This is a genomic window from Pelotomaculum schinkii, from assembly GCF_004369205.1.
Lineage (GTDB): Bacteria > Bacillota > Desulfotomaculia > Desulfotomaculales > Pelotomaculaceae > Pelotomaculum_C > Pelotomaculum_C schinkii.
Window position 1 is genome coordinate 576,715 of sequence record NZ_QFGA01000001.1, and the last position, 115,343, is coordinate 692,057.

General features: G+C 51.2%; 93 protein-coding genes, 2 tRNA genes, 3 pseudogenes and 2 riboswitches (2 of these 100 only partly in view). Of the genes and pseudogenes, 25 read left to right on the forward strand and 73 right to left on the reverse strand.

Features of this window, described 5'->3' with window-relative positions; genetic code table 11:
• The 15 genes from Psch_RS02870 to Psch_RS02940 all read right to left on the reverse strand — a co-directional run.
• Positions 1 to 692, reverse strand: partial view of an energy-coupling factor ABC transporter ATP-binding protein gene (locus Psch_RS02870; protein WP_190239059.1) — the 5' portion only. It extends 64 nt beyond the left edge of the window; 692 of the gene's 756 nt are visible here — the first part of the coding sequence; it begins with the start codon at positions 690 to 692; its stop codon lies off the left edge, out of view.
• Between the two features lie 66 nt (positions 693 to 758).
• Positions 759 to 1,478 (reverse strand): energy-coupling factor transporter transmembrane component T family protein, encoded by a 720-nt coding sequence (locus tag Psch_RS02875; protein ID WP_190239060.1) that lies wholly within the window; start codon positions 1,476 to 1,478, stop codon positions 759 to 761.
• Positions 1,468 to 2,160 (reverse strand): energy-coupling factor ABC transporter ATP-binding protein, encoded by a 693-nt coding sequence (locus Psch_RS02880; RefSeq protein WP_190239061.1) that lies wholly within the window; start codon positions 2,158 to 2,160, stop codon positions 1,468 to 1,470. The genes Psch_RS02875 and Psch_RS02880 overlap by 11 nt, the downstream gene beginning before the upstream one ends.
• Positions 2,161 to 2,314: 154 nt before the next feature.
• Positions 2,315 to 2,887 (reverse strand): ECF transporter S component, encoded by a 573-nt coding sequence (locus tag Psch_RS02885; RefSeq protein WP_243124021.1) that lies wholly within the window; start codon positions 2,885 to 2,887, stop codon positions 2,315 to 2,317.
• A gap of 410 nt (positions 2,888 to 3,297) precedes the next feature.
• Positions 3,298 to 4,437, reverse strand: a complete 1,140-nt coding sequence (locus Psch_RS02890; protein ID WP_190239063.1) for an aminotransferase class V-fold PLP-dependent enzyme — start codon at positions 4,435 to 4,437, stop codon at positions 3,298 to 3,300.
• An 18-nt stretch (positions 4,438 to 4,455) separates the two neighbouring features.
• On the reverse strand, positions 4,456 to 4,719 hold the full coding sequence (locus Psch_RS02895; RefSeq protein WP_134217346.1) for a putative Se/S carrier-like protein: 264 nt from the start codon (positions 4,717 to 4,719) through the stop codon (positions 4,456 to 4,458).
• Entirely contained in the window at positions 4,716 to 5,582 is an 867-nt protein-coding gene (gene tsaA / locus Psch_RS02900) for a tRNA (N6-threonylcarbamoyladenosine(37)-N6)-methyltransferase TrmO (protein ID WP_206663713.1), read from the reverse strand. The genes Psch_RS02895 and tsaA overlap by 4 nt, the downstream gene beginning before the upstream one ends.
• Positions 5,583 to 5,660: 78 nt before the next feature.
• The gene (locus Psch_RS02905; protein WP_190240305.1) at positions 5,661 to 6,401 is read right to left on the reverse strand and encodes a hypothetical protein; all 741 of its coding nucleotides are present in this window, start codon (positions 6,399 to 6,401) and stop codon (positions 5,661 to 5,663) included.
• Positions 6,402 to 6,820: 419 nt separating this feature from the next.
• Positions 6,821 to 7,039, reverse strand: coding sequence for a cyclic nucleotide-binding domain-containing protein (locus Psch_RS02910; RefSeq protein ID WP_190239064.1), 219 nt, complete (start codon positions 7,037 to 7,039; stop codon positions 6,821 to 6,823).
• A 227-nt stretch (positions 7,040 to 7,266) separates the two neighbouring features.
• Positions 7,267 to 8,922: an S-layer homology domain-containing protein gene (locus tag Psch_RS02915; RefSeq protein WP_190239065.1), complete on the reverse strand. Its 1,656-nt coding sequence runs from the start codon at positions 8,920 to 8,922 to the stop codon at positions 7,267 to 7,269.
• A gap of 284 nt (positions 8,923 to 9,206) precedes the next feature.
• Positions 9,207 to 14,705, reverse strand: coding sequence for a fibronectin type III domain-containing protein (locus Psch_RS02920; RefSeq protein WP_190239066.1), 5,499 nt, complete (start codon positions 14,703 to 14,705; stop codon positions 9,207 to 9,209).
• A 534-nt stretch (positions 14,706 to 15,239) separates the two neighbouring features.
• On the reverse strand, positions 15,240 to 19,556 hold the full coding sequence (locus tag Psch_RS02925) for a beta strand repeat-containing protein (RefSeq protein ID WP_190239067.1): 4,317 nt from the start codon (positions 19,554 to 19,556) through the stop codon (positions 15,240 to 15,242).
• 172 nt (positions 19,557 to 19,728) lie between these two features.
• Positions 19,729 to 19,890, reverse strand: a complete 162-nt coding sequence (locus Psch_RS02930) for a hypothetical protein (RefSeq protein ID WP_190239068.1) — start codon at positions 19,888 to 19,890, stop codon at positions 19,729 to 19,731.
• 323 nt (positions 19,891 to 20,213) lie between these two features.
• On the reverse strand, positions 20,214 to 27,005 hold the full coding sequence (locus Psch_RS02935) for a hemoblobin-interacting domain-containing protein (RefSeq protein ID WP_134217352.1): 6,792 nt from the start codon (positions 27,003 to 27,005) through the stop codon (positions 20,214 to 20,216).
• A 402-nt stretch (positions 27,006 to 27,407) separates the two neighbouring features.
• Positions 27,408 to 29,948 carry a hemoblobin-interacting domain-containing protein gene (locus tag Psch_RS02940; RefSeq protein WP_190239069.1) on the reverse strand — a complete coding sequence of 847 codons (2,541 nt, stop codon included), beginning with the start codon at positions 29,946 to 29,948 and terminating at the stop codon, positions 27,408 to 27,410.
• On the opposite strand from Psch_RS02940, the gene Psch_RS02945 reads away from it, so the two are divergent.
• Positions 29,943 to 30,215 carry a hypothetical protein gene (locus Psch_RS02945; RefSeq protein ID WP_190239070.1) on the forward strand — a complete coding sequence of 91 codons (273 nt, stop codon included), beginning with the start codon at positions 29,943 to 29,945 and terminating at the stop codon, positions 30,213 to 30,215. The two genes, Psch_RS02940 and Psch_RS02945, sit on opposite strands and share 6 nt — an antisense overlap.
• A gap of 84 nt (positions 30,216 to 30,299) precedes the next feature.
• Here the strand turns inward: Psch_RS02945 and Psch_RS21575 are convergent.
• From Psch_RS21575 to Psch_RS02995, 11 genes and pseudogenes are all read right to left on the reverse strand, one after another.
• Positions 30,300 to 30,677 (reverse strand): annotated as a pseudogene (locus tag Psch_RS21575) (InlB B-repeat-containing protein); the annotation flags it as partial.
• A gap of 198 nt (positions 30,678 to 30,875) precedes the next feature.
• Entirely contained in the window at positions 30,876 to 33,983 is a 3,108-nt protein-coding gene (locus Psch_RS02950) for an InlB B-repeat-containing protein (RefSeq protein WP_134217354.1), read from the reverse strand.
• A 400-nt stretch (positions 33,984 to 34,383) separates the two neighbouring features.
• Entirely contained in the window at positions 34,384 to 37,719 is a 3,336-nt protein-coding gene (locus tag Psch_RS02955; protein WP_134217355.1) for a hemoblobin-interacting domain-containing protein, read from the reverse strand.
• 404 nt (positions 37,720 to 38,123) lie between these two features.
• Positions 38,124 to 39,602: an alkaline phosphatase family protein gene (locus Psch_RS02960; protein WP_134217356.1), complete on the reverse strand. Its 1,479-nt coding sequence runs from the start codon at positions 39,600 to 39,602 to the stop codon at positions 38,124 to 38,126.
• Positions 39,603 to 39,655: 53 nt separating this feature from the next.
• Positions 39,656 to 40,774 (reverse strand): molybdopterin-dependent oxidoreductase, encoded by a 1,119-nt coding sequence (locus Psch_RS02965; protein WP_190239071.1) that lies wholly within the window; start codon positions 40,772 to 40,774, stop codon positions 39,656 to 39,658.
• 19 nt (positions 40,775 to 40,793) lie between these two features.
• Positions 40,794 to 41,327 carry a molybdopterin-dependent oxidoreductase gene (locus Psch_RS02970; protein WP_190239072.1) on the reverse strand — a complete coding sequence of 178 codons (534 nt, stop codon included), beginning with the start codon at positions 41,325 to 41,327 and terminating at the stop codon, positions 40,794 to 40,796.
• Between the two features lie 132 nt (positions 41,328 to 41,459).
• The gene (locus tag Psch_RS02975) at positions 41,460 to 43,460 is read right to left on the reverse strand and encodes an S-layer homology domain-containing protein (protein ID WP_190239073.1); all 2,001 of its coding nucleotides are present in this window, start codon (positions 43,458 to 43,460) and stop codon (positions 41,460 to 41,462) included.
• Positions 43,461 to 43,741: 281 nt separating this feature from the next.
• Positions 43,742 to 44,044 (reverse strand): DUF2149 domain-containing protein, encoded by a 303-nt coding sequence (locus Psch_RS02980; protein WP_243120480.1) that lies wholly within the window; start codon positions 44,042 to 44,044, stop codon positions 43,742 to 43,744.
• The gene (locus Psch_RS02985) at positions 44,016 to 44,687 is read right to left on the reverse strand and encodes a MotA/TolQ/ExbB proton channel family protein (RefSeq protein ID WP_243120481.1); all 672 of its coding nucleotides are present in this window, start codon (positions 44,685 to 44,687) and stop codon (positions 44,016 to 44,018) included. The genes Psch_RS02980 and Psch_RS02985 overlap by 29 nt, the downstream gene beginning before the upstream one ends.
• Before the next feature lie 6 nt (positions 44,688 to 44,693).
• A complete protein-coding gene (locus tag Psch_RS20955) occupies positions 44,694 to 45,932 on the reverse strand; it encodes an Ig-like domain-containing protein (RefSeq protein ID WP_243123931.1) in 1,239 nt (412 codons plus the stop codon).
• 585 nt (positions 45,933 to 46,517) lie between these two features.
• Entirely contained in the window at positions 46,518 to 46,997 is a 480-nt protein-coding gene (locus Psch_RS02995; RefSeq protein ID WP_134217361.1) for a DUF456 domain-containing protein, read from the reverse strand.
• A 180-nt stretch (positions 46,998 to 47,177) separates the two neighbouring features.
• On the opposite strand from Psch_RS02995, the gene Psch_RS03000 reads away from it, so the two are divergent.
• Positions 47,178 to 47,369, forward strand: a complete 192-nt coding sequence (locus Psch_RS03000; RefSeq protein ID WP_134217362.1) for a hypothetical protein — start codon at positions 47,178 to 47,180, stop codon at positions 47,367 to 47,369.
• 72 nt (positions 47,370 to 47,441) lie between these two features.
• Here Psch_RS03000 and Psch_RS03005 read toward each other — a convergent pair whose 3' ends face one another.
• Entirely contained in the window at positions 47,442 to 47,639 is a 198-nt protein-coding gene (locus tag Psch_RS03005) for a hypothetical protein (protein WP_134217363.1), read from the reverse strand.
• 82 nt (positions 47,640 to 47,721) lie between these two features.
• Positions 47,722 to 48,663, reverse strand: coding sequence for a methyltransferase (locus Psch_RS03010; protein ID WP_134217364.1), 942 nt, complete (start codon positions 48,661 to 48,663; stop codon positions 47,722 to 47,724).
• A 239-nt stretch (positions 48,664 to 48,902) separates the two neighbouring features.
• Between Psch_RS03010 and Psch_RS03015 the strand changes: the two genes are divergently transcribed.
• A complete protein-coding gene (locus Psch_RS03015; RefSeq protein WP_134217365.1) occupies positions 48,903 to 49,364 on the forward strand; it encodes a pyruvoyl-dependent arginine decarboxylase in 462 nt (153 codons plus the stop codon).
• Here the strand turns inward: Psch_RS03015 and cwlD are convergent.
• Positions 49,361 to 50,122: an N-acetylmuramoyl-L-alanine amidase CwlD gene (gene cwlD / locus Psch_RS03020; RefSeq protein WP_243120483.1), complete on the reverse strand. Its 762-nt coding sequence runs from the start codon at positions 50,120 to 50,122 to the stop codon at positions 49,361 to 49,363. The two genes, Psch_RS03015 and cwlD, sit on opposite strands and share 4 nt — an antisense overlap.
• Before the next feature lie 114 nt (positions 50,123 to 50,236).
• On the opposite strand from cwlD, the gene Psch_RS03025 reads away from it, so the two are divergent.
• The 3 genes from Psch_RS03025 (at position 50,237) to Psch_RS03035 (ending at position 53,649) form a co-directional block, all read left to right on the forward strand.
• Positions 50,237 to 51,253: a polyprenyl synthetase family protein gene (locus Psch_RS03025; RefSeq protein ID WP_134217366.1), complete on the forward strand. Its 1,017-nt coding sequence runs from the start codon at positions 50,237 to 50,239 to the stop codon at positions 51,251 to 51,253.
• Between the two features lie 8 nt (positions 51,254 to 51,261).
• The gene (locus tag Psch_RS03030; protein ID WP_134217367.1) at positions 51,262 to 52,218 is read left to right on the forward strand and encodes a prenyltransferase; all 957 of its coding nucleotides are present in this window, start codon (positions 51,262 to 51,264) and stop codon (positions 52,216 to 52,218) included.
• Positions 52,219 to 52,395: 177 nt separating this feature from the next.
• A complete protein-coding gene (locus Psch_RS03035) occupies positions 52,396 to 53,649 on the forward strand; it encodes a diaminopimelate decarboxylase family protein (protein WP_190239074.1) in 1,254 nt (417 codons plus the stop codon).
• 240 nt (positions 53,650 to 53,889) lie between these two features.
• Here Psch_RS03035 and Psch_RS03040 read toward each other — a convergent pair whose 3' ends face one another.
• From Psch_RS03040 to selA, 3 genes are all read right to left on the reverse strand, one after another.
• Entirely contained in the window at positions 53,890 to 55,032 is a 1,143-nt protein-coding gene (locus Psch_RS03040; RefSeq protein WP_190239075.1) for a geranylgeranyl reductase family protein, read from the reverse strand.
• Positions 55,033 to 55,317: 285 nt separating this feature from the next.
• Complete coding sequence (gene selB, locus Psch_RS03045) at positions 55,318 to 57,240, reverse strand: selenocysteine-specific translation elongation factor (RefSeq protein ID WP_134217375.1); 1,923 nt, start codon at positions 57,238 to 57,240, stop codon at positions 55,318 to 55,320.
• A 123-nt stretch (positions 57,241 to 57,363) separates the two neighbouring features.
• Positions 57,364 to 58,773, reverse strand: coding sequence for an L-seryl-tRNA(Sec) selenium transferase (gene selA, locus Psch_RS03050; RefSeq protein ID WP_134217376.1), 1,410 nt, complete (start codon positions 58,771 to 58,773; stop codon positions 57,364 to 57,366).
• Positions 58,774 to 59,109: 336 nt separating this feature from the next.
• Between selA and purL the strand changes: the two genes are divergently transcribed.
• From purL to Psch_RS21350, 4 genes are all read left to right on the forward strand, one after another.
• On the forward strand, positions 59,110 to 61,944 hold the full coding sequence (gene purL / locus Psch_RS03055) for a phosphoribosylformylglycinamidine synthase subunit PurL (protein ID WP_190239076.1): 2,835 nt from the start codon (positions 59,110 to 59,112) through the stop codon (positions 61,942 to 61,944).
• Positions 61,944 to 62,726 carry a phosphoribosylformylglycinamidine synthase I gene (gene purQ / locus Psch_RS03060; RefSeq protein ID WP_190239077.1) on the forward strand — a complete coding sequence of 261 codons (783 nt, stop codon included), beginning with the start codon at positions 61,944 to 61,946 and terminating at the stop codon, positions 62,724 to 62,726. Before purL ends, purQ begins: the two co-directional genes overlap by 1 nt.
• 415 nt (positions 62,727 to 63,141) lie before the next feature.
• Entirely contained in the window at positions 63,142 to 64,080 is a 939-nt protein-coding gene (locus Psch_RS03065; RefSeq protein WP_134217379.1) for a L,D-transpeptidase family protein, read from the forward strand.
• A 149-nt stretch (positions 64,081 to 64,229) separates the two neighbouring features.
• Positions 64,230 to 64,358 carry a hypothetical protein gene (locus Psch_RS21350; protein ID WP_282432417.1) on the forward strand — a complete coding sequence of 43 codons (129 nt, stop codon included), beginning with the start codon at positions 64,230 to 64,232 and terminating at the stop codon, positions 64,356 to 64,358.
• Between the two features lie 12 nt (positions 64,359 to 64,370).
• Here the strand turns inward: Psch_RS21350 and Psch_RS03070 are convergent, their stop codons facing one another.
• The 6 genes from Psch_RS03070 to Psch_RS03095 form a co-directional block, all read right to left on the reverse strand.
• Positions 64,371 to 65,219: a menaquinone biosynthetic enzyme MqnA/MqnD family protein gene (locus Psch_RS03070; RefSeq protein ID WP_134217380.1), complete on the reverse strand. Its 849-nt coding sequence runs from the start codon at positions 65,217 to 65,219 to the stop codon at positions 64,371 to 64,373.
• Positions 65,220 to 65,291: 72 nt separating this feature from the next.
• Positions 65,292 to 66,011, reverse strand: a complete 720-nt coding sequence (locus Psch_RS03075; protein ID WP_134217381.1) for a demethylmenaquinone methyltransferase — start codon at positions 66,009 to 66,011, stop codon at positions 65,292 to 65,294.
• A 24-nt stretch (positions 66,012 to 66,035) separates the two neighbouring features.
• Positions 66,036 to 66,812 (reverse strand): polyprenyl synthetase family protein, encoded by a 777-nt coding sequence (locus Psch_RS03080; RefSeq protein WP_134217382.1) that lies wholly within the window; start codon positions 66,810 to 66,812, stop codon positions 66,036 to 66,038.
• Between the two features lie 182 nt (positions 66,813 to 66,994).
• The gene (speD, locus tag Psch_RS03085; RefSeq protein WP_134217383.1) at positions 66,995 to 67,375 is read right to left on the reverse strand and encodes an adenosylmethionine decarboxylase; all 381 of its coding nucleotides are present in this window, start codon (positions 67,373 to 67,375) and stop codon (positions 66,995 to 66,997) included.
• Between the two features lie 488 nt (positions 67,376 to 67,863).
• Positions 67,864 to 68,052 (reverse strand): ferredoxin, encoded by a 189-nt coding sequence (locus tag Psch_RS03090; protein ID WP_134217384.1) that lies wholly within the window; start codon positions 68,050 to 68,052, stop codon positions 67,864 to 67,866.
• 141 nt (positions 68,053 to 68,193) lie between these two features.
• Positions 68,194 to 68,271: transfer RNA gene (locus Psch_RS03095), tRNA-Pro, on the reverse strand.
• A 244-nt stretch (positions 68,272 to 68,515) separates the two neighbouring features.
• On the opposite strand from Psch_RS03095, the gene Psch_RS03100 reads away from it, so the two are divergent.
• The 3 genes from Psch_RS03100 (at position 68,516) to Psch_RS03110 (ending at position 71,635) form a co-directional block, all read left to right on the forward strand.
• Positions 68,516 to 69,946: an NAD-dependent malic enzyme gene (locus Psch_RS03100; protein WP_134217385.1), complete on the forward strand. Its 1,431-nt coding sequence runs from the start codon at positions 68,516 to 68,518 to the stop codon at positions 69,944 to 69,946.
• Positions 69,947 to 69,982: 36 nt separating this feature from the next.
• On the forward strand, positions 69,983 to 70,495 hold the full coding sequence (locus Psch_RS03105; RefSeq protein ID WP_134217386.1) for an NUDIX hydrolase: 513 nt from the start codon (positions 69,983 to 69,985) through the stop codon (positions 70,493 to 70,495).
• A gap of 426 nt (positions 70,496 to 70,921) precedes the next feature.
• Positions 70,922 to 71,635, forward strand: coding sequence for a PHP domain-containing protein (locus Psch_RS03110; RefSeq protein WP_190239078.1), 714 nt, complete (start codon positions 70,922 to 70,924; stop codon positions 71,633 to 71,635).
• An 832-nt stretch (positions 71,636 to 72,467) separates the two neighbouring features.
• Here Psch_RS03110 and Psch_RS03115 read toward each other — a convergent pair.
• The 17 genes from Psch_RS03115 to Psch_RS03195 form a co-directional block, all read right to left on the reverse strand.
• The gene (locus Psch_RS03115) at positions 72,468 to 73,652 is read right to left on the reverse strand and encodes a nucleotidyltransferase domain-containing protein (RefSeq protein WP_190239079.1); all 1,185 of its coding nucleotides are present in this window, start codon (positions 73,650 to 73,652) and stop codon (positions 72,468 to 72,470) included.
• The gene (locus Psch_RS03120) at positions 73,633 to 75,333 is read right to left on the reverse strand and encodes an ABC transporter ATP-binding protein (RefSeq protein ID WP_243123933.1); all 1,701 of its coding nucleotides are present in this window, start codon (positions 75,331 to 75,333) and stop codon (positions 73,633 to 73,635) included. The genes Psch_RS03115 and Psch_RS03120 overlap by 20 nt, the downstream gene beginning before the upstream one ends.
• On the reverse strand, positions 75,320 to 75,814 hold the full coding sequence (locus tag Psch_RS03125) for a S24/S26 family peptidase (RefSeq protein WP_243123934.1): 495 nt from the start codon (positions 75,812 to 75,814) through the stop codon (positions 75,320 to 75,322). Before Psch_RS03125 ends, Psch_RS03120 begins: the two co-directional genes overlap by 14 nt.
• On the reverse strand, positions 75,807 to 76,070 hold the full coding sequence (locus Psch_RS03130; RefSeq protein WP_190239080.1) for a PqqD family protein: 264 nt from the start codon (positions 76,068 to 76,070) through the stop codon (positions 75,807 to 75,809). The genes Psch_RS03125 and Psch_RS03130 overlap by 8 nt, the downstream gene beginning before the upstream one ends.
• Positions 76,067 to 76,891, reverse strand: coding sequence for a hypothetical protein (locus Psch_RS03135; RefSeq protein WP_243123935.1), 825 nt, complete (start codon positions 76,889 to 76,891; stop codon positions 76,067 to 76,069). Before Psch_RS03135 ends, Psch_RS03130 begins: the two co-directional genes overlap by 4 nt.
• On the reverse strand, positions 76,827 to 77,897 hold the full coding sequence (locus tag Psch_RS03140; RefSeq protein ID WP_190239081.1) for an S-layer homology domain-containing protein: 1,071 nt from the start codon (positions 77,895 to 77,897) through the stop codon (positions 76,827 to 76,829). Before Psch_RS03140 ends, Psch_RS03135 begins: the two co-directional genes overlap by 65 nt.
• Before the next feature lie 202 nt (positions 77,898 to 78,099).
• On the reverse strand, positions 78,100 to 81,426 hold the full coding sequence (locus Psch_RS03145) for an InlB B-repeat-containing protein (RefSeq protein ID WP_190239082.1): 3,327 nt from the start codon (positions 81,424 to 81,426) through the stop codon (positions 78,100 to 78,102).
• A 131-nt stretch (positions 81,427 to 81,557) separates the two neighbouring features.
• On the reverse strand, positions 81,558 to 82,001 hold the full coding sequence (locus Psch_RS03150) for a helix-turn-helix domain-containing protein (RefSeq protein WP_190239083.1): 444 nt from the start codon (positions 81,999 to 82,001) through the stop codon (positions 81,558 to 81,560).
• Positions 81,998 to 82,450, reverse strand: a complete 453-nt coding sequence (locus tag Psch_RS03155) for a cupin domain-containing protein (protein ID WP_190239084.1) — start codon at positions 82,448 to 82,450, stop codon at positions 81,998 to 82,000. The genes Psch_RS03150 and Psch_RS03155 overlap by 4 nt, the downstream gene beginning before the upstream one ends.
• 194 nt (positions 82,451 to 82,644) lie before the next feature.
• A complete protein-coding gene (locus Psch_RS03160; protein ID WP_190239085.1) occupies positions 82,645 to 83,562 on the reverse strand; it encodes an AraC family transcriptional regulator in 918 nt (305 codons plus the stop codon).
• A 465-nt stretch (positions 83,563 to 84,027) separates the two neighbouring features.
• Positions 84,028 to 84,103, reverse strand: a tRNA-Ala gene (locus Psch_RS03165).
• A gap of 294 nt (positions 84,104 to 84,397) precedes the next feature.
• Complete coding sequence (locus Psch_RS03170; protein WP_190239086.1) at positions 84,398 to 85,495, reverse strand: RNA-guided endonuclease InsQ/TnpB family protein; 1,098 nt, start codon at positions 85,493 to 85,495, stop codon at positions 84,398 to 84,400.
• 4 nt (positions 85,496 to 85,499) lie between these two features.
• Positions 85,500 to 85,898 carry an IS200/IS605 family transposase gene (gene tnpA / locus Psch_RS03175; protein ID WP_190239087.1) on the reverse strand — a complete coding sequence of 133 codons (399 nt, stop codon included), beginning with the start codon at positions 85,896 to 85,898 and terminating at the stop codon, positions 85,500 to 85,502.
• Between the two features lie 111 nt (positions 85,899 to 86,009).
• Positions 86,010 to 86,738 (reverse strand): class I SAM-dependent methyltransferase, encoded by a 729-nt coding sequence (locus Psch_RS03180; protein ID WP_190239088.1) that lies wholly within the window; start codon positions 86,736 to 86,738, stop codon positions 86,010 to 86,012.
• Positions 86,739 to 87,036: 298 nt separating this feature from the next.
• Positions 87,037 to 88,125, reverse strand: coding sequence for a mannosyltransferase family protein (locus Psch_RS03185; protein WP_190239089.1), 1,089 nt, complete (start codon positions 88,123 to 88,125; stop codon positions 87,037 to 87,039).
• A gap of 18 nt (positions 88,126 to 88,143) precedes the next feature.
• Positions 88,144 to 88,599 (reverse strand): GtrA family protein, encoded by a 456-nt coding sequence (locus Psch_RS03190; RefSeq protein WP_134220130.1) that lies wholly within the window; start codon positions 88,597 to 88,599, stop codon positions 88,144 to 88,146.
• Positions 88,600 to 88,619: 20 nt separating this feature from the next.
• Positions 88,620 to 89,324, reverse strand: a complete 705-nt coding sequence (locus Psch_RS03195; protein WP_190239090.1) for a glycosyltransferase family 2 protein — start codon at positions 89,322 to 89,324, stop codon at positions 88,620 to 88,622.
• 246 nt (positions 89,325 to 89,570) lie between these two features.
• Here Psch_RS03195 and Psch_RS03200 point away from each other — a divergent pair, with 246 nt between their 5' ends.
• The 3 genes from Psch_RS03200 to Psch_RS03210 all read left to right on the forward strand — a co-directional run bounded on the left by Psch_RS03200 (position 89,571) and on the right by Psch_RS03210 (position 90,468).
• Positions 89,571 to 89,798, forward strand: a complete 228-nt coding sequence (locus Psch_RS03200) for a DUF378 domain-containing protein (RefSeq protein ID WP_134220131.1) — start codon at positions 89,571 to 89,573, stop codon at positions 89,796 to 89,798.
• A 143-nt stretch (positions 89,799 to 89,941) separates the two neighbouring features.
• Entirely contained in the window at positions 89,942 to 90,088 is a 147-nt protein-coding gene (locus tag Psch_RS03205) for a hypothetical protein (RefSeq protein ID WP_190239091.1), read from the forward strand.
• A gap of 116 nt (positions 90,089 to 90,204) precedes the next feature.
• Positions 90,205 to 90,468 carry a hypothetical protein gene (locus Psch_RS03210; protein ID WP_190239092.1) on the forward strand — a complete coding sequence of 88 codons (264 nt, stop codon included), beginning with the start codon at positions 90,205 to 90,207 and terminating at the stop codon, positions 90,466 to 90,468.
• On the opposite strand, the gene Psch_RS03215 is transcribed toward Psch_RS03210, so the two are convergent.
• Entirely contained in the window at positions 90,463 to 91,140 is a 678-nt protein-coding gene (locus tag Psch_RS03215) for a LexA family protein (protein WP_190239093.1), read from the reverse strand. The two genes, Psch_RS03210 and Psch_RS03215, sit on opposite strands and share 6 nt — an antisense overlap.
• 27 nt (positions 91,141 to 91,167) lie before the next feature.
• Positions 91,168 to 91,854: a gamma-glutamylcyclotransferase family protein gene (locus Psch_RS03220; RefSeq protein WP_190239094.1), complete on the reverse strand. Its 687-nt coding sequence runs from the start codon at positions 91,852 to 91,854 to the stop codon at positions 91,168 to 91,170.
• Between the two features lie 150 nt (positions 91,855 to 92,004).
• Positions 92,005 to 92,115: riboswitch (SAM riboswitch) on the forward strand.
• A gap of 101 nt (positions 92,116 to 92,216) precedes the next feature.
• Here Psch_RS03220 and Psch_RS03225 point away from each other — a divergent pair.
• The 3 genes from Psch_RS03225 (at position 92,217) to Psch_RS03235 (ending at position 94,817) form a co-directional block, all read left to right on the forward strand.
• Positions 92,217 to 93,422 (forward strand): homocysteine biosynthesis protein, encoded by a 1,206-nt coding sequence (locus tag Psch_RS03225; protein WP_190239095.1) that lies wholly within the window; start codon positions 92,217 to 92,219, stop codon positions 93,420 to 93,422.
• Between the two features lie 235 nt (positions 93,423 to 93,657).
• Complete coding sequence (locus Psch_RS03230; protein ID WP_190239096.1) at positions 93,658 to 94,059, forward strand: NIL domain-containing protein; 402 nt, start codon at positions 93,658 to 93,660, stop codon at positions 94,057 to 94,059.
• A gap of 2 nt (positions 94,060 to 94,061) precedes the next feature.
• Positions 94,062 to 94,817, forward strand: a complete 756-nt coding sequence (locus tag Psch_RS03235; RefSeq protein WP_190239097.1) for a UPF0280 family protein — start codon at positions 94,062 to 94,064, stop codon at positions 94,815 to 94,817.
• A 498-nt stretch (positions 94,818 to 95,315) separates the two neighbouring features.
• On the opposite strand, the pseudogene Psch_RS03240 reads toward Psch_RS03235, so the two are convergent.
• From Psch_RS03240 to Psch_RS03275, 8 genes and pseudogenes are all read right to left on the reverse strand, one after another.
• Positions 95,316 to 95,465 (reverse strand): annotated as a pseudogene (locus tag Psch_RS03240) (IS200/IS605 family transposase); the annotation flags it as partial.
• Positions 95,440 to 95,712 (reverse strand): hypothetical protein, encoded by a 273-nt coding sequence (locus Psch_RS03245; protein ID WP_190239098.1) that lies wholly within the window; start codon positions 95,710 to 95,712, stop codon positions 95,440 to 95,442. The gene Psch_RS03245 and the pseudogene Psch_RS03240, both read right to left, overlap by 26 nt.
• A gap of 551 nt (positions 95,713 to 96,263) precedes the next feature.
• Positions 96,264 to 98,855 carry an ABC transporter permease gene (locus Psch_RS03250; RefSeq protein WP_190239099.1) on the reverse strand — a complete coding sequence of 864 codons (2,592 nt, stop codon included), beginning with the start codon at positions 98,853 to 98,855 and terminating at the stop codon, positions 96,264 to 96,266.
• The gene (locus tag Psch_RS03255) at positions 98,852 to 99,535 is read right to left on the reverse strand and encodes an ABC transporter ATP-binding protein (protein ID WP_190239100.1); all 684 of its coding nucleotides are present in this window, start codon (positions 99,533 to 99,535) and stop codon (positions 98,852 to 98,854) included. The genes Psch_RS03250 and Psch_RS03255 overlap by 4 nt, the downstream gene beginning before the upstream one ends.
• Positions 99,536 to 99,617: 82 nt before the next feature.
• A complete protein-coding gene (locus Psch_RS03260) occupies positions 99,618 to 100,607 on the reverse strand; it encodes a sensor histidine kinase (protein WP_190239101.1) in 990 nt (329 codons plus the stop codon).
• The gene (locus Psch_RS03265; protein ID WP_190239102.1) at positions 100,594 to 101,280 is read right to left on the reverse strand and encodes a response regulator transcription factor; all 687 of its coding nucleotides are present in this window, start codon (positions 101,278 to 101,280) and stop codon (positions 100,594 to 100,596) included. Before Psch_RS03265 ends, Psch_RS03260 begins: the two co-directional genes overlap by 14 nt.
• Positions 101,280 to 101,571, reverse strand: a pseudogene (locus Psch_RS21580) (BlaI/MecI/CopY family transcriptional regulator). The gene Psch_RS03265 and the pseudogene Psch_RS21580 overlap by 1 nt, the downstream one beginning before the upstream one ends.
• A 456-nt stretch (positions 101,572 to 102,027) precedes the next feature.
• Positions 102,028 to 102,342: a hypothetical protein gene (locus Psch_RS03275; protein WP_190239103.1), complete on the reverse strand. Its 315-nt coding sequence runs from the start codon at positions 102,340 to 102,342 to the stop codon at positions 102,028 to 102,030.
• A 93-nt stretch (positions 102,343 to 102,435) separates the two neighbouring features.
• Between Psch_RS03275 and Psch_RS21355 the strand changes: the two genes are divergently transcribed.
• A complete protein-coding gene (locus Psch_RS21355) occupies positions 102,436 to 102,561 on the forward strand; it encodes a hypothetical protein (RefSeq protein ID WP_282432418.1) in 126 nt (41 codons plus the stop codon).
• A gap of 177 nt (positions 102,562 to 102,738) precedes the next feature.
• Here the strand turns inward: Psch_RS21355 and dinB are convergent, their stop codons facing one another.
• From dinB to Psch_RS03290, 3 genes are all read right to left on the reverse strand, one after another.
• Entirely contained in the window at positions 102,739 to 103,971 is a 1,233-nt protein-coding gene (gene dinB, locus Psch_RS03280; protein WP_190239104.1) for a DNA polymerase IV, read from the reverse strand.
• 353 nt (positions 103,972 to 104,324) lie between these two features.
• Positions 104,325 to 105,002 carry an SdpI family protein gene (locus Psch_RS03285; RefSeq protein WP_243123937.1) on the reverse strand — a complete coding sequence of 226 codons (678 nt, stop codon included), beginning with the start codon at positions 105,000 to 105,002 and terminating at the stop codon, positions 104,325 to 104,327.
• A complete protein-coding gene (locus tag Psch_RS03290) occupies positions 104,995 to 105,276 on the reverse strand; it encodes an autorepressor SdpR family transcription factor (RefSeq protein ID WP_134218385.1) in 282 nt (93 codons plus the stop codon). Before Psch_RS03290 ends, Psch_RS03285 begins: the two co-directional genes overlap by 8 nt.
• Before the next feature lie 265 nt (positions 105,277 to 105,541).
• Here Psch_RS03290 and Psch_RS03295 point away from each other — a divergent pair, with 265 nt between their 5' ends.
• Positions 105,542 to 107,119 carry a ClC family H(+)/Cl(-) exchange transporter gene (locus tag Psch_RS03295; protein WP_190239105.1) on the forward strand — a complete coding sequence of 526 codons (1,578 nt, stop codon included), beginning with the start codon at positions 105,542 to 105,544 and terminating at the stop codon, positions 107,117 to 107,119.
• A 32-nt stretch (positions 107,120 to 107,151) separates the two neighbouring features.
• On the opposite strand, the gene eam is transcribed toward Psch_RS03295, so the two are convergent.
• Complete coding sequence (gene eam, locus Psch_RS03300) at positions 107,152 to 108,420, reverse strand: glutamate 2,3-aminomutase (RefSeq protein ID WP_190239106.1); 1,269 nt, start codon at positions 108,418 to 108,420, stop codon at positions 107,152 to 107,154.
• Between the two features lie 121 nt (positions 108,421 to 108,541).
• Positions 108,542 to 108,700: riboswitch (cyclic di-AMP (ydaO/yuaA leader) on the reverse strand.
• Between the two features lie 735 nt (positions 108,701 to 109,435).
• On the opposite strand from eam, the gene Psch_RS03305 reads away from it, so the two are divergent.
• The 3 genes from Psch_RS03305 to Psch_RS03315 all read left to right on the forward strand — a co-directional run bounded on the left by Psch_RS03305 (position 109,436) and on the right by Psch_RS03315 (position 111,816).
• Positions 109,436 to 110,224 carry an ABC transporter substrate-binding protein gene (locus Psch_RS03305; protein WP_190239107.1) on the forward strand — a complete coding sequence of 263 codons (789 nt, stop codon included), beginning with the start codon at positions 109,436 to 109,438 and terminating at the stop codon, positions 110,222 to 110,224.
• Between the two features lie 108 nt (positions 110,225 to 110,332).
• Positions 110,333 to 110,986, forward strand: coding sequence for an amino acid ABC transporter permease (locus tag Psch_RS03310; RefSeq protein WP_190239108.1), 654 nt, complete (start codon positions 110,333 to 110,335; stop codon positions 110,984 to 110,986).
• Positions 110,987 to 111,000: 14 nt separating this feature from the next.
• Positions 111,001 to 111,816, forward strand: coding sequence for an amino acid ABC transporter ATP-binding protein (locus tag Psch_RS03315; RefSeq protein WP_190239109.1), 816 nt, complete (start codon positions 111,001 to 111,003; stop codon positions 111,814 to 111,816).
• 190 nt (positions 111,817 to 112,006) lie between these two features.
• On the opposite strand, the gene yedF is transcribed toward Psch_RS03315, so the two are convergent.
• Together yedF and hslO are read right to left on the reverse strand one after the other, a co-directional pair.
• A complete protein-coding gene (gene yedF / locus Psch_RS03320; RefSeq protein WP_190239110.1) occupies positions 112,007 to 112,615 on the reverse strand; it encodes a sulfurtransferase-like selenium metabolism protein YedF in 609 nt (202 codons plus the stop codon).
• Between the two features lie 120 nt (positions 112,616 to 112,735).
• On the reverse strand, positions 112,736 to 113,620 hold the full coding sequence (gene hslO, locus Psch_RS03325; protein WP_190239111.1) for an Hsp33 family molecular chaperone HslO: 885 nt from the start codon (positions 113,618 to 113,620) through the stop codon (positions 112,736 to 112,738).
• Positions 113,621 to 113,762: 142 nt separating this feature from the next.
• Between hslO and Psch_RS03330 the strand changes: the two genes are divergently transcribed.
• The gene (locus tag Psch_RS03330; RefSeq protein ID WP_243123938.1) at positions 113,763 to 114,497 is read left to right on the forward strand and encodes a nitrite/sulfite reductase domain-containing protein; all 735 of its coding nucleotides are present in this window, start codon (positions 113,763 to 113,765) and stop codon (positions 114,495 to 114,497) included.
• Positions 114,498 to 114,552: 55 nt separating this feature from the next.
• On the opposite strand, the gene Psch_RS03335 is transcribed toward Psch_RS03330, so the two are convergent.
• Together Psch_RS03335 and idi are read right to left on the reverse strand one after the other, a co-directional pair.
• A complete protein-coding gene (locus Psch_RS03335) occupies positions 114,553 to 114,999 on the reverse strand; it encodes a universal stress protein (protein ID WP_190239112.1) in 447 nt (148 codons plus the stop codon).
• Positions 115,000 to 115,144: 145 nt separating this feature from the next.
• Positions 115,145 to 115,343, reverse strand: partial view of an isopentenyl-diphosphate Delta-isomerase gene (gene idi, locus Psch_RS03340; RefSeq protein ID WP_206663715.1) — the end only. The gene runs 416 nt beyond the window's last position; only the last 199 of its 615 coding nucleotides appear in the window; the start codon falls outside the window, past its right edge — the gene reads right to left on this strand; it ends in the stop codon at positions 115,145 to 115,147.

Genomic DNA, 115,343 nt, shown 5'->3' on the forward strand with positions numbered 1-115,343 from the left:
GCAAGTATCGTTTCCATGCGGTCAAAGCGGATTAACGACCCTTTTTCCATTACCATCAACCGGTCGGCAAAAGCAACCGATTCCAGGTTGTGCTCAACGGCAATAACAGTTTTCCCTATACCGCGCAATCTCTGCAAAACTGCTGCTACTTTCTTTTTGCCTGCGGAATCAAGCTGGGACAAAACCTCGTCCAGGATTAGCAACGGCGGGTCAAGGGCCAAAACCGCCGCCAGCGCCACCAGGTGTTTTTCACCGCCTGAAAGCTGGTAAGGGCTTGCTTCTCTTAAAGCAGCAATTCCCAGAAGCGCAATTACGGACTCCACCCTCTCCCGGATGCGGTCAGGCGGCAGACAAAGATTTTCAGGCGCAAAGGCAATTTCGTCTTCCACAGTCTGCGAAAAAAGCTGCGTATCAGGATTCTGGAATACCATGCCCACTTCAAGCGCCCGACCGGCTGGCCGCATTTCCTGGATATTCTTGCCGTTTACCGCTATTTTCCCGGTCATTACCCCGTCCCGGTTGTGGTGAATAGCCCCGCTGAGGCAAAAACATAATGTGCTTTTGCCGCAACCACTTAAGCCTGTCACCACCACGAACTCACCCCGCGGCACCTGGAAATCGACGCCTTTTAATACGAAAGGACCTCCCGGCCGGTATTGATAAGTCAGGTCCTGAACCGTCACAGCTTCCATAACTAAACTTACACCTCTTGCAGCAACTTATAAGCCCCAATCGAAACTATCGCACCCATTTCACCATCACATCAGCCCAATTAGCGTCAGCGTGACAGACAGGAAAAGCAACATCGACACATAATCGGCGCGACGCAAATCCAGCCGCCTGAGGTAAGTGCGCCGGGGATAAGCCCTGAAACCGCGGGCTTCCATGGCCACCGCCAGCTGCTGTGCTTTGAGCATGGCTCCAAAGACAATGGGGAAAAACAAGCGCCGGTACATTGCCGTCTTTTTTCCCCAGGGCACCTTCTTCAGTTCAACCCCCCGCAATTGAACCGCCGTCACCACATGAATCATTTCATCACGGAAAACCGGCAAAAAACGTATGGCGATGGCGACCATAAAGGCCAGTTCGTATGGGACTTTCCACTGAACCAGGCCCAAGATAAAGTCACGGGAACTAAATGTGGTAAACAGCATGGCGGCGGCAGTGACCACCATAATGCGCAAAACGACACTGGCCCCCGCCGACAGGCCCTGACTGGTTACCAGGGGTACCGGACCTGCTGCCAGCAACACCGCGCCGCCCGGTGAAAAGATGCTCTGGATCACAAAAAGAAAAAACATCAGGGACAAAAAAGGTTTGAGGTAGCCCCACACAGCGCCTGGATTAAAGCGGAAAAACAGCAGCAGCGCCATGGTCGCCGCCAGGAGCAGCAACAGCCTGCCGGGAGTATCGTATATCAAGGCCAGGCTGGAAAGACAAATCGCCATTACCATTTTAGTCCGGGGGTCAAGCTTCATAGGCAGCGTTTACCTTCCTCCCGCTATCCGATTGAATCCGGCCGTTTGCCAGGGTGACAACCCGTTCCGCCATTTTATCGACAAAGCGCTCATCGTGGCTGACCAGGATCATGCCTCTACCCAACCGGGCAACTTTCTTTAAATAATCTTCCAAGTTTTTTTTACGGCAGGCATCCAGGCCAATGGTGGGCTCGTCCAAAATTAGAAACTCGGGTTCATTGGCCAGTACGGCGGCTATCGCCAGCCTCTGTTTTTCGCCCTGGCTTAAATACAGGGGGAAAACGTCACGGTAGGCTGTCAGCTCAAAATAATCGAGGTAGAAAGCCACTTTCTCTTGCACGTCCGCAGGTTCACAACCCCGATTGGCCAGGCCGAAACCAACTTCTTCAGCCACGGTGCTGCAAAACAGCTGCAGGTCGGGGTTTTGAAAAACGTAGCCGATACGGCGCCCGATTTCCGCCAGAGAATATCCCGCTACGGGACGGCCCTCCAGGCGGACTTCCCCCTCAGTCGGCTGCAGAACCCCGATCAACAGCTTGGTCAGTGTGGTCTTGCCGCTGCCGTTCGGCCCGACTATCGCCGTTACCCCGTCTTTGTCCAGGCTCAGGTCAATGCCCGCTAATGCCGGTTTCATTTTCCGGGGATATGAAAAGACTACCCGGCTTAATTCCAAAAATGCCATTGACGCGCTCCTTGAAGCTTTAACGCTCATATCTTAGCCGTACGGCGGCCATAAAAGGCCAGACCGGGACATTCCAAAAAACGAAAGTCCCACCGGGATGGTATTCGGGATGGTATGAATAAGTCAGGCCTTGAAGGTACGTTCATATGGAAAACTAAGCGATATCATCTTTGCTTGTCTTCCAGTCCCGCCTTTGGAATTTCCATAGCTGCTGCAAAATTTTAAAAGCAACGAGTCCGCCCAGCCCGCCGGACAAGGCTGCGGCGCTCAGGCTTAAGACCAGAGGCGCCACAGGCAGGCGGAAATATACAAAGTTCACCATAATGGTGCCGGCGATATTGCACAACAGCCCCGCCAGAAAGGCACAGGGAAAACAGCAGACCCGGTGGCCAATCAGCAATAAACCCAGGTCGGCCAGAATACCGGGCATGGTGTAGGTCACCAGGCTCAGTACGCCGTGCGAGCCGACTATGCCGGTGGCCATCACCAGGATGGCCTGGACCAGGCCAATCAAGGTCATGGTACCCCGCTTACCGGTAATACCAAATCCCAAAACCAGCCATAGCATATAGAACCCGCCTGCCACGGCTCCCGAGGGGATAAAGAGCGGTCCGGTGATAATCTGGGCAAGGGGCACTATTATTGGTTTGGTGGCAATCCCCAGGGCAGACATCATGGCTATCACGATTAAATCATAGAGAGAAAATTTATCCAGAAACCTTTGCATTAGACTCACGTTCTACTTACACCCCCCCTCAAGCTACCCCGAAAATAGCTGTACAGCTGTTCAGCTCACAGAACGAATCCCAAAAATGCAGGTGCGAATTCATTGGCGCAGAAGTTACAGGAAGCAAGGGGACGGTTCTTTTGCTTCCCTGAAAATTGCTGACAGCTACTCAGCCCCCAGGGCGAATCCAAAAAGTTCATTCGCACAAATGTTACATTAGCTGCCCAAGTCCGGCGCTAACGCGGCCGTGTGCGATTGAAATCGCACCTGCATCGGCTGGTGTTTTCTCCATGCTACGCGGTGCTTGCCGGCTGCCCTGGACAACTGCCCTGGCAAATCGCATGACCCGCACTCCAATGTTATGCGGATTTACTTCCGCAATTGCATATCCGCTGCATAAAAAGCCAGCTTTACGATCCGGCAATTTCTTTTACTGCTTTTACTGCTTTATGAATATCCTCGACGGTATTGAAAAACCCCGTGCTGAACCTGATCGTGCCTTTGTTCTGCGTGCCTATGGTTTCATGCGCCAGGTAAGCGCACTGCAAACCGCTCCTGGCAGCGATATCGTATTTCTCATCCAATGCGCCGCACACTTCATGGCAGTCTTTTCCATCGATGGTGATGGAAATAACGCCGGTCCTGTGTTCGGTATCCTCAATTCCATACACCTTAACTTTATTAATTTCGCCAAGCCCCTCAAGCATATATCCGGTAAGCTGTCTTTCATGGTTTTGGATCTTATCGACGCCGGTTTTCAGTATGAATTTGACTCCTTCGTTTAATCCTGCAATACCTGGTGTGTTTAATGTCCCGCTCTCATACCGGTCAGGCAAAAAATCCGGCTGATCGGGACTTTCGGATAAACTCCCCGTACCGCCTTCCTTTAATGTATCCAGTGTTATTCCTGCCCGTACATATAAGCCCCCCGTACCCTGCGGGCCCAACAGCCCTTTATGGCCGGGAAAAGCAAGCAGGTCGATATTCATTCTTTCTACATTTATAGGGATGTTGCCGGCTGTCTGTGCGGCATCCACCATAAAAGCAATTTTATGTTCTTTCGCCAACCGGCCGAGAGACGCCAGATCATTCACCGTACCCGTGACATTGGACGCATGGGTGGCGATCAACAGCTTTGTATTGCGCCTGATATGTTCGGCAATATCTGCGCTGTCAATTTTCCCACCCGGACCCGTTTTCACAACAGAAACTTGCACACCTGCGGTTTCCAGCTTTTTAAGAGGGCGTATCACCGCATTATGCTCCATACTCGACAGGACCACGTGGTCGCCCGGTACCAGCAATCCTTTAACGGCCAGGTTGATGGCTTCGGTCGCATTGCTTGTAAAAGCAATCCGCAACGGGTCTGTGATACCGAACAGTTTGGCGAGATTCTCCCTGCATTCAAATATTTTCTCGCTGGCCCGTATGGCCATCCGATATCCGCTTCGCCCGGGATTGGCTCCGTATTCTTTGATACATCTGATCATCTCCCGGTAAACAGCAGCGGGTTTAGGCCATGAAGTAGCAGCGTTATCAAGGTATATCATGCCGAAGCACCTCATTGCTCACTCGATTTTGGTATATACCTTGTCTCCGTCGTCCTGTTTTTCCTCTCTGTAAATACCTTGTATGGCAACCCCTAATTCTTGTGCCGCATGCTTTACTATTGAGAGTTTGTCCTCATCAAAGCGGAGCGCAAAATTGCACCCCCCGGCAGCTATGCAGTGCGGAGCCCGGACCATGCCATAATATTCACTGTTTTTATTGAGCCGGTTTTTCATTTGGTTAACCTGACTTACTGAGGGAAAAACTGCCAGCGCATATATCATTGCCGATCCTCACAGTTATTTTTTTCCCTTACCTGCACGGCTGCAAACAATACGTACTCGTCGACCTCCAGCACCTCACTCGCTCCTGCGTAAATATGATCGTTGAGACGAATTTCTACTTCCCTGCTATTATCCGCAAGAAGGAGCTTCCACTGTCCCGGTGATGTATGAAGCTCTTCAAAAAACAAATTACCCCGTAAAACACTGCACCCGGTAGCGCCCTCAATGCCCTGCGCAAAAAAATGGCCGCCGGCTATTTCCGCCCTAACCGCTTCCCCACGGCCGATACCTAAAATTTGCATCGCTTTGGCGCCTGTCCTGAGCCCAAGAGTCAGCCCGGTGTTGACGGTATCCCAGTGAAAATGCCGCGAAGTGGTGATTAGCTCATGCCCCATACACCAATTTAACGGTGTTTCCGCCAAAGGGAAGGCATCATAATGGGGGATATAAATTTTTATATCCAGGACGGGAGTTCCATCGAGGGCGTCCAAACCCTTGACATAAAGACGGTTCCCTTCCCGCTTGAGAAGCTCAACTACACAAGAACCCATCGCTGAAGGGCGGGACGGCGACCGGGTGGAGTATACTCCCTGGCAAGCCGGTTCGCTGGCAAAGGGTAATGTTATTGGCGGTTCGTCTTGTTCCCATTCAATCAATCTTAGCCAATCTTCCCTGCGATGCTGATAATAAACCACATGAATATGAGAAAAGTATTCAATTCCAATCAGCGCATCGGTGAGATCTTCTCTCATGTAAACCATGCTTTCTTTATTGTAGTCAAAAGTACGGCTGCATTCTTTAAAATCGGAAACCACAACACCGACCGGCCTGATGGAAATCGGTTCTTTCGGCATAATGACCATATTACTCTTAGCCCCTCCTGTAGTTCATTCATACTGCTTCACGTGATCGGCATCGCGCTGGCGGCAAATAGCAACCTGCTAAAAACAACCCAAGCCGCAGCGCGTTATCCTGTAACCGGACTCATCGCATACACTGCCGACCAGAGATAAATCGACCCCCAGTGTCTCAGCCACTTGACGCGCCTGTCCGCACTCTATCTGTTGCTCCGTCTTTTGCTCCTCTAACACTTCCTTTATTTTTATCCTATTTTTTAAATAGGATAAAAATAAATCCCTCAAGTAATCTTTCAACCCGCCTGACAAGTATTGTCCGGCTTCTTCTATAAAAATGGGAACATCCGGACGGAGCCTTTTAGCTTCGGTCGTAAATCCCCTGCTCTCTTCACTTTCGGAACCGTATAAAACAATAACATCCGCCTTTCGTATCCATTCCAGTTTCTGCTCCCAGCCTGGCGCAGGCAAATACACATTAACAATTTGCACGGCCCAGGGGAAGTAGGTTATACCATCGCAACCAGTCAGTAAAAATTTCTCATACTTCCTTTCCCGGCCGGGAAAAAACATGGAGCGTACCGCTTTTTGCAGTCTATCGCCGCTCCCTTGAAGCTCCAATAAGGGTTCCGACATATCTGAAGATTTCAGTACACTCCTCAGCAGCTCCTCCTCCGGCTCCGGCTGACAAATCTGCAGCTGTTTTTCCGCTGAAACAGCACAAAGACTGAGCTTGACAGTTTGGAAACCGGAAAACGCTTTTAAAAACCCTGACTTAAAACTATTGTCAGGCGCAGCCCCTATGTTATTTAATGCCACCACCAACATGAGTAACCAGTCCACCTTTTAGATATATTGCCTCTCCTGCCGAATCTGCCGCCTCCGGTGATAACCACCAATGGTGGTATTGTCATATCCCCCCCCTTCTATTTCCAACAAAGCGGCAGCTGCGATAGCTTTTAAACACAAAAAAACATAAACCAAGATAACATGACGTAATCTTAAAACGACGTATTGCAGCCAAACGGCAACAATGAAAATACATAACAAAACACAGCTAAACACAAGTCAATGATAATTAATCATATAATTAAAGTCAATAACAATAGGCCTTAAAGACTAATTCTGACTGCAAAAATTGGGTGGATAATTGTTCATATAACGGGTCGTTGTCACGGACGCCCAGCGTCCGATAGGCCGATAGACTGGCTGAAGCCATAGCCGGGGAGCCGGCATGCCTATATTCTTTAGCGTGTCCCTGCCGCGATTCTGCCGCTTGCAACAAACCCGATCTGCCCGGCGGCGTCCCCTTCGTCTATGACAACGCTATCCTTGGTATACCTTCTCAGTACCGGCTGCAGCGCCGGATAGAGATCCAAAAGCTCCGTTTCTGAAAAACCAGCAAAGAGTGTGGATCTTTGCAAAAGCGCCAATCCGTTTGCTTTGTAAATTTTTTTGGAATTCATCACGGGGTTTCGCTCCATCCTTTTGATTCATCAGCGGGGCCGCTGCAGAGGACTCTCAAACACGGGTGTTTCCTTTTTTTAGAAGGGGGGGCGCTGGGGAAGCCCCCTGTGCCTCCTTTTTCCTACTGCAGCGCCGAACTCTTCGGCAATCCGCTGTGGCAGTTGACGGACGGGTTTTCCTGTATGATATGGCCTGAATGCATACCCTTCTGTGCGCCCGCAGGCTTTTACTCGAGAGCGTTGGCGATAACCGTGACGGCTTCGGCTCTGGTAGCTTTATTTTGGGGAGCAAAGGTACCGTCAGGATAACCCTGCATAATCTTGGCTTGCGCTGCCGCAGCCAGAGCGTCTTTAGACCAGGCGGAAGCCGCGTCGCCGTCGGTAAAGGTTATTTCTTCAGTTGCCGCTTCAATTTTAGCTGCTTTGACAATCATTACCGCCATTTGCTCACGGGTGATCAGATCATCCGGTCCGAAACTGTTCTCGCTGTAACCACTGACGATGCCGGCGGCATTGGCTGCGGCAATATGATCTTTCGCCCAGTGATTGGCAGTATCGTCAAACACCTTGCCTGAAGCAGCCGGCAGTTTGAAAGCTTTGACCAAAACAGTGGCAAATTCAGCACGGCTGATGCTGTTGTCGGGCCTGAATGATCCATCCGGATAACCGTTGATATAACCCTGCCCGCTCAATTTATTGATAACATCGCTGGCCCAGTAGGATGCCGGGACATCGGAAAACTGCGGCTGCTGCTCTAGCGGCTGCTGCTCTGCCGCACGCATTACCTCCTTGGTCAGCACCGCAAACTTGGTAAAGTGATCCACCGTAACCGTGATGGTATCGCCGGATATGTCACCGCCCAGGTTAACCCATTGGGCGGATATTTCATCGTAGTAATATATGGCTGGTATTTCCCCGTCTGCCAAGGAGTCCGGGTCATAGGTAAAAGTCAGAGTAACCGGTTTATTGAAACTATAGCTCGCATTACCTCCCACAGTAAACTCGAAGACGTTGCCCTGCAGCGAAAAACCCGCAGGTATTGCCGGGGGACTGTTCACCTTCCTAATCGTAACGGTCACATTGGCCGTACCGTTTAATGCATCGGAAGGAATCTCGATTGAAACGTCGCTGCCGAGGCTGATTTTTCCGCCAAGGCCGGGCGCTACGCTGGCTGAGCCGGTCGTGGTGTCAACCGCTTGCGGCGAAGAAGTGGGACCACCGCTGCTGCCGGGTCCCGATTCAGTTTTAGTTTTGGCTGTCGCGCTTGGTCCGGTAGTGCTCCAATTGCCGTCAGCATCGCCCGCCTCAACCCTGAAGGTGTACTGGGTACCCGCGCTCAGGCCGCTGGCCGTGCAGGTAAGCGTGCCGGAATTTACGGTCTTGTACAGGGCGCTGTCTATGAAAACCGTGTAGCCAGTTACAGCCACATTATCCGTAGCGGGCGTCCAGGTCAAGGTCAGGCTGGTCTGCCCGATTTCGGAAGGCGTGAGCGCGCTGCCGGACGGCCATACGGGCGGTGTGTTGTCGGCAACGTTGCCACCGCCGCCGATCGTCAGTTCTTTGGTGTCCACATTCTCACCATACCCGGCAACGACAATCAGGGTAGAGCCGCTAAAATCCGGGGGCACTTTAAAGGTGCAACTGTAGTTGCCGTTTACGTCAGATTTTACGGGGTCTAATACTATGACGCTTTTGGCACCGTCAAGTACTTTTATGGCAACCCACGTATCCGGATCGGCTATACCCGAAGCAGTCACTGAATCCCCTGGATTGGCTGTGTTGCTGCTGAGGGTCAAAGTTACGTTGACGGCAAACGCCAAAGAAGGAACCAGCAAGGCCGCCAGCAAAGCCAGAATTAAAATCATCGGGATTTTCCTGGACATTGTTATGTTCATCCTCTCTCTTGGTAATGGAAACAATTCTAATTTGATCCAGCTGAAGCTTCACTGAAAGCCGTGGGGTAGAGTCCTGCAGGGTAGTTTACGCATCAACTGCAAAGCCTGCCCGTTCAGGTAATGCTGCCGGTCCGTTCATACCTTTACGATCAACCCACCATAACCGCGTAAGGTAGATGGCGGGTTGATTCGTGCAGGTGTTAAAGAACAGACTTTCTACATTGGTACCACACACATTGGACTTTCACCCAACATCAACATTGCTACTCGGATTAAAGACCCAATGCCTTCACAATTACCGTGACAGCTTCAGCCCTGGTGGCATTGCCCTGGGGCTGGATGGTATGGTCGGGATAACCATTCATAATCCCGTTTTCCATCGCCGTGGCCATGGCTTCCAAGGCCCAACCGGAAATGCTGCCCCTGTCGCTAAAGGAGGTCTCCCCTGCTGCCGGGGCCAGCTTGGCTGCCCTTACAATCATCACCGCCATCTGCTCCCGGGTAATCAGGTCGTCCGGGCCAAAGGTGCTGTCGTCATAGCCCATTACAATCCCGTTGGCGGCTGCTGTGGCAATGTACTCCCGGGCCCAGTGGCCGGCCGTATCTCCAAATACTTTTCCGCTTTGAGGCTCCAGTTTGCATGCCTTTGCCACTACGGTGGCGAACTCGGCCCTGGTGATGCTGCTGTCGGGTCTGAAACTGCCGTCGGGATAACCGGCGACGGCCCCCAGGGAAACCAGTTTGTTGATGTTGTCGAAGGCCCAGTGGCCGGCGATGTCTTTCAGAGCTTCCGCCGGGACTTCCGCAGGAACCTCCGGTGGTTCTTCTTCTGTTTCCACGGCAACCATGACGGCAAATTTGGTGAGGTGATCCACCTGGGCGCTTACGACAGTACCGGAGACGGTTCCGCCGATGTTGATCCACTGGGACTGGGCTTGATCGTAGTACTGGAGCACCGGGGTCTCGCCGTCGCCGATTAAGTCGGGATCGAAGCTTATTTTTATGGTCACCTTTTTGGCAAAGCTGTAGCTGTCCGCACCGCCCACGCTGAACTCGTATACGGCGCCGGCCAGTCTGAAGCCTGCGGGCGCTGCGGGTGGCTGGTCTACTTTCTGTACTTTTACTTCTACTTTACTGGTCCCTTGCAGCGCGTTGGCCGGTATGATTATCGTGGCTTCGTCACCCAGGCTGATGGCGCCGCCCGCACCGGGGGGTACCATTGCGGTCCCGGTGGTGGAGCGCACCGCGCTTACACCGCCGCCGCCACCACCGCTGCCGCTTGCTGTGGTCACGGTGACGCTGGGTCCGTCGCTGCTTTCGTTGCCCGCCGCGTCCAGCGCCTGGACGGTGAAGGTGTACGTTGTTCCGGCGCTCAGGCCTTTGACGGTGTAGCTGCTTTCGCTAACCGGGCTGGCGTTCAGCCTGGTGGTACCCTGGTAGATGTTGTATCCGGTTACTCCCACGTTGTCGGTGGCGCCGCTCCAGCTCAAGGTCAAGCTGCTCTTGGTCACATCGCTGGCAGTCAGACTGCCTTTGTCCCAACTCGGCGCGGTGGCGTCCTCCCCAACCGGAGTTTGGGTGTAGGTGACGAATGCGGTAAAGTGCCTGGTCCAAATCACCAGGTCGTTGCCGACGTCTATCTTGCCGTCGCCGTCCGGGGGCAGTTTGTCGCCCTCCTCCTGGTTGTCGGCGTCCAGGATAGTGGCTATTTTGGTGAAAACGCCTCCCCTGCTGTAGCCGACTTCTTTGCCGGCCTGACCCGGAAGCAGGATCCGCACGGCCTTGTCGAAGGTCAGCGGCACGTCGCCGAAGCCGATTTCAAGCACGGTGTTGACTGTGGCGGTATACCCGCTGTCCGGTGTTACCGTTACGGAATCGTTGGGCCGCACTGTCGGCAAATTAATAGTGCCGTTCCACTCTGCGGAACCGCTTACGGTAGCCCCCGCGGGAATGCTTACTTTTACCGGGTCGCTGCTGATCGAAGTATTGGAGGCTATGGTCAAAGCGGGCAGTGCTCCGGTGGTTATGCTGCCGTCGGCGTTCTTGTGCATAAGAGCGGCCACGCTGATTCTGGCGTCGGTTACGCTGTCAGGCACGTTCACGGCAACGGGAGCGCCCAGCTGCACTGTAGCATCGGTAATGGCCAGGTCTTTGCTGTTCGTATCTACATCAACGGTTGTGGTGCCAATCGGTACGGCCATGGTATATGAGGCTGTCAATACGGCGCTGTCTTCCATTCCGAACTTGACGGCAATGGCTTTGAGCGTAACCGCCCCGTTGATGGTGATGGGTCCGGTGTAGGTCGGGCTATCGGCGGTGGGCACGCTTCCGTCCAGGGTATAGTGGATGGCCGCATCGCTGGTGGCAGTCTCCAGAATCAACACGCTGCCGGCTACCACCGCCGCTCCGCCGGCAGGGAACACGGTTGGAACGTTCACAGTCCCATCAATTACCTCCATTGTTCCTCCGAATGTCTCGACCACGAACTGCAGGGGAACCATGGTTATATCATCATAAAGAATCGGAGGAACGGGCAAAACAACCGGACTCCCATTTAAAGTGCCGCTAGTGCTATTGACCGTCAAGGCAAGGTTTTTATCCGACGCTGTGAAGACAATCTGCTGCGTTGCTTCATTCCAATAGGATTGAATATCCAGCGCTTCAGCCACAGATCTGACCGGTCCCATCACGATACCGTCCATCTTAACAAAGGGCCTGTCTGTTACTTCAATTCCGTTAATTTTAATTCTATACCCTACAATGATGGGCGATTCCGTGGTCACGATGACGCTGGGGCCGTCCGTGCTTTCGCTGCCCGCCGCGTCTACCGCCTGCACGGTAAAAGTGTACTCCGTGTTCGGAGCCAGGCCGGTGACGATGTAGCTATCGCCGGTTACCGGTGTTTCGGTCAGCTTGGTGGTACCCTGATAGATGTTGTATCCGGTCACACCAACGTTGTCAGTAGCGCCGCTCCAGCTCAAGGTCACTCCGCTCTGGCTCACGTCGGAAGCTGTCAGCTGCTTCTCTTCGCTCCATGTCGGCACGGTGGTGTCCCCCGGCGTAGTGCTTACCGTAATGGTCTTGACGTCCACATTGCTGCCGTATCCCGCCACGACCGTCAGTGTCCCTTCGGCAGTACCGGGCAAAATGAAGGTGCAGCTGTAGTTGCCGTTGGCGTCGGATTTTACGGGATCTAATACTATGATGCTTTGGGTGCTGTCAAGTACTTTGATGGTAACCCACGTGTTTGCATCGGCTGCGCCGGTGGCGGTCACGCTGTCGCCCGGCGGGGCGGCGTACTTGCTCAGCTCCAGGGTCACGCTGACACTGGAAGCCAGTGTTTTCACGGGCAGGCTGGGACCGTCCGTGCTCTCGTTGCCCGCCGCGTCCACCGCCTGCACGGTGAAGGTGTACTCCGTGTTCGGAGCCAGGCCGGTGACGGTGTAGCTTTCGCCGGTTACCGGCGTTTCGTTCAGCTTGGTGGTGCCCTGATACACGTTGTACCCGGTCACGCCCACGTTGTCAGTAGCGCCGCTCCAGCTCAAGGTCACTCCGCTCTGGCTTATGTCGGAGACAGTCAACTCCTTCTCTTCGCTCCATGTCGGCGCGGTGGTGTCTCCTCCAGTCGGAGTTTGCGTATAAGTGATGAATGAGGTAAAGTGCTTGGTCCAAATCACCAGGTCGTCGCCAATGTCAATCCTGCCGTCACCGCCCGGAGGTAATGCGTCGCCTGCCTCCTGACTGTCGGCGTCCAGGATAGTGGTTATTTTGGTGAACTCGCCTCCTCTGCTGTAACCAACATCTTTGCCTGCCTGACCTGGAATCAGAATCCTTACGGCCTTATCAAAGGTCAATGGCGCATCGCCATAGCCAATTTCGATCACAGTGTTAACTGTAGCGGTATTTCCACTGTCCGGCGTTACTGTTACGGAATCATTGGATTGGACTGTCGGCACATGAACGGTGCCGTCCCACCCTTCGGGAGCACTCATAGTGGTTCCCGCCGGAATGCTTACCTGTATCGGGTCGTTACTGACCGAAGTATTGGCCGCTATGTTCAGTGCCGGTAAAGCTGTTGTGGTTACCGTACCGGACACAGGCTCCTCGAGCAATGCCGACACGTTAACCGTTGCGTCAGTTACACTGGCAGGCACTGTGATGGCGACATCCGCCGGCGTCTCCCCGGTTACGGCAAGGTTTTTATTGGAGCCATCGTCTGTGATTGTTACATTTTGCTCCGTAATCGGTACGGCTGTCGTCACGGTAACGCTGGGGCCGTCCGTGCTCTCGTTGTCCGCCGCGTCTACCGCCTGCACGGTGAAGGTGTAACGTGTACCCGCGCTCAGGCCGGTGACATGATAGCTTGTCCCGGCGACCGGGCTGGCGTTCAGCTTGGTATCGCCCTGATAGATGTTGTATCCGGTCACTCCCACGTTGTCGGTAGCGCCGCTCCAGCTTAAGGTCACTCCGCTCTGGCTCACATCGGAAGCAGTCAACAGCTTCTCTTCGCTCCAAGTCGGCGCAATGGTGTCTTCTTCCGGTGTAGCGCTTACCGTAATGGTCTTGACGGCGACATTGCTGCCGTATCCCGCCACTACCGTCAGCGTCCCTGCGGCAGCAACCGGTACTATAAAGGTGCAGCTGTAGCTGCCGTTGGCATCCGCTTTTACTCCGTCAAATACAACGACGCTTTGGGCGCTGTCAACTACTTTGACGGCAACCCACGCGTTTGCATCGGCTGTGCCGGTGGCGGTCAGGCTGTCGCCCGGCTGGGCTGTGTACTTGCTCAGCCCCAGGGTAACGCTGACACTGGAAACCAGTGTTCTCACGGGCACGCTGGGGCCGTCCGTGCTTTCGTTGCCCGCCGCGTCTACCGCCTGCACGGTGAAGGTGTACTCCGTGCCCGGATTCAGATCGATGACGTTGTAGCTGTCGCCGGTTACCGGCGTTGCGGTCAGCAGGGTATCGCCCTGATATACTTTGTATCCGGTCACATCGATGTTGTCAGACGCGCCGTTCCAGCGCAGGGTCAAGCTACTCTGGCTCACGTCGGAATAACTCAGTTCCCCGTCGGGCCAATTGGGGGCGATGGTGTCCTCCCCGCCAGGCTCTGTTTCTGTGGTCACGGTGAAGCTGGGGCCGTCCGCGCTCTCGTTGCCCGCCGCGTCCACCGCCTGCACGGTGAAGGTGTACTCCGTGCCCGGATTCAGATCGGTGACGATGTAGCTTTCGCCGGTCACCGGCGTTGCGGTCAGCAGGGTATCGCCCTGGTATACTTTGTACCCGGTTACATCGACGTTGTCATACGCGCCGCTCCAACTTAATGTCAGGCTGCTCTGGCTCACGTCGGAAGCAGTCAACAGCTTCTCTTCGCTCCAAGTCGGCGCAATGGTGTCTTCTTCCGGTGTAGCGCTTACCGTAATGGTCTTGACGGCGACATTGCTGCCGTACCCCGCCACGACCGTCAGTGTCCCTTCGGAAGCAACCGGTACTTTAAAGGTGCAGCTGTAGCTGCCGTTGGCGTCCGCTCTTACTCCGTCAAATACAACGACGCTTTGGGCGCTGTCAAGTACTTTGACGGAAACCCACTCGTTTGCATCGGCTGTGCCGGACGCGGTCACGCTGTCGCCCGGCTGGGCGGCGTACTTACTCAACTCCAGGGTAACGCTGCTGCTTGCATTGGCGGTAAGCGTAATACCTGGTACCACAGTGCCCAGAAAAAAGATACTTGCGAAAAAAATTGATAATAATTTAAATCTTATTTTTATCAAGTTATCAATCTCCTTACAGGAAAACATTTTGCATTTTAGGATTGTAAACCGTTACCGCAATGCAACGGTACTACTTCCAAAGTGACCGTCATAATTGTATTGGCATTAATGGTTCCGAATGGTAACGGTAGCTCAAGATTATTCCTCCTCTCATAATTTTTAACAAGGTACAGAACTGCAGTATTTAATGCCCCAAAGAAACGAAAAACCAATCCCGCATACCTGGTGTTTAGATAATTTTCGCAACAGAACAGACCAACATTTACACAATCCAATAAAACGTGAAACATAGACGCCACATACTATAGATATAAGGGAAAAACCTCGTTAAGGATGATAAATCCATAGTTGACTTGTAAAAATTGTTAATTAGTTTGAGATCGGTAAAAAAATTTTAGCCGACCTATTTGAGTGTTAAAGCAATCTTTTGCTGTGTTGTGAATCGAAAAACTCAATAAGCAGATACATATTTCTTGTCCAGATTAGGGAGGAAATGAGGCGCGGGGAAAGATCCCCGCACCCCTCCCTCTCTTTCTACTGCAACAAGGTCGGGTTAAAGTCAATGTTGTTGGTTAAGTTGTCCACAATGAATACTTTGACGATATCTCCGGCCGCTACATTGAAGCCGGCCTGGGCCATGTTAACAAAGTCAAAATCCGCTTTGGTAACGTTAAGGCTCAACTGGAAGCCGTCGCGCAGATGGACGAATACCACAACTTCCTTCCCTTCATGCGCTGTGACCGGCGTGAGCTGAGCACCAAAATATTTCAGGCCGATGACGCCGGCTTTGACGGTCATGGTTTTGATCCCGCCTGTCTCTCCCACTTCATACACCGATACATCTTCCACAGGCGTCACCGTGTATTGGGGAGCTGAGTCAGCGGGAAGGTCTTCAAACTGGGCGGTAACAACAACGTCCGCAGCCGGCATCGCAAAGCTGTACACGCCCTCTGTGGCGGTAATTTCAATGTCGCCGCTGCCGCCGTTGTACTTGAGGCTGCCCGCCACCAGCCGCTTGCCGCTGTCCGGCGTCACGGTGACGGTGATCGTTGTGCCCTCGGTACCACTTGCCGGCTCTACCGTTACGGTGCCGCCGCTGATGCTGCCGTCCACCGCCACGGTGTAGGTCTCAGGAGCGGTTGTGCCCTGCCAGACCAGGATGGGATAGACGCTGCCTGCCTTGAAGTTTTCGCCCAAAGTCGAAGCCAGGGCCTTCAGTTCATCGGAGGTTTTGCTTACAGTGTTGTTGTTGTCTGTTGCATAACCGAGGCCTTTTGCAGCAGTGCTGTTGAGATAGTAGTTGTTGCTTACGTTGGTGTTGCCCGTGGCATAGCCGATCACGCCGGCGGTAAACGCGCCGGTATTGCTTACGGTGATGGCGCCGGCGTTATAGCAGTTTTGCACAGTGCAGGCAGCGTCATTGGTGTAACCGACCACGCCGCCGGTATGGGCAGTGTCGGATGTGCTTTCGCTGGTCACGCTGCCGGTGTTGTAGCAATTTGTCAACGTGTCGGACGCATCGCGCCGATAGCCGGCAACGCCGCCCACGTTCATCACGCCGCCTTTGACCGCGCCGGTATTATAGCACTGATCTATCGTAGAACCGCCATAAGCATGACCCACGACGCCGCCGACACTATAGGAACTGGTTGAGGTGCTCGTCGCGGTGACAGCGCCTGTATTGGCACACTTGCTGATTGTATCGGCGCCGTAAACAATACCCGCGATGCCGCCCACGTTATAGGTACCGGTGACATCACCGTTGTTGGTGCAGCCGGTTATCAAGGTGGCGCCCCTGACGTAACCGGCGATGCCGCCAACGTTATTGGAAGTGCTGGTAATAGTCGCGTTGTTGACACAGTTTTCAATGGTAGCCGCGTCTTTGACATAACCAGCGATGCCCGCAGTATACGTACCGCCGGAGATGTTGCCCGCCACGGTCAGATTCTTCACCGTACCGTCCAGCACATAGCCAAACAGGCCGATATAGTTGGAGCCAGCTTTGTCAATTGTCAAAGTGATGGTCTTGCCGTCGCCATCGAAGGTACCGCCATAGTTCGTGGTACTGCTGATGCCTATGGGCGTCCAGGTCACCCCTGACAAGTCGATGTCGTTCATCAGCTTGCCGCTGACGGCATTGTTGAGGCCAGCGTTGACCTGATTGGCAAACCACAACATATGGTCAGCCGTGGAAAGTTCGTAGACATCGCCGTTCTTGCTGGGTGCGGCTGCGACTGTAATGGTGAAGTCGTAACTGTATGCCATTCCGCCGTAGGCGCCGCTGACAGTGATCGTGGTGTCTGTTGCTTCAAGCGCAGTTGTTTTGCTGATCGTGTAGTCTGTGATCTTTTCCCTGGTGCCATCGCTGTAATTGGCCCAAATCACCAGACCCGCGGCGTCAAAGGTTTGTCCCGCAACATAGCTGAGCTTGGTGGGATCTGATTCTTTGCTGATGTCTGTTAAGGTAGAGGTGTCCGCTGTAAAGGCGCGCGGGATGGGATAACCGTTGTTGATATTATTGGTATCCGCCACCCAGGTCCTGCCGCCGGCGTTGAGCGCGGTCAGGAAGTCCGCTGTTTTCATGGAGTCCGTTGTCGGCATCATGGTGATGGTGCTGCCGGTGGTGCTGCCATATACTGCCTGGTTGCTGGCGGAGGAACCGTCGAGCCAGTAGCAGTTGGTCCACACGGCGCCGCCGTTGTTGGTGCCCAGAGACTGCGCCTGGTTGGCCGAGCTGGCTCCCACATAGCCGACGTTATAGCTGTTGTAAACTTTCGCTTCGCAGCTGCCGGAGATGCCGCCGGCGTTCTTATAGGACGTGTAGATGGAACCCAGGTTGGCGCAGTTTTTAATGGTGAGGTTATTCCATCCGGCGCCGGCAATGCCGCCGCATCCCTTGGAGTCGGTGTTGCTGACGGAGGCGTAGTTGATGCAGTTCTCGATCACTGAGCCATTGCTCTTGCCGTTTTTGCCGACGATGCCGCCTATGGAGCGATTGCCATAGATGTAGCCGGTGACGGCGACATTTTTGACGGAGGGACTTGCGTACCAGGCTCCCGGGTCGTTGTCATGGACGCCCATGCGTCCGATCAGGCCGATGGACTGGCTGAAGCCATAGCCGAGAGAACCGCCGTGCCTGCTGCAGTAGATATTCTTTACCGTATGTCCCTGCCCGTCTAAGGTGCCGTTCCAGGAAGAGCCGATCAGGGTCGTGCCGTCCTGGTAAGTCATGCAATATTGTCCGCCAATAGGCATATAATTGGGGCCGCTCCAACTATCGCCGGACGCATTGTAGACACCGCCCATGTCAAGATCGGCTGTCAGGCAGACGGTTTTGCCGCCGAAGTCGTCGGAGCCATATATCCAGGTGTTAGCAGTCGCGTCTTTAACGGAGCCGCCGCCGACGTTACAGACAATATAACTTGGGTTGCCGATAACGGTGGCGCCGGTATTATAAGTACCGTTGACAATCGCCGCCAGGCCGGCCAGCTGCGCCGGGGTGTTGATATAAAACACGGTGTCGGTGGTGTTGTACCAGGAAACGTCCACCGAGCCATCCCAGACGTTTGTGGAGGCTCCGTTCATGGTCTGCGTAACAGAAGCGTCGCTGTAACCGGTGGCGCTTATCACGATGGCATAGTCTTTGGCAGTGGTGAACACGCTCTGATCGATTATGATGCTTCCGGCGTCAATCGTATATTTGCTGCTGTCCACAGCGTTGCCGTCCACGCTGACGCTGCTGATAGCCGCCCGCCAGGCCGCGTCATCGGTAAAGCTTAAGTTGACGTCATGTCCCACAGTGTTGTCCGTGCTGTCCGCCGTCAGAACCGGCGGGGTCAAAACACCCGGCGCTGCGTCCATGGTCTGGGTCACTGTGGCGTCGGCGTAACCGGTAGCTTTGACTACGACCGGGTAGTCCCCGGCGGCGGTAAAGACGCCGGCGTTGATGGTGATGGCTCCGGCCGTCACGCTGTATTGTCCGGCGATGGAGACGCCGGACACGGTGATATCAGTGATGGCGGCGCGCCAGGCGGTGTCATCGGTAAAGTTTAGGGTTGCCGGCTGGCCCAAGGCGGCAGCATTGGCCGTCAAGGCCGGCGGCGAAGCCTGCTTTAGCATCACATCGATCTCGCACACCCACTTGGCAGCCTTCGGAGCGGTATACACACCGTTTGTATAGTCACTCTCCGTCTGGCCATTCAACAACCTGAACCTGGTCGCGCTGCTCATATTGTTGAAATTGGGCGGATCTTGAAAACGAGCCCAGTTGTCCTCGACCGCCAGCATCGGGTAGACCTGGACGGCGCCGTCCGTAGGACTGCCCCATGCTCCGGACTGGTCAGGTTTTTGGGTATCTGGATTCCAGCTCTTTACGATGTTTGGATAATAGTAGCGGGGCGTCCCAAACAGGTAATCCCTGGTCATGTTCGTATACCAGTTTGGTGCTGTGTCGGTGCAGTAAAAATATATTTTGTTGACATTGCTCATGCCGGCGCCCGTGTTGACGCCTGCCGCCGCCAGAAGGTCGGAAATCAAGACGCCTTTCGCCGCGTCAATTACCGGAGCCGGCATGCTGTCGATATAAGAATAAGCCTGCTGCAAATTGGCCATGGCAGCCATCTCTTCGTAAGTAAAGGTTCTCACTGTGGTGTATGTGTTGGTTGGATTTGTTTCACTGGTATAGCCGACTTTAATCGTAAGCGATGCCGCCGGTTCACTTTGGGTTGTGCTGTCAGCGCTGGCCGGACCCAGCTGGGCCAAACAGAGAAAACTTAACAGCACGGCCAGCATAGCGAAACAGCCGACCAGCGCTTTATTTTTGGATTTAAACCAGAATCCCACTTGTTGCATTTCCACCCCTCCAAAAAGATTTTGACAACTTAAGTACTAACCTTCCTTTTCAGTAACTATTTATAATCACGGTTGCCACAATATACAGCAACACCACCTCCACCATAACTTTAGTTCTTAGAGACAATATTTTGCATCTGTTAACCTAAACACGGTTACAATTTGATGGCCGTTAAACCATATCGGTATAAAAAGATGCTCTGGCAGCAACCGCTAAATCCCCCTCATATGTTACAATTCCTCCTTCAACTTTATAGGGACTATTTAAATATACACTTATATGTTTTTGCTTCATTTTGGGGCCATTTTTCCCTTTTATCTCCTCCCGGTGCATGCTCCGCTATGGACCTCCCTGCCAATCATGAGAAGAATGGCTGTTTCCAGCCGGCCATGTCCTGGGGGCGCCTTTTGTCGCCCCCAGGACATGGGTATTGTAATTGGCGGAAGCATGATTGCCAATTACGGTTTTTGTTCCTTCTTGCGCGGAGTTTTTATAAAGCTGGCGCCATAATTGCCATTACCCCCATCACCTCATATCGCTCTTTATCAAAACGCTGGTTAAACCGTCCCCACCGCCTTCCAAAGTTAACTGAAAGCCGGCCAAACAGGGGCGGGAAAGAGGCGCAGGATTGCAGCAGCCCGCACCTCTTTCCTTTCCTACTGCAGCAAGGTCGGGTTATGGTCCACGTCGTTGGTTAAGTCGTCCACAATGAATACTTTTACCATATCCCCGGCCTCGACGTTAAAGCCGGATTGGGCTTCACCGACAAGGTCAAAATCCGCCTTGGTGACGTTGAGGCTTAACTGGACGCCGTCGCGCAGATGAGTAAAGGCCACGGCTTCCTCTCCCCCGTGCTCAATAACCGGTGTTATCAGCGTCCCGAAATATTTTAGGCCGGTGACGCCGGTTTTGACGGTCATGACGCTGATCCCATCGTGTGTTGTTCCCACTTCATACACCGATACATCTTCCACAGGCGTTACCGTATATTTGGGAGCCTGAGAAATGTCCTCAAACTGGGCGGTGACGGCAACATTGGCCGCCGGCATTACGAAGCTGTACACGCCTCCGGTGGCGGTGATTTCAATGTCGGTAGTACCGTCGTTGAACTTGAGGCTCCCCGCCACCAGCCGCCTGCCTTCACCCGGCGTCACGGTCACGGTGATGGTTTCGCCTGCCGCCGCGACGGCCGGGTTCACTCCGACGGAACCGCCGCTGATGGCGCCGTCCACGGTTATGGTGTAGGTTTGGTCTCCCCCGGTCTGCCAGGTAAGGATAGGATAGACACTGCCCGGCTTGAAGCTTTCACCCAAAGCCGGAGCCAAAACCTGCAGCTCGGCAGAGGTCTTGCTGACGGCGTTGTCTGCCGCGTTACCAAGGCCTTTCGTGGCGGTGGTGTCGAGATAGTAGTTGTTGCTGATATTGGTGTTGCCCTTGGCATAGCCGATCACGCCGGCGGTATAGGCGCCGCTGTTGCTCACAGTGATCGTTCCGGCGTTATAGGTGTTTTGCACGGTGCAGGCAGCGTTGTTAGTGTAACCGACCACTCCGCCGGTACGGGCGCTGCCGGTGGCTTCACTGGTCACGCTGCCGGTGTTGTAGGAATTGGTCAATTTGGTGGCTGCGTTGTTCAGGTAGCCGGCCACGCCGCCCACGTTTATAACGCAGCCTCTGACTGCACCGCTGTTGTAGCACTGGTCGAGCATACTTGCTGCGTAAATATTACCTGCGACGCCGCCCACACTATAGGCTGACGCGGTAGAGGCACTCGTTGCGGTAATATTACCGGTGTTGGCGCAATTACTGATTGTCCCGCTGCTGTTATGATAACCTACAATGCCACCCACATTATATTCACCGGTGACATTGCCATTGTTGGCGCAGCCGGTTATCGCAGTGGAACCGCTGGTATTGCCGGCAATGCCGCCAACCCTATACGATATACCGGTGACTGTTGCGTTGTTGGCGCAGTTTTCAATGTTTGTGTCGACTGCAGAACCCGCGATGCCTCCCACATACGACTTCCCCGCAACACTGCCGGTCACGGTCAGATCCTTTATGTCAGCGCCCTTTACATAGCCGAACAGGCCGATATAATTGGAGCTCTCATTGGCAGCAGATAAAGTGACGGTCTTGTTATTGCCGTCAAAGGTACCGCCGTAGGTTACCGAACTGCTTATACCAATAGGCGCCCAGGCGATTTGGGACAGGTCAATGTCGTTTAAGAGTCTGCCTTTAATGTTATTGCTATCAGGGCTGACGTTGACCTGGTTGGCAAACCAGAGCATTTCTCCAGCGGTGGTAAGTTGATAGACATTATTGTTGTCCATAGTGGGAGCCGCGGCTAAAACCGTGACAGGCTGTGCAACCGTCTTGGTCACACCGGCTTCGGTATAGCTGATGGTAATCGCGGTATCCCCCGTGGACAGTACGCTGGGACTGTAGGTATACGCGTCGGACGTCAGCGCGGCAGTTGTACCGTTGGTATAATTGGCGGTTATGACCATGCCGGTGGGATCGAAAGTCTCGCCCGCGATATAAACGAGATCATTGGGCGGGGAGGTGACGGCAATGCTCGCCAGGGCATTGGCTGCGACCGTAATCGGGAAATCATAGCTGAAGCCGACTCCGTTATGGGTGCCGCTGACCGTGATCGTAGTACCACTATCGGTCATTTCCAGCGGCGTTGTTTTGCTGATCGTGCAGTCTGTAATCTTTTCCCGCGTACCGTCGCTGTAATTGGCCCAGATGGTCAGACCGGTTGGATCAAAGGTCTCTCCCTCCACATAGCTGAGCTTGGTGGGATCGGATTCTTTGCTGATATCGGTTAAGGTTGAGGTATCCCCCGTCATGACACGCAGGATGGGATAGCCGTTGTTGGTATTGCCGGTGTCCGCTACCCAGACCCGTTCGTCGCCATTGAGCGCCGCGAGGAATTCAACGGATTTCAGCTCGTCGCTTGTTTTGCCGACAGTATTGTCGGTGGCATTTCCAAGTCCTTTGGCAGTGGTAGTGCTGAGATAGTAGTTATCTTTGATATTGGTGCCGGCTGCGGCATAACCGATCACGCCGGCGGTAAATCCGCCGCTGTTGCTCACGGTGATCGTCCCGGCGTTATAGGTGTTTTGCACGGCGCCGGCAGTGATATTCGTGCGGCCGGCCACGCCCCCGGTATTGGCGGAAGCGGATGTGCTGGTGCTGGTCACGCTGCCGGTGTTGTAGGAGTTGGTAAGCATGGTGGAGGCATTGTTCAAATAACCGGCCACACCGCCCACATTCATCACGCCGCCGCTGACCGCACCGCTGTTGGCGCACTGGTCAATCGTGGTGGCATATTTTGCATACCCCACAATACCGCCCACACTATAGGCTGCGGTGATGTCCGTGCTGGTGGCAGTGACGGCGCCGGTATTGAGGCAATTATTGACAGTACTGCTGCCGTTATCGTTGCCTACGATGCCGCCTACATGATAGCTGCCGCTGACCGCTCCGGTATTCGTGCAGCCCGTCACCGTGACAGCGCCGCTAATGTAGCCGACAATGCCGCCCCCGCAGGATGCGTTGCTGATATTGCCGTTATTGACACAGCTGCTTATAGTAACGGTATCGGTGGCGCCGGCAACTATGCCGCCAACCAGCTCGCCGGCGCCGGTGCTGGTGACAGTGGCGTTGTTGACGCAGTTCTGGATCTGCGACGAACCCATAGCATTAACGACAATGCCCGCCGTGGTACCGCTGCCGGAGACGCTGCCTGCCACGGTCAGGTCTTTGATCGCGGCATCCTGGATATAGCCGAACAGACCGGCACAAGCTGTAGAGCCCTCCATGGCTAAAGTAACAGTCTTGCCGTTGCCGTCAAAGGCGCCGGAATAGAATGCAGTGGCGCTGCTGCCGATCGGCGTCCAGGTTACTGCGGACAGGTCGATGTTTTCTGTCAGTTTGCCTTTTGTGCTGGCCCTGCGGCCAACATTGACCCGGTTGGCAAACCACAGCATATGGTCGGCCGAGGAAAGCTCGTAAAAACCATCGACCAGCGCCGGAGCGCCCGTGGCCAGAACCGTGACCGGCTGGTCCGCCGTCACGGTTACACCGGAGGAGGTGTAGCTGATGGTGACCTTGTCGTCGCCCGGCGCGAACACACTGGGAGTAACGGTATACTGGCCGGCCGCCAGGTCTGCGGTTTTGCCGTCGGCGTAGGTTACGCTTACAGCCATGCCAGCGGGATCAAAGCTCTCACCCGCGGCATACAAAAGGTTCGTGGGCGGAGTGGTAATGGTGATGCTTTGCAAAGAATTGGAAGTGACCGTAATCGGAAATTCGTAGCTGTAGTCCATACCGCTATAAGTGCCGCCGACAGTGATGCTTGTATCCGTGCTTGCCAGCGGGGCGGTTTTGCTGATGGTATAGTCGGTAATTTTTTCGCGGGTGTCATCGCTGTAATTAGCCCAGATAACCAGGCCGACCGGATCAAAGGTTTCTCCCTCCACATAGCTGAGCTTGGTGGGATCGGATTCTTTGGTGATACTTGTTAGTGTGGCGGTATCCGCCCAGGCCCGCGGGACAGGATAGCCGCTGTTGATATTTTGGGTATCCGCTACCCAGGCCCGGCTGTCGCCGTTCAGGGCGGCCAGGAATTCAGCTGTTTTCATGGAGTCTGTTGTCGGCATTTGGGTGATGGTGCTGCCGGTGGTACTGCCATATACCGCCTGGTTGCTGGCGGACGATCCGTCCAGCCAGTAGCAGTTGGTCCACACCGCGCCGCCGTTGTTGGTGCCCAGAGACTGGGCCTGGTTGGCCGAGCTGGCGCCTACATAGCCGACGTTATAGCTGTTGTAAACTTTCGCTTCGCAGCTGCCGGAGATGCCGCCGGCGTTCTTATAGGACGTGTAGATGGAACCCAGGTTGGCGCAATTTTTAATGGTCAGGTTATTCCATCCGGCGCCGGCAATGCCGCCGCATCCCTTGGAGTCGGTGTTGCTGACGGAGGCGTAGTTGATGCAGTTCTCGATGACGGAGCCGTTGCTCCGGCCGTTTTTGCCGACGATGCCGCCTACGGAGCGGTTGGCGTAGATGTAACCGGTGACGGCGACATTTTTAACGGAAGGAGTGGCGTACCAGGCTACCGGATCGTTGTCATGGACGCCCATGCGCCCGATGAGGCCGACGGACTGGCTGAATTCATAGCCGAGAGAACCGGCGTGCCTGCTGCAGTAGATATTCCTGACAATATGCCCCTGCCCGTCGAAGGTGCCGTTCCAGGAGGAGCCGATAAGCGTCGTGCCGTCCTGAGCAGTCATGCAGTATTGGCCGCCGATGGGCATATAGATGGGACCGCTCCAGGCGCCGGTCGAGCTGTCGTAGACGCCGCCCATATCCAGATCGGCTGTCAGGTATACTGTCTTGCCGTCAAAATCGTCGCCGCCGTAGATCCAGGTAGCGGTAGTCGCGTCTTTAACGGCGCCGCCGCCGACGTTGTAGACGATATAATCCGGATTGCCGTTAACGGTGGCACCTTCATTGTAAATACCGTTGACGATGGCCGCCAAACCGGCCAGCTGCGCCGGGGTGTCGATATAAAATACGGTATCGGTGGTGTTGTACCAGGTGACATCCACCGAGCCGTCCCAGACGGTTGTGGATGCTGCGTTTATGGTCTGAATAACAGAAGCGTCGCTATAACCGGTGGCGCTTACCACGATGGTATAGTCTTTGGCAGTGGTGAACACGCTCTGATCAATGGCGATGCTTCCGGCCTCAATCGTATATTTGCTGCTATCCACAGCGCTGCTGTCCACGCTGACGCTGCTGACGGCGTTTCTCCAGACTTCATCGTCGGTGAAGGTGAGATACACCGCCTGGCCCACGGTGTTGTCCGTGGTATCGGCGGTCAAAGCCGGCGCAGGCAGTATTGAGGGGCCGCCTGTCCACCCGGCATATAGCGTCACGTCGCCGGTCACCGTCTCGCTGCCGAAGTCAAAAGCGTTGGTGCAGGCCGCTTCTTTGTACCAGCCGCCGAAGGTGTAATTGTCGCGGCTGGGATCGACCGGAGCCGCGATGTGCTTGTTTCCGTCAACCGCCACGGGGCCGGTCGCCGGAGCGCCGCCGCTGTAATTGGGGTCAAGGGTCAGCAGGCAATAGGCGGATTTCGTGTATGTGGTGAAATTCGACCAGCTGGCAGCTTGGCCGATATGGTAATAAAGAACGAAATTAGAAGCTGCACCGGAAAACGGGGTCGTTCCGAATGTCGGCATGCTACCTTGGAAATAAGACGCCTCAATTTTGCTGCAGTCTTGGAAGGCGGAAGATCCGATGCTCGTCACGCTGCTCGGAATCGTTACCGAGGTAAGTCCCGTGCAGCCGTAGAAGGCACTATTCCCAATGCTCGTCACACTGTCCGGAATCGTTACCGCGGTAAGTCCCGTGCAGTTATAGAAGGCGCCATTTCCGATGCCCGTTACACCGGTCGAAATCGTTACTGCGGTAAGTCCCGTACAACCACGGAAGGCAGAAGCACCGATGCTTGTCACGCTGTTCGGGATCGTTACCGCGGTAAGTCCCGTGCAGTCACGGAAGGCAGAAGAACCGATGCTGGCCAGGCCATCCGGCAGGGTTACCGTGGTAATAGTGCTATTATTATTAAAGGCATCTTTGCCAATGCTGACCACCGGATAGGCGGTTCCGTTGTGGACAATGGCGGCCGGAACGACAATATTTCCGCCGCTGCCGGTATAGCCGCTTATGGTGGCCGCGCCACTGGCAACAGTATAGGTGAAATCAATGCCTCCGTTCAGCATTTGTGTCACCGTGGCGTCGGTATAACCGGCAGCCTTTATTTGAATGGTATATGCGCCGGCTGACGTGAACACCGAGTCAACAATACGGATGTTGCCCGCGCTTACCGCGTATTGATCGTTGGCCAGAGGTGTTTCGTTGACGATAATGGAAGTGATGGCGTTCCGCCAGGCTTCATCATCGCTGAATGTAATATCCGTTGCCTGACCCACGGTGTTGTCCGTAGTATCGGCAGTCAGGTCCGGAGGCGTTTTACCTTCTGCCGGCAGCTCGCTGAACTGGGCGGTCACGATAACGTTGGCCGCCGGGAGAACAAAGCTGTACACGCCGTCCGTGGCGGTAATTTCCGTATAAGTCGTGCCGTTGTCGGCGGTGTATTGCAGGCTGCCCGCCACCAGCTGCTTGCCGCTGTCCGGTGTCACAGACACGGTGATGGTATCACCCGCGCTGCCGCTGGCCGGATTCACCGCAATGCTCCCGCCGGTTATGGCGCTGTCCACGGTCACGCTGTAGGTCGCGTCCGTGACCGAAACCTCCGCACCCGCAGCGCCGCCCGATGGACCTTCCGCCGCCAAAGCGGCGGTGGGAAGCATGGTGCAAAGCATGGCTAAAATCATCAGGCAGGCCAGCAGACGGCTGCGTCTTTTTCTGATCATATCCTTGCTCCTTTCCTTTCGTTTTCCTGTTTTTACTTCATTTTGGGGCCATCTTTCCCTTTTATCTCCTCCCGGTGCGTGCTCCGCTATGGACCTCCCTGCCAATCATGAGAAGAATGGCGTTTCCAGCCGGCCATGTCCTGGGGGGCGCCTTTTGTCGCCCCCAGGACATGGGTATTGTAATTGGCGGAAGCATGATTGCCAATTACGGTTTTTGTCCTTCTTGCGAGGAGTTTTTATAAAGCTGGCGCCATAATTGCCATCACCCGCCTCACCTCATATCGCTCTTTATCAAAACGCTGGTTAAACCGTCCCCACCGCCTTCCAAAGGCAACCGAAAGGCGGCCAAACAGGGGCGGGAAAGAGGCGCAGGATTGTAGCAGCCCACACCTCTTTCCTTTCCTACTGCAGCAAGGTCGGGTTATGGTCCACGTCGTTGGTTAAGTCGTCCACAATGAATACTTTTACCATATCTCCGGCCTCGACGTTAAAGCCGGATTGGGCTTCACCGACAAGGTCAAAATCCGCCCTGGTGACGTTGAGGCTTAACTGGACGCCGTCGCGCAGATGAGTAAAGGCCACGGCTTCCTCTTCCCCATGCTCAATAACCGGTGTTATCAGCGTCCCGAAATATTTCAGGCCGCTGACGCCTGCTTTGACGGTCATGGTTTTGATCCCGTCTGTCTCTCCCACTTCGTAAACCGACTCGTCTTCAACGGGGGTCACCATGTATTTGGGGCTGTCGGTCGCCTCGTTTATCGTTTGGGTTACCGTGGCGGCGGCGTAGCCGCTGGCGGTGACTGTGACGGTGTAGTCGCCGGCCGAGGCAAACACAGCGGCGTCAATACTGATGGCGCCCGCGTTTACCGTGTACTGCCCGCCGGTCAGCGCGCTTCCGTTGACCGTGATCCCGCTGATGGCGCTGCGCCAGGCCTGATCATCGGTGAAGGTGATCTCCACCGCACGGCCCACGCTGTTGTCCGTGGTATCGGCGTTCAATACCGGAGGCGTTTGCTCCTCCGGCGGGTTGCTGAACTGGAGGGACAACTCGAATTGCCCGTCAGCGCCGGTATCGTACTGGTCCAGGTAAGGCGAGTAGGTAACAGCCTGGATTTTATTCTGAACCGGATAGAACTGATAGAGCCTCAGCCAGCCGTTGCCGCCGTTGGGCAGATCGGTGTAATCAGTTAATAGATTATAGACGGTGTTGCCGCTCTCGCCGGTGTCCGTGCCGTGGTACTGGCCGCCAACATGGCCGCATAACACGGCGACGACGTTGCTGTGCTTCTTGACTATATTTTCGTGGATGGCCGGACCGGAGACATCATCGCCGCCGGCGTACTCTCCGTTGGGTTTAATGTAGCCGTGGGTCACCACGATCGCTTTGCGGTCGCTGTATTGGGTCAGGACCCCGTTGGCCCAGTCGGTGGCCTCCGCCAGCAATGCGGGCGCACAGACCAGGTTCAGCACGATGAAGTCCTGTCCCAGGGCGGAGAAAAGCTGGTAGCTGCTGGCGTTGCTGCTCTCCGGATAATGCCCGCCGTACCAGCTGCAGCCGGTAAAGTCGGTGTAGGGGAAAAAGGTGTCGAACATTGTGGTGTCGCCGGTCTCAAAATTCAGGTCGTGGTTGCCGGGGACTACCGAATAAGGAATCCCCGCGGTCCGGATGATGGCCATGGCGTCTTTGGCATTCTGCCACTGGGCGGGGTTGTCGTAATCATCCTGGATGTCCCCCAGATGGGCCACGAAGACGATGTTTTGCGACTGGGCCTGATCGGCTATCCATTGGGTTTGCCGGGCAAAGATCTCCGGATAGCTTTCGGAGTAGAATTGCGTATCCGGCAGCACGGCGAGGGTGAAGTGGTCGGTACCGGCCGCTTGGACGGTGACGGCGCAGGCGGCGGTAAAGCCTCCGTCTACCGTGGTGACTGTAATGTTGGCTGTTCCGGTACCCATTGCCCTAACCAGACCGTTGCTGTCGACTGTGGCTGCGGCCGCATTGTCCGAGGTCCAGGTCACCTCTTGATTGGCCGCGTCGGATGGGGTGATGGTGGCCGTGAGCTGCACGAAATTGCCGACGGTGAGGACGAGTTCGCTTTTATCCAGGTTTACGCCACTGACCGCGACACCCGGATCCATGAACCGGGCGGTGACAATGGTGTCGGCCGCCGGCAGGATGAAGCTATACACGCCGTCGGTAGCGGTGATTTCCGTATAGGTGCTGCCGCTATCCGCCGTGTATTTAAGACTGCCCGCCACCAGCTCTTTGCCGGCATCGGGATTGACGGTAACGGTGATGGTGTCGCCTGCGCTGCCGCTCGTCGGGCTCAGCGCCAGGCTGCCGCCGGTGATGGCGCTGTCCGCTGTGACACTGTAGGTCCCCGGGTCGTTCTCGGGAACCACGAAGACGACCTTATTGACTAACTTTGAGGTGTTCATGGCCGTACACCGGGCATCCCGCTCGTCCATGGTCGGCAGAACTCCGTTCCCGTATTCCGCCTCCGTCTGGCCGTAGAAGAAACGGTAGGTGTTCAGGGTGTCGTAGGGCTGGTTATCGACCTGGGTCCGCCGGCCCGCCCAGCCGGTGATGGCCAGTACGGCCGGGACCTCCCGGTCCTCGCCGGTCCGGTTTTCCGGCGCCAGGTACTGGTCGCCGATTCCGGCATAGTATTTGCGGGTCTGTCCCATTAAATATTCCCAGCTGAGCCCGTTTACGCCCATGGTCCAGCCGTCCAGGCTCGCTCCTCTTAAGCTGCAGTCCGGTCCGTCAAAGCGCACGTCGCTGTTGTAGGCGGCGGCGCTCTCTGTCAGTTGCTCAATGGTGACGTAGCGGACGGCTTTACCCATGAAGACAGCAGGCAGCCGGTCATACATGGCGTAATGGATGGGCGTGGTGTTCTCTGCCGCCAGGGCTTCCATTTCCGCCCTGGTGTAAGAGTGCACCGGGATCTCCTCGCCGGCCGCGCCATACTGAATATAGACGTCCAGCGGGGTGTAGTCCGCGGTGAAGCCCACGGTGACGGGCTCATCCGGCATGACGAAGCTGTAGACGCCGGGCCCGTTGACGTTGTTGGCGTTGCCGGTTGCCGCGGTGATAGTGGTAAAGTCATAGGTTGTACCGGAGTCACCGGTGACGATGAGGCCGATTGCCCAGGAAGTAAAAGCAGTATCGGATACCGTAACGATCACGGTTTCGCCCACTGTCGCTGAAGTCTTGTCGGGCGTTACTGTCCAGATGGCGTCGGGAACCGCCGCCACAGCGATATTATAGGTCGCAGCGGAGATGTCCTCAAACTGAGCGTTTACAACGACATCCGCCGCCGGAAGCACAAAGCTGTACACGCCGTCCGTGGCGGTAATTTCCGTATAGGTTGCGCCGCTGTCGGCGGTGTATTGCAGGCTGTTCGCCACCAATTGCTTGCCGCTGTCCGGTGTCACAGACACGGTGATGGTATCACCCGCGCTACCGCTGGCCGGATTCACCGCAATGCTCCCGCCGGTTATGGCGATGTCCACGGTCACGCTGTAGGTCGCGTCCGAAACCGAAACCTCCGCACCCGCGGCACCGCCCGATGGACCTTCCGCCGCCAAAGCGGCGGTGGGAAGCATGGTGCAAAGCATGGCTAAAATCATCAGGCAGGCCAGCAGACGGCTGCGTCTTTTTCTGATCATATCCTTGCTCCTTTCCTTTCGTTTTCCTGTTTTTACTTCATTTTGGGGCCATCCACGGCCATGGTGCTGCTCCCGCCACCCGGCATACAGCGAGAATTTATTCCTTTTTATTGTGCTACCATCAACGATGCCCCTGAGATGGACAACATTACACCTGACAGAACCTGACAGAAGGGGAAAGACCGCGATATGAAGCCTCTACTGCAACAAGGTCGGGTTATGGTCCACATCGTTGGTTAAGTCGTCCACTATGAATACCTTAACCATATCACCGGCCTGGACGTTGAAGCCGGACTGGGCTTCGGCAACCAGGTCGAAATCCGCTTTGGTAATGTTGAGGCTTAACTGGACACCGTCGCGCAGATGGGTGAAGACCACGGCCTCCTGCCCTGCATGCTTGATAACCGGCGCTATCTGCGTCCCGAAATATTTCAGGCCGCTGACGCCGGTTTTGACAGTCATGGTTTTGATCCCGCCTGTCTCGCCCACTTCGTAAACCGACCCGTCCGCCACGGGGTCAACCGTGTATTTGGGGTTACCCGCCTCAGGCGTAATGATGGTGATGGCACAGGTGTACTTCAGGAAGTCGCCGACGGTCGCATTTTCAATCAGGGGCGTCCCTCCGTTGAACTGCGCCTCGGTCTGACCGTACACAAAGCGGTAAGCATTCAGGGTATCGCACGCCATATCATCGATATCCTGACCCTGCTCAAACTCGATAAACCGCTTCTGATATCCCTTGATCACGAGCATGGCGTCGATCGGCGTCTTGCCCGCTTCCTTGTTTCCCGCCGCGGCGATGTTAGGATAGTAGCAGCGGTTCTCCTCGTAAAGATCCTCGTAAGCGTAAGTGCGGGAGGACTCATCCAGCGCGTTCAGCTTAAGGGTATTGCCCTCTCCAAAGCTCACACCGGCATTATCCAGCAGGTCTGTCAGCCTGACGGCCTGTACCGCCTTGCCGATTACTGCGGTGGGATACCTGTCATAACCGGTGTAATAAATGGGTTCGGTACCGGCAAGGGCAATCATTTCTTCCCGGGTGTAAGTTTTGACCAGAGCGGGGGTCCCATCCTCACCGGTCTTGGTATAAATGGAAAGCGGCATGTAAGAAACATCAAGACCGATGGTCACGGCGCTCTCCGGCATAATAAAGGTGTAAACGCCGCCGCTAATCGTATTGTATCCGCCCGAGGTGGTGGAAAAGGTTGATGAGGGAACCGTCCCGTTTCCGGCATCCCTGACGGTGATGCCTTCAAGGCTGGCCGTTATGGCGTCTGCCATGCGGGTTACCGTCACGGTCACGGTCGAACCGGCGATAATCTCATTCTCGTTCAAGCCGGAGGAGGCCACATCGACGGTCCAGATGGGATCGATACCGGGAGCGACGGTGAAAACATAGGGATCGCCGCCTGCAACGACGTTTTCAAAGAGCACCGTGACGCTGACCGCGCTGGAGCCCATGGTGAAGGTGTAGGACGCGTTTTCTGTTACCGTGGTCACGGGATAAACGATGCTGTTGGCGTCAATGGCGGTAACGCTCTGCACCCGCTTGCCGGTTTCTAGATCTGAGATGGTGATGGTTACAGTCTCGCCCGGCTCCGCTTCGGCTGCAGATGCGGATACGGTTGCCGCCGCGCTGTCGAAGTTGAGCGTAATGGCGTGAGCGGCCGGCCCGGGGCTCGACCCGTTCTGCCAGGCCAGCACCGGATATCCGCCGTTGCAGCCGTTGCTGTCATAGGCGAAGGCAGCGCCCAGAGCGGCGGGCATGGCCGGCGCTTTCAGTTCCTCTTCGGTCTTGACCGTCGTGGTGCCGCTGTCTCCCGCTCCGGAAAGCGCGGTGGCGTTGAGGTAATAGCAGTTGACAGGGCTGACCGACTGGCTGCCGACAATATTGCCGCTGGTGCCGATGGTAGACGCGCCGGACACCCGCCCGATACTGTAGCAGTTTGTGATTGTGGCGGTGCTGTTCTGTGTTTCGCCTGCAATGCCGGCAAAACGGGTGGGTACGTTGCCGGAAGTCGCCGTGGAGACAATGTTGCCCGTGTTGTAGCAATCCACAACGGGGCCGCAGCTCTTGCCCGCGATGCCGCCCGCATAGGTCTTGCCGGAAGAAGTGCCGGTGACGGTTCCGGTGTTGCAGCAGGCGCTGATGGTAACATAAGAGGCGAACTGGCCGCCCACGATGCCGCCGGCATACTGATACGCCTTGATTTCAGCGGCGTTGAAGCAATTGGAAATGGTCGCGTAGTCTCCCGTTAGATCAAAGATGCCCACGATGCCGCCGACCCGGCCACCCTGATTGCAATTGGGCGCCGTGACCGTGCCGTAGTTGGCGCAGCCTGCAATGGTTACGGGAGCGCTCGCCGTGCCGGTTCCCATGCCGACTACACCGCCCGCATGGCCAATCCTGTTGGTTCCGCTGCCGCCCGGGCTGGCGCCGCCGGAGGCGTAAATGACCGCGCGGTTCACAGCGTTTTCAATGGTGCCGCCGTTTACAAAGCCCGCGATGCCGCCCACATACTGCACGCCGGCGACTACGCCGGAAACCGTGATGTTTTTGACGTCGCCGCCCTGCCCAACGTATCCGAAGAGTCCCTGATAGGAAGCGGTCATATCGGTATAAAGGCCGCTGACGGTATGGCCCTTGCCGTCAAAGGCGCCCCTGAACTGGTTTGTGCTGGTGCCGATGGGCGTCCAGATCTCGGCCTCCGCAGAAACGGTAGGCACGGTGAAAGTGCCGGAATAATCCGGGAGGCCGTCCTGGAAATACTCATCCGCCGTGGTATAGAGGCCGTCACCGTCCAGCGCGATGTCGCCGCCGAGAATGACGGTCCTGCCTTCAAAGGTATCGCCTCCGTTCACAGCCGCCGCAAAGGCGAGAAGTTCTTCCCTGGTGTTGATGGTAAGAGACGACGGAAGAGCCTCGAAAGTAGCGGTTACGGTTACATCAGCCGCCGGGAGAACGAAGCTGTACACGCCGTCTGTGGCGGTTATTTCGGTGTGGGTCTCGCCGCCGTCCGCCGTGTATTTGAGGCTGCCCGCCACCAGCTGCTTGCCGCTGTCCGGTGTCACAAACACGGTGATGGTATCACCCGCGCTACCGCTGGCCGGATTCACCGCAATGCTCCCGCCGGTTATGGCGCTGTCCACGGTCACGCTGTAGGTCGCGTCCGTGACCGAAACCTCTGCACCCGCGGCGCCGCCCGATGGACCTTCCGCCGCCAAAGCGGCGGTGGGAAGCATGGTGCAAAGCATGGCTAAAATCATCAGGCAGGCCAGCAAACGGCTGCGTCTTTTTCTGATCATATCCTTGCTCCTTTCCTCTCGTTTTCCTGTTTTTGCTTCATTTTGGGGCTATTTTTCCCTTTTATCTCCTCCCGGTGCATGCTCCGCTATGGACCTCCCTGCCAATCATAAGAAGAATGGCGTTTCCAGCCGGTCATGTCCCGGGGGCGCCTTTTGTCGCCCCCAGGACATGGGTATTGTAATTGGCGGAAGCATGATTGCCAATTACGGTTTTTGTTCCTTCTTGCGCGGAGTTTTTATAAAGCTGGCGCCATAGTTGCCATTACCCGCCTCACCTCATATCGCTCTTTATCAAAACGCTGGTTAAACCGTCCCCACCGCCTTCCAAAGTTAACTGAAAGCCGACCAAAGAGGGGCGGGAAAAAGGCGCAGGATTGTAGCAGCTCGCACCTCCTATTTCCTACTGCAGCAAGGTCGGGTTATGGTCCACGTCGTTGGTTAAGTCGTCCACAATGAATACTTTTACCATATCCCCGGCCTGTACGTTGAAGCCGGATTGGGCCTGTCCGACAAGGTCAAAATCCGCCCTGGTGACGTTAAGGCTAAGCTGGACGCCGTTGCGCAGATGGGTAAAGACCACGGCTTCCTTCCCTGCGTGGGCTATGACCGGAGTGAGCTGGGCGCCGAAATATTTCAGGCCGCTGACGCCGGTCTTGACGGTCATGGTACTGATCCCGCCTGTCTCGCCCGCTTCGTAAACCGACTCGTCCACCACGGGGTCAACCGTGTACTTGGGGTTGTCTCCGGGGGTGGTCGCCTCATTATTTATCGTCTGGGTTACCGTGGCGTCGGCGTAGCCGCCGGCGGTGACTGTGACGGTGTAGTCGCCGGCCGAGGCAAACACAGCGGCGTCAATACTGATGGCGCCCGCGTTTACCGTGTACTGCCCGCCGGTCAGCGCGCTTCCGTTGACCGTGATCCCGCTGACGGCGCTACGCCAGGCCGCGTCGTCGGTGAAAGTGATCTCCACCGCCCGGCCCACGCTGTTGTCCGTGGTATCGGCGCTCAACACCGGAGGCGTTTGCTCCTCCGGCGGGTTGCTAAACTGGAGGGGCAGCTCGAATTGCCCGTCAGCGCCGGTATCGTACTGGTTCAGGTAAGGCGAGTAGGTCACAGCCTGGATTTTATTCTGAAGCGGATAGAACTGATAGAGCCTCAGCCAGCCGTTGCCGCCGTTGGGTTGATCCTGGTAATCCGATAGGAGATTATAGACTGTATTGCCATTTAATCCGGTTGCGGTGTTGTTATATTGGCCGGAATAATGACCGCATAACACTGCTATTACATTACTGTGGAGTTTAACGACATTGTTCCAGACATCAAGACCGGCTACGCTTTGGGTATTTTGATAATTTCCGCTGGTATCGATGTATCCATGAGTGACGACAACGGCTTTACGATTGCTATATTGGGTCAGGACCGAATTGGCCCAGTCTGTTGCATCGGCTAGCAGCGAAGGCGCGCAAACCAGGTTTAAAACTATAAAGTCCTGTCCCATGGCGGAGAAAAGCTCATAATTGCTGGAATTGCTGGTGGAAGGATAATTTCCGCCGTACCAGGAATATTCGTTAAAGTCGGTGTAGGGGAAATAGGTATTATAATTAGTTAGGTCACTGGTCGCAAAAAACATATCATGGTTACCGGGGACTACCGAATAAGGAATACCTGCGGCCCGGATGATTGCCATTGAATCCCGGGCATTTTGCCATTGCGTGCTGTTGTTATAATCATTAACCATGTCCCCCAGGTGAGCCACAAAAACGATATTTTCGGACTGGGCGTTATCGGCTATCCATTGAGTTTGCTGATCAAATATTTCCGGATAACTTTCCGCATAAAATTGCGTATCCGGCAGCACGGCGATAGTGAAGTGATCCCAGGTCTGAGAACCGCCGTTATCCTTGATGAAAATGGCCTTGACCGAAATATTGGCAGTCACGTTAATGTCGGTTCTGGGATTATCAGCCGAGCCATCACTCCAATTTGCGAAGTGAAAACCGCTGTCCGGCACGGCAGTTACCTCTGATCCGCTGGCGCCGGAAGCTACTGTTTGCGATGAATTACCGCTGATGGAACCATGGGCGCCGGCAGTGTAGGTCAGGATGTAAGTATCATTGGAAAAGCTCACTACTACCGTATGATTGGCATTTATATTATTGATCGTATAAGTATTGTTGCTGACTGAGCTTAACACATCAATACCATTATCCGTAATGGAGGCCAGGTGATAACCGCCGGCCGGGCTGATGGTAATGGTGGAGGACCCATTATTACTAACTGTCGCCGGGTCTGCGGTCACAGTCCCGTTGCCGCCGCTCACCGAGGCTGAGACAGTGTAATATGCTACCGGCGACGGCAGGTTGTTCAAGTCGACAATGAAATTCGGGATTTGCTGCCACCCAAGAATGGGATAGCTGTCCGGCAATGCGTAGCCGAAGCCGTATGATCCGTTGGGATTATCCAAATCCGCACTGCCAAGGTAATTTGGGACGATATAGCCGCTAAAGGTACCTGATCTGTTGCTCCCCGTCATTTCCGTCTTTCCCTGCAGCTCCGGTATGGTGATCGAAGAAACATTGGTTTGGGTACCCCAGGTATCGTCTAGATTGGGCTGGGTCATGTCACTGTTGGTCTCAACATAAAAGCAATTCGTGATATGCACCGCCTGGTTGTAATCAGCAGAAGCCCACAGCCACCGGTCGTAGCCGACGGCATAGCCGGTAAAGCAAGCGGTGCTGTAGCAGTTGGACATGGAGGCGACGGGATAGATAGGGGGCGTACCGGTGAGAATGCCGGTGATGCCGGCCAGGTAGTGCCCGTTGTTGGTTTCCAGGTTACCCTGGTTATAGCAGTTGGTGATGTAGCCTGCGCAATAGCCCACGATGCCTCCAGTAAAAATCTTTTTCGTGCTATACACGGATTTGATGCAGCCTGTATTGAAGCACTGGTCAACGACCACACCGCCGTCACTCAAGCAGTACACAGCGCCTGCAATGCCGCCTATTCTGCCCCGGGCGGTGACGTCTCCGGTGTTGGAGCAGTACCGGACATACAAAGCAGGGCTGCTGTTGGTATTCGCCACTACACCCGCGATGCCGCCGGCCTGGGAAGCGGTGCAGGCGGTGGGGTCAGCGACAGACACGGTCATGGAGCTGTGCAGGTTGTAGAGACTGCCGGTCGTGTAGCCGACCACAGATCCAATCGCACTGGTGTAGTTGTCGCCCATGTCCAGCGACCCGGCTACGTTCAGGTTGGCAATGGTTCCGCCGTTGACATAGCCGAATAAGCCGTAAGCGCCGGTTCCGGCGGCAGGATTGGAAATGTTGATGCCGCTGATGGTGTGGTTGCAGCCGTCAAAAACACCGCCAAAGTAGAGGCCGGTAGGAACGCCCCCCTCGCTGGCAGTGAGGGGGCAGTGGCCGCCAATCGGGGTCCAGGCATAGCCGGCAAGGTTGATGTCGTCACCCAATTTAAAGAAGGACCCGCCATATGATGTTCCGCTGTTGACGTTGTCAGCCAATCCTTTTAACTGGGCGGCGGTGCTGATGACATAAGGGTCGCCCGATGTGCCGCCGCCGGTCCAGTCGGCGCTGGAACTGGCGCCGTTCCAGGCGCTTACCGCAAACGCGGGGCTTGGATTGAAAGCAGCCAATACGCTTACCAACATGGCCACCAACACTATGCCGCTGAAAATATGTCTGGCTGCGGTATTAAAACCACATTTCAGGCAAAACACTTATCTCACTCCTTTTTTAGGCTATGGGAGATGTAATTAATAGGTCATCTTAATATGGAAAGAATGGCTTCCGTTTTTTTTCCGAATGATCAGGTTTTGCAAATCACTGAGGGACAAGGTGGCTACGGTAGTGACATTCCTATTGTCATTAACCATGCCTCCTTGCATATTTACCGTTGTGGAAAGCAGCGTGCGATTAAAACCTCACCCGCTTGCTAGTGTTCAGCATCAACTGGCGCTGCATAATCAGGATGATGCCTAAACGAAATCAACGAATGACATGGCTTATACCACAGTGAAAAGTATCGTATACCTTACAAAGGGAAGAAGCCAATCAAGGCATATCGATAATTATCATTACTGCGTTTGGCTGGAGCGATTAGAGGCAGGTGGTTTTGAAATGTCTACCTGAGACGCAAATACGGAACAAACATCACCTCATTCTTAAAGACTTCTTGAGACCCGGCTGATTCGCCGGCCCCGGAGCCCTGCGTGCCGGTTATAATAACCTTACCCGGCCACCGGCTGACAATTTCCGATAAATACTTGTCCGTGGCGCTGATTGACTGCATCGTTTCCCGGGCCAACGGGCCATAACGCTGCCCGGCGTCGTCAATACCATGAAAGCGAACCGTCAGTAAATCATAACCCTGCTCCAGGGTGTCGAGGGTCGCCTCAAACAGTTCATCATCAGCGCTGCCGTCAGCGTTTTTGTCATGAATGGAAACCGGCTGTATTTCGGTATCCAACCCATTTTCAGCAGCATCCAGGAAAACTGCTTTTTTGTTTAACATATTCACCTCCGCATAAATCGAAGGCGCCTTCAGTTCCCTGTCCTGGTCTGTAATAACGCCGTTTTCTTGCGGCGCCTTACCGGTCAGCAGGGCGGCCAGGCCGACATTGTTTTCCACCGGATAGACACCCCATGCCTGCACGGCTTTACCGGCATTCTTGAGGAAAGGCGCATAACCGTTTGCGAAGGCATAGCTATATTGCTGGTAAGTGAGTCCGTCCAGCACTACCATCAGCAGCTTATCACCGCTTTCCAGATAATGCTGGGCATCATAGTAGGCGTCAGTGATGCTGGTTGCGGGGGGATGAACGATGACTCCCTTCACTTTTTCCAGCTTGGTGCGGGTATCGGGCTGCAGGTAATTGATATAATTATCCCTTACTTCAAAATACCCGCCGTCATCCACCAGGCGGTATTCTCCTTTTTCATCCATGACCAGGAGCGTGTCGCCGTCTTGCAGCGGCGTCAGGTCGCTTATTCTAAAAACCCGGCGTCTGGTAAAGACCTGCGCTTCATAATCTTTGCCGCCGTTTTGCACGACAGCTTTTCCCTCAGCGTAGGGGTACAAGGTTAACGGCCCGGCTAACAGCTGCCCCGGGGTAATCTGAACGAGATCGGTATCCGGGTTAATCACATTGAAGGCGAAATACTTGCTGCCGCCGTCCGACACCACCACAATCTCGGTGAGAAACTTGACATTGCTGCTGTTGGGGTGAGCGAGATTGACCGCCTCCCAGCCGTTCTTAGCGGTGAAGGCGATATAGCAGTCATCAATGTCGGCAGCCTTGATGGCCGAGGTAAAACCATCAAGGCCGACTAAATACAATTGCCCGGCATTAGCCAGCGGACTGGCTTTGGTGATAATGTCGGCCAGTTTAACAGCTTGATACCTGGTCCCCTGACAGGTTACCTTTTCCAGCTTCCCCAGCCTTTCCGGGTCTTGCAGGTTTAAAACATTGGCAACATCGCCGGTCACCTTCAGGGGCGGGATATGTGCAGGGTTCCGGAAAGCAACCCCCATAACCGCTCCTCCCACCAGCAGCCCCAGCAAACCCAAGCAGACACTTAAAAACCAGCTTTTATTATGCACAAGCGCGTAACCCCTTTCTCGCCTTTTGCCCGGCACTCTCTGACCGCAGGTGGTTACGGCAGGACTTCTATAGAGAGCAAGTCATCCACATTTTTCTTGCCGGACGGCCCCGTGCAGGTGAAAGCCAGGGCGCCCCGGGCGTTCTGGTAGATCAGACCGCCGCTGCCCAGATCGGTGATCGTCAACACAATGCTCTTGCCGTCGGCGCTGGTAAATTGATATTTGCTGCCTCCGGTCAGGCCTGTTTGTTTGAAAATTTGTGAGAAAGCGATGCCCTCCGTGCCTTCTTCTGTCTGTTTAGGAAGACAAGCGGCGCCTTCCGTATAGTCAAAGATAGCTGTCTGACCGTAGATGACATAGAGCAGGCCCCGGATATGCATACCTTGGGGAAACTGCGGCGCTAAAAATTTGGGGGCTTCCTTGCCGGTTATTTTAATAAAAGCCGACAGGAAATTGGCTTTGGTCTCGTTTTTCTGCAGCCCGTCGCTGGCTTTCAGGAAAACATTGGCCACGCTGCTGTCGTTGATATCTGCATATTTTGTAACAAGGTCGATGGTTTTAATGGCCTTGTCCACACTGTCGAAATACTCATAGTCCTGCTGGGGTAAGTTTTGGACTGCCGTCTCCAGGAACACCACTTTATTGGGCGGCTCCTGGTCACCGCCTGTTTCAAAGTCCATGCGGATCATGTTTCTGACCCAGTACATGGCCCGCTCGCCAGGAATGACGACGCGTACAGGCTGCATGTCATCTTCAAGCGGTTTGCCGTCACTTATGTAGGAAAGGATAATCTGACGGTTGGCCAGGACATCGGACGGCACGGCAATGGAATACTGGTCTTTGGCCGTAAAGCGGATACGGCTGAAATCCTTTTGGGATTTTCCGTATTGCTGCAGAAAAGTATCAAGCAACGGGCCGGTGGCATCGACACTAACTTTTTCCCCGTTGGAGCGTGCGGCTTCAGCATGCCTGGTCACCGTCGACAGTTTTTTCAAATCTCCCAGGGTTATTTCAAAGTCCTGCTCCTGCAGACCGTGCACAACAATCTTCTCTTCGTCAAACGGGCCGGGCTCTGCCGCGCTACGCTGCGCCTTGCTGCCGCATGCGGCGGCAGTCGCCAAAAGCAACAGCAACGCCAGAAACAATAACAGAACTTTGCAAATATTTTTCATTTACAATTCTCCCTATCGCTTACTGCAACTCCATGCCCACAAGCCATCTGGTAAAGCGCTGTCCATAATCGTCATTGCAAATAATGATACGCATGCTGCCGTCCTCACCTATCTTTGTCTTCAACGGTTTACCATGATCGGCATAGGCGATATAAACGTTATCCGGCTGCAGGACTTCAGACATATCTACTCCCGATGTGTAATTGTCCACGCCTTTGGTAATGATTTTTTTGTATTTTTGGGTTAGCCCCGGATCTATGCTGTTCAAAACAGCCAACACCGGTACGCAGGTAAATTCGTTCTCGGAGTTGCCCTGAGAAGAATTAACCGTCATTTTCTTTTCTACTGCCGGCAATTTCTGGAGATCGGCGATTGTAAAGCGTCCTAATATGGTATCGCCGGCTTTAATTATTACTGTCCCTTCCTCGAGACCGGTCTGATCGCGGTTTAAAAACGAGAATACAGCAATAATCAAAGCCAGTAATGCAATTACCGTAATGAGTATTTTTTTAGAACTAAAGAAACCGCCTTTTCCCACACTTGCTTCAACCATCTATGGCCTCCTGGATTATCAATTAGGCGGGAGCAGGTTTGAATTCATGCAACCCGTCGCATTAACAACGGACTGTTGCGCGAATGGATTCGCACCTGCATCGGCCGTCTCAACAGAAGCAGGAACATATTTTCAGACGTACTCCAACGCATTCGATATTGCCGTAACAGCCTCCGCTCTGGTTGCGTGAACTTGGGGTTGGAAGGTATTGTCCGAGTATCCTGTCATTACGCCGCTATTGGTCAAAGTTGCCACCGCGTCCCTGGCCCAGTCGGAAATGCTGTCGCCGTCCTTAAACTGTACTTCTTCCTTTCCTGTCTCAAGATTAATTGCCCTGACGAGCATCACTGCCATCTGCTCGCGTGTAATCAGTTCATCAGGCCTAAAGGTATCGTCGTCGTACCCGCTGACAATTCCATATGAGGCGGCGCTAGTGATGTACTCCTGTGCCCAATGTTCCTTTGTATCGGCAAAATTCTTACCACTCTGGAGCGTCATCCCTTGTGATTTGATGAGGGCTTTCATCAGGATCGTGGCAAACTCTGCTCTGGTAATGGTGCTGTCAGGTTTGAAGGACCCGTCGTTATAGCCGTTGACTGCTCCAAGGGCTACCATCTTCTCGATGGTCTTTTCCGCCCAGTGGCCGCTGACGTCGCTAAAAGCCGACTGTGGGTCCTGGACAGCCGGGTTTTGGACAGCAGCCGGGTTCTGGACAACCGGGTTTTGGACAACCGTACCTTTATTGGCGGTAAACACTGCGTATTTGGTAAAATGGTCGACAGTTACCTTGATGGTGTTGCCTGAGAGGCTGCCACCCAGATTAACCCATTTGGAGGACGTCTCATCGTAATAAAAAACCGAGGGGGTCTCTCCTGTTTTTAACGAAGTAGAATTAATGGCAAAAGTAAGCGTAACCGGTTTTGCAAAGCTGTAATTTTTATTGTCCCCCACGGTAAATTCAAAAACAGAGCCTTGCAGCGAGAAGCCATCCGGCGGGTCCGGCGGACTGCTAATCTTTTGGATGGCGACACTTAATTTGGTTGTACCTTTTAATGCTCCGGCAGGTATGCTGACCGAAACATCGCTACCCAGACTGACCGTGCCGCCGGTGGCCGGACTGATGTCACTTTTTCCAGTTGTACTGTTAACCTGCGGAGAAATATTAGCTCCGCTGCCGGAGCCCACCGTTACCTCACAGGTGGCGGTAAACCCTCCGTCCACAGTGGTGGCGGTGATGGTGGCAGTGCCGGAGGAAACGGCCTTCACCAGGCCTTTGTCGCTGACTGTGGCTACTGCGGTATTACTGGAGCTCCATGTTACGCCTTTTTCTGTGGCGGAGCTGGGCGTAACAGTTGCCGTCAGTTGGCTGGTGGAGCCGACGCTGATCGTATCAGTGGTCTTGTCGATGGAAACACCGGTAACCGGTGTACCATTTAGGGTTACATCAATCTGGTACACCCATTTGGCTGCATTTGGAGCGGTTATTGTTGCCGGATCGTCAGCAAGCTGGCCAAGCATCAGTCTGTACTTGGTGGATTTGTCCTGCTTGCCGAAGTCCGGGCTCATGGCCCCTCGTACCCAATTATCTGATATGGAGATCATCGGGTAGACCCGCACAGCGTTATAGACGGCCCGGGCAGTTGTGTCGTTGCCGCTTGCATCGCTAAAATTTTGAGTTTCCGGGTTCCAGGCCTGCATGATGTTCGGATAATAGTAGCGGGGCGCAAACAAGAAATCCTTAGTAAAAGTTTTATAAGGCCCACTTGGAACATCAGTTGCATAAAACGCAAATGTTTTTACCTTGTTGGAATCAATACCGGCTTTCGAAAGGAGATCGGTCAGCGGTACTCCCGTTGCCGCATCCATAACCGGCGACGGCAGGCTGTCCATATAGGAGTAACTCACTTTTTTTGCGTTCGCAAAGTCACTGTCCGTGAAGACTTTCACCGGAGTAAAAGTCCCGCCGGAATAGCCTACCCTGAACGTGAGCGAAGTCGCCGCATCGCTGTCATGAAAGGGATCGGCGAGGGCCGTACCGGCTTGCGCGACCCATAACAGGCTGAACAGCGTAAACGACATCAAACACGAAACGATCTTCCGTGCTTTGCTTTTAAAAAATTTTCTCAAATGCATTTCTTTTCTCCCTTCTGTGTGATCAGAATGACACATCATAGTTGCACTGCTGCATCTGCTTCTCTTATGTATTCCAGTATGCCTTGCCCGGTCGAGCAGCCGCCTTAAAATAGCAGAGTCTGAAAAAACGGAGTCTCCCGGCAGTGCCGTGCAACGTTATCCAACGATTGTGCTCCGATAATGATACGAGTGTTGACAGATACCACTGCAGCGCTTGCCCAATGGTGTACAAAACGATACCCGGCGCATATCTCCAATACATGCTGCAACCGCATGCTTTATTACTGGTTGGTTAGCATAAACAGCTGCCCCGTATTGGGATCTTTGTAGACTGTGCCCATCTTTTCGTAAAGCTTGCCCTGCTCCTGTGTTTCGATTAGATTGCTTCTTACTTCTTGGTCTTGTGTCACCTCCTGTCCACGATTCAGGTCGACACGCTCTCCTAGTTGTTCCAGATCGACATTCCAGTGAATAACCAGAGCGAGCATCAGCCCACAGGCAAACACCAGCATGGCATCCACGATGTTGATGGCGCCCTCAAGAGGACTGACTTCTTCAGGCGTCCTGAGCCGACTTCTTCTCAATCCCCCGTCCACGTGCAAACACCTCCAACAAGCTTTCCATCAATGACTCGAGTGAACTCAAATAATCCTCATACCACCTTTTACGCAGTCGTGAGACAGCAAAGGCGATGCCGGCAGCCGCCAGTCCGGTTACCGTAGCGTCAAAGGCCGTGAGCAGAGAATCCGCCAGTGTCTTGGTGTCGCCCTGGCCCATGGCAATCATGCCCGGCCCCAGTGGAATCAGGGTGGCCATCAAACCCAACATGGGCCCCAGTCGCGCCACCAGGTCAGTCCTGGCAGTGATCCTGGCATAATGCAGCTCCTCTCCGGCAAGCAACCTGCGGGCTACGGCCTGCAGGGAGGCGGCGGGCAAACTGCTGTGTCTGATCAGCTCACCGAGAGCCGCTTTTTGACGACGCAACAACCGGCTATTAACAATCTCTTCCATGATCTCTTCGCTGTCTTTCCTCTGCAAAGAGTCAACCAATTCCGGTACATTGACCTTCCCCCTGCGTTGTTCTGTGATGGCTTCTGCCAGCAGGCCGCCCAACTCGACCACCGTCAAAGCCAGCAACAGCAGCAGGACAACAATAGTAGGCGTCAGTAAACCTGACGAAATCATATGCATGGTATCTCTCAGCGAAATAAAAATTGATTCTAGCACCTTTTTTTATATCTCCTTTGCATATTCTGCGTATCTCCTGCCGGCGCCTAAAAGGAAAAGGCACAGGAAGATCATTGCCGCATAAATGTCCAGATTATTTTGCTCCTTCTGCTTCTGCAGGGGCACGGCATCGGCCGACATCTCGTATACTCTCCAGGGCTGGCTGCCTGCCCGGCTGGAGTTGACGCCGGCGACTGATTCTGTCTTTTCTGTAAGATATTGCTGCTGGGACAAAGCCCCCTGTGACCCGTCCTTTTCAGGCCCGGCGCTGGTGGGTACAATAGTCTGAGCACCGGCATCCTGGTTTGGATCATTTACTATGCAGGTAGCTGTCATATTTCCGACTACAGTGCTTACAGTGATAGTGGCCGTGCCCTGGCCGACAACCGTTACCAGCCCATTGTTATCAACCGTAGCCACACTGGTGTCGCTGGAACTCCAGGTCACGCTCTTGTCCGTGGCGTCGTCCGGACCCACGGTCGCTGTCAACTGGACTGTGCTGCCAACTTTGAGATTGACCATGCCCTGATCGAGGGTAACCCCACTGGGTGGTGTCCCGCCCAACATCACTTCGATGGCATGCACCCATTTGACAGAACGGAAGGCAGTACGTGTATTGGTATCATCCTGGCCAAACAGCAATCTAAACCTGGTTGAAGTGTCATTAACACTAAAATCCGGAGCGGTGGCAAACCGTTGCCAGTTGTCCCGGGTGGCAATGATTGGCGCTACCCGGATTGCCCCATATACTGCTCCGGGTATAGACGAATGCGTATCACTATCCCAATGTGTCGGCAAATTCGGATAATAGTAACGGGCTGTGTCCAACAGGTAAGATTTGGGTAAACATTGATACCATCCCACTTTAGTATCTGTCGCGTAAAAATAGAAGGCCTCTACTGAATTGACATCGATACCGGCATCCGCCAGCAGATCGGTCAGTTTGATCCCCTTGGCCGAATCTATAACCACCGCCGGCATGTTGTCGATGAAAGTATAGGCTTGCTGTACCTGCGGCATTGCGTCCAAATCGCTGGCCGTGTAGACCTTTTTTGTGTAGTAGGGCCCTCCGAAATACCCAACCTTAATCGTCAGCGTGTCAGCCGGCACTCCTATACTACCGGAGTCGGCGCTTGCCGTACCCGGCTTAGCCATCCACAGCAGACTCAACAACAGGGTCGACATCACCACAAGGACAACAGCTTTTTGTGACACGTATTTGAACTTCAACCCTTTCAACCGCACAACTCTTCACTCCATCGTTTTCAGATAGGCGCCGGATAGCAGCAGTCGCACTGCCATTGCCTCAGCAGCAAGGGAAGCTCCATATTCCGAGGAGGTAATCTTAATGCGCAGTCCTTAACTACAGGGCCATTCCCAGCCCGACAACATAGCAGTTCGCTTTGTTCCATCAGGTTTTAGGAATGTATAATTCAGTCAATTGGTCAGCTATCGGCTTTAATAGCGCAACTTAACGCAATGAAACGAAAACAATTATATTCATAAAAAACAAACATAAAGAAACGCCACATTAACTATCGTGACCTAAAAAACAACAGAACTGATCATAAATAAACATAACAACACATAAATAATAATCCCAACTTAAAGATAAGTCAATAAGCTGGATGGTATTACTTTCCGCATAGGATTACATATATTAACATTATTTAATTTATTTCCTATTTGGTTTAATAACCTATGCATTTGTATAAAACCAAACTGGAATATTCCAATTATTGTATAAAATACAACACCCTCCGGTGCTCACCGGAGGGTGTTGTATTTTAATGTATTCAAAAGTGTTGCGTTGGGAAAAGCAGCCTTAGTTTAGATAACCGCCATAAAGAACCATATAATCATAACTGCTTCAATTGCCAGTTTTAGAACGGCGCCTCCCAGGAACCCAATCAGGGTACCAAACCCCACTTCCAAGGCTTTATCAAGAGGACTTCTCCGGTATAATTCACCCGCTACCGCGCCAATAAATGGTCCAAAGATAAGTCCAAAGGGTCCCAGCACGAGGATTCCCAGGATCCCCCCCAAAATACTGCCCCAAACCGCTTCTCTTGAGCCGCCATAGCGCCTCACCCCCCAGATACTTGCCAGGTAGTCAATGAAAAATATCAGTAGTACCGCCAGTCCCTGACCAATAAAAAATACCAGGGGGAGATTCTGGAATTTTACAAAGAAACCATAAATTAGCATACCCAGCCAGATCAAGGGCGCCCCGGGCAGCGCCGGGAGAATTGTTCCCAGTACCCCAATGGTAAAGAAAACTACCGCCAAAATCATGCCTGCAACAGACACTGAAACAACCTCCCATTATTGTTTTTACTTATATTATACGACAATATAGTGAGACCTCATAACAGTCTTTTTAGCATATTATAATTCTTGGCGGAATAATATGTCACCTTAACGATAGTAATGTTTTGCTTGTTATCGGCCATAATATCTGCACAGATATTAAACAAAACGGAGGGTGTTATGCATCGGGTAAAAAGACCTTCGCCAGAGGCAAAAAGTTTTGGTTTCAGCCAGGTACACTACCGTACCACCCATGATCTACCGGGGGATGAACCCAAGGCCAAAACCATTAAACGGGAGCAAGCCGGAATAAACTTTCAGTTGAATGCCGCCGGCGGGCCGCTGGGAGAAGAGTTTAAAGATAAGACTTAATTGAATACTCATATTTATTTCAAAAAATAAGACCTGCGGCTTGATGCTGCCGCGGGTCCCCCGATCTTTGAATCAGATTACATCGTTTGTCGGATCAATACGCATGCTGTTTCGCCTGCGAATAACGCCTTCCACTCTTCCCGCAGCCTTCTTAACATAATCTCCCGGGCAATTAACTTGCTGGCCCTGACAGTGCTTGCTAATCTTGGTCAAAGCCAGAAATGCCAGCGCGGCAGCTCCAAAACCGGCAATCGTACGGTAAGAGAACACAAACCCCGCCCCCTTTATAATAACAGTAATAGTATTGTTACCGGAGCGCCGCTGTATAATACGAAAAAAACATTTTAAATTCTTATTTTACCTTTACGGCAAGCAACAGCTGTCTGCCCGCCAGTTCATGCAGGACCACTTCACCGAAACCGGCCTCAGCAAGCCAGGTGGAGTATTGTTCAAAGCTCCAGACGCCGCCTTCGGGAGTGTTGGCCAGCATATTCACACCAAAGACGGCGGCTTGGGGCCCGGTCCCGCGGATAAAATCAATAATGGCCGCCTTCCCGCCTATAGGCAGTACATTTGCCGCTTTCTTAAAGAGTCCCTTGTTGCCGCTCTCTCCTACAATATGGCAGATATTGCCCATGAAGACCAGATCATAGGGACCCTGGGGCAGGCCCAGGTTAAAATCCCCGGGCAGCATTTCAATGTTCTCGTTCTCCTTCAAGAAACTCGACATGTAATCAACTACCGGGGGCAGGTCCAGAATAGTCACCTGTGCGCCCAGCGCGGCAAAAGCCCGGGCGTAGGTAAGGGGGCCGCCGCCGATATCCAGAACCCTCGCTCCCTTTTTGTACCCTGCAAGGCAGAACCCGGCTATTTCAGCCGAACCCTGGAGGGCGCTGCGAGCCATAGAAGCCAGGAAGAAAGGCAAATCCGGAGTTTCCTTCTCCTTGGGGTATGGGATACCCGTGCGAATGATATCAGGGAGATGAATCCAGGCCTTAATAATATTGTACCTGTGCATAAAGGCAAAGCCCGTATAATTTGGCGCATTCTCGTCATAAAACATGCTTGCGGACTGATCGTCCAACCGCAACCTGCCGTTTTCCCGTACCAGGTAGCCCAATTCCGCCAGGGCTTCAGTAACCATCCAAACGGCCCGCGCATTACAGTTTAGTTCTCGCGCCAGGTCTTCCACAGTCATCGGCTTACCGTGCAGGGCTTCAACAATACCGGTTTTCACCGCCGCTCCTAAAATCAGCAACTCCTGCGGCACGGCAAATAAAGATTCATCGGGCATTCGTAACGCTCCTTTTAAATGCAATTTAAATCACATACTACCAATGAGATAAAAAATTCTGGCAATAGCAGCCAAACTCCTACATGTGGACAGAATACCCGTTATTTTTTTTGCTCTAGGGCAGCTGTACAGACGATTTGCCGCCCAAGTGGCGAGGTTGAATTTAACAGTAACATTTCATGCCATCATGTATAAATTGATAACGGAAAAAATTCTTGATCTTACAGGAGGTTGATTCAATGCTTCCAACTCCCACCAAATTTGCTCTGGTTTCAGGTACATCTGAAGGTTCTTCCAAGCTGAACGCTTTTGACCACGCTTTGCTCAATGCCGGGGTGGGAAACTGCAACCTGTTGAAAGTGAGCAGCATTTTACCACCAGGAGCAAAACTGGTTGCCGACCTGAATATTCCCGCCGGGTCGCTGGTGCCAATCGCCTATGGCTCGCTCTGCCTTGACAGTCCGGGCGAATTAATAGCAGCCGCAGTTGGTGTGGGCATTGGGGACCCGGAGAGCTACGGTGTAATCATGGAATATTCAGGACGCGCCAGTAAGGATGAAGCCGAAGTACAAATTAAAAGGATGGTGGAAGAAGCTTTTGCCAAGCGCGGGCTTGCATTGTCTCAAATATTGGTACGGGCGGTTGAGCACAAGGTAGAAAACACCGGCTGCGCTTTTGCCGCTGTTGCGCTCTGGTATTAACCAGCGAGCTTCGGAAGGGCCATAGCTGTTTTAGGTTGAGATAAGTAACGGGTAATACCGGCGTAAATTGACCAGGCAACTTTGTCCTGGTAGATATGATCGGTCAGTAGTTTTTCTTCCTGGGGATTGCTGATAAATCCTATTTCTACAATTGCGCTGGGCATTTCAGCCATACGGTTGGCAAAATAATCTACCTGTTTGGCCTGCCGCCCGGGATTTACAGTGTAACGGTTCATTTCTTGCTGTATAGCTTCGGCCAGTTTCTTGCTTTCCACTTCACCAGGTTGGGAAAAGGTCTGTGCCCCTCCCTCACGGCGGTCTGGAAAGCTGTTGACATGGATGCTGATAAAAAGGTCGGCCTGCTTTTGGTTTGCCAGTTCAACCCTTCTGGTCAGGTCCTGCATTTTGGCCTTATATGAATTTTTTTGTTCCGGGTCACTCAAGTCCCGGTCGCTTTCTCTGGTGAGAAAAACCTGTGCCCCGGCCTGGCTAAGGATGCCGGCCAGTTTTTTGGAGACTTCGAGGACAATCTCTTTCTCCAAGGCGCCGCCCCCCCCGATTGCCCCCGGGTCGTCTCCCCCATGCCCAGGGTCAATAATAATTACCTTATTGGAAACCGCCCAGGTCAGGGCGGCGATATGATGCTTTTCAAAACGATCAATTGCGGCCCGGCAGCCGATGAGCATAAACACTGCCAAAGCCGCCAGGGCCAGCAAAGTTTTTCCTCGAAATATAAAAATTCGAACCGGAGAAGGCAACCCGGCCCCACCACCCTTCTTTTTTAGAAGGGTATGCCAGGCTGTATGAGAATATGTCCGGCCTTTATTTATATTGCCGCGAATACATAAGTAAAATTCCGGTAAAATAACATCATGACCTTAAAAGCAGAATGCAAACCCAGTAATACCCTGCCGGAAAGCATTGCTGAAACCCGGCTGAAATCAATTTACCTGCCTATCAAGAGCGAGCTGTCGCAGGTTGAGGAGGAAATTGCCGGCGCCTGTTCGGCTATAGGTCCGGCAGGAAGCGGCTCCTATTTACTGCGGGCGGGGGGCAAACGCATCCGAGCGGCCCTGGTCCTCCTATCTTCCCTGTACGGAAACGATCCCGCCCCTGAAGTAATCAGGCTTGCCGCGTCAGTTGAAATACTACACCTGGCCACCCTCGTCCATGATGATCTGATCGATTACTCCGACAGCCGGCGTGGAGCGCCAACTGTAAACAAGATCTGGGGCCGCAATGCCGCAATCCTGGCCGGAGATTACCTGTATGCGCTTTTTTTGGAACATGCGGCCGGTCTTGGCAAGCCCATTTTTTCCTCTATAGCTGTTTCCCTGCGAAATATGGTGAAAGCGGAGATACTTCAGCTGCAGCTTCTTTATAATTGTGACATAAGTGAAAGGGATTATGTGGCCCGTACTTATCTCAAAGCAGGCTCTTTCCTGTCCTGTTGCAGCCGGCTGGGGGCTGAGCTTGCCGGCGCGCCTGAAAAAGTGCGGCGCGCCCTGGAAAGATACGGCTGGTTTATGGGCATAGCATTTCAAATCAAGGATGATATTCTGGATTTCCTGGGTGATGAGACCAGCCTCGGCAAGCCGGTCGCACAGGATCTGAGGCAGGGAGTGCTAACCCTCCCGGTGATTCACGCCCTCAACAACAGCCCCGAGAGGCATCAGATCCGCACCCTGATCGAAAAGAAGGAATTGTCCGCCACCACCTTGCAATTCATTATCAGGGAACTTGAGAATTGCGGTTCGCTGTCATACTCGGCAAGAATACTTAAGCGTTACGCCCGCCTGGCCGGACGCGCTCTGGCGCCTCTGCCGGAAAATCAAGCACGGAACAGCCTTGAGGCTTTATTGGATTTTGTTATAACAAGGGAACTGTGAGTCATCCTATGACTGAATTCACCAGGCGCCTAATCAAACCAATGCTGCCAAAAGCTTTCGGTCTTTGGAAAATGTTCAGGCTGGTTCCGGTCTTGTCCTGGAGCGCCACTTCTTTTGCCCTGGGTATCGGGCCGGCCGTTAGTTTGAACACGTCCGCCCAAATCAACTGGTGTTATGTCACCCTGGTAGTATTCTCAGGTTTAGTCCTGCATGGGATCACCGCACACGCTTGCAATGACCTTGTAGACTGGCGTTCAGGTACCGACCGCGTGAGCCCGGGTATCTTATCAGGAGGCAGCGGTGTCATCAAAAATGGGCTTTTAAGTGAACGCCAGCTTATGTTTATCTGTCTGGCCGGCTTGCTGCTGCCCATTGCCGCCAGCCTGTATTTAAGCAGCCAGCGGGGCCCGCTGGTTTTTGTATTTCTCCTGGTAGGCGCCTGGTCCGGGTTGTCTTACACCCTGCCCCCGTTCAGGTTGTCCTACCGCCCGCTGCTGGGGGAATGGCTGTCTGCTTTTCCCACCATTCTTTGCTGCACAATCGGCTCCTTTTATATCCTGACCGGCCAGGTGACCATTGAGGTTGCAACAGCAGGCGTCATCCACGGTTTCTTTTCTCTGGGGTGGCTCATGCAGCACCACCTGCCGGACATGACCGCCGACCTGGGCGCGTCTCCCCCCAAGGTGACGACCCCGGCCTTTTTTAGCCGCAGGTGGGGTCCCGGCAGCGCCCGTCTGGCGCCGGCCAGTTATTGTACTCTGGCAGCCCTGACCGGCCTTTGGGCTGGCATATTTATCGACCCTGTATTTTTCATAGTTCTCCCCTTCGCCACCTTCTGCATTTACCTGTCTGCTGCTACCGATCCTCTAAACGTAGCTTCAATAACTGTACGCGAAAAAACGATGGTTTTGCTGACCTCCGGCCACGCGGCAATACTTGCCGTTCTGCTGGGACTCGGGTGGTAACCTAAACACCTTCGATGCTGCTATCCAAGATAGTGTTACATGCTGCAACGGCTACAAAAAAGGAAGAAAATATGACACATTTTGTTTTACATGCTCTCCAGCTAAGGTATAATAAAAATCAATCCACAGTACTTAAGGGTTAATGTGATATGATCAAGCTATATCAGGAGGCATTAAATGACTAAATCACTACCGTTTACCAGAGCTGAGATTGAGCAGGTTATCCAAAAACACCCCACCCCTTTCCATCTTTATCATGAACAGGCTATACGGCAGAATGCCCGGGAGTTGTTAGCCGCATTTTCCTGGGCGCCAGGCTTTAAAGAATACTTTGCCGTGAAGGCTACCCCTAATCCATACATCTTAAAAATCCTTAAGGAAGAAGGGTTAGGGGCGGACTGCAGTTCGCTGGCTGAGTTAATACTGGCAGAGAAAGCCGGTATTACCGGTGAAAATATTATGTTTTCCTCAAATAATACTCCCGCTCATGAGTTCCGCAAGGCTAAAGAATTGGGCGCTATAATCAACCTCGACGATATCAGCCACATCGAATACCTGGAGCAGCATGCAGGTTTGCCTGAATTGGTTTCTTTCCGTTATAATCCGGGCCCTTTACGGGGCGGCAACGCAATCATCGGTTTGCCTCAAGAAGCCAAATACGGGTTCACCCGCAAACAGATCCTGGAAGGTTATCAAATCGCACGGGATAAGGGGGGCAAGAGGTTCGGCCTTCATACCATGGTGGTGTCCAATGAATTGGACCCCTATAGTTTCATAGGTACAGCAGAAATGCTCTTTGATTTAGTGGTAGAAATCTACCAAACCACCGGTATAAGAATTGAATTTGTCAATTTTGGCGGGGGTATCGGTATTCCCTACCGGCCGGAGGAAAAACGCGTTGATTTACACCTTATTTCCAGGGAAATTAAAAGGGCTTATGAAGAAAAAATCAAAGGGGCCGGTCTTGCTCCAGTCCGCGTTACTATGGAATTGGGCCGCGCTATTACCGGACCCTTTGGTTATTTAATCAGTACGGTACTTCACAAAAAGGAAATCTATAAAAATTATGTAGGTTTGGATGCCTGTATGGCCAATTTAATGCGCCCTGGCATATACGGAGCATATCACCATATCACCGTATTAGGGAAAGAAAACTGGCCTCATGATCATGTTTATGATGTGACCGGTTCGCTGTGTGAGAACAATGACAAGTTCGCCATCGACCGCAAGTTGCCGGAAATCACGCGAGGAGATATTATTGTCATCCATGACACAGGCGCCCATGGACATGCTATGGGATTTAATTATAACGGAAAGCTAAGGTCAGCAGAGCTCTTGTTAAGGCCAAACGGAGAAGTGCAGCTCATTCGCAGAGCGGAGACATTAGATGATTATTTTTCAACACTCGATTTCAATGGATTAGATGTGTGACCGAGCCTTTTTTCCAAGATCCAGCCCATTGCAAGTGGATTGAAGAGCGGATTCCAGCGTAGTGGGTGGCTGGCCAGTTAACATCCTTATAGGAGCAAGCACCATGTTAGTTCAAGCCCGCTCACCTGCATGTGCAGCGGGCTTTATAATTATTTATGCTCCTATGTGCGGATAAACAAGTCAGCCATCCGACACCGGAAACGTTAATTTCTCAATATACGTCTATAAGGACTTTCAGGTTTAAATGCAGCGTCTCAGCATTCCCGGGGTATGCCAGAGCAGCCAGCGGTAAAACTGCCGGTAACCGGTTTGTCCGAGCAAGATTTGGAGTGATTGTTCAAAGGGCTCCCGGCAGCTGAAGTACATGCCTAATAACGCTTTGGGAAAGTATTGAAACATCCTGGCAATAAATAAGGCGGCCTTGAGGTCCGACCCAAACTGTTGATAGCAGTTTCGCTCATACACTCCGAGATGCAGCCTGGTCAACGGCGCCCCCCTGGAAATAAGTGAGGCCGCTGTCGCGGCAGCCAGCCGTCCTGAGGCAACAGCATAACGGATGCCCTCTCCGGTAAACGGATCGGTATAGCCGGCAGCGTCTCCTGCCAGGATCACTCTGTCACTGACGGTGGGACGGGCGATTCCACCCAGGGGAATAAAGCCCCCCTTGCTCCTCTGTTCTTCCAAAATTCCTCTGCCTTTCAGAAAATTCGAGAAAGCTTCTTTAAGACCAGACGCGTTGGTCAACCAGGAACCCATTCCAGCAGACAGGCGACCCCTTTTGGGAAAAACCCAGCTGTAGCCCATGGGCAACTGCCCGTAATGAATTTCAATAGCCTCCCGCCAGCCGCCTTCTTCCTCACCCCTGGCCACATCGGCGCAAACACAAAAAGCCAGGTCCTTTTTGTTAAAAGGTTTTCGTACCGTTTTGGCCACCGTACTGTTAACACCGTCCGCGCCTATTACCAGAAGCCCGCTGTAGACGCCTTTGGTAGTGCTGACTGTCACTTCTCGCTCACCTGCAGCAACAGCGGTGACGCGCTCACCCTGTTTTAACTCAGCTCCAGCTGACTGTGCCAGGCTGATCAACCACTGGTCAAATATCTCTCGTGACACCAATACCATAAAGTCCTGTTCCAGGTCGATCTCCATCACCCTGTCACCATAAAACCCCCTGAAAGAAGAACACCTCGCCTCAACTATTTCAGGAGGAAGCGCAGCGCCCAAGAGGCCCATGGCAGCTGCGGTGATGCCCCCGGCACAGGTTTTCGGGCGAGGATGGTATTCTTTTTCCAGGATCATGGTTTCCAATCCCGCCCCGGCGCAGTCCCTTGCCGCCACAGCCCCGGCCGGTCCCGCTCCGACAACAATTACGTCATACCTCATGCCAGCCATACCCCCTTAGCCAATTGTCGAAGGTATTATTCCACAAAGAGGGATAAAAAAACCACCGGCTCTCTTGCTGCAGAGCCGGTGAGAACAAACTCCTTTGAAAATACACACAGAACGCTAAAAAATGCAGGTGCGAATTCATTCGCACCATGTCACACTAGCCACAAAAGTTCGGCGCTGGCGCGCCGTGTGCGATTAAAATCGCGCCTGCATCGGCTGGTATTTTCATGATACGTGGCGCGGCGATAAAAGCATGATGAGCCTTTGTCTGCAACATCATTAATTTTCCAGGGCCCGTCCCGGCAAGCGCTTGTCTCCGACGCGCCGGGTTAATTTCTCACGGTCGAAATATTCCAGGAGCGGCAAAGCAAACTTCCGGGAAGTCTGTAATAGGTCCCGTACCTCCGCTACCGTTATTTCTCCCTTGTCCCTGAGACTCTGGCTCACTTTCTGGCGGGCGCTGGCTAAAACATCCTTTAAAAAATAGAGTTCTTCGGCAATCTTAACCAGGTCCCCTGTCCTTAACATGTACTGCAGCAGTTCGGCTGCAAAAACTTCGTCCAGGCCGGCGCTGCGGCTGAGGCCATTCCATGAGGGGGGGAGGAAGGCGAACTCTTCCAGTTCATGTTTAATCCGGCTGATTAATTTTTCCTGCTGCGGGGAAGGACCTGCTGCAAAACCCTGCAGCGCTACCGCTTGCGGTGTCACACGGAGCAACCCGTCCTTTTCCATTTCCAGCAACAGCATCTGGAATACCCTGCTGTTTAAAACCTGAAATTTTCGGGAACGAAGGTCTTCCCTTGGATAGCCCTCACGGAGGGGAAAGTCGCGGTGGTATGTCTCAAGCAGCTGGGCTAGGGCAGCGGACCAGCGCTGATAAATAACTGATGAAACATAGTATGTTTTACCGTCACCACTGATCATTTTGGCCCTGCCCTCTTTGACCAGCTCGCTGGCTGCCTCGACTATCTCTTCATCCTTTAAACCCGTACCAGTTGCAATTTCGCCGGGGATATGCAACCCACTGCCGGCAGTTAGAAACTGGTCCACCAGTTCAGCCGGGGTCCCCCGCTCACGCGTTGCCAGGGCGCTTAGCACCTCACTGCGGAAACGTTTATGCTTGCGCCTGGGGAGCGGGTCTATCACGGTCCCTCCCCCGATGGTTTCCATGGGGGAATAGGAGCGGATCACAAAACGGTCACCCTTGGCCGCGACCAACTGTTCTTCCAACTCCACTTGCGCATAAGCAAGCGTTCCCGGTTCCATTTCTTCGCGGTCCAGGAGTACCACCCTGCCGAGGGTTTCACTGGTACCCAGGTAAAAACGCACCCTCGTCCTGTTTTTCAGGGGCCGCGCCGCGCTGTCCAATAACAACAGGTGGATATCTACACGGTTGGCGGGGGTCAAGGTTTTTACCCCCGCCACTACGCTGCCCCGCTCAACCTGCTCCAACTCCAGTCCGGCCAGGTTGACGGCCACCCTTTGACCGGCTTCCGCCACTTCTACCTTCTCCCCGTGCACCTGGAGGGAACGGACCCTTGAAACGAGACCCTGGGGCTGGATTTCAACGGAGTCGCCAACGCGGAGCACACCTGCTACCAGCGTGCCGGTTACCACCGTGCCGAAGCCGGTGATGGTAAAAACACGGTCCACCGGCAACCTGGGCGATCCGCTGCTTACCCTGGAGACAGTCTGCCCGGCCAACTGGTCGATTTTTTCCAGCAAGTCCCGGATGCCCTGCCCGGTTACCGCCGAAACTTTCAACACGGGGGCGTCCTCTAAAACGGTGCCTTTTAAAAAGTCGCGCGCCTCCTCCTCCACCAGTTCCAGCCAATCATCTTCCACCAGGTCGGTCTTGGTCAGTACCACAATTCCTTTTTGGACCTGCAGCAGCTGAAGGATATCCAGGTGCTCACGCGTTTGGGGCATTACTCCCTCATCGGCGGCAATCACCAGCAGGACCAGGTCGAAGCCTCCGGCTCCTGCCAGCATGTTCTTAATGAACCGTTCATGACCTGGTACATCGACAATGCCGGCCCTGCGCCCTCCCGGCAATTGCAGGGAGGCAAAGCCAAGTTCAATAGAGATGCCCCGTTCTTTTTCTTCTTTCAGGCGGTCGGTGTCGATCCCGGTTAAAGCCCTGACCAGGGCCGTCTTACCGTGGTCAACATGGCCTGCGGTACCGATAATAAGGTGTTTCAAAATAAGCACATCCTTGCTAAATTGAAAAGACCGGGTTCATATTATCCAAACTGAGGTTTATAATTGACTCCGCAAAACTGTGAATATAATTCTGAACCATATCGTGCTATCTTTCACCTTTTTCTATTGAAGCGCTTTGGCAAACGCGCCGGCCAGCAGTTGAAACTCCCCGTCTGCAATGGTGCGGACATCAAGGAGAAGTTTATCTTCCTGTACCCGCCCCATCACGGCCGGCTCACCTCGCCGCAGCGCCTCCTGCAGTTCACCTGCTGAGCTTTTTCCCGGCTGTACCACCACAACAGCGGTTGGGAGGGCTGCTGTGGGCATGGCCCCGCCACCCACCGCCGACAAACCCTCCTCCAGTTCCACCCGAGCCCGGCTTCCCGCAACCTCACGCAAGAAGACTGCCAGTTGCGAAGCTTTTTGCCGCAATTGCTCCAGAGGTACGGTCAACATCTTGAGAGTAGGGATTCCGCCAAGAGCCTGTTCTTCGTCCAGGTAAAGCCTTAAGGTAGCTTCAAGCGCCGCAACCGTCATTTTGTCGATACGAATCGCCCTCGTTAGAGGGTTCTTCTTCATTTTATCGATATAGACACGTTTTCCTATGATAATACCGGCTTGAGCTCCACCGAGAAGCTTGTCCCCGCTGAAGGTCACAATGTCTGTCCCGGCGCCGACCGTCGCCTGCACTGTAGGTTCCCAGGGCAAACCATAGCGACTCAAGTCAATAAGAAATCCGCTGCCCAGATCGGATACCACCGGGAGCTTAAACTCCCGGCCTAACTCAACCAGTTCACCGACCGTAGTCTCCCTGGTAAAGCCGACTATACGGTAATTGCTGGTATGTACGTGCAGCAGCAGCGCGGTGTCTTGACTGATTGCCCGGCGGTAGTCATCAGGATAGGTCTTGTTAGTGGCGCCGACCTCGATCAGGCGGGCGCCGCTTTGCGCCATTACTTCCGGTATCCGGAAAGAACCGCCTATTTCCACCAACTGGCCTCTGGACACAATAACCTCCTGCCCGCGCGCCATAGTGCTCAGCGCCAACAGCACAGCGGCCGCGTTATTGTTAACGACCAAAGCCGCCTCGGCCCCGGTAAGGGTTGTCAGCAATTTCTCCAGAGGGGCATACCTGGAGCCTCTCCGCCCGGTCTCCAGGTCCAATTCCAGGTTTGAGTAATTGGCCACCACATCGCTGACGGCATGCCTGGCTTGCTCAGCCAGGGGCGCCCTCCCCAGGTTGGTATGAAGGACAACACCTGTCGCGTTAATGACCCGGCGCAGGTTGGGACGAACCGAACGTGTTGCCGCGGCTATGGTTTTTAAAACAACCCGCTCCAGACAGGCGGGCTTTCCACCTTCCCCGGCAACCAATGTGTCCTCCGAGAGAATTGCCATCCTTTCTGCAGCAAGAGCTTCCCTGATAGCGTCAACTACAACGCTGCGGGGATATGAGGCCAAGGCTTCGTTCATCTGGTCACACCTCAGAACCTCGTCAACTGACGGCAAAAGTCTGAGTAATTGATTCCGCATAGGTCCTCCTAAAATAGTACAGTTATTTATTCAATACTATTTTTAGACTATTTTAAAATTATATGGCAGTATGGGAGCAAAAGCAAGTATTAGGGCATAAAGACTCCATAAACCCCGTTTTTTGAGGGCATTAATAACATTTGCAAATAGGTCAACGGATTTGTATAATTATTATGGTATGAACCATGAAGCAAGTGAACCGCGTGTAACAGCGGTTTTATTTATTTTCCGCTGTGGCAGGAAAAAACAGGACCGTTGTCATATATTTGTCATATGCATGATTGAGCCGACAAACCGCACCGTGTCTGCTGCCATATTTGATGGGAGGTTAAAACAATGATCCAAGAGGTGCGTGTCATAGCTAAACCGGGACTTCCGGACAGCAAGGGCGATGAAAGCCTGTATGAGATAAACCGGGCTCTGGGTATCCAGAGCGTTGAGAAGGTCCGGACTGCCCGGGTATTCCGTTTTGAAGGGATTTCTGAAAAAGAAGCCGCCTACCTGGCCGGGAAACTCCTGGCCGAGGATGTGTTTCAGACTTACCGGGTTAACGGCCCTGTCATTGAAGATGCGGCGGTCGTGCTTGAGGTTGCCTATAAACCTGGAGTTATGAACCCGGAAGCTGCTTCTTTACTCAAGTCGGCCTCAGACCTCGGCATAACCGGACTAATTGCCGCGGATTCAAGCTGGGAATACGGCTTTTACGGCCGTGACATATCCGGCGCGGATATTGAGCGCATCTTAAACAGCCTGCTGGTAAATGCCACCATCGAGTACGTGGTCAGGGAAAAACCTCAAACCCTGGTTATCAAAGGAGTTCCCGGCCCGACCGGGGTTATCCCCATCCGCCGGATGAGCGACGAGGAACTGCTTACCTTAAGCCGGGACAAGCTCTTTTTAAACCTCGAGGAAATGAAGGTAGTTCAAAAATATTTTGCCGGTCTGCAAAGAGACCCCACCGACTGTGAAATAGAGATTATTGCCCAAACCTGGTCGGAGCACTGCGTGCATAAAACCTTCAGGGCCAAAATCTCAATGGACGGGCAAGAAAAACCCCCTCTGCTGAAACGATTAAAAGACGCTACAGCCCGGAGCAAACACCCATTGGTACTTTCAGCTTTTGTTGACAACTCCGGGGTCATGGAGTTTTATGAGGGTACGGCAATTTGCGGCAAGGTTGAGACTCACAACTCCCCTTCTGCCATCGAGCCTTACGGCGGCGCTATGACCGGCAGCGGCGGCGTCTTCCGGGATATTGTCGGAACCGGTTTGGGAGCGAAAGTGCTGGCCTCCACCAACATGTTCTGTTTCGCGCCGCCGGGAACCCCCGGCGAAGATATACCGCCCGGCTGCCTTCACCCCCACTACCTGTTGCGGCGGGTTGTTACAGGAGTCAAAGACTACGGCAACCGGATGGGTATCCCGACCAACAACGGGTCGGTCCATTTTCACCCTGATTTCCGGGCCAAACCCACCGTAATCGTGGGCGCTTACGGTATCCTTCCGGCAGGTTCCAGCCGGAAACGCCAGCCGGAAGCGGGCGACCTGGTCCTTACTCTTGGCGGGCGCACCGGGCGTGACGGCATCCACGGAGCTACTTTTTCCAGCGGCGAGATGACCGACCGGACTATTGACGTCAACGCCAGCGCTGTCCAGATTGGCCACCCGATTGAAGAAAAGCGAATGTTTGACGCCATCCTGGCCGCCAGGGACAAAGGACTGCTCCGGGCCATCACCGACTGCGGCGCCGGCGGATTTGCTTCGGCTGTAGGAGAAATGGGCTCGGAAATCGGGGTCAACATAGCCCTGGACCGGGCGCCGTTGAAATACCCTGGTCTGGCGCCGTGGGAAATCCTGCTTTCGGAGAGCCAGGAAAGGATGGTGCTGGCAGTTGCTCCAGCGCACCTTGAGCAACTGCTGGAAATCTGCCGGGGTTACAACGTTGAAGCCACCGTCCTGGGTGAATTCACAGGGGACAAGCGCTTTTGCGCCACTTATGAAGGCTTGACCGTAATGGACCTGGAGATGGAGTTTCTGCACGACGGGCTGCCCCAGCGGTTTATGACGGCTGCCTGGCAGCGGCCGGAACACCCCGAACCCACACTGCGGGAAACGCGTAACTGGTCCAGGCTGTTTGCCCGCGTCATGGGGCACTTGAATGTTTGTTCCAAAGAACCAATTATCAGGCTGTACGACCATGGTGTTCAGGGGACCAGCGCACTTCCGCCGTTTGCCGGGGCGAATGGGGACGGACCAAATGACGCCGCCATCCTCACCCCTCTGCTGGGGAAACCTTACGGCATGGTTATCTCACATGGATTAAACCCTGTTTTAAATATGATCGACCCTTACCACGGCAGTCTCTGGGCGGCTGCGGAAGCTGTCTCCAACGCCGTTTCGTCCGGCGCCAACCCAAGAGAAATGGTCTTGATCGATAACTTTATCTGGCCTTTCCCGGACGAGGACGCTTTAGGCGCACTTGACATGTCGGTTGATGCCTGCGTCGACTTCGTCCGCGCCACGGGCATGCCTTTCATATCGGGAAAAGACAGCCTTTCCAGCACTTACCGGGGCCAAGACGGAACAGTCATTAAAATTCCGCCGGTCCTCTGTGTTTCCGTATTTGGACGAATACCTGATGTTTCACGAACCGTGTCGGCAGATTTTAAAGGAGCAGGCAATCAAATCGTACTGGTGGGTTGCCGCAACACGTCCGAAATGGCAGGCTCCGTTTATTACGACCTGCAGGGCGCCATTGGGCAAAACCTGCCGAAGCTCGACCCTGACAACCTGATGAAGGTCTTTGAAGCCGTCTACGCGGCCATAGACTCCGGCAAACTATTGGCCTGTCATGATATCAGTGAAGGAGGTCTGGGCGCGGCTCTGGCCGAAATGTGCTTCGGTGGCGCTACAGGCGCTTCAATCACAATACCTGCGGACGAAAATCCTGAGCAATTCCTTTTCAATGAGACGGCAGGCTGCTTCCTGGCCGAGCTGCCTGCAGATGCGGACCTGGCGGATATCTTTAGCGGGGTACCTTGCAGCGTCATCGGCAAGACAACCGCGGGAGGACTGCTCACCGCAGAGCAGTATGGAAAAACGCTGTTCACCCTCAACCTGGATGAGTTAAAGGAAGCCTGGCAGCGGCCGATGAAGGAGGTATTCCATTAATGCTGAAACCCCGTGTTTGCATACTGAGGACCGACGGGATCAACTGCGACGAAGAAACTTTTTACGCCTTTAACAAGGCAGGAGCCGAATGCCGCATGGTCCATGTCAATCAGATCAGAAGCGGTGAAGAAAAGCTGGCTTCCTATCAGATTCTCGCATTGCCCGGTGGTTTTTCCTATGGTGACGACGTCCACTCAGGTAAAATCCTGGCGGTGGAACTGGCCTCCTTCTTGAAAGAACAATTGGAGGAGTTTGTAGCGGCCGGCAAGCTGGTCCTTGGGATTTGCAATGGTTTCCAGGTACTGGTGCGCACCGGGCTCCTGCCGGAGCGTCATCTTGGCGAAATAAACGCTACCCTGATGGCCAATGAAAATAGTCATTTTGAATGCCGCTGGGTTAACCTGCTGGTAGAGCGCAGTCATTGTGTCTTCACCCGCAGCCTGGAAGGTTCCATCATCAGCGTACAGGTCGCCCACGGCGAAGGTAAATTTTATACAGCCCCGGCCACACTCCAGGGTATAGAAAACCGGGGCCAGGTTGTCTTCCGCTACGCCGGTCCCGACGGAAGACCCACGGTGCTGTACCCGCATAACCCCAACGGCTCTCTGAACGCAATTGCCGGTGTCTGTGATACCACAGGGAGGATTATGGGGATGATGCCTCACCCGGAAAGGTTTGTGGAAAAAACCCAGCACCCCAACTGGCGCAGGATGCTGTCGGACACCATCCCGCACGGCCTGGCTATTTTTAAAAACGCGGTCGATTATTCTAAACAGATGTAGTCAATACCAAGCGCATGCCACCGGGATCTATAAGACTCGCTGCAAAGCGGCGAGTCTTATAGATCCCGTTTTTTTAAACCTGTATGATGATGAATACTGCCAACCAAAGCCCGTTTTTGTAACTGACTGACTAACATCTTAAAAGTGCCGACAACTGCACTTTTTTTTTCCACCCTGAAAATACAAACAGGCGTATCCCCTATAGGTGCGAATCATTCGCCCAAAAATTGCATTAGACGCCCAAGTGCGGCGCTGAAGCGCCGTTGTGCGATTGAAATGGCGCCTACATATTTTCATGATACGCGGCGGCGTGTGGAACTACCCTGCATTAAATACCGGCGGCCGTAAAACAATATAAAAAAACATGTCACCCGGCACACGACCGGGAAGCTTATCTTGGGAGGTTTGAAGCAGCTTGAATTATTCTCGCCTGGGAGCCGCAACGTTTGCATTTGTTTTTTTCTGTTTTGCGCTGACCTCAACGTCTGAGGCCTTGCAGAACTTGGCCTGCCCGCTCAATCCCGAGCAAGGTCGCGTACTTTTTTTAAAAGAGCCCAATATTTCAGGACGTGATGTGGCCGAACTTCAGGAAAGGCTTAAAGCGCTTGGCTACTACAAAGGTGCTATTAACAGTGTCTATAACGACGAAACGTCACGGGCTGTGGCCTCAGCCCAGGAGAACCTCGATCTGCACCCCAATGGTACGGTTGACCATGTTACCCTCCAGGCACTGGTTGCCGCTACCGATCAGAAGCTTTTTAAGTCAAAAATGCCTGCTGTTCCCGAGAAAGTCAGCGTTATCATTGATATGGACAGGCTCATCCTGACCATTTTTGACGGGACGGAGCCGGTCCGGCAGTATCCGGTTGCCATGGGCAAATATGAAACCCCTACCCCGGTTGGCAACTGGGAAATCGTCTCAAAGTCCATGAATCCGCCTGACGCTATGGGTACACGGTGGCTTGGGCTTAATATCCCTTACGGAAACTACGGTATCCACGGCACCAACGTGCCCGGCAGCATCGGGAGCTTTGCCAGCCACGGCTGTATCCGTATGCATAATGCACATGTGGAGGAAATATTCCCCAGTGTAACCGTAGGTACAGCAGTAACCATCGTCGGGACACCTTTCGGAGCGCCCGGCGCCCCGCCCTCCGTCCTCGGGCTTGGCAGTAGAGGGCCGGATGTCCTGGAGGTCCAGCGCTCTTTAAAAAGGCTGGGTTACCTGAAATGGAACCCCGACGGCTTTTGGGGAGAAGGCACTGAAAAGGCAGTGAAAAAATTAAGGCAGGACAACGGCCTGAAAGGGATGAACGTAGTGGATGACGAAGTTTATAATTTGCTGGGGCTTTAATAACCAGCGCCTTGCTGCATGCTCTTAGGGGGTGCTAGGGATCAAATACGATATAATTATCGCCGGCGCCGGCCCGGCCGGTTCAACCCTGGCTTACCTCGTGGATCATAAGACCAATCTTAATAAAACACCGGATCTGTTACAGCCTGATGGAAAAACACCCCGCTATCGCTGAACTGATGTGCCGAACCCTTACCGGTGAAACAAGCTACGCCGACCTTAAAGATAGCGCGCTGCGCCTGGCACGCAAGGTTGCGACAATAGCCCGGCAGGCTTGACCGGGTGATCATTTATTCAACGGATTCTCCCCATACGTGCAGCTTGGCCCTTTCATCAATCAAACCGCTCTTGTAAGCGTAATCGTAATAAACAAGCAGTGCCCGGCGGCAGCTTTCGTCAAAATCGTAGCTGATTGTTGCAAAATAATCCTCAATAACGGGCAGCGGCAGGCCGGTTTGTTTTCTGGCTTGGGCAATTATAGCAGGCATCCGATTGAGTCCCATGATCTTTGATTCCAGAAGAATATTGCTGATCTTAGCTATTTTGTCAGAACGGTCATTGGAGTCTGAGCTCCGGACCACCCATAAAGCGTATACCATTTTTTCCCCGGTGAATTCCTGCCAAACCTCGCCAAGATCGGTCACATGATAGGGCAGGTGTTCTTCTTTCACCCGCTGGTAGGCCAGCATAGCGTCATCCCCGGTCAGCAGCGCCCCGTCCGACCATGCCATCATATGGTCAAGTTCAGGGGACAATGTCTCAAACTGTACGTCCACATGGTAGTAGTGGTCGAACAATACTTTTAACAGAACTACTGAGGCGGCGGATGTTTCAGCGAGGCTGACATTCCGGCCTTCAAGTTCCGTAACCGGAAGTTTACTAAAAAAAAGGGTGTTGGATACCCGGCCCTTGGCGCTGATAGACAGGCCTGGCAGAATAAGGCAGTAGTCCATGTTGCGAGCGTATTCTATTGAGGATATCGGGGTCACATCCAGATCCCCCTGCAAAAAAAGCTTGTTTAAACAGGTCGGCGCTCCTTTGACCAATTCGGCATCCAGGGACAGGAGACCCTCTTCCAGGGCATGGTAGACCGGCAGACAGTTCAGGTAATCCACCTGCCCTATGCGAAGTCTGGACACTATAAACCCCCCTCAACAACATTATTAATGGCGTCCCGATCAAGGATGTCTTTATGTAATATAGTTATGCATTTATCGTTTAATACCAATATGTACAGCAACAATTCCACCGGTAAGTTCGTGATAGTAAACGTCAGCCAGGCCGGCTTTTTGGAAAAGCTCGCAGACTTCCGACTGGTGGGGGAAATTTTTCAGTGAGGTGGGAAGCCAGCTATACGGACCATTCTGGCCTACCCCCATCCTTCCCAGCAGGGGCACCAGGTGATTGAAATATAAATAATATAGCTGTTTGAAAACGGGCGCGCCTGGTTTAGCCAGTTCCAGGGAGAGGACTTTCCCGCCTGGTTTGACCACCCTGCGCATCTCCTTAATCGTTTTAAGGATATCCGGCACATTGCGCAGGGCAAAGCCAATAGTGGCACAGTCAAAAGTATTGTCCTCAAACGGCAGCTGCATGGCGTTCCCTTTCACCAACTCAATCACCCCCTGGTAAGGGGTGCGCTTGATGTTGTCAACTGCCTTCTGCAGCATATTCTCACAGAAGTCAAGGCCCACCACTCGCCCGTTCATGCCTACCACCCTGGCCTGTTCGAGCGCCAGCATACCGGTGCCGCAACAGACATCCAGCCCCGCGCTGCCTGGCTGGAGCCCGGAATGACGGACCGTGAACTTTCTCCAATATTTATCACGGTTGAAAGACAAGGTTGTATTGAGCAGGTCATACCTGTGGGCAATAGACGAGAAAACCTCGTGGACGTATCTTTCTTTATCGCGGTCATGCGCAAACTGCATTTAACACCCTTCTTCACCAGTTACCTAGATTACCATCCGGCAGGCAGCCAACCCCTGGCCGGATAAATTGCATACCAGTTTTTCAAGCCATAACCTTTCCGGCTTGCAAGGAATAAGGTGCAGCGCCTCTTTGGCCTCAAGAAGATAAGGCGCTGCATGTTCCGCTTTCATACCCTCCTCCAGGAGGCCATAAGCCATACCAAGGCTTTTCCCAAAACGCCTCATAGTTTTCTGGTCGACTACAGGCGCGCCGGCCAGTTGTGCGCTCAGAGAACAGCACCCGCCAAACAGCTCGGCTGATTCCTTTTGAATTGCGTCACGTAAAGCCCTGGTGGGGGAAGTCTGCGACTTGAGCTTCTGCTTCATGATCCCGCCTTCGTGCATATTGCAGATAATTTCCGCTATCGGGCTTAATAAAGTCAGCATACCCGCTTCAGACAAAAGGCTAAAGAATTTTCCGTACAGGTAATCACCTACCAGTACCGGGAACTGCGAGCCGATACTCGGGTCTTCGGGTATTCCAAAGGTTTCCGTGTCGGACTCGGAAACACCGCGTTGGACATTCGCAGCCATATATATAAACTGAAAGACACTGGCGAGAACCACCGTCTTCTCAGTAACATTTCCATAAATCCGTGAAGACAGTATAACCAGTGCCGGTCTTATATTCTGATTAACAGGAGACAGCTCCAGGTTGGCGAAGGATCCCAGGTATCCCGCTTTTATCTTCAGATGATCTTCAATCAGACTTTTTACCCAGGTCAGCTCCCTCTCTATCTGCTCGATAATGTGGCTTAACATTTGGCATGGCTCCCCCTTTTCTACCTATGTATATATTCGTTATTGTCTCACAATTTCCTCCTGAACTGTAATTTTTACTGTTTACCGGGGTATATTGTTTAAAAAAATTAACGAGCCCTGCATCTTTTTTAGCTGCAAGGCCCGCTAACCCAATTTTCTGTTGGTACTAATAAATATCCCTCCTATAGATTTACGGCTTCCCCAAGGTAAACTTCCGGCATCATGCCCCGCTTCATTTCTTTGGCGGTAGTTTGTTTGGCATTAAAGTGGTCGGTAAGGTAGTTGCATGCGTCCCAGGGATTTACTTTTTCACCGCAGGTGAATACGTCTACTGCCGCATAGCCCAGTTCCGGCCAGGTATGGATAGCCAGGTGCGATTCTGAAATTACTACCACACCGCTAACCCCTTGAGGACTGAATTTGTGAAATACACATTCTCTGACTTCGGCGCCTGCTTCCAGCGCAGCGTTAACCATGATTTCTTCAACCCTGTTGATGTCGTTAAGGATGTCGAAGTCGCATCCACAAATCTCAGCCAATACATGGCGGCCCAAATGTTTCATTTATCTGCCTCCCCTTTTGGACAATATTTTTGGAATTAACAAACCCCCCGTTTAAACTCAAAGGATTGGTCAATTCCAATCAAATTCAATTTTAGCATATTATCTTATCTTGTCAATAAAATTTTAGTATCTGTAACCACAACACAATTTGTGTAAAAACAAGCCGGTAATGCTCATAAAAACTCTAAATTTGCGTTTTTGCCGTATTCCTTTAGACACCTATACGGCGAAGACTTCACCACCTTCCGTAGTACCCGTCAAAATCACAATACCATAAGAGTTATCATGAAACAGCGACGTCAGCGGGGTACAGTTATAAACAATATACGGATCCAGAGTTAGAAAGGTGTCAAAGGATATCATATTGATAAAGGCCCCTGAATTCCACCCGGCCTTCAAGGGCCTTATAGCGTACCACCGTTCAACCGTTTACCGGCAGGGCTATTATACTGTACCCGGTGCAGCGCTAAACTCATCTATTTCCAACGTCAATCTCCTGAAATAGCACTGGTCGGGCAGCTATCAATGGCCTCTTGCGCTACTTCTTCAAATTCAGCCGGCACCTCGTCCACAGTGCTGTGAGCTTTTTCATTTTCATTCCAGCCAAAGACATCAGGACAAAGATCAACGCAAACTCCACAGCTTATGCACAATTCCTGGTCTACCTCAACTTGCATTGTTAACACCTCCTGTAAAATTTAGAGCAGATATAGTTTGGCACAAAAGGTATAAATTATGTAAAGGATTATTTATATTTGTCCCCAATAAGTAAAAACCCATGCGTCCCGTAAAACAAGGACTCATGGGTTTTTATAAAATGGTCGGAGCGACACGACTTGAACGTGCGGCCTCTACCACCCCAAGGTAGCGCTCTAGCCAAACTGAGCTACGCCCCGATGTCTTATTCGCATTAACAATTGTACCTGTTTGTTTGCTGAAAGTCAAGAAAACAGCCGTGCTAAATTTTTTCTCTTACCACAAATGCATATCCGGCATGAATGGATTGACGGTATAAGTGTAAACTTTAATGTCGTGGTTTTTATAAACAAAATTCGACAAGTATTGCATGAATGCATTTCCGTGCTAAAATATGAAATATGAATATTGTATACATTATACTGATCTAATGGAGGTTTAATCATGTCAATGCCCCTCAATATCAACATCCGGTTAAGGCTCAACAACCAGCCGGGGACTTTGGCCAGAGTCCTAACGATTGTTGCCAAGGAAAAAGGCAGCTTGGGAGCAATAGAATTAGTATCGGCTTCCCCATCGTATATCATCAGGGACCTTATGATCCGCCTGCGTGACAGGCGCCACCTCGGTGACATTATCGGAGCCCTGGACGCGCTCCCTGATGTGGAAATTATCCACGTGGCAGACCGGGTCGTTATGAAACACCTGGGGGGCAAAATTGAAGTATCCTCTACAAGACCCATTCAAAACTGGGAAGACCTCGCGCTTGTTTATACACCGGGTGTAGCCGGTGTTTCGGAAGCTATCGCGCAGGACCCGGACATGGTTTACAAACTAACCATGAAAGGCAATTCGGTAGCTATTGTCACAGATGGTTCGGCTATCCTTGGCCTGGGCAATCTCGGACCGGCTGCCGCCCTCCCGGTGATGGAAGGTAAAGCTGTTTTATTCAAGCGCTTTGCCAATATCAACGCCTTCCCTTTATGCCTTGACGTACATGAACCCGAGCAAATTATTGAAGCTGTTGCAGCCATCGCCCCTTCTTTCGGCGGCATCAACCTGGAAGATATCGCAGCTCCCAAGTGTTTTGAAATCGAAGAAAAACTGGCAAACATGCTGGATATACCTGTGTTCCACGACGACCAGCACGGCACCGCCATCGTTACCCTGGCAGGCCTCCTAAACGCTTTAAAGGTTGTGAATAAAAACATACAAGATGTACAAGTGGTGATCAGCGGAGCCGGCGCGGCCGGGGTGGCCATTACCAGATTGTTGCAAAAAGCAGGTGTAAAACATATTATAGTCTGTGATCGAAAAGGAGCTATCGCCAGGGACAACATGCCCACCGTAAATTCCAAGAAATGGATTGCTGAAAACACTAACGAGGAATGCCGGCACGGGTCACCAAAAGAAGTGCTGACGGGCGCAGACGTCTTTGTGGGGGTGTCGGCGCCACGGTTACTCAATCGTGATGATATTATGAAGATGGCTGAAAGGCCGGTTGTTTTTGCCCTGGCTAACCCCGATCCGGAAGTTGAGCCGGAGGAAATCTTCGATATCGCTGGTGTCATTGCCACGGGCAGGTCCGATTACCCCAACCAGATCAACAACGCCCTCGCCTTTCCGGGGCTTTTCCGGGGAGCGCTGAACTGTCACGCCAGAACCATCAATGATGAAATGTGCCTGGCCGCCGCCTATGCCCTGGCCGGCATCGTCAAAGACGAGCAACTTACCGCGGATAACATCATACCATCTATTTTTAACGATGTCGTGGCGCCAACCGTAGCCAAGGCCGTTGAAAAGGCGGCTGAACAAACCGGAGTATCCAGGAGTATTCTGAACGGCAAAGAAAAGGAATTTGATTCCCTACTATAGCATAATGTAACTTAAAAAGTGTTACGGGTGACGAGCATGAAACAACGCTTCTTTTACTGCCCCAAATGCGGGGGCCGGCTAAACTATAAGGAGCAAGGTGAGCGACAGAGGCTCACCTGCTCCGTGTGCTCATATATCTTGTATGAAAACCCGGTGGTAGGTGTCGCCGCAGTGGTTGCCAACGACCGCGGGCAAATCCTGCTGGGCCGGCGCAATGGAAGCTACCGGGGACTCTGGTGCATTCCCTGCGGTTATGTAGAGTACGACGAAGACGTCTGCGAAGCGATCGTACGGGAGTATAAAGAAGAGACCAATCTTGACATCAGGCTCAAGGGGGTATTCTCTGTCCAGTCAAACTTTCACAACCCGGAAACCCACACGGTCGGGATCTGGTTTAAGGCTGAAGTTACTGGAGGCGAATTGATGGCGCAAGCTGACCTGGATCAGGTAGGCTATTTTGCTTTGGACGATTTGCCGCCGCTGGCCTTTCCTACCGATGCTAAAGTTATCGAAGAGCTAAAGGATGTCTGTAGTAAAAATAAAAAATAACCATTCATTCGCACATGACCCCAAAGAAATGCTATACGCAAATAAGTTAGGTACCGGTACCTAACTTATTTCTTTTTTATCCTTATTAGTACGACCAGGAATACAATACTTTCTATTATAAAACGGCTCCTGCCCCATATGTTAACAATTCCTCTGTTTGATGCATTGAAATAATTCCAGATGGCTTGTTTAACCGGAATTTAATAAACAACTTGATCCGATTTAACATCTCAAAGATATACTCAAAATAAAGACAATATTTTAGGAAATATTATAAATCAGGTACGAGCTTTTTTCAGAAATAACCTTTCTGCTGCCGGCAGTTTAAAGGTTATTTGAAACCGCCGGCGCCGGCGCCATACTGACGCCGTATCAGCGATATGTATGTCCAGCAAAAAAGAACACAACAGGTGGAGGAAAATATCAATGTTCTTGGAAGGCGACCTGCATTTACACACTATTGCCAGTGGACACGGCTTCAGCACTGTTAAAGAGATAGCTGGAGTGGCGGCCAAGCGTGGGATAAAAATTATAGGAATTACTGATCACGGTCTCAATATGCCTGGCGGTCCACATGTGTATTACTTCAGACAACTGCTTGGTTTACCCAGGGTTATTGAAGGAGTCGAGGTCCTGCGCGGAGTCGAGGCCAACATTATTGACACTGCTGGCAACCTGGACATGCCGGAAGGTTTGTTAGCCAAACTCGATCTGGTGCTGGCGGGATTTCATGAGGAGTGCGGTTATTCAGGAAGTTCTGTTGAAGAGAACACAGCTGCTATGATCGCAGCCATTCATAATCCTTTTGTTCATATTATAACCCATCCGGGCAATCCAGTTTTCCCGGTGGACATTGAAAAGGTTGTTATTGCAGCCTGCCATGCGAAGAAGGCCCTGGAGATTAATAACAATTCATTTTGCCTGAGTCGCAGTGGCAGTGCGCCAAATTGCACTATTTTTGCCAAAGAGATTAAAAAGCACAATGCCTTACTATCAATAAACAGCGATTCACATTTTTGTGATACGGTCGGACAATGCCAGTATGCAATGGAGTTAATTAACATGACAGGTATAAATGATGAATCTATTCTAAATACCTCAGCGTTAAGAATCAAAAAATATATAGGAAAAAAAGCATAAAAAAAGCAAGGATTAATCCTGGCAGATATTTGATTTGCAGTTCTGATTTGCAAAAACAGGGTTTTGGGAAAGGCCCAAAACCCTGTAATCCTTATGCCTTTGACAATATACATGGCTTTATCAGCTTTTTTCAATAGGACCTCGATATTGTCTCCATCCCGGGGAAATACGCTAAAGACGATGCTGGCTCGAATCTGTAAGGATGCTTCGCGGAGATCAAAGCTTTTTCCAAAAATATCCAATATATTAGTCCCAATGATCTCCAACGCGAGACAATACAATTGCAAACTCATCTCCCCCAATTCACTACTCCATTTATATAAATCAAGAGATTTGTATAACCCGGCTTGTTGCGGGTTTTGGATGGTTGTAAGCTTGATAAATCTGGAACAAGAAAGTTTCATTGATACCCTTTATGACAACTGTTCGCTATGGTGATATGGCGCCTCAAGGCGCCTTCAATGGTATGTAACTCAATGTTTCCTTCCTACATAATCTAGTTTAAGGCTAAAGTGACTGGAGGCGAATTGATGGTGCAAGCTGACCTGGATCAGGTGAGTTATTTTGCTTGGGACGATTTGCCGCCGCGAGCCTTTCCTACTGATGCCAGGGTTATCGAGGAGCTCAGGAGCAGGTCGCAGACTTAACTCTCTCCGTAATAGCCCATTGACAGAATCATTAAGCCGCTGAAAACCAAATCCCTATATGAAAGGGATGTTCAAGTTTATTCAAACCATCCTATTTCCTTTGTAGACCCTCAAACTTTTTTTGATGGTTACAATAAAACACGCCGTTGCATGATTTTTCAGCAGGCACGTTGTAATTGCTATGACTATTTCAAAATCCCAGCCTTTTGGTGCAATTTTTTCATTCTGGCGATATCTTTCCCGGACACTGCATAAACGTTATAGATTGTATGAAACATGTGCCTGCGTTTGAACAGCAGGCATTTAACACCCCGCAGCACCCAGCAGGCCGGCAGGAGAAACGGTCGCGCGGTAAGAAAAGGATATGGATTTTTCAGTATTTCCACCGGAGGGAAAAACAGTTTCATCCAATAGGCATGTTTGGACGGCAGTATCTTTTTGTCCGCCCGGATACCCGGGGAGGATATAATTGAATGCTTCCGGGTGCCGTAAGCCCCGCTTGAAAATATGTACTCTGTCATTTCTTCGTATAACGCATTACTCTGTCTGCTGCCGAACCATACCTCGCCGAGTCCGCAGATGTTTTCCGCAAACTCCCGAAGGCTGACCTTGTCCAGTTCGGCTTCTATATAGTCCCAATCCATTTCATCCTTATAACGGCGACGGTAAACCCATATGTCCATGAAGGAACGGATGCCGGTCCCACCGCCTGCATAGTGTTTGGTAAGGTGGATCAGAAGATAGATGTAAAAGTCCTCACAGGAAAGCTGATACGTATATTTGCAGCCGGGTTTCAAGACAGCCCTGTCCCAGGTTTTATCCAGGTAGCCGCTATAGGGTGAATTCTCTGAAATAAGCCTGCGGTGCATTTCTATATTCATATAAGGCTCTCTGTAATGCACGTCATGGTTTCCGCCCTGGTGCTTCACAGTATAGCCCTGTCCCTGCATGGTTTGCTTTACTTTTTCTGCCTGCTCCGTTTTAAAAAAAATATCTATATCGGCCATCAGCCGCATATCGGGCTTCGGATATAAGTATTTGATTAGGCAGCCCTTCAGTGGCATACAGGCAATGCCGTTTTCCTCAAAGCTTCTTAAAAGCTGATCCACCGCAATGTGCTGGGTAGCCTCTTTAGCCATGGCCCTTTTGTATTCCTTCCGGAATTTCTCCATCACGTCCTGGGGAGGCTGCCCATCGGCATCCAGGCGGTTGAGTCCATAAAAGACCATGTTCGCTACACCGTGCCGGACCGATTGCCTGTGCAACTTTTCCCAATCCAGGTGTGACCGAGGGCTTTGTGGCTGCGCGTCATGGAGCACTGAGGAAAGCAGATGGATTAAATATTTTTGTTCAGGCCGTATGATACCCAAGGCGCTCACTCCTCTCTACTGTTTTAAGCCTTCCGTTTTCGATGCGGATTTCTTTGCTGCACAGATCAAACGCGGCCTTTTTGTGGCTGATGATGATGCAGGTCGTGTCGGTCATTTGCTTGATATTATCTAAAAGCCTTTTCTCCGTGGCTTCATCCAGAGCGGAGGTGGCTTCATCCAGGAGCAATATGGGTGCTCCGCACAGAACCGCCCTGGAGATAGCCAGCCGCTGTACCTGTCCCTGGGACAGCCCCAATCCCTTTTCTCCGATCACGGTATCCAGTCCACAGGGCAGGGTGCGTATAAACTCCGCGGCACAGCTCACCTCTGCGGCCGCCATAATTTCCGCATCGGTTGCGTTTGCATGAATAAATGCAATATTCTCCCGGATGGTCCCTGAGAGTAATAAATTATTTTGAGGGACATAGGCAAAGAGCTTTCTTGTACGCTTATCCACCGGCATCGTTTCACCGTTATTAAGCTCTATACCGATGGTCCCCCCTGTGGGTGCAAATATTCCGAGCAGTAGCATGATTAAAGTGCTTTTGCCAATGCCGGACCGCCCGGATATCACGGCAAAGCCGCCTTTTTCTATGGTTAAGCCGGCATGTTTTAATACAGGCTCCCTGTCGTACCGGAAGGAAACATCATCCAGCTTTATGCCTTGCATTGCAGAATAAACGGCGGATGCATTGATATCCTCTTTGTTCATATCTGCTTCGTCAGGCAGGTTTTCAAGCTCGATCAGCCTTTCCGCCGAGGCAATAACGCCATACGTTTTCGGGAGCAGCCCCGACAATCCGGTGAAGGGCGCCTGCACCTGTCCTACAAGCTGCAAGATGGCGGTGAGGGTGCCGAAGCTGATGGTTTGCGCCATCAGTCCGAAGGCACTCCAGACCAGCGCGTACAGGTATCCTATGGAAAAGATGAAGGAGAAGCCTGAGTTTGCCAGGATGCCGACGATATTCTTTCTGATCTTTGCCTGATAATGCTCCTGCCCGCGCTCTACCGCCTTTGTTTCCATGTTTTTCTCCGCGCCGAAAATTTTTATAACAATCAAACTCTCTAATAACTCCTGCATCAAGGAGCGCAGCATACCGTCTTTTTCCTGGACATTTTTATGGAGGTATTTGAGCTTCTTCCGAAAATATTTTGTCGTAAGGAACAGCACCAGGCCGCCAACCGCAAAGACAAGCGTAAAGGTGGGGTCAAAGACGCACAGTACCGCAAGTGCGCTGAGCAGCTTTGTCAATAAGCCTGCAAACTCCGGCACGATACCCGTGACTCCCTCGCTAACTACGGTAATATCGCCGGTGAGCCTGTTCATCAGCTCCCCGCTGTGGTATCCGGAAGTATGGGTATAATCCTTTTGCAGAATTTTCCCCAGGAGCTTGTGTTTATAGCCCATTTCCAGCCGTCCCTGTATCCTTACCTCCAGGTTCCGGCAGAAAATACGAAGGACAAGCTGCAGTACTATCACTGCAAACAGCCATAAACCCTGTGCGATCAGAGTATTTCTTTCTCCTGCCACAGCGCCGTCTACAACGCCTTTGGCCGCAAGGGCAAACAGTACGCCGCAGCCTGCAAACAGCGCATTTGCCAGTATCAAAGCGAGAAGAGAGAGGAGCTGCGTTTTTGAGTTTTGATAGATCCATGCAATGGTCTTTCTATCCTTCATCATCTTTATCTTCATTACGGTGTATAAAAAGCCGGACACCTCTGGTTAAGAGTTGTTTTCCTTTACAATAAAGCCGCCGGAGAGGATACAGGGAAACCCAAAGCCTGCAATAGACCTGATACCATAAATCATCGCAAGAGGTATATTTCCCGTTCCGCCAGAAGCCCTTGACCACACCCCTGACCTGGGAGGGCAGGACCGGATATTCCTTCACGCACTGGTTATCCCCGATGACCACATAGCCCTCCTGCCTTACCGCCACAATCCGGTGCAGGATATATTTCCCGTCCGGCCGGATAAAAAGGGGAATGTCATATTTTTTCAAGTGCTTTTCCTCCAGTTTGATGAGGCACACCTTATCCCTGCGGTGGCGCAGCATGGGAAGCATGCTGACTCCCGTGACGGTGAGGATGACTTCTCCGTCGTTTTGTAGTACCTCGGTCATCAGTGGGGAAAGCTCCGACAGTGGGACCCGTTTATTCAAAAAGAGCAGCCGCCTTCAGTTTTGCAAGAAATTCGGAAAGATCCGCTTTTGCGGCAGCTTCGTCGATTTCATATTCCTCCAGCAGGCCGGAAAGCAGCTCCTGTTCGGTTTTGTCCGTTTCCAGCAGCTTCCACAAAAATGTCCCTGCACCGTTTAAAGTGATTACGCCGGAAAAATCAAGGGCCGCCTTGCCGGTAGGCACCACCACATGATTTCCTGCCACCTCCCGCAGGAGGTATCCGTCTTTTATTTTCATCTTTGTTCTGTCCTTTCATGGTTTATCGTGTCAAAGGCCAGCTTTACCGCCTCAAGGCTGATGTTGCAGTCCATTTGATATACGGTTGTCTTTTGCAGCAGCGCATCGATCAAAGTTAAAAGCTTATTCATTTTATCCAGGTCGTTGTTGGGGTGCAAGCTCTGATAGACCAGCATCCGTATGGCTTCTTTGCTGTCCAGACGCCGGATATGATTTTCTTTTGCCTGCTGCAGAAAGACGATAGCGCCAAGGGGCACCCGGATATTAGCATTTAGAGTGCTTTTTCCGCTCCATGGGGTGCCATAGGCGTAAAAAATACCCTTCACCAGGCGCAGTACCGGCTTGTCGTCATTGACGATAACCGCTTTATCCTTGCCGAAATACTGCTGCCACAGTCCTGCATGAGTGGATTTGCCCGTGCCGCAGGAACCGGAAAAGAGCACCGCACGATTTTCCAGCGCCACCGCCGAGGAATGCAGACCAAAGCCGTCATAATCCAATATGTCCCGATAAAATGCAAAGCCGGTCTGGACATATTCCCATTCGTTCAAGGTCAGATGCGGATATTTTTCTTTTCTGCTTTTCAGATTTTCACTGTTGATATCTATGTTGATGTCCGGAAGATCCCCTGGCGAAAGCGGTTCGGTCCGATAAGGCTTTGCCTGCTTTGTCAGGGTTTCTCCCGAACATTCCATTTGTACTGTTACATCTCCAATTCTATATGTATCCATACTTCCCCCCGTGAAGCGTACGGCTTTAATAGTCGATAATCTCTCCGCCATCAAGGTTTGGAGCGCTGCTGCCGGGATCATCCGGTTCATCGGGATCCTCCGGATCGCCTGCACCGCCTGACCCTCCGGAACCACCTGAGCCACCCCAACCTCCAGTATTATCCGGTGGAGCAGGAGCTGGCTGGGGCTGATCTTCCGTCTGCTTGTCTAAGTCAATCCCCTCCTTTTCCACCACCGGCATTCCTAAATCGCAGTTCACAATTTTGATTTTACCGGCTCCGCCGCCGCGGACAAAGGTATTGCCGGTGACGGTGATATTTTCAAGGCTGACGGCACCTTCACCGATCCCTTCGGCAAGATAGAGATTGCCGGTAATTTTCATATTTTGCAGGTTTGCATCGGGGGTATTGACCACCACATTGCCGCCGATATTGCCGGTATAGCTTCCGGGCCGATACACATAGAGCTTTACGATATTGTCCAGCATCTGCACCGCTTCAGCCCGGGTCAGGCTGCCTTCCGGATGATACAATCCATTTCCTACGCCGTGGACATACCCCGCCGCCTCCATACCATCGATGGCCTCTTTTGCCCAATCAGGAAGGGTATCCTTAAAATTTGAACTGCTCCCTGTATTGCCGGCTACGGAAAATATTCTCGCATACAGCACAGCAGCTTCGGCACGGGTCAGCGGGTCATTGGGACGGGCTGTGCGGTTTCCGTTTCCGTCAAAATTGCCCTGTAAAATCCCTTTGGCATAGGCTTTGATCAGGGCATCATAGTACCAATCACCCTTTTTGATATCCGCAAAGGGGTTATCCGTCGTTCCGCCATAGCCAAAAATCCTTCCCAATATGGACATCATTTCGGCACGGGTGATTCTGGCATTGGGATTGAAGTTTTGACCGCTTCCCTTTACAATGCCCCGGCTGCTCCAATTGTCGATGGCCGGCTTTGCCCAAAAACTGTCATTTACATCTGCGAATGCGACAGGCTCTTGCGCGGCCGTTTCCGCAGCGTACACCGATCCGCCTGCGGCCGCCGCTAAAAACAATACGGCCAGGAATACTATGCAACAAGATAATTTTTTTCTCATATTCAAACTTTTCCTTTCAGGGATGTTTCCTGCCGGAGTTATCCTTTGATTTTGTATACTGTGTAAACAGGCAGGCAGATGATTTCCGCCTGCCTATTTGGGGCTTTAGCCGTCAATAATTTCTCCGCCGCTGGTGGTAATTGTATCCTCAATTTCAAACTCGGTGATTTCAATTTCCGGTTTTTCATAGGGCTTTTTCACATTACTCACCTCCCATGGTTCGATTTACAGTGTTATCACTATATACCGTAACCATATTGTTGTTGCTGTCCCTGTAAATCAGGTAGGCTCTCGCATACCATGTATCACCCTGTGTAATGTTGATTTTGCGGACATAGAACTGGTCGTTGGCAAAATTATTTAGCTTTAGGCGGATTGCATCCGGTGTATCCACCGTTAACGCACTGGTTAAAGGCACGTTTGATTTTAGCAGCATTGCACCGCCCTCCACCAATGTATAGCCGGACGGAACATTTTTAATGATTGTAAACATCATTGTCCTGTTTGCTGTATCTGCCATTACATGATCCGATAAGGTAATAAACGGTACGTTATTCAAAGAAATGCCCTCATCGACAAACACCGCTTTCAGCGTTGTGTCACGCATCGGAGCAAAGAAAGAGAACGTGTTCTTTGTGCTTACCTTTTTGTTGTCCAGCGTCCAGTGGCTGAACTGTTGTCCATCCGGTGCGGCTCCGGCCACAACCGTTACCGGCATGTCAAACTGGTATTCACCCTGTGTGCCGCCTGTAGATAATGTGCCGCCTTCTACAGTAACGGTATAAGTATCCGGCAGCCTCTCATAGATTGCCGTGATGATCATATCCGAGGTTATATTGTTGAAGGCCGGTCTCCATTCCTTAAAGCTGTATCCGACCAAAGCAGGCTGATTTGGAGGAGTCGCCGCCGTACCTTTAGGAACGCCTGTAGATTGTAAAATCCGGCCGCTTTTATCTTTAAATGTGACTGTAAACCTGGTATCCTCTTCTGTCGGAACCTTGCTGAGCACAGCCAATAGCTTGATATCTGTTCCCATAATGCGCTCATAAACCGGATCGGTGGAAATAATGCTAAATGTTCCATGGTCCGCCCAATAGGCAAAGGTATATCCTGTGGCTGGAGTCGCTGTTAATTTAATGACAGTACCCATTGCATATTGAAAGGCATATACCGATGAAATGGGTGTCGAACCATCATTTAGCCAGACAGTTCCACCTGCTAAGGTATTGACCCTCAAATAACTTTTCGACATTTCCACAAACATTGGAATCAGGAACATATCCCTCGTTACCGTGAAGGTATAGTTGGGCAGGGAGGATAATTTTGTAGTGCCTTCATACCAGCCATCAAAGTTGTATCCAGCAGCAGGGGAAGCACTGAGGGTTACGGTTGTGTCCGGGCTGTATGTTCCCCCGCCAGTCGCCGTTCCAAGTGCCGAATCAGCAATTGTTACAATATAGGTATCAGGCGAAGACATATCTTCCCAAATGGCGTACAGGTTCAATGGGTTTGCCGGCATGGTCACCGTATCTCCCGGCGCATAGCTGGTGCCGTCGTCGTCCGGCGAAGTGTTCCAATGCTTAAATTGCATACCGCTGGGAGGGTCAAAACTATTGTCTGCCGCCTGGAAGGTTGCTTCTGCCGGCTTATCCGTTTCTTCCGGCGCCGTGCCGGTACCGCCGTTGGCGTGGTAGGTCACAGTGTAGGTAACGGCCGGAGCAGCGCGGTTTACGATAACCGTATAGGTTTTTGCGGTTCCGTTTTCGGCTGTTACGACAATGCTGACCGTATTGTTGCCTGTGCTTAAAGCAACGGATAGGGCGCTTCCGCCGGTCACGGGAGTTCCGTTGACTGTTACTGTTGCATGGCTGTCCGCTGAGACAGGCGTTACCCCGACGCTGCCTACGCCGCTGGCAACATCCGCGGTGTAGCCGGTTACATCCGGGTCAAATACCGGAACCAGTGTCCCTGTGCTTAAGGTCAATCCGCTTAAGTTTGCGTTGCCGGAAGGGATATGGTTGCTTACTACATCGACCGTCAGCGTCAGCACGCTGCCCTCATTAAACGTAATAGCAAATTCTACTGCTGTTCCCGCCGTCAGGCTCAGGCCGGAAAGGTAGTCTTGTTTGATGATCAGGGTATCCTCATTTGGATCGATGGTATAATGAATATCCAAAATCAATGTTTCGCTTCCATAGACATCTCCCGTTACACTTCTATAGACCACTTCCGTTACACTTGTCGCAGCGCTGCCCCAGGTAATAAAGACAGATATGTCGGCGGGAGCCGCCAGGTCAAAGCTCACTGCCGCAGGATTGATAGCGGGATTGGCAGGCTCGGCCTGCACTGTAACGGTTACGGTATAGGTGGTTTCCTTGCCGCCGTAGGTGACGGTCAACACCTGACCCTCCACCGGCACGCTGCTGTCAAAGCCGGTGATATGCGCTGCGGTGATGGGCAATACGGCGGTGTTATTGCCTGCGTATGTGCCTGTAACCACCAGACCGGTAATGTCCAGCGGTTCGCCCGCGGTATAGCCTGTCCTGTTTGCCAGCGTAGTGATGGCAATGCTGTCAAGAGCGATTGGATCCGTCATGTCATTGCCAATCAAACCGCCTGTGCTCGCGCCCGCACCGCCCGTGACAAGGCCGGCGCTGCTGCTGTCTTTTATATCCACCCCGGCCGACATCGAACCCAAGCGGGCGCCCACCAGACCGCCCGCGTCTGCGTTCGCGCCGACGCTGACGTTTCCAGTGCTGTGGCTTCCGCCGACGCTGACGAACCCGACCGTATCCGGCGACATAATATAGCCGACCAGGCCGCCCGCGTGGGAGTTATCCCCTCCGCTTACGGGGCCGCTGCTTGTGCTGCCCGTAACGCTTCCTGTAATGCTGCCCGCCAAGCCGCCGATAAACGCGCCGTTACCGCCGTTTACGCCGGCGCTGCTGCTGCTGTCCGTGATGGTTCCCCTATTGCAGCCCACCAGACCACCAACGTATGCGCCGCCTCCGCTTCCGCTCAAGCTTCCGGTGCTGCTGCACTGACTGACGCTTCCGTAATTAAAGCCGACCAGTGCGCCTACATAGGCGGAGTCTGCGGAAGAAGAAACGCTTACGTTTTCCAGCGTGATATCTTGCAGTGTCCCGCTGCTGTCCACATATCCGAACAAACCCGCAAGCCCCAGCGTGTCGCTGTCAATGGTCAGATTGCATATGGTATAGCCGCCGCCGTCGTACGTGCCGGTGAACAAGGTGACGTACTCCCCGATGGGCGTCCAGTTGAGGCCCGACAGGTCGATGTCCGCCGTCTGCTCGAAGTATGCGCCCCAATAATCCTTATACACCACGTCGCTGACCGCTATAAGATCCTCAGCCGAAGCAATTATGTACGGATCGCCGTCGATACCCGCGCCGCTCCACGGCGCTTCAACCGCATAGGCCGCTATGGTTCCCACTGTCATCAGCATGCTGACCAGCATACAGACGACCATGAACCATGTGGTTATTTTGTTACAACCTTTTTTCCACATTATTTCCTCCCCCCTTTATTCACTAAAATTGCAGCTTGATAGTTCATATCGCATCCATTTTATTTCCTAATTTTAGGTTGCGCATTGACATTTTTGCGGTTTGGAAAAAAATACAGAAAATTTTTTTGCTTTTATATGGCAGCGGACAGAGGGATTTCCTCGTATCGCATCCGGGAGGCCAGGGTTTCCTCATCCATTTTGTACTTTTTGCGAAATTCCGAGGGCGTGTAACGATAATACATCTTAAAGTATTTGACAAGATATTTGGGGTCGGAAAAACCGCATTCGGCCGAGATGTCGCGGATCATTTTACCGGTGCTTAAAAGCAGCCTTGCCGCAACCATACATCGGCCACAGGCTAAAAGCTCCACGAAGGAAAGCCCGAATTTGTCCTTGATGTCGTGAGACATGTGCTGCGTAGAGATCCCGGCTATCTCCGCCAGATCCGTCAGCCTGTGCTGCCCGGCCGGTGTTTTCAGCACATATTCATAGATATCTCTGTACCTTTTCACATGTTTATCCACGAAGGCATGGATCCCCGAACCGTAGCGAAGGTAATCAAAACTGTCAATCATACAGGCCAAGGTTTCTTCCAGACGTCCCTTACCTTTGCATTATGGTTTTTGCCCGCTTCCTTGTTTATCAACAGCCGAACCAAGTGTAAAACATGCCCTTTCACGGTTTTGTACTTTTCCGGCGCCTCCGCCTCGTGATACGAAGAACAGCAGTGGATGAAAACGTATTGAAAATAGGGATAAGTCCTTTTGCAAAAGTCCGAATCAATCTGAACGATTAACAGCTTGTTATCTTTGCCCTTGATGCAGTGAAGCTCATCCCTGTTGACGACCACAATGTTATTCTCCGTCAGCAGGTGGGTTTCGCCGCTGACGCCAATCGTTGCCTGGCCTTTCAATACCATGATGATTTCCAGGGCTTTGTGCCAGTGGTAGGGATATTCGGTAATGTTCCGGATGCAAGCCCTGACCGGCATATCCTCTGAAAATGCTATCGTTTCCGGGCGCATTTTTCAGCACCTCCTCTTGGGCTGCTTTTATTCTCTTTTCTTTTTCCGGACCTTTCATTGACATTTTTGCGGTTTGACATCTTTTTTGAAATTTTTAAATTAAAGAAACCCGCATTTGAAAAAACGCGGGTTGACGATGGGAAAGTGTATTTGTCCGTATATTTTATGAGCCGCCATTCAGCTCCAAACATTATTCAACTGTTTGAGTGATGTAATAATTCTTTATAATGGGAAAGGAGCAGGTCACGGTACTGCGCCTGCGATGCCAGTGTTTTGTCATCCGCCCGGTACATCGTGCGAAATTCCGAAGGGGAATGCTTAAAAAAATGCTTAAAGTGTTTATTGAGGTATTTGGGATCAGAAAATCCGCATTCCATAGCAATGTCAAGAATCTGTCTGCCGGTGCTTAAAAGCAGCTTTGCGGCATATTCACATTGACTGTAATGCAGCAGTTTCATGAAGGTTTGCCCGAATTTTTCCTTAATGTCGTGCGACAGATGATAAAAGCTGATATCAAGCTCTGCCGCCAGAGCCTTCAGTTCCGGATTCACCTCATGATCGCCGCTGGCACGCCCGGCCATTTGCAGGAGCCGTTCTACAAGCTTTTCGTTGAATTCCTTCGTGCCATAGCCCCAGCGTAAAAAATCAAAATTGTATGTTATGTAACCCAGCATGGATGTCAGGATGTTTTCAATATTTTTTCTATGCTCTCCGCGGGCGTTTTCATGGAACGCCCATACCAGCCGGGCAATGTATTCCTTCAGTCCTTTGTATTTTTCGGGTGACTCCGCTTCATGATAAACCGAACAGCAGTAGATAAACAAATATCTCCCGTCTGTCAGGAGGCTCCGGTAAAAGTCGGCATCAATCTGAATAAACAGGATTTCGTTATCCTGGCTTTGGGTGATACGATGCAGTTCATTCATGTTGACTACGGCGATGTCATTTTCGCGCAGCAGGAGGTTGTCGTCGCCGAGGGTTATATTGACGGACCCTTTCAGCACCTGTACAATTTCCAGGGTGTTATGCCAGTGGTAGGGATATTGTTCCAAGCACCTGGCAAATATCTTGACCGGCAGTCCGTCGGAGAATGCAATTGTTTCAGGGCGCATCTTTACCACCTGCCTTTTTACAATTTTAACGGGCTACACCGCTAAAATCAGCACCCTTAAACATCGCCCGCGATTCCGATGGCTTTATTTTCCTGCGGCTTCTTCCGTCAGGAGATTTTGGGGCGTTCTTTGGAACCAGCCACACAGGTTGCCCTTTTTCAGTATACCTTTGATCCTGCCTGCAACGCAATATTCGGCAAACCCGTTTTTAGGCTCTCCACATCCGGAACTTTAGCGACGGCTTCCCCCTCACATTTTGTGATACGGTCGGACAATGCCAGTATGCAATGGAGTTAATTAACATGACAGGTATAAATGATGAGTCTATTCTAAATACCTCAGCGTTAAGAATCAAAGAATATATAGAAAAGAAATCATAAAAAAACCAGGGTTAATCCTGGCATGAATGCTTAAGATAGTAGCTGCCGCACCATTTCTGATACGACAGCTTTCGACAAAATACTATGGTGGAGACAAGGAGGATCGAACTCCTGACCTCTTGAATGCCATTCAAGCGCTCTCCCAGCTGAGCTATGCCCCCATGATAGATACACATGTTATTTTACTATCTAACCCCTCAGGTGGTCAAGCCCTAAATTGGACTTTCACAACCTGATTGGCGCTCCTTTAGCGACGTTATTTAGTTTACCACTTTTCTCGCTTCAGATCAACTATATTGCGCGGTTAAATTACGCGGTTAAATTATTTGACACTCCGCACGGCTAAAGCCATGGGATTCTTGGGTGATTAAACCAAAGTGCATTTCTGCTATCGGAGTATGACCCCAAGTTCAGGCTGTGCCATCAGCCCGTCCTAGTCCAGTGCATATAGCAGACTAGGCTGACAGACTGTTACCGTCTGCCACAGTTGCAGAAATGATATTAATCGCTCCTAACCTGTCGCGATGTGTTTTATATCCGCAACCACATTCGTATTTTCTATCGATAGCTTTATTGAGTTCTCCACTTACAGGGCATTTCTGGCTTGTATGTTGTGGGTTAACGTACTCAACCTTAATTCCAGCCAAAACTGCTTTGTACTCTACATATTGAGCTAATCGATAAAAGCTCCAGGTATGCAAATTCTTTTCGTTTTTACGGCTTGTTCTTGCCGTCTGGCGTATGCCGGAAAGTTGTTCCAAGCGGATTGTCGTTACATTGTTTTCTTGAGCAAAACGAACTACCTGCCGGCTAATTTTATGGTCTTGGTCTGTCATCCAGCGCTGCTCTTTATCATGCAGTTTCTTGATCGCCTTGAGTTTCTTCAATTTACCAAGTTTACGGCGTACTGACCGGTGTTTGCGTTTGATAAACTTGTTTTGTCTGCCATTGCCAAAGAATTTCGTTTTGCCGTTCTCCAGAACAGCGACAGCGGGAACTTTTAAACCTAAGTCCACCCCCATAATTTGACTTCCGGCGGCCGTATTTTCTGCCACCTGTACGGCAATTTGCGCTATGTACTTGCCGGACTTTTGAATGATGCGCAGGCTGCCTGGTTTGTTATTCAATAGATTTTTCTGGTAGCCGGTTAAGATAGCTTTCATCTCCACGCGTTTTGATTTTCCTTCGACAAACACAGGAAACGAGAGCACATCTTCTTTTACCGAATAGTTTTGATTGTTCCAAATAGCCACAGGCTTTTTGAGAACAGGAAGCTTGACTTCTCTTTGCTCATCGGGTTTTAATCTGGCGTTAGCCCGGACTTTCTTCTTATATTTCACGAAAACACTCTTGGCGTCTCGAATGGCTTGATTTTTAACAGCGCTAGGAAGGTCTGCGATCACGTCTTTACTTGAGTATTTAAGGTTTCTGTCCGCCACAGCATAGTCTGATACGATTTGATTAACCAAATAGATATAGTTTTTGGTTGTTGCTATTAGCAATTTGGACTGTTCTTTTGTTGGCTGCAGCTTGACTTTTACAGTTATTTGCAATTTGTCACCCCCTTGTCTTTTGCTCTGCAATATACCGTTGGATCGTATCGCTGGATACATTTCCTGCCGTAGAACAGAAAAATGAGCGTGTCCATAGACTAGGCAAATGCTGCAAGTGTTTAAATTCTTGCCGCAATCTTCTTGAAGTCACTCCTTTCACTTTTGCCATAATCTCTGAGGGGCTAATAGACGGCAAGGCGTTTACGAATAGGTGCACATGGTCCGGCATTACTTCAAGCGCCACAATGATGAGTTCGTGTTCCCGGCATATCTCTTGAAGAAGCTTCCGAAACCTCTGTTCAACCTCTTTGACTAACACCTTTCGCCTATACCGTGAACAGAAAAAAAAATGATAGTTGATTAGAGATACTGTGGTTTGTGTTCTTCTATACTCTTGTCCCATGATTATATTGTATCACTTAATTAATAGCACTGCAACAGAACGAGGGGGCAAATCGGGAGCCGCCTTCATCCCACGATTAAAACCGTGGGCTTTCGGCTACGTTTCTGTAATTTAGTTTTTTCTATAGATAAAGGTTCCGAAGCCAAAGTGGCTGCGGTATCTTTTCATCAAACCCTGATACTCTTGAAGCGGCCGTGACAGATTCGCAGCAATCATTAATTCCGGTGAAAAGAGCGAATTGCCGCCATAAAAGATTTCTTTCAAGTTGTCCAGCGGCCCCGGGAAATTCTTGCAGCTTGCCGCGATTTGGCTGAAACCAGCCTTCTCGAAAGCCTGCCGCCATTCCTTGAACGATGGTATTTGTGGTAGACCGCAGACAGCTTTTACCTGTTCCCTGGCTTCAGGCGGGAGGGAATCTTTAGCCAGCAGTTCAACGTCGACCAGGATCCCCTTTCTCTTTAAAACCCGGAAGCACTCCTTAACAGCTTTAAGCACAGGCAAAAATACCAATACCGATTCAATCATAACCAGGTCGGCAGCTTGATCACGAAAGGGCATATCCAGCACGTCGCCAAGGACAAAATGCACATCAGCCTTTTCCCGCCCGGCTCTTGACCTGGCTTTAGACAGCATTTTCTCTGAGTTGTCCAGGGCAAAAACATGGGCTCCATAGGTTTTTGCCAGGTGGCAGGCGGTTCGCCCTGTCCCGCATCCTACGTCAATAACAATATCGTTACGTGAAATGCTAAAATCCCGCAGAACTTTAAGGGTATGGTGAAATCCCCCCGGGTGCAGACTGCCGCTGTCCATGGAGGCAATGGCATCAAGGTATGAACTCATCCGAAATCTCCTTTTGTTTTATTGACCCTACATATTATGTGGGAAGGAAACATTGAGTTACATACCATTGAAGACGCCTTGCAGGCGCCATATCACCATAGCCAACATGACCATGAGTAACCAAAGGGTGTCAATGAAACTTTCCTGTTCCAGATTTATCAAGCTTACAATGCCAACACTAATTAACGCCACCAAAGCAAGCGCGGCATAAAGAACAGGTCGCAATGATATCAAAACAAGCGCCTCTTTTGCGATTAAAAAAGCACCTGAAAAGAGGTCCTTACAATGGCGGCTGCACTCAACTAATCCATCTTCCAGCTACAAACATGGCGCAGACGACCGAGAACACGACTGTTGTTATAATTACATAAGACTGGTAGATTTGGTTTTTACGGAGCAATAGCGCCAGGGTGATATAACCGGGGAAGAGGATAATGATGTACCTGGGCATACCAAGCGGCACGTTGTCAACTACTGAAGAAAACGGGATTAGAAAACCCAGGACCAGAAAAATCAGCAGCGAACGGTCTTTAATATACTGAAAGCTCCTGATTACCAGGAAGAGGAACAAAAGGGCCATGCCTGATTCAAAGAGAGCGTAATATTGGTTTTCATACAAAAACAGAGTCAGGTTGAGAAGCTGCCCGGCGCCCGGATAGGCGAAATGACGGTAGCCCCAGTACTCGGTATTCAGCGAGTGGGCAAAAGCCAGCGGGTCACCCGTGGACTGCCACAATACCATCATAAAAATGAGCAAAGCCCCGGGAATAAGGGCAAGCGGCAAAGCTTTTTTGATATTGAGCCTGTACCCTTCCTGCTCATACTGCATATACAGGAAAGCAAAGAACAGGACCACCCCAATATTACGGGTCAAGGCCGCGCAGGCGCCGAGAAGCGCAGCCGGCACCCATTTCCCCCGCCTGCCATAATGAAAGGCGGCAAGAGCGAAGGCTAAAAACGGCGCCTCGGAATAAATCGAGGAGAAAAAAATTGCCGTCGGGAAAAACAGCATGATAAAGACGGTGGACGCGGCAACTTCGGCGCTGTAGTCTTCTTTCACCAGGGTATACAGATAATAACAGGCAATAAAGAGAGCGGTGTTGGAAATTAGAAAACCAGCTGCCGCCCCGTCCTGGGTTAAAAAAGTAAGCAAGCGGATCATTAGCGGGAACAACGGGAAAAATGGCGCAGAGTCAAAGTCGTACCCCTGCCCTGCTATTCTCAGAAACCAACCTGCGTCCCAGTGAATTAAGGAATCAAGAATGACATGCTGGTGGATTCTATCCACAGACGCAGGCAGTAACGGACCCAGGACCTCCCTGGTAAGCCAAATTAAAAAAACGATGTAAAGTTTGTTCAGTATGTATATGTAGCCGACATGTTTCAAGTTCTCTTTAATAGAATGTTACCCCCTGGAGACCTTGGCCACCATCTTGCCTTTCCGGAAGACCCACAGCTTGCTGAGGGTAAAGTTGAAAGTAAAAGCAATAGCCGTCGCTAAAAACAGGGCTGTCATCTGGGCCAGATTTAAATTAAGGAAAATATAGATCGACGCGCTGTTGATACCCAGACCTACGGCGTTTACCAGCACGAACCTAATAAACCTGCCACCCTCATGGTGGTCGTGGATTGTCTTAAAAGTCCAGCACCGGTTTAGAAAGTAGCTGTTGAGTATGCCGCAAAAGTAACTCAAGCCTTTAGCCGCTGTGTAAAAGTAGATACTCTCAACAGGATATAATTTTACAATGGCAAAATAGACAGCCCAGTCGATAAAAGTATTTAAGCATCCTACCAGAGCAAATTTGCATAATTGAAAAATATTTTCCGTAAACTCACACTCTCCTTGTACAAACAGAACCATCAATTTGTATGCAGGACGTATTATTCAGACCGTGGAGAAAAACTGCTTTTCAAGGCAAACAATTCTTTAAACGCCCTCAAAATCACAGATAACTTGGCCCCGGTCTGCTCTCCTGCCACGCGGGGGAAATGGCTTACCCCCACCTCGGTTATAGTATAGCCTTTGGCTCTGGCTTTGGCTAGTATCTCGGTATCGATTAAGGCGCCCTGTGAAGTAAGGGTAATCTCATCAAATATTTTGCGCCTGTATAGTTTAAAGGCTGAATCAACATCCTTCACGTTGATTTTAAAGAGAGCATTAACGAGAGCCCCCCACAAAAAGGCATTGACCTTGCGCATAAAAGAATCCTGCCGGCAGGTCCTGCGGCCTGAGACGATATCTGCTTCTTCAATAAGAGGCAGAAGTCTGGTAATCTCCTCTATTTTGAACTGGCCATCCCCGTCTGTATAGAAAACCAGCTCCTTGGAGGCATTCTTGAACCCCGTTTGCAGGGCTGCGCCGTAACCCTTGTTGCCGTCGTGGTGAATTACTCTCACCGCGGGGTTTTCTTTGGCCAGGCGTTCTGCAATTTCACCGGTACGATCCCGGCTGCCGTCGTTTACAATAATAATTTCGTAATCATCGGATATCCTGCGTGCAACCTCAATCGCTTCCAACGTTATCCTGGTCACATTTTGTTCTTCGTTATAACAAGGGAAAAATATGGTAATAGGGTACTTCTTCATAATCCTCCCCAATCCTTTGTGTCGTTCACCATATATTACCTTCGACAAAACTATCCGGCATCCTTCTTCCTGAGTTTCCTTAAAAACACTTTTGCTTTAAGTTTGATTTTTTTGAACAATTTTATACGGGATAAACTTAATCTGTTGAAATTATAAACTAATTTACCAGCCATCTTTATTTTAGAAAAGAATAACTTTTTTAATATTTAACATAATAAGGGTATTAAAATTCAGGAGGTGTCAGGTATGGAATGGTTAAACCGCTTGGCTTTGGCTCTGGTCATTATCGGCGCCTTGAACTGGCTGCTGGTGGGAGTCTTTGAATGGGATCTGGTAGCCGCTATTTTTGGGGGCAATACGCTCAGGCAATCTTCTGACTTTAGCCGGTTTATTTATTCGATTGTTGGACTGGCGGGTCTCTACGCAATCTCATTCTTCTTCAAGGAAAACGCGCTGGTGAGAAACAAGCAGTAATTTTCTGCGGATGCGTAATGAAACGCTACAAAAAGAGTACGGCCCCTTACTCCGTACTCTTTATGTTTATTAAAACTCAATGTATAGGACAATTCCGGCCTGGTCATAATTAATACTGGAAACAACAAAAGGAGGATTGAAGAATGACTCCACGTAAAAAAGATAGGGTCCTGGTTCCGGATACTGTAACCGCCCCGGCGGAAGATGAGAATGATCTTTGCTCCGATGCATCTGAAAGTTCTTGCGGATCCTGCCCAAAATCCAGTGACGACAAAAATGCTACCTGCTAGAGACCTTATCTTAAGGTCTCTTTTTTGTCCCCTGGCTTCCTTAACGGGGGTTGTCACCGCAGGAAACTAATGCTATAGTTGGATTAATAAAAATTATTAACTGGGGTGATGTCGTTTTGAACCTCCAAAACAAGGGTTACCTCAACGATTACCGGGTAAACTTCCTAAACAACAGTACAATCATCAGTATCGAAATTACCTGCTGCGGCAAACACATAGGAGAAATGCGGTTTCAAGACGGCGAAAGGAAAAAGTGTCCTCAATGCGGCACGGTCCATACGGTGACTATCCAGCACAACCACTTCCATATACGCCCGGTAAAATCCAATTCCAAAGAACAGACGTACGATGGGGAAATCCTTGAGGAAAAAGCGCTATAATTTTTGGCCGGGCCTTGAAGGCGGAAATTTATAAACACCCGCGTATACCCCTTGAATAACCAGGTTGCTGGAACTTTCCAGCAGCAGATCGGGATAAGACGGGTTGGCGGCTACCAGACGGATATTACCGTCACTGGCCTTGTGAAATACTTTCAGGGTGGTTTCTTCTCCGTTAACCAGAGCGCAAACAATCTGCCCGTCGAAATCCACGTGTGACTGACGGTGGATTAAAACCAGATCGCCTTCATCTATCCCTGCGCCTGCCATTGAATCTCCTTTGACCTGAAGGGCAAAATACTCCTTAACCGCTTTTTGTTGCGGCATTGGGAGCATGCCGATGATATTTTGTTCCGAAAAAACCGGCTGGCCGGCCCGCACGGTACCCAAAACGGCAATACCGGTAAGATCATTAAATATTTCTACATGCTTGTTAAGTGTATTTTTACTTGGAGTATCCTTCTTTGGTTCGTCTACGCCAGGTAGAAAGTATAACACCGGCTTGGCTAAAGCCTCCGACAGCCTCAGCAAGTCGTCGATACCAATTTTGCGTTTTCCCTTCTCATAATAATTAATGGCTGTGGCCGTAAGCCCCAGCTTGGCCCCCAGTCCGGCCTGGGAAAGGAATTTTTCTTCCCTGGCTTTTTTAATTTTGGCCCCGATTTCAACAAACATCTAAAACCGCCCCATCTATACGCAATCTTAATCAATAGTAGGCATGGCTGATACCTGCCGCAGGTACTTTTGAGGGAAGCCAAAGAACTGCCCGCCGGCAACCATCTTTTGAAGATACTGCCGGGATGGAAACAGCATACTGTGCCACTTGAACACAGATGACTCCACACACATCGTACCGACCGCTCCTTCCACCGGTATCCTGATTTTCACCTCTCCCGCTGCGAGAGCCTTTTGCCTTGATTCCATATGGTACACTGCTCCCCACACCTCGCCATCAGAGGATCTGCTTAAATTTGCCACACCCCCGCCGGCGCTCCCGGTTTTGCTGTCATCAAAGGTCAGGTGGTAGCCCTTAAGGCATCCCCTCATCAAAAAATGCACGCCTGGCGATGAACGATATAGTTCAGGTTCGAGCTCCGGTCCATAGGCAAAATAAAGGCAGTCCTCTCCCGCCAGCAGCGGCAGTTGACCGGCAATGAGGTCGTCAATTTCCTGCCTGTTCTGGTGGACGCTAAAAAACCTGCGTTCTGCAAGCGGCTTCACCTCGTCACCGGCAAAAGAGCGGATTTTTCCGCCCAGAGCCAGTACGCCCATTGCCTCCTCCAGTTCTTTAACCTGCAGCTTCGAACGGTTTAATATAGTTTGGAAAGTCAGGGCATTATCCGCTTCCCTGATAACGCAGAGGACCAACAAATTCCTGTCCAGCGCCAAACGAATTCCCCTCCCACTTCAAGTAGAACTTCCCCAATCAAATATTAATAACTTCTACCTCGCCGGGGTTAAATCCTTTTCTAAAACACATACCTATTGACATAAGCTGGTTCAATTGATAGACTAATACACAGTAACTTAATACCTTTGCTCTTATCCGGAGTGGTGGAGGGACTGGCCCAATGAAGCCCGGCAACCTTGGGATTACCCCAAAAAGGTGCTAATTCCTGCAGAAGATCTTTTTCTTCTGACAGATAAGGGGGAAAGCGTTGACTTAGACTTTCTAGCCCCTTCTGTCTTAGAAGGGGTATTCTTATTAAGGACGGCAAGAGCAATGTTTAAACCGGGAGGGACGTGGAACAATGGCAATCGAAAAGACTTACGCCGAAATTAATGAAAAGATTAAGTCCGGTAAAGCGGTTGTACTAACTGCCGAAGAAGTAATCGGCCTGGTTGAAGAAAAAGGACTTACCGAAGCAACCCGGCAGGTAGATGTGGTCACCACCGGAACATTTGCCCCCATGTGTTCTTCCGGTGTATTTCTTAATTTCGGTCATTCCAAGCCCAAGATGAAGATGCAAAAAGTTTGGCTTAACGGTGTCCCGGCCTACTCCGGAATAGCTGCTGTCGACGCCTATCTTGGCGCAACGGAACTTCCCGAGGACGACCCCTGCAACAACAATTATCCTGGTGAATTCCGGTACGGGGGCGGGCATGTAATCCAGGACCTGCTAATGGGTAAAAAGGTCAAACTGGAAGCCACCTCCTACGGTACCGACTGCTACCCACGCCGTGAGCTCGAGACTTATATAAACCTGGACGATATTAACGAAGCGACCCTTTTTAATCCACGCAACTCCTACCAGAACTACAATTGCGGGGTTAACTTGAGCAACCGGGTTATTTATACCTATATGGGAGTATTGAAACCGAATCTGGGCAACGCACATTACTGCAGCGCCGGGCAGCTCAGCCCGCTTTTAAATGACCCCTACTTTTTAACCATAGGCATGGGGACCAAGATCTTCCTGGGGGGCGGGATCGGGTATGTGGCCTGGAACGGCACCCAGCATTTCCCCGAAATTCAAAAAGACGCTGCAGGAAACAGCTACGGACCGTCCGGCGGAACTCTCTCGGTTGTAGGCGATTTAAAACAAATGGAAGCCAACTGGTTGCTTGGGACCAGCTTCCTTGGTTACGGCGCTACCCTTTCCGTAAGCATAGGCATACCCATTCCCATCTTGAACGAAGAAGTGATGCGCTGCGTATCGGTCAGTGACCGCGACCTCTATGCCCCCATTGTCGATTACGGTGAAGCTTACGGCCAGCGGTTGCCCAGCGACTTGGGCTTCGCCAGCTATGCCGAGCTGAAGTCGGGAACCATCACCGTCAACGGCAAAAAAATTCCTACGGCTCCCCTGTCCAGCTATCCCAAAGCCAGGGAAATCGCCGCTATCCTCAAGGAATGGATCTGCAAAGGTGACTTTCTCCTGACCGAACCGGTAAAGCTGCTCCCTTCCTACCGGGACGGCATCCAATCCAAGAAGCTGGAAATCAGGGGGCTGTAGCAAACAATGCTGCACTGAAAAGGAAGCAAGGGGACGGTTCTTTTGCTTCCTACCCTGAAAACAAATGTACAACTTTTCAGCCCATAGAGAGAATCTAAAAAATGCAGGATCGAATTCATGCGCACAAATGCAACATTGTCCGGCGCCGGCGCGCCGTGTGCGATTGAAACCGCGCCTGCATCGAAAGCACCGCTACAGCCCCTGGAGGTATGATATCTGCAAAGGAGTGAACGGCATGGCGCCGAATAAAATAATCCTGCGGTTTGGTGAGAACACATCTGATCAGCCGATTATTTACCGTCTGGTCAAGGACTACGACCTGGTCATCAATATCCTCAAGGCCAACGTCAACCCCAATAAAGAAGGGACGATGGTTTTGGAACTTACCGGGGAAAAATACGAAGAGGGGCTGGGCTACCTGCGAGACCAGGGAATCAGAGTGCAGCCGCTTGCTGAAGAAGTCTTCCGCAACGAGGACAGATGCATTAGTTGCGGAGCGTGTACGGGTATCTGCCCCACCGGCGCCCTGAGCCTGGAAAGGCCTTCCATGGAAGTAAAGTTCGACAGCGATAACTGCATCGTCTGTCAGCTGTGTGTCAAAGTCTGTCCGCTAAAAGCAATGGAGGTCAGGTTTTAGATTTGGAGTACCTGAAGCGTACTTACCGGACTTTATTCCGCCAGGACGACCTGGTCCATTTCCAGGTAGTGGTGCGCCAGACCGACCTGGATATTGGGGTGCGCCGGGAGAGGTTTTCCCCTGAATTAGCGAACTGGGTGGAAAAGCTGCTCAGGGAACTCCGGGAGCCTTTTGAAGTATATACTAAGAAACACCCGGCTTTTCTTCATTCACTAGTACCGTGTGCACCTCTGTCCGGCGCCCCGCCCATCGCCGTCGACATGGCGCAAGCGGCTCGCCTGGCCGGGGTAGGCCCGATGGCCGCCGTGGCCGGAGCTTTTGCCCAGTACATCGGTAGGGCACTGGCCAGACGGTCAAAGGACTTCATTGTTGAAAACGGCGGGGACATCTACCTGCGCAGCACCCGCCGGCGCAAGATAGGTATTTTTGCCGGGGCCTCCCCCCTGTCAAACCGTATTGCCCTTGAAATCAAACCGGAGGATACTCCAATAGGTATCTGCACTTCTTCAGGCACTGTGGGCCCTTCCCTCAGTAAGGGCTGCGCGGACGCCGCCGTGATCCTCTCACCTTCCGCCATCCTGGCCGACGCCGTGGCCACGGCAGCCGGCAACATGGTCCAAGATAGCGGTGATGTTCAGACGGCAGCCGAATTCGCCACAGCAATCGAAGGGGTCACCGGGGCGGTTATCATAAAGGACGACCGCCTGGCCGCCTGCGGCAAGTTAAAGCTTGTTCCCCTTGTATCTAATAGCCAATAATAAGTTTAATCTAACAATTCAAGAAACAAGCCAAGAATAGTCCACGCAATTGTGCCATATAATAGCATTCTTCTTTTTGTTTTTTGATCAATACTTTTTTCGGTGGAAATATTTTTTGTAGATAAAGTATAGCTGAGACAACTAAAAACCCTGTTATTAATTCTAATAGTATATATCCAATTAGCATTAACACAGTCGTAGTCATAATAATTCAATCCCCTCCTTATATTTTATAAAGAGAGTGTAAATACTAATCTGTTCGCCGTTCGGACTGTGTATACCTGCCAGTTGGTTTAGTGCGTCGTAATCAAACAGTGTAACATGTTATTGCTTCTGTAAGCTTCCAGGGTCATCCGTCAAAACAGGTGTTACCAATCATGACCACCCGCTCAGCGGGTGGTTTGCTCTAGCCCTATAAGGGCTTGGGGCTAGGCTGAGCCTCAAGGCTCGCTGAAAGTTCCGCCAGCCGCACACCATTTCAAACTACCCCTAAAGGGGTTATTTTTTCTTGTTTTTGTCTACTGGCTCACCCGTAAACGGGTCTATATATTCTTTTAGACTCAGCTGGTATGCTACAATGTCTTCTTGTAGTTGCTTTCTTATATATTGTTCTATCGCCTTTTTATTGCGTCCTACTGTGTCTACATATGTAACCGGGCGTCGCGTTCCATTCTTTCCAGCAGGTCGGCGGTATCCTCATATGCGGGTAACAGAGGGCTTGTCGAATCTCCATCTGACTAACCTTAAAATCAAGGTGTCGCCTGTCTTGCCGCCTTTGGGAGCGAATTTGCCGGTCGGACTGTTCCAGCAGTTCTTTGACCGCAGTTGAAACCTCAACGCTAATCTGGCTCCCATTGGCGAGTTTATATGAAATTGTAACTAATGGCTTGTCCATTATTTTTTCCTCCCGTTCATCATGTTTGCGGATTGCTCCACAGACTATGGCTGATGAACGGAGAGGGCGGGGAACGGCAGCCGGGGCAGTAAACAGGCCCGGCCCGGACTTCGGGCCAAGTTGGCCCGAAGTTACAAGATACTTTGCTGTCGGCTGGCTAAATTAAGCCCTTATGTTTCCATAGCGGCTTGATGTGCTGTTTTGAAATACAGTAATAACAAAACACGGCAACGTCCTCCTTTCACGCCGCCGTGTCCCGAAAAAGGGCGCAGTTTATCAAGCCCTCCGATATACAGAGAACGGCGGTTTTGATTTTCAAAACCGCCGTTCCTCAATGGTATATCTTTTTATGGCATAACGAACCCCCGCCGAACAACGGTTTTTTTCTTTTTCCGCTTGCGCGGCGGGTTTTTTTGCCGTATTTTATTGTGGTACAACTTCGGGCCAACTTGGCCCGAAGTTAAATCGTCTTTGGAAACGATTGCGAATCACTTGAACCCAATCACGCAGATGTTTTTTTGGCTTTCTATCAAGTCAATATCGGTTTTGAATCAAGTCATGTCATCCCGAAGCGCGTCAATAATATTTTCTCTTTTTATCTTGCTAATGGCATACAGCATTGTAATGAACACCACAAAGAGCACGCTGAACACGCTGATTCCGATACTGCCCCACGGGAACACAAAATCGATATTGTCCGCCCCGCCGACGACCATCCCTTTGTAAATCAGCCAAGAAGAGATTGCCGCTATGGGAAGCCCGAAGAGCAACGTCCTCATGCCATAAAAGACACACTCGAAATTCATCATCTTTTGGAAATCGCGTTCAGACATCCCCACAGAGCGGAGCATGGCAAGCTCCCGCCGGCGCAGCTTGATATTCGTGGAAATCGTGTTGAACACATTGGCAACCGCAATCAGCGAAATCATAATGATAAAAGTATAAGCGAACACGTTGACAATGAATATGATATTGCGGTTCTCATCAAGAAATTTATTGAGATTGTACAGGTTGTACTCGGCTGTTGTAATTCCCGCACCCTGAATCATCGCTTCCATTTTAGCCACCGATTGCGAGGGATTCTTTGACCGAAAGGTCAAGCCCTTAATAACCACATGGGTATCGGGGGTTTCAAACTTCTCTTTGAGCGAATAGGGGACCATCACCCTAAAAAAGATCGGATTCTTTGACCCGGAGTTTTCTAGGATCGGGAGTGTATCAGGCGGCACGGTCTCGACAAACGTAATGCTTACGTTTTGCCCCTGTTCCATCTTCGGCTTGCCATTTGTTTCGGGAGCGATGGTAAAATTCATGGAAGAACTCTTGAACATATCAATAAACTCGTCAACCTCATGCTCCCGATTGGCTTTCATGTGGCTTGTCAGTTTGGCAACGGCGATCATTTTCACATTTTGCCCGGTATATTCCTCTGCGGGCAAGCCCAAGCCTTTGATAATATTCAGATAGGCGCTGTCCTCAAGAAACTGGATTTCCATTGGCAGATTAACCGTTTCGTCCGGCGAATGTGAACCCGCGTATTCCCAGTAATAGTCTGAAAGATCGCTTGCTTTGGCAGCGCATGAATACTTCATAAGCGCTTGATACGAGCTTTCGTAAACACCGTCGGCGGTTTTTAGTTTGTCGTAAAGCGGCAACATTTCGCTATCGTCCATGTCCTGCGTGGCAAAACCGATGTCATAGGTAGTACACACTGCTGCCCGCTCCGAAAACTGTTGCAAATACGTTACAAAAGCACTAGCCGATATAAACAGCACGACGCTTAAAACAAGTGATAGCACAATGCTGCGATAGCGTCTCTTGTTTCTCTTAAAGTTCTTTAACGCAAGAGTACCTTCCAAGCCGTAAATGCGCTCCGCGAGCTTTGAAGTTTTCACGGCTTTGGATTCGATTTTGACCTCGTTCGTCTGGCGAATACTCTCCATCACGGGAGTGCTTGCGGCCTTCCTGGCCGGGATATAGGCCGAAATCAGAATTGTAACCATGCTGACCGCCGCCGCAACGACAATCGCGGGGGCGGACACCGTCAAGGTTAAAGGTACGGCGCTGTAGGCAATGCTCCCGAAATTCCTGGCGACAACTGAAATCACAATCCCGATGCTGCCTATGCCAACGATAACGCCAATCGGTATACCGACCGCACCGATACAAAGCCCCTCAAACAGCACCGAATTTCGCAGCTGCCTCGCTGTGGCTCCCACCGACGAGAGAATCCCGAACTGGCGTGTGCGTTCGTTCAGCGAGATGGTGAATGCGTTATAAATCAGAAAAATCGAGCCTATCATGATGATGGCGACCACAATGCCGCCAACCGCGTACAGAAGCGCGTTGAACACGTTATTGTCGGAAAGGCCCATGAAGCGCAACACATTATCGTTAAAGACGTAAGCTTGGGTTCCGGCTGTGCTGCTTGCGTAAGCGTGAACCCCACGCGGGTTTTTAAGCGTAACAAATATGCTGAAGTTGTCCGCTTTGTCTTGTGTATCTGCTTTCGTTATCAAGGTATATCCCGGCGCGGAAGATTCCTCAAAGCTGGGGCTTTGGCAGATACCGACAATCGTGTAGGTTCTCTTGGCTTTTGGCACAAGAGTTTCTTTCCCGGAAATGTAAGGGTCGTGTTGACCGAGATTTTTATTTCCGTCCATGCGGCTTCCGACAGCAAGTGTAAGCTTGTCGCCCACCGCGAATTTAACGCCGCCGTTTGTAGCGACGCGCCCCGAAACAACAATCTCCCCACTGTTTTTCGGCAATCTGCCTGCAGCCAGGGCTATGGGCAAGGTATCAAAGGCTTTCTCGCTGTATCCGGCTATAAAAAGATACGGTTTGTCCGGGTTTTTCCCGCCGTCAAGTTTTGCGTAGCCGATATTTTCAAATGTTGCGGTGTTTGCAACTCCATCGTCGTGGGTTCGTTCCTGTACGAAAGAAGAAGGGACGTCCAAAAACTCAACGTGCCAACCGCCGTATTTCTGGGCCGCCCCGTTTGCCATATAGTTCAGCAAGGAAACGCCAAAGGTGGCTACAGCCGTGATCATGGCGGCGGACAGAATAACTCCGATCACCGTTACAATCGTTCGTGTGCGGCTCTTTTTCATGCTTTGCAGGGTAACTTTGTTGAAAATGTTCATGGCCGCACCCTCTCGTCTCGCACTACTTTGCCATCTGATATGCCGATAATGCGGTCTGCTTGCAGGGCGATATTTTCGTCATGGGTGACGAGGAGCAGGGTCTGCCCATATTTTTTATTGCTTTCTTTCAGCAGTTTGATGATTTCATGTCCATTCCGGCTGTCCAAACTGCCCGTGGGTTCGTCGGCCAGCATGACCGCCGGGGCGTTCATCAAAGCGCGTCCTATGGAAACGCGCTGTTGCTGGCCGCCCGAAAGCTGATTGGGTAAATGCGTTTTGCGGTCTTTTAGCCCAAGCAGTTCCAACAAGTCATTCAGCCGTTCCTCGTTGACCTTGCGCTTGTCCATCAGGATAGGCAAGGTGATGTTTTCCACCACATTCAGGGTGGGAATGAGGTTGTGAAACTGGTAAATCAGTCCGACCTGCCGCCTGCGGAAAATGGCGAGTTTTTCATTGCCTTGGGCATATACATCCTGCCCCTCCAAATACACTTTTCCGCTTGTCGGCACGTCCACGCCGCCGATGATGTGAAGCAATGTGGATTTGCCCGAGCCGGAGGAACCGATGATTGCGGTAAACTCCCCTTTTTCGATTGTAAGCGAAACATGGTCAAGCGCGGCAACTTGGTTTTCGCCCTTGCCATAGGCCTTGCATAGATTTTCAATTCTTAATAGCTCCATTATGTGAGTCTCCTTTCTCATGTTTTACCCATATAATAGAACCTTCAACTTACATCTCTGTGACTTTCAGGTGAGAGATTAGTCACTTTGGGAAACGAATGGCAAAGTTCGCGCCGCCCTGCGGGTGATTTTTGGCGGTAATCGTCCCTCCCTGCCGTGTTATAATCATCTTGCAGAGAGCCAATCCAATCCCGTATCCTGTTGCGTTTGCGCTTTTCCCGCGATAAAACCTGTCAAACAGGCGGGGTAAATCTTCTTTTTCAAAGCCCGCGCCGCTGTCGTGGATGGCAATCTCGGTAAACAGTGGGTTGTCCTCACAAACAATCTCAATCTTCCCGTTCTCGCCTGCGCTTTCCATGCAATTTTTGAGGATGTTTTGAATTGCTTCCGAAAGCCAACCAGAATCGCCCTGAATGATTATCCCTTTCGGCACGTCTATTTGCAAAGCAATATCGTGCAGTTCCATTGGGATCAAAAACGGGTGAAGCGCAGCGCTTATCAAAGTGTTCACATCTATCTGCTCGCCTTGGAAAACCACAATGCCCGCGTCCAGGCGGGATAATTTCAACAGGGAAGTAAGCAGCCAATCCATCTGTACAAACAATTCCTTTGTTTCCCGTATCAATGCTTTCCGTTCATTTTCGTCAGGGTTATTCTCTAACAATGACAGAATAAGGTTCACGGATGTGAGAGGGGTGCGGAGTTGGTGGGCTATGTCAGCCAGCGAATCGGCAAGATGTTCTTTTTCTTTTTTCAGTGCGTCGTTTTGCTCCCGAATACGCAGCGTCATTTTTGTTATCTCGCTTTGCAGAATGGAAAGTTCGCCCTCGTCCGATTCACCAATATACAGATGGTCAGCGTTATGAAGCACAAGATCGATTTGATCTGAAATCTGCGCAATGCTTTTATATCGGGCTTTGGTAAACGCAAAAAACGCTGTTCCAAAGGCGGCGGCAGAAGCAATGGCAAGGATTCCAGCCGCCGTATTGATTGCAAATCCCAGCGTCACAGCGGCGGCAGCTATTAAGGAGAACAAAATGGCAAGCTGCCGAAACTCTCTATTCCGAAGCATACCCGTCCCCCAATCTATATCCCGTCCCGCGAACGGTCAGAATGATTTGCGGGCTTGCGGGGTTGTTCTCTATCTTCTCCCGCAGGCGTTTGATGTACACGGTCAATGTATTGTCATTGACAAACTCGCCCGCTGCGTCCCACAATTCGTCAAGCAGCCTGCTCCTTGTGATAATACTTTTTGGATTGTTAATAAACACCAACAACAAGCGGTATTCTAAGGCTGAAAGAAAAACCTCGCTGCCGTCCTTTTTCACGACGCCGCTTGCCATATCGACATGAAGCCCGCAGATTTCAAAAGCCGATGGAGAACGTCCGCTTTTTCGCAGGGCGGTTCTGATTCGCGCGATCAGTTCACGCAGACGAAAAGGCTTGGTGATATAGTCGTCCGCGCCCATGTTCAGCCCGGTAACAACACTCGCCTCATCGCCGGAAGCCGTCAGAAAGATAACGGGGACATCTTGCGTTTCTTTGATTTCCGTGCAAACCGTAAAGCCATTTCCGTCAGGCAAAGAAATATCAATCAACGCCAAGTCAAATTTATTCCCGGCAAGTGCGGCAAGGGCTTCACTCCGCGTAGGGGCGTGAGTGACTGTAAATCCCTCCGAGCGGAGCAAAAGCACAAGGTTTTTAGTGATTGCCTTATCGTCCTCAACCAAAAATATCCGTGGCATTAGTCAGACCTCCGTTTCCTTATCCATTCTTGCAAGTCGTCTAAATCTTCGTCAGTCAATTCCTTGTCTTGATGAAGCGTCGATAGCAGACTGATAAATGAATTTTCATGGTATTGCTTAACAAAATTCCCAGTTTCAAATTGGAGATAATCTTCCTTTGAAACGAGTGGATAATACAGTCTTTCCTTGCCTTTTTTTTTCTGAGCGTAAGAACCCCTTTTCTACCAACCTGCTAAGTAATGTGACAACCGACTGTATAGGCCAGCTTTTTTCTCCCGACAAATGCCCCATTACCTAGATGAGGTTACTGGCCCCTTGGTCCTTGGCAACACGGGTGCGAGGCTCCATGTCAAGGGCGGCCACGGCTCTTTTTTCGAAATCCTATGAAAACAGGAGAAAACCCGCCATTTCCCGTGTCTATTTTAACGGGACAAGCTCATTTGGTGTAAACACTATGTGGTATTTACAATTCCATTGTGTGTGTGCTAAACTTTCTGTATCCATTTGGATATCTACCTCCTTTGTTAGTGCGGCTGGCTAAACCTGCACTATTTTACCAAAGAGAGGTAGATTTTTCTACTCATAGCTAAAGCTTTTTGGAACCACCTGCATAGCAGGTGGTTTTCGTTATACAAAAACCCAGTGCTGCTGAAAGTATCAGCAGCACTATTTTCATGATTTTTTGTGGTTTTAAACCCTTCTCAGCTTTAAGCCTGCGGTAAGTTTATTTATTGCAACAAAAACCTGCTACCCTCTCGGGTGAAACTGCCAACAGGCCTGACGGTGCGGGCCGGCCGTGGACAAAACACGCTCCAGTCCCTCCCTGCCTACTAGTTCCAATACTTCCACGGCATCCAGTTCTCCGGGGACCCTCCTGCTCAGGCCGGCATACCGTGGAATCTGCGCCGCGCACCCGTTCCTGGTCTCGTTCCCGCCTGTTACCAGTACAAAAAATTTGCAGTGGGCACAAGTTTGAGCCACCTTGTCCCGTAGTTCGGGCAGCATCATCTTGTGGCCCTCGTATAGAAAATTTTTACGGTAGTAGTCGTGGATATTAGCCATCCCCGTCCCTGGTTTCTGAAAGCTAAACAAATCTGATTTATACAGGATAATCCAGCTTTATTAACTTTCTCTCCCGCCGACTAACGGGAGGCAGTGTCACAGGATTCAACTGCTGAGCTATGGACTCTCGCCCATATTCCGGTGGTTCACCTTGCGGTTCACCGCCTGGCCATTAGAAAGACCAGTCCTGCCCGGAAGGGGGTGTTACCCACCGCCTAGTTGTTCTAACCTCCGCGCCCGACTTTCACAGCGTGTCTTTGCGACGCATCATCGGAAGTGACTGCTAAGAAACCTTTTTCCTTTCACTTATATTGACTCAGTATTCATACACCGTTACCACCTCCTGTTACTATACTACCATAGAACAGATGTTCGCATCAACGGTTTTTATTATTCTTATCTCAATTTATTCAGGTATTCTGTAGCTGTTTCAACCCTCCCGTCCCGTTCCCGGAGCACACCGCCGGGCGCCAGAGAAATAGCCCTGAAGATGCTCTTCTCACCAAACCGGTCCCGGATCCTGTCGCAGGCCGCATTCAACCGGCGGGCTCGCTCTACCTCCCCGAACAGGTCTAACTGCTCGGCGATGTTCTTAACCAAGCCGGCCAGAGCAACCCCCACCATCCTGACCGGCTTCCAGTCAGGCCAGTGCCGGTGCAACAGTTCGACCGCCGCCCGGTGGACATCAGCAGCATTGGCGGTGAGATGCGCTACGGTAAGGGCGCGGGATATCCACAAAAACTCCGTATCTTTTAAGCTTAAATTAACCGTCCTGCCGACATATCCCCCCAGGCACACCCGCCGGCAGACAATGTCGCACAGCTCCAGGATTACTTCTTCAATCTCATGGTATCCCCGGTAGTCCCTGGAAAGTGTGACTTGACGCCCAATGGACTTCACCTTCTCCAGAGAGTGGGGATCCACCGGGCTGTAGTCGATGCCGTTGGCGGACAGGTGCAGGACATGACCCATCAGACCGAACTTTTTTTGCAGCACCGGCAGCGGGTAGCCGGCAAGTTCACCGATAGTGTGAATATTAAGGTCCCGCAGCCTTTTTTCCAGGCGGCGGCCCACGCCAAAAAGCTCCCGTACCGGCAGGGGCCATATTTTATCCCGTACGCCGGTTAGATCCAGAACCGTAAGACCATCCGGCTTCTGCATGCCCGCCGCCATTTTGGCCAGGAGTTTATTGGGGCCCACCCCAACACTGCACAGGACACCTACCTCCTCTTTAATCCTACCTTTAAGCTTACGGGCAATTGCCGAAGAGGTACCGAAGAGATGGCCGCACCCGGAAACATCCATAAAGGCCTCATCGATGGAGAAAGGCTCCACCAAAGGCGTGAAATCATGCATAATCCGTACAATCCGGGTAGAAAAATTGACGTAGTGATTGTACCGGGGTTTGATAAAAACACCTTCCCGGCAAAGGTTCCGGGCTTCCCCCACGGTTATGCCCGTCTGTATGCCGCAGGCCTTCGCTTCGTAGGAGGCTGCTAAAACGATGCCATGGCGCTTGGCCGGATCCCCGGCCACAATAACCGGCCTGCCCTGTAGCGCAGGGTCCAAAGCCTGGTGCACACTGGCGAAAAAAGAATTCATATCAGCAAGGAGGATTGGACAGTGCATGTAGCCCCTCCCCGAACACTTGTTTCCCTTATTATATATCGAACTAGTGTTCTAGGCAAAGTGGTATATAAAGGTATCGCTTACCGCAATGAGGTGCGAATTCCGGGAAAACGGCAGTCTCCAGGCAATCGCATGCCGGGACAGGGTAAAACAAAAAGCTGTTGTTTTAATCAACAGCTTTTTGTTTTAACATAGCTTATGTGGTTGTTTCATTCTGTCCTCAAAATAACATTGCGAGCGACTATTCTAAGAAGCCACTCTTGAACCCAGCTAAATGTAGGTGCGAATTCATTCGCACAAAAGTCACATTGGCTGCCACAAGTTCGGCGCTGGACGACATGGTGGTCTGGGCTTTATTTTGAAAGCCTGCGGAACTCAAGGTACGAGTAAACGAAAGGGACGATTACCGCCAGGGCGAGGGCTACTGCCAGAGCCAGTCCACCAGCCGGGCCGCCCATCAGGGCTCCGACCAACCCCAGAATACCTGCCGCAACCCAGAGCCGGCCGCCCAATCGGTGTGTTTTCCGCCAGACCACTTCGTTGGCCAGTGTCCAGGGTGTTCTAATGCCCACAAAATAGTTGTGCCGGAACTGCCCCATGTAGTTTCCGATGACCAGGAGCAGCAGGGACACTCCTGTCATTACAATCCTGTCAACCGGAGCCTGGAAACCTAAAGCGTTTAAAACAACTACCAGGTGAAGACCTGTCATGAAGATCACCAGTACCGCTTTGATGACCCGGTAAGCCCCGGCAAATTTTTCGTAGTTCTGACGGCTTGGATCGATTAAAGGGAGGAGCAGCATACCCAGATAAATACCCGCAGTTAGCAGGGGGATGCCAAAGGCTCCCCAGCAGCGGGAGGAATAGCCGTCCACCTCACCCCTGTAGTTCCAGTGGCTGGCCACCCGCTCCGGCAGCTGCGGGTATACCACCGCCCCAAGGACTAGAGCCGCTACAATCAACAGCCATAACGGCCATTCCGACAAAAATATTTTAAAGGTATCCGGTAAACGTTTATTATTTCTATTCACTGGCTCCACCTACCTTTCTATTTAACAGATCTGAAAACCAGCCCATTACCTCCTGGAAGACTGTCATATTCAGGGAATAGTAAATAAACTGGCCGTGTCGCTCATCCAGTACCAGTCCAGACTGCTTTAACAGGTTAAGGTGGTGCGATATGCTTGGTTTGGATATGTCGAACTCATCGGCTATTTCGCCGGCGGTCAAATCACGTTCCCTTAAAAGCTTCAATATCTTACGGCGCGTTGGGTCGGCCAAGGCTTTAAAAGTAAGGCCAACCATAAGATATCCCTCCCAGCTAATTTGATATTTAGGTAATTATCTAAATATATTATAATTCACCTGCCACCATGAGTCAATATTCCTCTGGCCCTTTCGAAAACAATAAAGGTCTAATCCGTTATCCTGATACCTGCATGAAACGAGCAACGTGAAAGTGGTATTTGTTTTTTCCCGAACTCTAAAATAGCATTAGAATAGTAGGTAAGATAGCGTTGTATATCGAATTCATATTCATAACGGTCTTTTATGTTTGGAGGCATTATTATTGGAGACAAAAAAAAGCCATATTGCTTTGATTCAATGGAAAAGCTTTCGTTTAAAAATATTTTTTGAGGGAATTTTGGTCGGTTTATTCGCTGGTATACTGGTCGTGGCGTTTAGGTACCTCTTGGAAAAAGCCGAATTATTGCGCGAACATATCTATACTGTTTTAGAGGTAAACGGCTCTGGGGTCACTTTTTTATGGTTTATTGCGCTAATAATGGTGTCTGTCTGCCTGGGTTTTATTTCCCATATAGTCCCTATGGCCAGCGGAAGCGGCATACCACAGGTAAAAGGTATTATCCTGGGTCACTTCAAGATGGGCTGGCTAAAAATAATCATAGGGAAATTTCTTGGCGGAGTTCTTGCTATTGGTTCAGGCATGTCGCTGGGACGTGAGGGTCCCTCCATCCAATTGGGAGCTATGGCGGGTCAAGGCGTCAGCCGCCTTTTAGGCAGGTTAAGAATAGAGGAAAAGTATTTAATTACAAGCGGCGCCAGCGCTGGTTTAGCAGCAGCTTTTAATGCGCCGCTCGCTGGAGTAATCTTTGCGCTTGAAGAATTGCACAAAAACTTTTCCCCGGCTGTCTTGATGTCGGCTATGGCAGCATCGCTAACAGCCGATTTAATAACCCAACAAGTCTTCGGCCAAAAACCTGTCTTTAACTTCCATGATCTCGTTGTGTTACCGCATAATTACTACATTTATGTTGTTGGTCTTGGTGTCATCTGCGGGTTTTTGGGCTTTCTCTTTAACCGGACGCTGACAAAGACAATGGATAGTTACAATAAGATCACCTGGCTGCCAAAAACGTTTATGTCGGCGCCAGCCTTAATACTCGGTGGAATATTGGGCTTTTTCCTGCCTGAAGTTCTGGGGGGAGGAAACAAACTCATCGACTCTGTTGGACAGGCCAGCTATGGGATCGCTATTTTATTAATATTTTTTACTGTTAAATTTATATATACCATGATCAGCTACGGTTCCGGCGTACCGGGAGGAATATTCATGCCGATGCTGGTTATCGGAGCGCTGGCCGGAGCTATATATGGCAATATGCTCATAGTCTATTTTCATATTGATCAACATTTCTTTAATAATTTTGTTGTTTTGGCCATGGCTGCTTATTTCACCGCCATTGTCAAGGCGCCGGTGACCGGCAGTATTCTAATTACTGAAATGACAGGTTCTTTTGACCATTTATTAGCGCTAATCATCGTTTCGGTAACTGCCTATATGGTTAGTGATATCTTAAAAACCGCGCCAATATATGAAACATTATTGGCGCGGTCGCTGGTTAAAAAGAATCACAATATTTACTCCGGTTGGGACAATAAGACCCTGATTGAAGTTGCCGTATGTCTTGGTTCAAAGCTGGAAGGCAAAAGAATAATGGATATCGCCTGGCCGCCTCACTGCCTGCTGATAAGTATTAAGCGGGGCGAAGCCGAAATTATCCCCAGGGGAAATACAAAAATCATAGTCGGTGATTATCTATTCGCGCTTGCCAATGAAAATGAATCGGCAGATATAAAAGAAGCATTGTCTCTCATGGCAGGGACCGCTCAAACCATGGAATAGATAACAATACCGTGCCAGGCGGGTGTAATCATTTATTCTCCTTCGGGCAGGCAACGGTAGTCCAGCAACCTGTTTTCCCACGTACGCATCCTTACCTTACCGTCTCCTTGGTTCAGTATATAAGGAGGCATAACAGGAGTTTTTCCGTAACCGTTGGGGGCATTGATAATGTATGTCGGGACGGCCAAACCGGAAGTATAGCCGCGCAGTTTTTCCATAACTGCAATACCCTCGTCCACAGACGTAATAAAATGGCGTGTACCCTTTACCGCTTTAGCTTGAAAAATATAATAGGGCTTGACCCTTATCTTCAAAAGTTCCTGGTTAAGTTTTTTCATAACGTGCGGGTCGTTGTTTATTCCTTTTAAAAGAACCGCCTGATTCCCTAAAACCACACCGGCTTCAACTAGTCTATCGCAGGCCTGCTTGCTCTCCGGTGTAATCTCCCGTGGATGGTTAAACTGCGTATTAATATAAATTGGGGGATGTTTCTTAAGAACCTCACATAACTCCGGTGTGATTCGCTGCGGCAAAGTGACAATGGTCCTGGTGCCCAGACGCTTTATTTCCACATGCTTGATATTATCCAGTTCACCCAGCAGCCAGTCTATCTTTCTGTCGCTTAGAAGCAGCGCGTCGCCGCCTGTGATCAGGACATCGCGAATTTCCTTGTTTTCCCGGATATAGTCCAACGCAGCCATTAGATTCTGATGTGGCTTGTGTTGATCCACCTCGCCGATATTCCTGCGCCTCTGGCAATGGCGGCAGTACATGGCGCACTGGTTGGTAACGTTGATAATCAACCGGTCCGGATAGCGCCTGGTGACGCACGGCGCTGGGGAAGTGAATTCCTCGGCCATGGGATCGACATAACCGGTACTGTCCATCTCATCGATAGAAGGTACCGATTGCATGCGGATCGGGTCGTGGCTGCAGTCTCCTTCCATCAGCGAGGCATAGTAAGGTGATATTGCCCATCGATAACGCATCCCCACTCTTCTAATATGAGTGCACTGTTCATCATTAAAGCCAAATAGCCGGGCTAGCGTAAATACATCTTTGATCCGGTTGGCCATCTGCCAGCGCCAGTCATGCCAGTTTTCTTCGCTGGCGTCGAAATAACCGAGCTGCCTTTCCTTGTTAAAATTAATCATTTCCTGCATATCAAAACCGGTCTTTATTTCATCTTTTTTTTCCAGATAATCATTAATTCTCTTTTTTAAATCATCCGCCCGTTTAAGCGCAATAGCCTGTTTTTCTTCGTTCGTAAATTCGAATTTCTCAATAGAAGGTATGGACATCACAAGTATCTCCTTTCAAATTTTATTTGTAATGCAAGAAATAAAGTGCAGAAAACCCCCGGAGCATACGTCCGGGGGTTAAAAGAGGTCAAGCAAGTCAAAGGCTGGTTGTAGACCGCCTGTTTCCTCCCTTTCAACGCTTACGAAGTTAGCTGACGGATTCGGGCCGAAAGAGTAGCCCTACGATGCCGACAACACGTTGGAGTCTGGTCGAGCACCGATTCACCCCGTAAATTGGTTCCCCCGCTTCTTTTTATGAAGAATTAAGCGAATTAGGAGCAATATTAAATTCAAGATATACTGACAACAGACAACTTATATCATTCAATAAGGTTGCCTGTTGTCAGTATATCATAATAAATTTTCCAGGTCAATCTTATATTGACGTTCTTATATTGACGTTCTATTAATAATTAACCCCAGTGGTGCAATCAAGGCTGATATAATCACCATGGAACTATAAGAAATAGTTGCTGCTCCCCCAAAAAAATTATATTATTGCAGCTATTCCCCAAACTCCATACATGCCTCCCGGTCATAAGTTCCGAACCGGCATTGATACAATGAAGGAGTCTTAATAACTGTTAGACATGCTCTGAATTATACATACCCTCCTTTGTAAAAGCCAGGCGCCATCATAAATTTGGGAATCTTTTGTTTAATCAGGCGATTTGCTATATTGACCAAGTAATCTAACTATGATATCATAAAACAACCAACAACTTGATTATATTAATAAAGTTGTCTGTTATTGTGTGTCACGCTAACTATTTTTCCCCATTGCAAGTCAAAGTAAGGTGAAATTCATAAAATTTTAGAATGTAATCGGGATATCCCCTGGTTATTTAAAGCTTATATCAAGTCAAGGCAGAATAGGTTAGCAAAACAAGCTAAAGCCAGTTTGCCAAAGTCCCAGGGATATTCCTGGGTTTTATGTTTTAAGATGCAAGTTTAAGGAGGTGGACAAGAGGACCAGCTTATAGAAAAAAATTATTATGGGAGGCGAAATCATTTTATGATACGGAAAACCCTGTTACACGCGATTCTGGTGGCCATGCTGGTATTCGCCGTGGCCGGCTGCGGCGGATCTAAAGAAAGCGAAAATCCAACTACCGGCGAGCAGGTTAAAGAAACATTCAGTTGGTCCTGTTCCGGCCAATACCGCCCGTTTAACTATTATGACGAAGGCAATAACCTGACCGGCTTCGACGTGGAAATCGGCAAAGCCCTGGCTGAAAAAATGGGCCTGGAGCCAACACCTGTTACGGCGCCATGGGACAGCCTGATTAACGGACTGCAGGCCAAGCGGTATGACGCCATTCTAGGCAGTATGACTATAACCGAGGATAGAAAGCAACAGGTCGATTTCTCAGACCCCTATTACGTTTCCGGAGGCCAGCTCTTTGTCTATAAGGAATCTGGGATAAAAAGCGTAGCAGACCTAAAGAAAGATACCAAGATCGGCGTGCTCACCACGAGTACTTATGACGAAGAAGCAAGAAAATATTCACAAAATATTATTAACTACTCAAGTGACGAGACTGCTCTGCGTGACCTTGACGCCGGCCGCTTGCAGGCTGTCATCACCGACCGCTTTGTCGGCAAACTTGCCATAGATGAGACCGGACTGAAAAACATCGAAATGGTCGGAGACCTCCTGTTCGTGGAGGAAATCGGTATTGCCTTCCGCCAGGAGGATGACACTTTGAGGGAAAAAGTAAACAATGCCCTTAAGGAAATTAAGCAAGACGGTACTTATCTGGAAATCAGTAAAAAGTATTTTGATCAAGACATCAGTAAATAAAAGGTTAGACAACCTTTTATTCTTATATTGCCGGCATGCTATTCATACTAGAGGGAGGGGACACGCCCAGGCGGGTTCCCCTTCCCTAGAAAGTTGGGGGGTGTTGACTTGCATTTCTTATCCGATCTGATAACCTACGGACCGTTTTTTTTCAAGGCCATGCAGGTTACGGTACTGCTGACAGCCGCTTCAATAACTATAGGTATGGCCATCGGTCTGTTGTTTGCCCTCCTCAAAATTTCCAAGCGAAAATTATTTAACCGTATTGCGGATATTTATATAGGTTTAATCAGGGGTACACCTCTAATTGTACAGCTTTTCTTCGTTTATTTTGGCCTGGCTGAGATTGTGGACTTCGGCCAGTTTTGGTCGGCCTCAATTGCCCTGGCGGTTCACAGCGGCGCTTACATTGCGGAAATATTCCGGGCCGGCATACAGTCCATAGATCGCGGCCAGATGGAAGCGGCTCGCTCACTGGGTATGAGTTATCCGCTCGCCATGCGCCGGATCATCCTGCCTCAGGCATTTAAGCGCGTTATCCCACCACTTGGCAATCAGTTTATCATTGGGCTCAAAGACTCCTCTCTGGCAGCCTTTATCGCCATGGATGAACTATTTCACCTGGCACAGAGGTTTGCAGCTTCTACCTTCCGTTCAATGGAATTTTATGCCATGGGTGGTCTCTACTACCTGTTTCTGATTACTATTTTCACTTTAGCTGTTAATGCCCTTGAACGGCGTCTTAAAGTAGATGAAATTTAAAGGAGGTGTTTTATTTGATAAAAATTAAAAACCTCAACAAACATTTTGGCTCCCTGCATGTACTACGTGACATTGACCTCAATGTGGGGAAAAGCGATGTGGTTGTTATCATCGGCGCCAGTGGCTCGGGAAAAAGCACTCTATTGCGCTGTATTAATCTCCTTGAGGAACCCAGCAGCGGAGAAATATGGATTGAAGGAAATATAGTGGACCGTCGCAAAAAAAACCGACTTAACATCCTGCGCCGGGATGTAGGGATGGTCTTTCAGCACTTTAACCTGTTTCCCCATTTTACCGTGCTTGGTAATATTACCGAAGCGCCTGTGCAAGTCCGCCAAGTGGATAAACAGCAAGCATATGAGAGCGCCATGGCATTGCTGGAAAAAGTAGGCTTGACTGATAAGGCCCATGCCTACCCATCTCAACTGTCAGGCGGCCAGAAACAGCGGGTGGCTATTGCCCGGGCCCTGGCTATGAAACCCAAGGTTATGCTGTTTGACGAACCGACTTCGGCCCTTGACCCCGAACTGGTGGGAGAGGTATTGGCGGTGATGAAGCAGCTTGCCGCCGAGGGCATGACCATGATTGTGGTATCCCATGAAATGGCCTTTGCCAGGGAGGTAGGCGATTGGTTGGTTTACATGGATGAAGGTAAAATTGTGGAAGTCGGGCGCCCGGAACAGATTTTCGAGGAACCCCGTCACGAACGGACAAAAACTTTCTTAAGCAGGGTTAGAGAACCGAACAATTTTAGGAAGAGAGAGCCCCGGCTTTTCACTCCCCGGACAGGTAAAGGAGAAAACCGGGGACTGGCCACAGACGCAGTTTAATGCAGACGGGACAATTCCGGGTATCATCACCACCAGGAATTGTCCCATCTATTCACAACCTGGACTTTCATGTATATTAAGACAAAACAACTGCACGTATTATGGTAAGCTGCCTAAAGAAAGCGTCACTGACCATAATCTCCTAATTCTGGTCAGTGACACCACAGAGATCTGCTGCTTTCCGAAAACACTACCCCACAGTAATGACCTTGCCCGGTTCAATAAGTCGACTGTTGATATCGTACATATTGGAGACCACTCCAACGGCCAGCTTTTCTTTCAGCTTGTAATAATTCAGGCAGGTACCGCAGACCAGTATTTCCGTCCCCGCAAGAGCCAGCTTTTGCATTTGTTCCAACACCGGTGAGCCTTCCAAAGCCAGGTACACTCCGGTATTAAGAAGAAGCAGCGCTTTGGCTGACTTTTGTTCAGCGAGCGTAACCATCAGGCTTTTCATCAGGACTTCACCCAGGTCGGGTGAACCCTGACCAATGGCGTTGCTTGTTATAAAGTACACCGCCCTGCCTTCTTCAACCTCCGCCACGACTTTCTTAGCGGGGTCCGTAGCGGGGACCTCCCCTCCTGTTCCACCGATGATCAGGTGGTAGGCGCCGTCCTTCTCCTCGACCTCTACGCTGCGTCCGGCATTCCCGGCAAAACGGGAAACATTTTCCCTGGCAGCGTCATTATCGACGATTACAAGAAGGGGCTCCACCCCTACTTCTTCCAATGCCTTTTTGGTGTTAATCACTGGAGCGGGGCAGGCCAACCCCCGGCAGTCAAGCACCTTCACGGTCATAGAATCTCTTCCTTTGCTTAATATATTAGATTATATGGAAGAATTCAGGACTTGCAATAAAATACCTTCATTATTTTAATAGAAAATATTTATCATTAGACCGTGTGAAATGTAAATTTATTATGACCTCTGGCTTGCCGTTTTCAAGATAGCCTCCAGCTCTGGAGCTGCGAAGATATGCGTACGGCCGCAAAAGTGACAGCGAACCTCGGCCTGCCCCTGTTCTTGTAAAATTTTTTGGATCTCCTGTTGGCCCATGGCGACAAGAATATCTCCAATTCTTTCATGCGAACACCTGCATTTGAAACTCAAGGGGACTCTTTCCAGGTAATGTACCTTTAGTCCCCCGACAGCTTCAGCAACAATTTCCTCGGGGGGCAAGCCACGGGCAACCAGGGTGCTGACCGGCGTCAGCTGGCTGATGCTTTTTTCCAACAGGGTCAAGACCTCCTCCTCCGCTCCTGGAAAAAGCTGTACAATCAAACCACCGGAAGCTCTAACACCGCCGTCAGGGGCTACCAGTACCCCGAGCGCCACTGCTGAAGGGGTTTGTTCGGAAACTAAAAGGTACTGGGCAATGTCCTCGCCGATTTCGCCGGAGACAAGCTCCACACTCCCGGTAAAGGGTTCCTTTAATCCCAGGTCCTTGGTAACGTATAAAACGCCTTTCCCGACCGCTGCCCCCACCGGCAGCTTCCCGCCGGCTGCATGCTCAAGGTCGGTATGGGGTTCCTGGACATAACCCCTGACTTCACCGGCTGCGTTCGCGGTTACTATAATTGCTCCAAGCGGCCCGTCCCCGAAGATACGCAGGGTAATAAGGTCCTCGCCCTTTAGGTTCGCACCCAGCAGCAGGCCGGCTGTCAACGACCGGCCCAGGGCGGCGCTGGTCACTGGCCAGGTATCATGCCTCTTTCTTGCTTCTTCAACCAGATGAGTGGTAGTCGCGGCAAAAACCCGGAACTTGCCGTCTTCCCCGACTCCCCGTACCAGATAATCCTCCATACCATACTCCTTTATTTTGCCGTTCTATGCTGACTCTTTCGTGTATACTTTCACCATTTTACCATGAACCTACTAACATCATACATAGCTTGCTGATTTTTTGAGAAAATAACAGCAGAATAATGCCAGGGAGGTAACCTGAGTGGCAGAAAATCAGGAAATGTCAAATAAGCTTGACGAAAGGTTCCAGCACAGCGCGCCCAGGCGAGATCTTATGGAAAAAGGAGCCATTCTGCAGCGGGACGGCTCCTACGCCATCGCTCCCCATATCCCCGGGGGAGTAATCACCGACCCCGAATTGCTGATTAGAATCGCCAACGTAGCAAAAAAATATAACTGCCCGGCCTTAAAAGTCACGTCTTCCCAGAGAATAGCCATCGTTGGACTAAAAGAGGAAGATATAGATGCAGCCTGGCAGGACCTGGGTATTGTCCCGGGAGCCGCCATCGGGCTTTGCGTCCGCAGCGTCAAGTTCTGCCCCGGGACCACCTTCTGCAAGCGGGGTCAGCAGGACTCGGTAGGTCTCGGCAGCGAGATTGACAACCGCTACCACGGTATGACCCTGCCCTCCAAGTTCAAAATCAGTGTGAGCGGCTGCCCCAACAAATGCATGGACTCCATGGTGATTGACTTTGGGGTGGTGGGTATGCCCAAGGGCTTTACCATTTATGTAGGGGGAAACGGCGGACTCGACCCGCGCTTTGGCCAAAAGCTGATTGAGAGCCAGACCAGCCAGCAGGTGCTGGCCTTACTTGACCGCACGATTGATGTATATAAGAAAGAAGCCCGCACCAACGAGCGCCTGGGCCGGTTTATCGACCGAATCGGCTTTGACCGTTTCCGCGAAAAAGTTTTGGAAGAATCGCTGGTCCATTAAAAGCAAAAAACCCGCAGGTTTGACCTGCGGGTTCCATTTATACCGGCTTATTCCGCTAGTTCTTGGCCACCAGGACCATGCGCTTGGCGTGGTGAATGACGTAATTGGATACACTGCCCAGGAATAACCTGTCCAGGATGCCCCGGTTATTAGAGCCTATAGCGATAAGATCAGCCTTAATCTCTTCAGCGTACCAAACCAAGGTTTTGCCGGGATTTCCTTCCAAAACCTTGGTAGTCACGGCAAGCCCTTCCTCCTTTACCCTGATGGCAGCCTGTTCCTGTAACTTTTCAAAATACAGACGGGTATTATCGTAAAAGAACTTGGTAATCGAGATATTATCAGGAGGCAGCATATCGGGAGAAGATATATAGAGAGGTATATCCAATACTGATACAATAAAGATTTCCGCTTTGTTATTTCTGGCCATCTCAATTGCAGTTTCAAGAGCTTTTTGTGAAAGTGCACCGTCGTCATAACCGACCAATATCCTTTGAATCATAAGCAATGCCTCCTTTGAGATAGCTGCTGGTTAACTATTATCTAAGCAAAGAAGGAATTCCGCTTATTTAAGGGACATTCCTTCTTTTAAAGTTAAAATATTTTTTGATTTTCGAAGCTGATTAATCGGATATAGCGGTTAGAAGTTAACCCATGCTTTCGATAAGTTGCGGCTTCACAGGCGGCAGAACGGAATCAAGAATCTCATCAACCTGCACATCAAATTTCCACTTGTCTACAAATTGACCTTTTATATTTTTATCAAGAAGTTTTCCCAGAGCAATTTTAAACCATGGCGTATATATTGCCGGGTTTTTTTTAATATCTTCCCTTAAAATATCCTCT

Excerpts from the sequence above, each read along its gene's own strand:
- Psch_RS03335 (WP_190239112.1), bottom strand. The coding sequence starts at position 114,999 with ATGATTCAAAGGATATTGGTCGGTTATGACGACGGTGCACTTTCACAA.
- tsaA (WP_206663713.1), bottom strand. The coding sequence starts at position 5,582 with ATGGTCATTATGCCGAAAGAACCGATTTCCATCAGGCCGGTCGGTGTT.
- Psch_RS03145 (WP_190239082.1), bottom strand. The coding sequence starts at position 81,426 with ATGTGGAAAAAAGGTTGTAACAAAATAACCACATGGTTCATGGTCGTC.
- hslO (WP_190239111.1), bottom strand. The coding sequence starts at position 113,620 with ATGGAGGATTATCTGGTACGGGGAGTCGGGGAAGACGGCAAGTTCCGG.
- speD (WP_134217383.1), bottom strand. The coding sequence starts at position 67,375 with ATGAAACATTTGGGCCGCCATGTATTGGCTGAGATTTGTGGATGCGAC.
- Psch_RS03225 (WP_190239095.1), top strand. The coding sequence starts at position 92,217 with ATGGCAATCGAAAAGACTTACGCCGAAATTAATGAAAAGATTAAGTCC.
- Psch_RS03290 (WP_134218385.1), bottom strand. The coding sequence starts at position 105,276 with ATGGTTGGCCTTACTTTTAAAGCCTTGGCCGACCCAACGCGCCGTAAG.
- Psch_RS03305 (WP_190239107.1), top strand. The coding sequence starts at position 109,436 with ATGATACGGAAAACCCTGTTACACGCGATTCTGGTGGCCATGCTGGTA.
- Psch_RS03090 (WP_134217384.1), bottom strand. The coding sequence starts at position 68,052 with ATGCAAGTTGAGGTAGACCAGGAATTGTGCATAAGCTGTGGAGTTTGC.
- Psch_RS02925 (WP_190239067.1), bottom strand. The coding sequence starts at position 19,556 with ATGCAACAAGTGGGATTCTGGTTTAAATCCAAAAATAAAGCGCTGGTC.
- Psch_RS02965 (WP_190239071.1), bottom strand. The coding sequence starts at position 40,774 with ATGAAAAATATTTGCAAAGTTCTGTTATTGTTTCTGGCGTTGCTGTTG.
- Psch_RS03100 (WP_134217385.1), top strand. The coding sequence starts at position 68,516 with ATGTCAATGCCCCTCAATATCAACATCCGGTTAAGGCTCAACAACCAG.
- Psch_RS03075 (WP_134217381.1), bottom strand. The coding sequence starts at position 66,011 with ATGCAGTTTGCGCATGACCGCGATAAAGAAAGATACGTCCACGAGGTT.
- Psch_RS03250 (WP_190239099.1), bottom strand. The coding sequence starts at position 98,855 with ATGAACATTTTCAACAAAGTTACCCTGCAAAGCATGAAAAAGAGCCGC.
- Psch_RS03200 (WP_134220131.1), top strand. The coding sequence starts at position 89,571 with ATGGAATGGTTAAACCGCTTGGCTTTGGCTCTGGTCATTATCGGCGCC.
- Psch_RS03155 (WP_190239084.1), bottom strand. The coding sequence starts at position 82,450 with ATGCGCCCGGAAACGATAGCATTTTCAGAGGATATGCCGGTCAGGGCT.
- Psch_RS02970 (WP_190239072.1), bottom strand. The coding sequence starts at position 41,327 with ATGGTTGAAGCAAGTGTGGGAAAAGGCGGTTTCTTTAGTTCTAAAAAA.
- Psch_RS03010 (WP_134217364.1), bottom strand. The coding sequence starts at position 48,663 with ATGCCCGATGAATCTTTATTTGCCGTGCCGCAGGAGTTGCTGATTTTA.
- Psch_RS03000 (WP_134217362.1), top strand. The coding sequence starts at position 47,178 with ATGCATCGGGTAAAAAGACCTTCGCCAGAGGCAAAAAGTTTTGGTTTC.
- Psch_RS02975 (WP_190239073.1), bottom strand. The coding sequence starts at position 43,460 with ATGCATTTGAGAAAATTTTTTAAAAGCAAAGCACGGAAGATCGTTTCG.
- Psch_RS03195 (WP_190239090.1), bottom strand. The coding sequence starts at position 89,324 with ATGAAGAAGTACCCTATTACCATATTTTTCCCTTGTTATAACGAAGAA.
- tnpA (WP_190239087.1), bottom strand. The coding sequence starts at position 85,898 with ATGGGACAAGAGTATAGAAGAACACAAACCACAGTATCTCTAATCAAC.
- Psch_RS03245 (WP_190239098.1), bottom strand. The coding sequence starts at position 95,712 with ATGGACAAGCCATTAGTTACAATTTCATATAAACTCGCCAATGGGAGC.
- Psch_RS03150 (WP_190239083.1), bottom strand. The coding sequence starts at position 82,001 with ATGATTGACAGTTTTGATTACCTTCGCTACGGTTCGGGGATCCATGCC.
- Psch_RS03275 (WP_190239103.1), bottom strand. The coding sequence starts at position 102,342 with ATGGCTAATATCCACGACTACTACCGTAAAAATTTTCTATACGAGGGC.
- Psch_RS02895 (WP_134217346.1), bottom strand. The coding sequence starts at position 4,719 with ATGATATATGCGCTGGCAGTTTTTCCCTCAGTAAGTCAGGTTAACCAA.
- purQ (WP_190239077.1), top strand. The coding sequence starts at position 61,944 with ATGCTGAAACCCCGTGTTTGCATACTGAGGACCGACGGGATCAACTGC.
- Psch_RS03030 (WP_134217367.1), top strand. The coding sequence starts at position 51,262 with ATGACTGAATTCACCAGGCGCCTAATCAAACCAATGCTGCCAAAAGCT.
- Psch_RS02890 (WP_190239063.1), bottom strand. The coding sequence starts at position 4,437 with ATGATATACCTTGATAACGCTGCTACTTCATGGCCTAAACCCGCTGCT.
- Psch_RS03035 (WP_190239074.1), top strand. The coding sequence starts at position 52,396 with ATGACTAAATCACTACCGTTTACCAGAGCTGAGATTGAGCAGGTTATC.
- Psch_RS02905 (WP_190240305.1), bottom strand. The coding sequence starts at position 6,401 with ATGTTGGTGGTGGCATTAAATAACATAGGGGCTGCGCCTGACAATAGT.
- Psch_RS02910 (WP_190239064.1), bottom strand. The coding sequence starts at position 7,039 with ATGAATTCCAAAAAAATTTACAAAGCAAACGGATTGGCGCTTTTGCAA.
- Psch_RS03015 (WP_134217365.1), top strand. The coding sequence starts at position 48,903 with ATGCTTCCAACTCCCACCAAATTTGCTCTGGTTTCAGGTACATCTGAA.
- Psch_RS03265 (WP_190239102.1), bottom strand. The coding sequence starts at position 101,280 with ATGCCACGGATATTTTTGGTTGAGGACGATAAGGCAATCACTAAAAAC.
- Psch_RS02915 (WP_190239065.1), bottom strand. The coding sequence starts at position 8,922 with ATGTCCAGGAAAATCCCGATGATTTTAATTCTGGCTTTGCTGGCGGCC.
- Psch_RS02930 (WP_190239068.1), bottom strand. The coding sequence starts at position 19,890 with ATGCACCGGGAGGAGATAAAAGGGAAAAATGGCCCCAAAATGAAGCAA.
- Psch_RS03260 (WP_190239101.1), bottom strand. The coding sequence starts at position 100,607 with ATGCTTCGGAATAGAGAGTTTCGGCAGCTTGCCATTTTGTTCTCCTTA.
- Psch_RS03190 (WP_134220130.1), bottom strand. The coding sequence starts at position 88,599 with ATGGTTCTGTTTGTACAAGGAGAGTGTGAGTTTACGGAAAATATTTTT.
- Psch_RS03025 (WP_134217366.1), top strand. The coding sequence starts at position 50,237 with ATGACCTTAAAAGCAGAATGCAAACCCAGTAATACCCTGCCGGAAAGC.
- Psch_RS03230 (WP_190239096.1), top strand. The coding sequence starts at position 93,658 with ATGGCGCCGAATAAAATAATCCTGCGGTTTGGTGAGAACACATCTGAT.
- Psch_RS03255 (WP_190239100.1), bottom strand. The coding sequence starts at position 99,535 with ATGGAGCTATTAAGAATTGAAAATCTATGCAAGGCCTATGGCAAGGGC.
- Psch_RS03080 (WP_134217382.1), bottom strand. The coding sequence starts at position 66,812 with ATGTTAAGCCACATTATCGAGCAGATAGAGAGGGAGCTGACCTGGGTA.
- Psch_RS02875 (WP_190239060.1), bottom strand. The coding sequence starts at position 1,478 with ATGAAGCTTGACCCCCGGACTAAAATGGTAATGGCGATTTGTCTTTCC.
- Psch_RS03105 (WP_134217386.1), top strand. The coding sequence starts at position 69,983 with ATGAAACAACGCTTCTTTTACTGCCCCAAATGCGGGGGCCGGCTAAAC.
- Psch_RS03215 (WP_190239093.1), bottom strand. The coding sequence starts at position 91,140 with ATGTTTGTTGAAATCGGGGCCAAAATTAAAAAAGCCAGGGAAGAAAAA.
- Psch_RS03130 (WP_190239080.1), bottom strand. The coding sequence starts at position 76,070 with ATGAAAATAAAAGACGGATACCTCCTGCGGGAGGTGGCAGGAAATCAT.
- purL (WP_190239076.1), top strand. The coding sequence starts at position 59,110 with ATGATCCAAGAGGTGCGTGTCATAGCTAAACCGGGACTTCCGGACAGC.
- Psch_RS03180 (WP_190239088.1), bottom strand. The coding sequence starts at position 86,738 with ATGAGTTCATACCTTGATGCCATTGCCTCCATGGACAGCGGCAGTCTG.
- Psch_RS03205 (WP_190239091.1), top strand. The coding sequence starts at position 89,942 with ATGACTCCACGTAAAAAAGATAGGGTCCTGGTTCCGGATACTGTAACC.
- Psch_RS03040 (WP_190239075.1), bottom strand. The coding sequence starts at position 55,032 with ATGAGGTATGACGTAATTGTTGTCGGAGCGGGACCGGCCGGGGCTGTG.
- Psch_RS03140 (WP_190239081.1), bottom strand. The coding sequence starts at position 77,897 with ATGAGAAAAAAATTATCTTGTTGCATAGTATTCCTGGCCGTATTGTTT.
- yedF (WP_190239110.1), bottom strand. The coding sequence starts at position 112,615 with ATGACCGTGAAGGTGCTTGACTGCCGGGGGTTGGCCTGCCCCGCTCCA.
- eam (WP_190239106.1), bottom strand. The coding sequence starts at position 108,420 with ATGTCCATACCTTCTATTGAGAAATTCGAATTTACGAACGAAGAAAAA.
- Psch_RS03160 (WP_190239085.1), bottom strand. The coding sequence starts at position 83,562 with ATGCGCCCTGAAACAATTGCATTCTCCGACGGACTGCCGGTCAAGATA.
- selA (WP_134217376.1), bottom strand. The coding sequence starts at position 58,773 with ATGCGGAATCAATTACTCAGACTTTTGCCGTCAGTTGACGAGGTTCTG.
- Psch_RS02885 (WP_243124021.1), bottom strand. The coding sequence starts at position 2,887 with ATGCAAAGGTTTCTGGATAAATTTTCTCTCTATGATTTAATCGTGATA.
- Psch_RS02950 (WP_134217354.1), bottom strand. The coding sequence starts at position 33,983 with ATGATCAGAAAAAGACGCAGCCGTTTGCTGGCCTGCCTGATGATTTTA.
- Psch_RS02880 (WP_190239061.1), bottom strand. The coding sequence starts at position 2,160 with ATGGCATTTTTGGAATTAAGCCGGGTAGTCTTTTCATATCCCCGGAAA.
- dinB (WP_190239104.1), bottom strand. The coding sequence starts at position 103,971 with ATGCACTGTCCAATCCTCCTTGCTGATATGAATTCTTTTTTCGCCAGT.
- Psch_RS21350 (WP_282432417.1), top strand. The coding sequence starts at position 64,230 with ATGGAAAAACACCCCGCTATCGCTGAACTGATGTGCCGAACCCTTACC.
- Psch_RS03120 (WP_243123933.1), bottom strand. The coding sequence starts at position 75,333 with ATGATGAAGGATAGAAAGACCATTGCATGGATCTATCAAAACTCAAAA.
- Psch_RS03110 (WP_190239078.1), top strand. The coding sequence starts at position 70,922 with ATGTTCTTGGAAGGCGACCTGCATTTACACACTATTGCCAGTGGACAC.
- Psch_RS02935 (WP_134217352.1), bottom strand. The coding sequence starts at position 27,005 with ATGATCAGAAAAAGACGCAGCCGTCTGCTGGCCTGCCTGATGATTTTA.
- Psch_RS03135 (WP_243123935.1), bottom strand. The coding sequence starts at position 76,891 with ATGAACCGGATGATCCCGGCAGCAGCGCTCCAAACCTTGATGGCGGAG.